The organism is Streptomyces sp. NPDC017979 (assembly GCF_044328175.1).
Classification (GTDB): domain Bacteria; phylum Actinomycetota; class Actinomycetes; order Streptomycetales; family Streptomycetaceae; genus Streptomyces.
In genome coordinates, this window is the sequence record NZ_JBIRGU010000001.1 from 858242 (window position 1) to 972243 (window position 114002).

The following is a 114002-nucleotide window of genomic DNA, read 5'->3' on the forward strand; positions in this document are numbered from 1 at the left end:
TACGGGGGCGCCGGCTCGCCCTCCTTCTCCGCCGCCGCGGCCTCCTCCGCCGCCTGCGTCTCCGACTTGGGCGCGTCCCCGGTCCTGATCAGCTCCAGCGCGAACGCGCCGTCCACCAGGACCGTGTCCTTCGGCGCTATCGACGTCAGCCGGCTGGCGAGGTTCACCGTGGTGCCGAAGACGTCCCCCATCCGGGTCGTGACCGTGCCGAAGGCGATGCCGACGCGCAGCGAGGGCATCGATTCGTCCTGCCGCATGGTGTCGATCAGCCGCATGGCGATCTCGGAGGCGGTGCCGGCGTCGTCCGCCGCGTACAGCACCTCGTCGCCGAGCGTCTTGATGAGCCGGCCGCCGTGCGCGGCGACCAGGTCGGCCGCGGTGGTCTCGAAGACCTCGACCAGCTCGCCCAGTTCCTCTTCCTCCAGCCGGCGGGTGAGCCGGGTGAAGCCGACGAGGTCGGCGAAGCCCACGGCGAGGCGGCGGTCGACCATCTCCTCGTCGTCCGCGGCCTGGACGACCCGGCCGGTCGCGGCGGCGAGCTGTCGGCGCCACACGTAGACCAGGAACTCCTGGAGCTCCGGGAGCAGCAACTCGATCAGGGGGTACGTGACTTCCGTACGGGTCATGCCGGGCTCGGGCGGCTCGGTCAGGCCCTCCAGGAAGGAGTCGATCTGCCATTCGGCGAGCCGGGCGGTGGTCTGCCCGGTGGAGCGGGCGACCTGGATCGCCATGGGCTCGCTCAGCAGGCCCGCTTCGACGAGGCCGGCGAGCCGGCGCAGCGCGAGGACGTCGGCCTCGGTGAGCGCCTTCGCCTGGCCGATGTCGGCGAAGCCCATGGCCCGCCAGAAGCGGGAGGCCAGGTCCATGGAGACGCCGGCCGTACGGGCCGCCTGGAACGGGGTGTAGCGGCGCTCCGCGCCGAGGATGAGCTGTTCGAGGCGGATGGCGAGGGGGTCGTCGGTGGGCTCGGCGGTGTGGTCGACGGCGTGGTGCGGGGTGGGGTGCACCGCGCCCGAGGAGCCCGTTCCAGAGGAGCCGGAGGAGCCCGAGGAGCCCGTCCCAGAGGAGCCCGAGGAGCCCGAGGAGCCCGAACCGGAAGAACTCGTACCGGAGGATCGTTCGGAGCCATCGGACGCGTCCGCGCCGGAAGTGGTGTCGTCGACGGTCACCAGCCGCCTCCTGCCCTTTCCCTGCGCAACTGCCTGCCGATCTGTCGCTCGATCGCCTCAACGATACGGCAGGTGTGCCCTGGCTCACGTCCTCGCGACGGGACCGGTACGCCCCGGCCCGTCACTCCGGGCCGGCAGCGCCGGCGGCCCGCAGATGCACCACGTCGCCGGCCCCGACCGCCTCCCGCACACCGTCCGGAAGGGCCAGGACCAGCCGGCCGTCCCCGTCGAGCGCGACCGCCTCGCCGGTCAGCGACCGGCCGCCCGGCAGTTCGGCCCGTACGGTACGGCCCAGCGTGGCACACCCGGCAGCATATGCCTCTTGCACGTTCGAGACGGTGGGGTCCCCACCTGCCCGGCGCCAGTCCCCGTACCACTGCTCCAGCGAGCGCAGCACCGACCGCAGCAGCGGGTCCCGGTCCGTGCAGACCGCCCCGGCGAGCGCCAGCGAACCGGCCGTCGGCACCGGCAGCTCCGTCGCCGCGAGCGTGACGTTGATGCCGATGCCGAGCACCACGGCGTCGCTCCCCGCCCGCTCGGCGAGGATGCCGCCCGCCTTGCGCTCCGCGCCGTCCACCGTCACCAGCAGGTCGTTGGGCCACTTGAGGGAGGTGTCCACGCCCGCGGCCCGGCTCAGGCCCGTCGCGGCGGCCACCCCGGCGAGCAGCGGCAGCCACCCCCAGCGCTCGACCGGCACCCCCGGCCCGGGCCGCAGCAGTACGGAGAAGAAGAGCCCCGACCGCGCCGGCGCGCTCCACCTGCGGTCCAGCCGTCCGCGCCCCGCCGTCTGCTCCTCGGCGACCAGCACCGCGCCCTCCGCCACCGGGCCGCCCCCGGCCCCGGTGACCCGGGCGACGAGGTCGGCGTTGGTGGACCCGGTCGTCGGCACCACGTCCAGCGCCGTCCACAACCCGCCGGGGCGCACCAGCGCGCGCCGCAGCGCCGTGGCGTTCAGCGGTGGCCGCTCCAGGTCGGCCCAGCGGCTCGCGGACCCCGCGGCCCCCGAAGCTCCCCGGGCCCCCGGCCCGCGCTCCTCGCCACCGTTGATGCCACGCGCATTGTTCGACGTCATGCAAGCCAGGTTAGGTGTGGCAAAGACCGCACTGCGCTCCCGTAGACGCGCCGATACGCTACGAGGCAGTAGCCGATCAGCAGCCGACGGCACCGCCCGCCGGGCTCTGATACGTCCCCCTCCACCCCCCGTGACCAGGCAGGGAGCCGCATCCCGATGTCAGAGCCGGAACAGCACGCCAGCCACACCACCGCGGGAAAGATCGCGGACCTTCGGCGCCGTGTCGACGAGGCCACCCACGCCGGCTCCGCGCGCGCCGTCGAGAAGCAGCACGCCAAGGGCAAGCTGACCGCGCGCGAGCGCATCGGACTGCTGCTGGACGAGGGGTCCTTCGTCGAGTTCGACGAACTCGCCCGGCACCGCTCGACCAACTTCGGCCTGGCGGCGACCCGTCCGTACGGGGACGGCGTCGTCACCGGCTACGGCACCGTCGACGGCCGCCCGGTCGCCGTCTTCTCCCAGGACTTCACCGTCTTCGGCGGCGCCCTCGGCGAGGTCTTCGGCCAGAAGATCATCAAGGTGATGGACTTCGCCCTGAAGACCGGGTGCCCGGTCGTCGGCATCAACGACTCCGGCGGCGCGCGGATCCAGGAGGGCGTGAGCGCGCTCGGCATGTACGGCGAGATCTTCCGCCGCAACACCCACGCCTCCGGTGTGATCCCGCAGATCTCGCTGGTCGTCGGCCCGTGCGCGGGCGGGGCCGTCTACTCGCCGGCGATCACCGACTTCACGGTGATGGTCGACCAGACCTCGCACATGTTCATCACCGGACCCGACGTGATCAAGACGGTGACGGGCGAGGACGTCGGCTTCGAAGCGCTGGGCGGCGCCCGCACCCACAACACCACGTCGGGCGTGGCCCACCACATGGCGGGCGACGAGAAGGACGCGATCGAGTACGTCAAGTCCCTGCTGTCGTACCTCCCCTCCAACAACCTCTCCGAGCCGCCGGCCTTCCCCGAAGAGGCGGACCTCGACGTCAGCGACGAGGACCGGGAGCTGGACGCCCTCATCCCGGACAGCGCGAACCAGCCGTACGACATGCACGCGGTCATCGAGCACGTCGTGGACGAGGGCGAGTTCCTGGAGACGCAGGCGCTGTTCGCGCCCAACATCGTCACCGGCTTCGGCCGCGTCGAGGGCTATCCGGTCGGGATCGTCGCGAACCAGCCGATGCAGTTCGCCGGCTGCCTCGACATCAACGCGTCCGAGAAGGCGGCGCGGTTCGTCCGCACCTGCGACGCGTTCAACGTCCCCGTCCTGACCTTCGTCGACGTCCCCGGCTTCCTGCCCGGCGTGGACCAGGAGTACGGCGGCATCATCCGGCGCGGCGCCAAGCTGATCTTCGCGTACGCGGAGGCGACCGTCCCGCTGATCACGGTGATCACGCGCAAGGCGTTCGGCGGCGCGTACGACGTCATGGGCTCCAAGCACCTGGGCGCAGACATCAACCTGGCCTGGCCGACCGCGCAGATCGCGGTGATGGGCGCCCAGGGCGCGGTGAACATCCTGCACCGGCGCGCGATCGCCGACGCGGGCGACGCGACGGCGCAGGAGGAGACCCGCGCCCGGCTGATCGAGGAGTACGAGGACGCGCTGCTGAACCCGTACACGGCGGCGGAGCGGGGGTACGTGGACGCGGTGGTGGCGCCGTCGGACACCCGGCGGCAGATCGTGCGGGGGCTGCGGCAGTTGCGGACGAAGCGGGAGAGCCTGCCGCCGAAGAAGCACGGGAACATTCCGCTGTGACCACCCGGGTGACCACCGGTGCGAGCACCGGTCCCCGTACCGACGGAGGAAGGGCGTGACCATGTTCAAGATCGTGCGGGGCAACCCGACGCCGGAGGAACTCGCGGCGGCGGTGGCGGTGGTGCGGGCGCGGGTGATGGAGTCCTCCGCGCGGGAGGGCGGTGCGGTGGTGGCCCCGCAGCAACGCTGGTCCGCCCCGTCCCGGATCGCCCACGGCACCCTCCCGATGCCGGGCCCCCGGGCGTGGGCCCACACCTACTGGCCGATCTAGCCCCGGGCCTCCCCTCGGCCCCAGAGCGCCTGGGCCCCAGCGCCACCTGTTTCGCTGCCCCCGTCATTCGCCTGAGGGCTGGGGCGGAGGCATTTAGGGGCGCGGGGAACTGCGCGACAAGCCCACCACCGGCCGGTAGAGACCAACGTTCCCGCAGGAATACGGCGAGGTTTTGGGGGCGCTGGGGCTCCCCTGGGGCCGAGGGCGGAACTGCGCCAACAACCACGACGGGCCCGCAGAGAACACCGCACCCGCAGGGACACCGCGGCTCCGTCCAGAACCGCAGCGTCGGCGGAATGTTGGGTTCCAAAGGTGAGTACGTGTACTCAGGCGTCCACCCGTCCTCCCCGCCACCATCGAAGACATGCTGTGGTCCGACCCGAAAGACGAAGCCCCCGAGGAGCTGCGCCAAACGCAGGCCATGATGCGGCGCGCCGGCATCCTGCTCGCCTTGGCCATGGTGCTCGGCATGATCGTGGTGGGCCTGCACGGAAGCTGGCGCTGAAGGAGTACGGGACCCCGGCGGGTCGCGCCTAACATGGCGGCATGACCGGCCGACCCTCCGCTCCCGCCCCGCGCACGCCCGCCCGCCTCGTCCTCGCCTCCGCCTCCCCCGCCCGGCTGCGCCAGTTGCGCGCCGCGGGGTTCGATCCCGAGGTGATCGTCAGCGGCGTCGACGAGGACGCCCTGAGCGCGCCCACGCCCGGCGAGCTCGCCCTCGTGCTCGCCGAGGAGAAGGCGGCCGTCGTCGCCGCCCTCCCCCACGTCACCGACGCGCTCGTGATCGGCTGCGACTCGGTGCTCGACCTGGACGGCGAGGCGCTGGGCAAGCCCGCGGACGCGGAGGAGGCCACCGCGCGGTGGAAGGCGATGCGGGGGCGCTCCGGCGTGCTGCGGACCGGGCACTGCATCACCGACACCACCAACGGCCGGATCGCGTCGGCGACCGCGTCCACGACGGTGCACTTCGGCGAGCCGACGGACGCCGAGATCGCCGCGTACGTCGCGACCGGCGAACCGCTCCACGTGGCGGGCGCGTTCACCCTCAACGGGCGCTCGGGGCCGTTCATCGACGGCATCGAGGGCGACCACGGCAACGTCATCGGCATCTCGCTGCCGCTGGTGCGCACCCTGCTGGCCGAGCTGGGCCACTCGGTCACCGACTTCTGGACCTGACCCGGCCCGGAAGCAGGGAGCCCGAAGGCACAGAGCGAGGGAACGCAGGGCCCGGAAGCAGGGAGCCCGAAGCGCGGGGCCTACGCCGGCGCCGGCCCACCCGCTGGCGCCCGCTCCGCCTTCCGCGGGCCGTACGACGTCAGCACCAGCACGATCAGCCCCAGCACCACCATCAGGAACGCGAAGGCCGACCAGCCCACCAGGCCCACGGTCACCGCCCCCAGCACCCCGTGCGCCACAGCCGCCGCGATCAGCAGGCCGCGGCCGAAGCGTCCGGGCGAGCGGTCCCGTACCGCGGCGACGACGCAGACGGTCGCGCACCCCGCGAGGAAGAGCCCGAGGCCCCCTCCCATGGCCCAGGTGCCGACGACCATCGCACCGGGGTCCAGGCCGTCGAGGGACATCGACTGGCCGTCCACGAACGTGGCGAGGATGCCGTTGATCACCACGATGCCCACCGCCTCCACCAGCAGGACGGCCGCCGCCACCCAGGCCATCGGTCTGCGCATCGCGACCTCATCCCCTCCGTTACCGCCAGTACACACCACGGACAGCGTGCACGCTACTCACGGGTAAACCGCACGACAAGGCTCCTGACAAGGCTCGCCGCGCCCGTCCCGGCCGGTTTGCAGCGTTCGACCATTCGTAGGGACTCCACAAAGAATGGGGTGGGGCGGCTGGCCCCGTGCACAGAGACCTGCGCCACACAAGCGGGCTACTGTCTGGAAGGTAAACCCGTCGTACCGTGGTGCGACTAGGGATTTCGCGACTTCGAGCGAGCCTCGAATCACGCTCCGTGTGGGCAAGCTCACCATAGGGGACGGGTCGAACGGCCGTGTCGGCAGTCCCTAAACTCGGCTTGTTTCAAGGAGGGAGCCAACGTGCGCAAGGTGCTCATCGCCAACCGAGGCGAAATCGCGGTCCGCGTCGCCAGGGCATGCCGTGACGCCGGCATCGCGAGCGTAGCCGTCTACGCCGATCCGGACCGGGACGCCCTGCACGTCCGCGCGGCCGACGAGGCGTTCGCCCTGGGCGGTGACACCCCGGCGGCCAGCTATCTGGACATGGGGAAGGTCCTCCAGGCGGCGAAGGACTCGGGCGCGGACGCGATCCACCCGGGCTACGGCTTCCTGTCCGAGAACGCCGAGTTCGCCCAGGCCGTGCTGGACGCCGGGCTGACCTGGATCGGTCCGCCGCCCGCCGCGATCCGGGACCTCGGCGACAAGGTCGCCGCCCGGCACATCGCCCAGCGCGCCGGCGCGCCGCTGGTCGCGGGCACGCCCGACCCGGTCGCGGGCGCGGACGAGGTCGTCGACTTCGCCCGGGAGAACGGCCTGCCGATCGCGATCAAGGCCGCCTTCGGCGGCGGCGGTCGCGGCCTGAAGGTCGCCCGCACCCTGGAAGAGGTGCCGGAGCTGTACGACTCGGCCGTCCGCGAGGCGGTCGCCGCGTTCGGTCGGGGCGAGTGCTTCGTCGAGCGCTACCTCGACAAGCCGCGGCACGTCGAGACGCAGTGCCTGGCCGACCAGCACGGCAACGTCGTGGTGGTCTCCACCCGGGACTGCTCCCTCCAGCGCCGGCACCAGAAGCTGGTGGAGGAGGCCCCGGCCCCGTTCCTGACGGACGAGCAGAACGCGGAGCTGTACCGCGCTTCCAAGGCCATCCTCAAGGAGGCGGGATACGTCGGCGCCGGCACGGTCGAGTTCCTCGTCGGCCTCGACGGCACGATCTCCTTCCTGGAGGTCAACACCCGGCTCCAGGTCGAGCACCCGGTCACCGAAGAGGTCACCGGCATCGACCTGGTGCGCGAGATGTTCCGCATCGCCGACGGCGAGGAGCTGGGCTACGACGACCCGCCGCTGCGCGGCCACTCCTTCGAGTTCCGGATCAACGGCGAGGACCCGGGTCGCAACTTCCTGCCCGCGCCGGGCACCGTGACCTCCTTCGTCCCGCCGACCGGCCCCGGCGTCCGGCTGGACGCGGGCGTCGAGTCCGGCAGCGTCATCGGCCCCGCGTGGGACTCCCTGCTCGCCAAGCTGGTCATCACCGGCGCCACCCGCGAGCAGGCGCTCCAGCGCGCCGCCCGGGCGCTGGCCGAGTTCCAGGTCGAGGGCATGGCGACCGCCATCCCCTTCCACCGTGCCGTGGTCGTCGACCCCGACTTCACCAGCGACCCGTTCCGGGTGCACACCCGCTGGATCGAGACCGAGTTCGTCAACGAGATCCCGGCGTTCACCGCGTCCGGGGACGCGGAGGCGGATGAGGAGTCGGGCCGCGAGACCGTCGTCGTCGAGGTCGGCGGCAAGCGCCTGGAGGTCTCGCTCCCCGCGCACCTGGGCATGACGCTGGCCCGTACGGGCCTGGCGGCGGGTGCGAAGCCCAAGCGGCGCGCGGCCCGCAAGTCCGCGTCCGCGGCGTCCGGCGACACCCTCGCGTCCCCGATGCAGGGCACGATCGTGAAGGTCGCCGTCGAGGAGGGCCAGCAGGTGCAGGAGGGCGACCTGGTCGTCGTCCTGGAGGCGATGAAGATGGAGCAGCCGCTGAACGCGCACCGCGCGGGCACCGTCAAGGGGCTGGCCGCGGAGGTCGGCGCCGCGATCTCCTCCGGCGCGGCGATCTGCGAGATCAAGGACTGACCCGCTGGTACGGCCCGAGTCGTGACGGAGGGCCCGTACGGTCGTCGATGACCGTGCGGGCCCTCCGTCGGCTCGGTGGCGAACTGGAGCCGGAGCGAGGAAGGAACCGCACGATGATGCCGAGGTCGGGGACGGACGCCGACGGGGGTGCCGGGCCCGGGCGGGCCGGTGTTCCCGTCCGCCCCAAGCGGGCCGACGCGCGCCGCAACTACGACCGGTTGCTGGTCGAGGCCCGCGCCGTGTTCGCCGAGCGCGGCACGGACGCGTCCCTGGAGGAGATCGCCCGGCGCTCCGGCGTCGGCATCGGCACGCTGTACCGGCACTTCCCGAACCGGCACGCGATCATGAGCGCGGTCTTCCAGGACGCGCTCGCCGCCCTGCTGGACCGTTCGCGGGCGCTGGCCGACGCCCCCGACCCCTTCGCCGCGCTCGCCGACTGGCTGGGTGCGCTGATCGCCTGCTCCGGCGAGTACAACGGGATCTCCCGCGCGCTGATGTCCGCGTCCCACGACGCGGAGTCGGCGCTCTCCTCGTGCTGCGTGCCGTTGGCCGAGGCGGGCGACCGGCTGCTGCGGCGGGCGGTGGACGCCGGGGCGGTACGGGACGACGTGTCCATCGGCGACCTGATGCAACTCACCAACGCGATCGCCCTCGCGGCCGAGCAGTCCCCGTCCGACCCCGCCCTCTCGGACCGCCTCCTGGCCCTCACCCTCCGCGGCCTGCGCCACTGAACCCTGCGCTTGCCGCTGCGCTGGCAGGGGGTGGCGCGCCGGCGCCGTAACGGTGCGCGGTGACTGGCGTCCGCGGCCGGTCTGCGCCTGGCCGCGCCGTTCCGCCCCTCGGCCCCAGAGTGCCTGGGGAACCCGAGCGCCCCCAAGCCTCGCCGTCTTCCGGCGGGAGCGCTGGCCTCTGCGGCCCGGCGACGGGTTGCTCGCGCACTTCCGCCCTCTGTGCCCTGCGGGCACGGGGGGAGGAACCGCGTGACCAGCCGCAGACGGGCCGCACCCGCCAACGCACCCGCAGGGGCACCGCGGCTCCGGCCCGCAGGCCAAGCGCGCTAGCGGCGCAGGCCGGCGACCCGGGCGCCGCGGTCCATGCCGCCGCCTCCGCCGCCGCCACCCAGGCCGTCGCGTTCGAGCGCCGCGGCCGTGAGGCGGGCCGGGGAGCCGCCGCGGGTGCGGCGCTGGCCCGGTAGCGGGACCTCGCGGCGCGCAGCCCGTCCGCCCGGCTGCTCCGCCGCCGCGGGCCCCGTCGCCCCCGCCACCGCGATCTGGACGCCCTGGTCGGCCAGGGCTTGCAGCTCCGCCGCCGCGCGGTCGTCGTGCGCCGGTGGTTCGTCGGTGACCAGTCGGGTGATGACGTCCGTCGGCACGGTCTGGAACATGGTGTCCGCGCCCAGCTTGGTGTGGTCGGCGAGGACCACGACCTCCGCCGCCGCCTGCACCAGGGCCCGGTCGACGCTCGCGGAGAGCATGTTGGACGTGGACAGCCCGCGCTCGGCGGTCAGCCCGCTCCCGGACAGGAACGCCCGGGAGACCCGCAGCCCCTGGAGGGACTGCTCGGCACCGCTGCCGACCAGTGCGTAGTTCGAGCCGCGCAGGGTGCCGCCGGTCATCACGACCTCGACGCGGTTGGCGTGCGCCAGCGCCTGGGCGACCAGTAGGGAGTTGGTGACGACGGTGAGGCCGGGCACCCGGGCGAGCCGGCGGGCCAGCTCCTGGGTGGTGGTGCCCGCACCCACGACGATCGCCTCGCCCTCCTTGACGAGGCTCGCGGCGAGGTCGGCGATCGCGGTCTTCTCGGCGGTGGCCGACAGGGACTTCTGCGGGAAGCCGGACTCGCGGGTGAAGCCGCCCGGCAGCACCGCGCCGCCGTGGCGCCGGTCGAGGAGTCCTTCGGCCTCCAGGGCGCGCACGTCCCGACGTACGGTCACCTCGGAGGTCTGGACGACGCGGGCGAGCTCCCGGAGCGACACGGCTCCGTTGGCGCGCACCATTTCAAGGATCAGTTGGCGACGTTCTGCAGCGAACACGGAACTGACAGTAACCTGATCGGCCGACGCTTTTCAGCTCCATGCACCGATTAACGAGTTTTGCGCCCAGACGGTGCCACCGAGTGGTATGGAGGGGTCCACACCTGACCGTACCGAGGTCGGAAGGTGATCACCGGGCGAGCGAAAAGTGATCACTCGCCCGGGTTTGTCCCACCTTCACCACTCCGAACCCTTGCTCGGGCCGGCTCAGCCCTCGCCGGTCGCCTTCCGCGTCTGGAGCTGGCGCGCCACCTCCGCGATCGACCCCGACAGGGACGGGTACACGGTGAAGGCGTTGGCGATCTGCTCCACGGTCAGGTTGTTGTCGACCGCGAGCGAAATGGGGTGGATCAGCTCGCTCGCCCGCGGGGCCACCACGCAGCCGCCGACCACGATCCCGGTGCCCGGCCGGCAGAAGATCTTGACGAAGCCGTCCCGGATGCCCTGCATCTTGGCGCGGGCGTTCCGCAGCAGCGGCAGCTTGACGACCCGGGCGTCGATCAGCCCCGAGTCCACGTCCGCCTGTGTGTAGCCGACGGTCGCGATCTCCGGGTCCGTGAAGACGTTCGACGAGACGGTCTTCAGGTTCAGCGGCTGCACGGCGTCGCCGAGGAAGTGGTACATCGCGATGCGGCCCTGCATCGCCGCCACCGACGCGAGCGCGAACACCCCGGTGACGTCGCCGGCCGCGTACACGCCGGGGGCGCTGGTGCGGGAGACCTTGTCCGTCCAGATGTGGCCGGAGTCCTTGAGGCGCACGCCCGCCTCCTCCAGGCCCATCCCCGCGGAGTTGGGGATGGCGCCGACCGCCATCAGGCAGTGGGAGCCGGAGATGACCCGGCCGTCGGCGAGGGTGACCTCCACCCGGTCGCCGACCCGCTTGGCGGACTCGGCGCGGGAGCGGGCCATGACGTTCATCCCGCGGCGGCGGAAGACGTCCTCCAGCACGGCCGCCGCGTCCGGGTCCTCGCCGGGCAGCACCCGGTCGCGCGAGGAGACCAGGGTGACCCGGGAGCCGAGCGCCTGGTACGCGCCGGCGAACTCGGCGCCGGTGACGCCGGAGCCGACCACGATCAGCTCGTCGGGCAGCTCGTCGAGGTCGTAGACCTGGGTCCAGTTCAAGATGCGCTCGCCGTCGGGGAGCGCGTCGGGGATCTCGCGCGGGTGACCGCCGGTGGCGATGAGGACGGCGTCCGCGGTCAGCCGCTCCTCGGTGCCGTCGGCCGCGGTGACGACGACGGTGCGCGAGCCGTCCGCGGCCTGCTGGCCCTCCAGCCGCCCGCGCCCGCGCACCACCCGGGCGCCGGCCCGGGTCACGGACGCGGTGATGTCGTGGGACTGGGCGAGCGCGAGCCGCTTCACCCGTCGGTTCACCTTGCCGAGGTCGACGCCGACCACCCGGGCCGACTGCTCCAGCGGCGGGGTGTCGTCGGCGACGATGATGCCGAGCTCCTCGTAGGAGGAGTCGAAGGTGGTCATCACCTCGGCGGTGGCGATCAGGGTCTTCGAGGGGACGCAGTCGGTCAGCACGGACGCGCCGCCGAGGCCGTCGCAGTCGACGACGGTCACCTCCGCGCCGAGTTGGGCGCCCACCAGGGCCGCCTCGTATCCGCCGGGTCCGCCGCCGATGATCACGATCCGGGTCACTGGGGTTACGCCTCGCGCTCTCGTTCGGTCCGGGTGGGTGTGCGGGTGCCTGCCGTGCGGGCCCCGTCGTGCGTCCCGCCGGACTGGAGTACGTACCCCATTGTCCCGCACGCATCAACCTGCCCCGCGCCCGGGCCGGCATTCGCCCGCCCCGGCCCGCCGACCCGCCCCTCTCCCCCGGTGCAGAACGCCGCAGACCGTCGCGGAACGCCGGGAAACACAGCGGACAAGGCAACCACCCGCGCCCCTCCCGTACCCTCGATCCCATGTCGCTCTACGCCGCGTACGCCGGCAACCTCGACGCGCGGCTGATGTCCCGCCGCGCACCGCACTCCCCGCTGCGCGGCACGGGCTGGCTGAACGGCTGGCGGCTGACCTTCGGCGGCGAGCAGCTCGGCTGGGAGGGAGCGCTCGCCACGATCGTGGAGGCGCCGCGCTCCCAGGTCTTCGTGGCCCTCTACGACATCGCCCCGATGGACGAGGACTCGATGGACCGTTGGGAGGGCGTCGGCCTCGACATCTACCGGCGGATGCGGATCCGCGTCCACACCCTGGACGGCGAGGAGCCGGCCTGGACGTACGTCCTGAACGGCTACGAGGGCGGGCTGCCCTCGGCGCGCTACCTGGGCGAGATGGCGGACGCGGCGGAGTCGGCCGGCGCGCCGCACGACTACGTGATGGAACTGCGCAAGCGCCCCTGCTGAAGCCGCGGGCGCCCGAACTCTGGGCGGCTTCGTCGGAAACGACAAGACAACGATCCGTGCGTCCGTGCCTTCTTCATCTACGCGCGTAGGGAATCTGGGGCTACCCTCATTCGCGTGAACGCACATGTGAATCCGGAGCTCAACGGCGCTGCTGACGCCCCCCACGATCCGCGCGTCGCGGCCGACGCCGCCGCCGCGCGGCTGCGCGAGCTGACCGGCGCCGAAACCCACGACGTGGCCCTCGTGATGGGCTCCGGCTGGGCACCGGCCGTCGACGCACTGGGCGCGCCCGAGTCCGAGTTCCCGGTCACCGAGGTGCCGGGCTTCCCGCCGCCCGCGGTCGCCGGCCACGGCGGCCGGATCCGCTCGTACCGCATCGGCGACAAGCGGATCCTGGTCTTCCTGGGCCGTACGCACTACTACGAGGGCCGGGGCGTCGCCGCGGTCGCCCACGGCGTGCGCACCGCGGTCGCCGCCGGCTGCAAGACGGTGATCCTGACGAACGGCTGCGGTGGTCTGCGCGAGGGCATGCGCCCCGGTCAGCCGGTCCTCATCAGCGACCACATCAACCTCACCGCCACCTCCCCCATCGTCGGCGCCAACTTCGTCGACCTCACCGACCTGTACTCGCCGCGGCTGCGCGCGCTGTGCAAGGAGGTGGACCCCTCCCTGGAGGAGGGCGTGTACGTCCAGTTCACCGGCCCGCACTACGAGACCCCCGCCGAGATCAACATGGTCCGCGCGATCGGCGGCGACCTGGTGGGCATGTCCACGGTGCTGGAGGCCATCGCGGCGCGCGAGGCCGGCGCCGAGGTGCTGGGCATCTCGCTCGTCACCAACCTCGCCGCAGGGCTCTCCGGCGAGCCGCTGAACCACGAAGAGGTGCTCCAGGCCGGCCGTGACTCCGCGGCGCGCATGGGCGAACTGCTGACCCGGGTCCTGTCCCGCGTCTGACAGGGTCGAGCCCGGGTCCGACCCGGGCTCGAAGGCGTACGCGAGGAACGACGAGAGGCGGACGGACGTGCAGCAGGACCTCATGGAGCGGGCCGCGACCTGGCTCGCCGAGGACCCTGACCCCGACACCCGTACGGAGTTGGCGGAGCTGATCGAGGCGGCTCGGGCCGGCGGTGACACCGCCGAGTTGGCGGCGCGCTTCGCCGGCACGCTCCAGTTCGGCACCGCCGGGCTCCGCGGCGAGTTGGGCGCCGGGCCGATGCGGATGAACCGCGCGGTAGTGATCCGCGCCGCCGCCGGGCTCGCCGCGTACCTCAAGGCCGAGGGGCAGGGCGACGGCCTGGTCGTCATCGGGTACGACGCGCGCTACAAGTCCGCCGACTTCGCGCGGGACACCGCCGCGGTGATGGTGGGCGCGGGGCTGCGGGCCGCGGTGCTGCCGCGCCCGCTGCCGACCCCCGTGCTCGCCTTCGCCATACGGCACCTGGGCGCCGTCGCGGGCGTCGAGGTCACCGCGTCGCACAACCCGCCGCGCGACAACGGCTACAAGGTGTACCTCGGGGACGGCTCGCAGATCGTGCCGCCCGCGGACACCGGGATCGCCGCGGAGATCGACGCGGTCGCGGGCCTCGCCGACGTGCCGCGCGCCGAGTCCGGCTGGCAGGTGCTGGGCGACGAGGTGCTCACGGCGTACCTGGAGCGCACCGACGCGGTCCTCACCGCGGGCTCCCCGCGCACCGCGACCACCGTCTACACCGCGCTGCACGGCGTGGGCCGGCCGGTGCTGGAGGCGGCGTTCGCCCGGGCCGGCTTCCCCGCGCCGGTGCCGGTGGCCGAGCAGGCGGACCCGGACCCGGCGTTCCCGACGGTCGCCTTCCCGAACCCGGAGGAGCCGGGCGCGATGGACCTGGCGTTCGCCGCGGCCCGCCGCGTCCGCCCGGACCTGATCATCGCGAACGACCCGGACGCGGACCGCTGCGCCGTCGCCGTGCCCCACGAGGGCGACTGGCGCATGCTGCGCGGCGACGAGGTGGGCGCGCTGCTCGCGGCGCACCTCGTCCGCTCCGGCGCGCGCGGCGCCTTCGCCGAGTCGATCGTCTCCTCCTCCCTCCTCGGCCGGATCGCGGACGCCGCGGGCCTGCCGTACGAGGAGACCCTGACCGGCTTCAAGTGGATCGCCCGCGTGGAGGGGCTGCGGTACGGGTACGAGGAGGCCCTCGGCTACTGCGTCGACCCCGAGGGCGTCCGCGACAAGGACGGCATCACGGCGGCGCTGCTGATCACGGAGCTGGCCTCGGTGCTGAAGGAGGAGGGCCGCACGCTCTCCGACCTCCTGGACGACCTCGCCGTCGAGCACGGCCTGCACGCGACGGACCAGTTGTCCGTGCGCGTCGACGACCTGGACGTCATCCGCACGGCGATGGCCCGCCTGCGGTCGGCGCCGCCGGTGGAGCTGGCGGGGCTCGCGGTGACCTCGGCGGAGGACTTGGCGCGGGGCGAAGGCGGGCTCCCGCCGACGGACGGCCTCCGCTACCACCTCGCCGGCGACTACCGCGCCCGCGTGATCGTCCGCCCCAGCGGTACGGAGCCCAAGCTCAAGTGCTACCTGGAGGTCGTGATCCCGGTCCCCGACCACGCGTCCCTCCCCTCGTCCCGCACCCGGGCAACGGAGCTCCTGACCACCTTGAAGCACGACTTCGCCAAGTCTGCGGGCGTCTAGGCACGCCGGCACCGTCTCCCTGCGGGGTGCTTTGGTCCGTGCGGCCCGGCGGTGGGTTGCCCGCGCGGTTCCGCCCCCTGTGCCCTGCGGGCACGGGGGGACCCCCAGCGCCCAAAAACCCACCCGCCGTTTCCCTGCGGGAGCGTTGTCCCCTGCGGCCCGGTGGTGGGCTGTTCGCGCAGTTCCCCGCGCCCCTGATTTCGCTGCCCCCGTCACTTAGGTGCAGGCCGGGGCGGAGGCTTTTAGGGGCGCTGGGGGTCCCCCCGTGCGCAGGGCACAGGGGGCGGAACTGCGCGACAAGCCCCACCGGGCCGCACGGACCAACGCACCCCGCAGGGAATCCGCCGGGAAGCCCAGTGCAACGCACTCCGCGGGGGCGAACAGTTATCGGACGGGCGCCGAGCGCGCTGCACCGCGCGGGTGATTCTTGTACGCGGGGGCCGCGCGACGGAGCGGGGCGGGCGCCGGCCGGGCAATGGTGGCCCGGGAGCGCCGACGAGGGCGCGCCGAGCCACCAGGAGCACCCGCCGTTGTCACCCGCAGCGACCGTACGCGCGTACGTACCCGCTTCCCGACGCACGCCCCGTCCGACGGGCCCCTTCCGCCGGCGCCGCACCCCGCGGCACCGGGCCCGGGTGCTGCGTTCGCTGCGCTCCGCCGCCCCCGCGCTCCTCGCGTACCTCGTCGTGCGGCTGGTGGGCCTCGCGGTGCTCGCCCGGCTGGCGCACGCCAAGGGGCACGGGGTGTGGCCGACGCTGGCGACGTCCTGGGACTCGAACTGGTACCTCGGGATCGCCGACCACGGCTACACCCACGAACTCGGCACCCGCGTCAACGCGAACAACCTCGCCTTCTTCCCCCTCTACCCGCTGCTCGTGAAGGCGTTCGCGGCCGTCAGCCCGGGCTCCCGCGCCTCCGTGGCGCTGGTGCTCTCCGTGGGGTGCTCGTTCGTCGCGGCGTGGGGCGTCCACGCGGTCGGGGAGCGCCTGCACGGCCGGCGCGTGGGCACGTTGCTGGTGGTGCTGTGGGGCGCGTTCCCCGTCGCGGTCGTGCAGTGGATGGGGTACACGGAGTCCCTGTTCACCGCGCTCGCCGCGTGGTCGCTGTACGCGGTCCTCACCGGCCGCTGGCTCGCGGCGGGCGTGCTGGCGTGCCTGGCGGGGCTGGCCCGCCCCACGGGCGTGGCGCTCGCCGCCGCGGTGATGCTGGCTGCGCTGTTGTCCTGCCGGCGCCGCCACGGCGGCCCCCGCGCGCCGGCGCTCGTGGGCGCGGCCCTCGCGCCGCTGGGGTGGCTGGGGTTCGTGGGGTGGGTGGGTGCCCGGGTCGGCCGGGTCGACGGGTACTTCGCCGTACAGCGGCTGTGGAAGAACGAGTGGGACGGCGGCCGGGCGACCGTGCTGGAGCTGCGGCAGCAGTTGTTCTACGAGCCGCGCCCGCAGCTCTTCGTGCTTGCGGTCTCCGCGTGCCTGGTGCTCGGCGTCGTGCTGTACGCGCTGTGCGTCGCGGACCGGCAGCCGCTGCCGCTGCTGGTGTTCACCGGCGTGCTGCTGCTGGTGGTGCTGGGCAGCGCGGGCGTGTACTTCCCGCGGGCCCGCTTCCTGCTGCCCGGCTTCCCGCTGCTGCTTCCGCTCGCCCTGGCGCTGGCCCGGGCCCGCCGCCGGTCGACGGTGGCGGTGGTGCTGACGGGGGCCACCATGTTGTCGGCCTGGCTGGGCGCCCACATGCTCCTGGTCTGGCCGGGGCCCCCGTAGTCGGCTCGTCGTCAGCTCGCCACGGAGAGGACCACCAGCACCAGCGCGCCCGCCAGGGTCGGCGCGAGGACCTCGTACGACCAGCGGACCGAGATCCCGTCCTGGCCGCCCTGCTCGCGCCGTCCGCCCTGCTCCGTGCCGTACCGCTCGAACAGGTCGCGCATCTCGTCGATCGCCTCGTCCGCCTGTGCCCGCTGCACCGGCCGCAGCTCCGTCTCGCGGCCCTGCTGCTGGTCGCGTTCGCGCTTCATCTGCTGTCGGCTGGCGCGCTTGCGCTGGCGCAGGGAGACCGGGATCGCCCACATCGGGAACTTGGCGCCGTCCTTGGAGACGACCTCGGTGGAGTACGCGGCCCGGATCTGGCCGACCGCGCTCCACGGCAGGGTGATCGTCCGGAACGGGTTCCTGATCCGGACCCGGTCCTCGTTGGCGAACACCGCGGGCCGCAGGGTGAACGCGATGACCAGCGGCGCGGCGAAGAGGACGCCCGCGATGGCGTACACCGGCGTCAGGCCGTCGCCGCGGAAGACCGCGTCCCCGCCGAGCCAGGCCATCAGCGCCAGCAGCAGCCCACCGCCCACCATGCCCGAAGTCGACCGGTACGCGCGGTCGGCGTGGGTGGGCGCTTCGGACGACTTCGGCTTGCTCATGCGTCCGATTCTGCCGTACGACCGGAAACGGGCGCGCCGGCGGGCGGCACCGCGGGCCGGTGGCGCCCCGCCGCGGCCGCGGCCACCCGCCCCAGCGCCTCGTCCTTGCCGCAGGGGTGCGCGCCGAGCAGGGCCTGTCGGTTGACGATGCCGCGCTCGGCGCGCATCAGCCGCCAGCCGCGGCGCAGCAGGAAGGGCACGGACTTGCGGCCCTCGCGCAGATCGCGCAGCAGCCGGCGCCGGAAGGTGGTGGCGGGGCGTCCGCGCAGGCAGATCGCGTCGGCGAGGACGCCGAGTTCCTGGCAGCGGGTGACGATGTCGGCGGCGAAGATCCCCTCGGCGACGAAGAGCGGGGTGCGGTCGACGGCGAGGGCGTCCCGGCCGACGCGGGCGCTGGTGGCGATGTCGTACACCGGCACGTACGTGCGTCCGGTGCGGCACAGCTCCTCGATCGCCGCCACGGCCGCGTCCGCGTCCCACGACTTCGGGGAGTCCCAGTCGATGTCGGAGCTGTCGGGGACGAGCGGCAGGGTCGGGTCGTCGCACTCCTTGTAGAAGTCGTCGAGCCGCAGCACCGGCAGTCCCGTGCGCGCGGCCAGCGACGACTTCCCGGAGCCGGAGGGGCCCGCGAGCAGCAGCACGCGGGTGGCCGGGGAGGGTTGGGCGGGGATCGCAGTCACGGAACACCAGTGTGAGGCATTGCCCCGTGAAGGGGACCCACCGGGGAGGCGGTGGATCCGACGCCATCGCCTCAAATACCCTATGTGTCCGATCCATTACCCTCAGGCACAGATTGGTAGGCAGTCAGCCATGACCTCGCAGACCCCCTCCACCCCCCGACGGTTCGCCCTCGGTGCCGGGCTGACCGTCGCCGCGGTGGCCGCCGCTCTCGGCGCGGGCCAGACGGCGGCGCAGGCGGCCCCCGTCGCCGTGCCCGTGGGTGAACTCGGCGGCCTCGACGTGCTGGGCAGCGCCCTGTCGGGGCCGGGCGCCGGTGTGACGACCGCGCTCACGAACTCGGTGAGCGGCCTCGGCTACCTCAAGGAGCACCAGATCAACCCGCTGGCGCAGACGGGCGTCGACCCCCTGGCGAACGGCGTGGGCACCCAGGTCGCGGACTTCAAGCCGGTGGGTACGGACCTGGTGACGGGCCCGCTCTCGGACGGCGGCGCGCTGAAGGACCTGCCGGTCGTCGGCGGCTTGGTGCAGACCCTGCCGTTGTAGCCGCAGCGCGCGAGGGCCCTGCGGCCGTTCCGTGGAACGGTCGCAGGGCCCTCGGAGGTCAGCCGGTCAGGGACTCAGTACGACGAGCCCGCCGCGCCCAGGGCACCCGTGGGGTGCCACACCGTCTTCGTCTCCAGGAAGGCGGTCAGCCGGCCGGTGCCGGGGTCCGCGGCGAAGTCCACCGGACCCGGCCGCAGCACCCGCTTCATGTTGTCCGCCGCCGCGACCTCCAACTCCTTGGCCAGGGCCGCGTCCGCGCCGGCCAGGTCGATCGCGTTGACGTCCTGGTGGGCCGCGAGCGGCGCCGCCAGTTCCGCCGTACGGCCGGAGAGCACGTTCACCACCCCGCCCGGGACGTCGGAGGTGGCCAGCACCTCGCCGAGGGAGAGCGCGGGCAGCGGGGCCCGCTCGCTGGCGACGACCACGGCGGTGTTGCCGGTGGCGATCACCGGGGCGAGCACCGACACCAGGCCCAGGAAGGACGACTCCTGGGGGGCGAGGACCGCGACGACCCCGGTCGGCTCGGGCGTGGAGAGGTTGAAGTACGGGCCGGCGACCGGGTTCGCCCCGCCGACCACCTGTGCGATCTTGTCGGTCCAGCCGGCGTACCAGACCCAGCGGTCGACCGTCGCGTCCACGACGGCCGCCGCCTTCGACTTCGAAAGCCCCTCCGCCGCCGCGACCTCGCGGACGAACTGCTCGCGCCGGCCCTCCAGCATCTCCGCGACGCGGTACAGCACCTGTCCGCGGTTGTACGCGGTCGCGCCGGACCAGCCGCCGAACGCCTTGCGGGCCGCGACGACGGCGTCCCGGGCGTCCTTGCGGGAGGAGAGCGGCGCGTTCGCCAGCCACGCACCGGACTTGGAGTCGGTCACCTCGTACACCCGGCCGCTCTCGGAACGGGGGAACTTGCCCCCGACGTACAGCTTGTAGGTCTTGAACACGCTCAGTCGGGACTCAGACATCGAGGTAAGCCTCCAGGCCGTGGCGACCGCCCTCGCGGCCGAAGCCCGACTCCTTGTAGCCGCCGAAGGGCGAGGTCGGGTCGAACTTGTTGAAGGTGTTGGCCCAGACGACGCCGGCGCGGAGCTTGTTCGCGACCGCGAGGATGCGGGAGCCCTTCTCCGTCCAGATGCCGGCGGAGAGTCCGTACTGGCTGTTGTTGGCCTTGGCGACGGCCTCGTCCGGGGTGCGGAAGGTGAGCACCGAGAGCACCGGGCCGAAGATCTCGTCCCGGGCCACGGTGTGCGCCTGGGTGACGCCGGTGAACAGCGTGGGGGCGAACCAGTAGCCGTTGGACGGCAGTTCGCACGGGGCGCTCCAGCGCTCCGCGCCCTCCGCCTCGCCGGTCTCGGCGAGCGCGGTGATCCGGGCGAGCTGCTCGGCCGAGTTGATCGCGCCGATGTCGGTGTTCTTGTCGAGCGGGTCGCCCAGGCGAAGGGTGGCGAGCCGGCGCTTGAGCGCGTCCAGCAGCTCGTCCTGGATCGACTCCTGGACCAGCAGGCGCGAGCCGGCGCAGCAGACCTGGCCCTGGTTGAAGAAGATGCCGCTCACGATGCCCTCGACGGCCTGGTCGATCGGGGCGTCGTCGAAGACGATGTTCGCGCCCTTGCCGCCCAGCTCCAGGGTGAGCTTCTTGGCGCTGCCGGCGACCTGCCGGGCGATGGCCTTGCCGACGGCGGTGGAGCCGGTGAAGGCGACCTTGGCGACGTCCGGGTGGGCGACCAGCGCCGCGCCGGTGCGGCCGTCGCCGGTGACGATGTTGACGACGCCCTTCGGCAGTCCGGCCTGCCGGCAGATGTCGGCGAAGAACAGCGCGGACAGCGGGGTCGTCTCGGCCGGCTTCAGCACGACGGTGTTGCCGGTGGCCAGCGCGGGGGCGATCTTCCACGCCAGCATCAGCAGCGGGAAGTTCCACGGGATGACCTGCCCGGCCACCCCGAGCGGCTTCGGGTCCGGGCCGAAGCCCGCGTGGTCCAACTTGTCGGCCCAGCCGGCGTAGTAGAAGAAGTGCGCGGCGACCAGCGGCAGGTCCACGTCCCGGGTCTCCCGGATCGGCTTGCCGTTGTCCAGGGTCTCCAGGACGGCCAGCTCGCGGCTGCGCTCCTGGATGATCCGGGCGATCCGGAACAGGTACTTGCCGCGCTCCGCACCGGGCAGCGCCGACCACTTCTCGAACGCCTTGCCGGCGGCCCGCACCGCGCGGTCCACGTCCGCCTCGGTCGCCTGCACGTACTCCGCGAGGACCTCCTCCGTCGCGGGCGCGAGGGTCTTGTGCCGCTCGTCGCCCGAGCCGTCGGTGAACTCCCCGTCGATGAAGAGGCCGTACGCGGGCGCGATGTCGACGACCGCGCGCGACTCGGGCGCGGGGGCGTACTCAAATGGATTCGTCATCGGGCTCAGTCCACCGTTACGTAGTCGGGGCCGGAGTAGCGGCCGGTCGCCAGCTTCTGGCGCTGCATCAGCAGGTCGTTGAGCAGGCTGGAGGCGCCGAAGCGGAACCAGTGCGGGTCCAGCCAGTCCGTGCCGGCGGTCTCGTTCACCAGCACCAGGAACTTCACCGCGTCCTTGCTGGTGCGGATGCCGCCCGCGGGCTTCACCCCCACCTGCACGCCGGTCTGCGCCCGGAAGTCGCGGACGGCCTCCAGCATCAGCAGGGTGTTCGCCGGGGTGGCGTTGACCGCGACCTTGCCGGTCGAGGTCTTGATGAAGTCGGCGCCGGCGAGCATGCCGAGCCAGGAGGCGCGGCGGATGTTGTCGTACGTGGACAGCTCGCCGGTCTCGAAGATGACCTTCAGCCGGGCCGGGCCCGCGGCCTCCTTGACGGCGACGATCTCCTCGAACACCTTCAGGTAGCGGCCGGCGAGGAAGGCGCCGCGGTCGATGACCATGTCGATCTCGTCGGCCCCGGCGGCGACCGCGTCCCGGGTGTCCGCGAGCTTCACGCCGAGCGCGGCGCGGCCCGCGGGGAAGGCGGTGGCGACGGACGCGACCTTGACGTCGGCGCCGCCCAGCGCCTCCTTCGCGGTGGCCACCATGTCCGGATAGACGCAGACGGCGGCGGTCGTCGGCGCGGTCCGGTCGGTGGGGTCGGGCCACACGGCCTTGGCGGCGAGGGCCCGGACCTTGCCGGGGGTGTCCGCGCCTTCCAGGGTGGTGAGGTCGATCATCGAGACGGCCAGGTCGATGGCGTACGCCTTGGCGGACGTCTTGATCGACCGGGTCCCGAGGGAGGCGGCACGCGCTTCGAGTCCGACCGGGTCGACGCCGGGCAGCCCATGGAGGAACCGGCGAAGGGCCTGGTCGGACGCGGTCACGTCGGCGAGGGCGGAGGTGATGCGGGGCATGGTCACCACGAGAGCATATCTACGCGCGTAGCAGCCTGTACAGGGGAGTCACCGGAGAACGGGGAGCGGGGCCGGGAGCCGGGAGCCGAAGAAGAGGTACGGGCCCGGGAAGCGCAGATCCGGGAACGAGGCACGGGAAGCGAAGGCACGGGAGGGGAAGGCACGGGAGGGGAAGGCACGGGAGGGGAAGGCACGGGAGGGGAAGGCACGGGAGGGGAAGGCACGGGAGGGGAAGGCGGGGGAAAAAAGGACAAGGGGACAAGGGGAAAGGAGGAGCGGGGCCAGACAAGACCCCCCGGCCCGTCCAGCCCCGCTCAAAGGGTCCCCCACGAACCCTGTCCCCCGTGTCGGATGGCCCTGAAGTCCCCCCGGACCTCGTGCCACCCGGTCGATCGCGCCGCGTCCCCCGAAGCGAGCGCGCTCAGTTTCCCCCGTGGTCCCCCGACCTTCCCCCGTGGTCCCCCTCGTTTTCCCCCGTCGCCTTCAGGCCACCAGCTCGCCGAAGGACTCCTCCATGTCGCGGCCGAAGCTCAGGGCCTCGTCCTCCCGCATCCGGCGCAGCGAGCGCCAGATGCTGGACTTCACCGTGCCGACGCTGATGTCCAGGATCTCCGCGATCTCCGGGTCGGTGCGGCCCTCGTAGTAGCGCAGCACCAGCATCGTGCGCTGGAGTTCGGGCAGCCGGGCGAGCGCCTGCCACAGCACGGCCCGCAGTTCGGTCCCCCGCATCGCGTCGGTGTCGCTCGCCGTCTCCGGCAGCTCCTCCGTCGGGTACTCGTTGAGCTTGCGCCGGCGCCAGGCGCTGATGTGCAGATTGGTCATGGTGCGACGCAGGTAGCCCCCCACGGCCGCCTTGTCGCTGATCCGCTCCCAGGCCCGGTAGGTGGAGAAGAGCGCGCTCTGGAGCAGGTCCTCCGCCTCGAACCGGTCGCCCGTGAGGTGGTAGGCCGTGGCGTACAGCGAGGAGCGGCGCTCCTGGACGTACGCGGTGAACTCCGCCTCCGTGAGCGACTGCGCACTCGCCGCAGTCCCGGTCGCCCCCTTCGCGGCGGCCGGCTCGACCGACTCGTTCGCGGCGGCGGCGCCGTTCACGTCGACGACCGTCATGTACGGCGACGTCTTGTGCGGGCGGCCGGCGCTGCGGGCGCAGCCCCGTCCGGTCGCGACGCCGGCGCGGTCGGCGGCCCGGGTCATGTCGTGGAGGCGCGTGACAACAGCGGTTGAGGTGGTGCTGTGCAGCGTGTTCATCTCGCGCCCCCCGTCGAGTGGTGTCTGGGTTTCCCCGCCTTTCGCGTCTTGCCGTCGGCGATGACCACAAGCTTGCCGAGGCGATTTCATCGAGGTGTCCGCCGACTGTCACAGACCTGTCACAGGGCCCCCGCGGGAAGCGACCGGTGCACCGGTCGAACTCCGGGACGCCCATGGGTCAGAATGACCCCCGTGCCTTTCCTGTTGCTGATCGAGGACGACGACGCCATCCGCACGGCCCTCGAACTCTCCCTGACGCGCCAGGGCCACCGTGTGGCCACCGCGGCGACGGGCGAGGACGGCCTGAAACTGCTCCGCGAGCAGCGGCCCGATCTGATCGTGCTGGATGTCATGCTGCCCGGGATCGACGGCTTCGAGGTGTGCCGTCGCATCCGCCGTACCGACCAGTTGCCGATCATCTTGTTGACCGCGCGCAGCGACGACATCGACGTCGTCGTGGGGTTGGAGTCCGGGGCCGACGACTACGTCGTCAAGCCCGTCCAGGGCCGGGTCCTGGACGCCCGCATCCGCGCCGTGCTGCGGCGCGGGGAGCGCGAGGCCACGGACTCGGCGACCTTCGGCTCGCTGGTCATCGACCGCTCGGCGATGACGGTCACCAAGAACGGTGACGACCTCCAGCTCACGCCGACCGAGCTGAGACTCCTGCTGGAACTGAGCCGCAGACCGGGGCAGGCGCTGTCCCGGCAGCAGTTGCTGCGGCTGGTGTGGGAACACGACTACCTCGGGGACTCCCGACTGGTGGACGCCTGCGTGCAGCGGCTGCGGGCGAAGGTGGAGGACGTGCCCTCGTCCCCGACCTTGATCCGCACCGTCCGGGGCGTGGGCTACCGACTGGACGTCCCTCAGTGATCCGACCGTTCTGCCGGCCGCTCACCGGGCCACTCCCCCGACCGTCCCTGCCGCCGGGCCGCCTCCGCACGGGTGCCGCTCGGTGAGCCGTACCGCACGACGCTTCATACGCACCGGACTGCGCTGGACGAGCCTGCGGCTGCGGCTCGTGGTCGTCTTCGCCGTGGTCGCTCTGACCGCCGCCGTGTCGGCGTCCGGCATCGCGTACTGGCTCAACCGCGAGGCGGTGCTGACCCGTACGCAGGACTCGGCGATCGACGACTTCCGCGGCCAGATGCAGGGCCAGGCGGCGACGCTGCCGCTGAACGCGACCCAGGAGGAACTCCAGGCCGCGGCCGAGCAGATGAGCCACGGCAAGGCGGGTTACAACGTGCTCCTGATCGGGGAGCGCGCCAAGGGCAAGCCGGTGGCCGGGGCTTCCGACCCGGACGAGTTCACCTACGACGACGTGCCGCAGCGGCTGCGCGAGCAGGTGGGCAAGCGGCAGGCGACGGGAGCCGGCAACTCCGCCCCGTACCACCTGTACTGGCAGCGCATCGAGCGCGACGGCAAGCCGTACCTCGTCGGCGGCACCAAGATCGTCAACGGTGGTCCCACGGGCTTCCTCTTCAAGTCCCTCGACCAGGAGAGCAAGGACCTCAACACCCTGGCCTGGTCGCTCGGGATCGCGACCGCACTGGCGCTGGCCGGCTCGGCGCTGCTCGCGCAGGCCGCGGCGACGACGGTCCTCAAGCCGGTGCGCCGACTCGGCGACGCGGCCCGCAGGCTCGGCGAGGGCGAGCTCGACACCCGGCTGCGGGTCTCGGGCACGGACGAACTCGCGGAGCTGGCGCGCACCTTCAACAAGACCGCGGAGTCGTTGGAGAAGCAGGTCGCGGACATGAGCGCGCGGGAGGAGTCGAGCCGGCGCTTCGTCGCGGACATGTCCCACGAGCTGCGTACGCCGCTGACCGCGCTGACCGCGGTCACGGAGGTGCTGGAGGACGAGGTCGACAACCTGGACCCGATGATCGCGCCCGCGGTGAACCTGGTGGTGAGCGAGACCCGGCGGCTGGGCGACCTGGTGGAGAACCTGATGGAGGTGACCCGCTTCGACGCGGGCACCGCGAAGGTCGTCCTGGACACGGTGGACGTCGCCGACCAGGTCACGGCCTGCATCGACGCCCGGGCGTGGCTGGACGCGGTGGAGTTGGACGCCGAGCGCGGCATCATGGCGCGGCTGGACCCGCGGCGCCTCGACGTCATCCTCGCGAACCTGATCGGCAACGCGCTCAAGCACGGCGGCTCCCCGGTGCGGGTGTCGGTGCGCGCGGTGGACCCGAAGACGGGGGCGACCTCGCGCGAGAACACCGGCGGCGAGCTGGTGATCGAGGTGCGGGACCACGGCCCCGGCATCCCCGAGGACGTGCTGCCGCACGTCTTCGACCGCTTCTACAAGGCGAGCGCGTCCCGGCCTCGGTCCGAGGGCAGCGGGCTCGGGCTCTCCATCGCGGTGGAGAACGCGCACATCCACGGCGGCACCATCACGGCCGCGAACTCGCCGGACGGCGACGGCGCGGTGTTCGTGCTGCGGCTCCCGCGGCCCGATGCTCCGAACCCCGACCCCGACGCCGACGGTCAGGACCCGGAGCCCGGAGAGGAAGGCGTGCGGTGACGCGAGCAGTCGGCGACGGAACCGGCCGGGGCCGGCGGCCGTACGCCTGGTGCGCGCTGCTGGTGGGCGCGCTGGCGCTCACGGGCTGCGGCATCCGCCCCACCCAGGTGCCGGTCGACGGCGGCCCCGCGCCGTCGCGGGTGCCGTGCGAGGTGAGCGGCGGCGCGGTGGACCGGGCGCATCCGCAGGTGATCCCGGTACGGATCTACCTGGTCTGCGGCTCGCAACTGGTGGCCGTCGACCGTACGGCGAAGGCCCCGACGACGAGCTCGGGCGACCCGGCCCGCAGCACGCTCCAGGCGGCCCGGGCGGTGCTGGCGGAGTTGCAGCGGGAGCCGTCGGACGCGGAGCAGGAGGCGGGCTTCTCCACGCACGTCCCGAAGCCGATGACGATCGGCCCGGCCCGCGCCGACGACCCTCGGTCGGCCCTCCGTCTGAGCCGCCAGCCGGAGGACCTGGAGCCCCAGTCCCTGTCGCAACTCGTCTGCACGCTGGCGGAGAACCGGGTGGGCGTGCTGGACGGCGCGGTGCTGTTGGGCGGCCCGGGTTCGTACGCCCCCCGGGCGTACGACTGCCCCCCGGAGTCCAAATCCCGCCCCAAGGACCCCCTCCCGACCCGCTCCCCCTCACCGTCCTGAACCCACTTCCAGGCACTGCGCGATGCGCTGTGCGCCCTTTCGGCGTGCCCGCCGCTTCCTCTGCGGGTTGCGTTCGCCCCTGCGAGTGCATCGTGGTTGTTCGCGCAGTTCCGCCCCCCGTGCCCAGCGACCAGGGCATGGGTACTTAGGGGCGCGAGGAACTGCGCGAGCAACCAGAAGCCGGCCCGCGGGCGCCAACGCTCCCCCCGTACCCGCGCCCCGAGGGCACGGGGCACAGGGCGGGGAGCTCGCGGGCAACCAAAAGGCGCACGAGAAGCAGCGCGTGCAACCGGGAACCGGGACACGCCGGGGCAGCGTCTTGTGTGGCGTGCAGGTTCAAGGTAAGCGCGGCAACACCGCCATCCGCTTCCGCGCAGCAGGCGGCGTCCTCCTCCTCGCGCACCTGCTGCTCGTCGGATGGCTCACCCTGCGCCCGCTCGACGTCCCCTGGGTCGCCGCCGCCAATCTGGAGCTGTTCGCCGGGATCGAGGCGAGCCTCGCACTCGGCCCGGTGGAGGCCGCCCAGCGCATCGGCGGGGCCCTCGCGCTGCTCGCCCCGCTGGGCGTCCTGCTGCCGATGGCCGGCGGCAGCCTCACCGCGTCCACGCTGGGATCGCTGGTGCGCACGGTCGCCGCGGGCGCGCTGATCTCGCTCGGCATCGAACTGTTGCAGACCGGCATCGCCGGCCGCGTGATGGACGTGGACTCGCTCCTGCTGAACAGCGCCGGCGTCGCGCTGGCCCACCTGTTGGTGGTCCCGGCCGCCCGCGCGCGGCTGCGCCGTCGGCTGCCGCCGCCCGCCGCCCGGCCGCCCCGTGAGGAGGTCGTGGCCCGTCCCGTCCTTGCGGATGACGTGGCTCAGGGGTCGACCCCGACGATTCCCAGGGTCGGGATCGCCCCGTAGAGCGACGCTTTGCCCGCTTCGAGCGACGACGCTGGAGTCATCTTCACCGACTCGCTAAGGAGCCCGCCATGACCGCACTTGTCCGCCCGCGTCAGGGACGCATGATCGGTGGGGTCTGCGCAGCGCTGGCGTCGCGCTTCGGCACCTCCGCGACCACGATGCGCGTCGTCTTCGTCGCCTCGTGCCTGCTGCCCGGACCGCAGTTCCTGGTCTATCTCGCCCTGTGGGTCTTCCTGCCGGCGGAGAAGACCGCCTCGACCGCTTGGTGACCTGGACGGACGAACGGGGCGGGCGCGCGCACCGTGGCGCGCACCCGCCCCGTCGGCCTGCCGTTCACGGGGAAGAGACGGCGGGAGAGGGATCTTCCGGGATCACCGGGGTCAGGTGAGACCGCCGCCCGTGAGCCCGCCGACCGGCAGCCCGCCGAGCAGGCCGGAGACCGGGTCGCCGCTGGCGCCCTTGCCGCCGAGCACGCGCTCGCCCGCGCCCTGGAGGGTGCCGGGAAGGGTGCTCGCGCTCTCGGTGAGGGCGTTCTGCGCACCGCTCAGCGAGTCGGGCGCGCCAGCGGGCAGCTGGGTGAGGGTGTCCTGGACCGGCACCACGCTGGTGACGGTGTCGAGCGAAGGCGCCGCGGGGAGCGCGGCGGGGGCTGCAGCGGCGGTGCCCGCGGCGGCAGCGGCGAAGGCGGCGCCGAGCGCGGTGACACCGAGGGTCTTGACTGCGGACTGCTTCATCAGGGTCGTCCTCGTAACGGGAACAGGAGCGGCTCCGCAAGCTAGCCACCGGTCCGAGGGCGTGGCAAACACCCCGGGGCGGCGGTTTGTTGACGTTCCCGACCGCCCCGGGATTCGTACGATCAGCGTTCTGACGGTGTGGATTCGCTGGTCACAGCGGTCTGCCTGAACAGCCATTCGGACTTCAGCTCGGCGTAGCCGGGCTTGATGACGTCATTGATCATGGCGAGGCGTTCGTCGAAAGGGATGAACGCGGACTTCATCGCGTTGACGGAAAACCACTGCATGTCGTCGAGCGTGTAGCCGAAGGTCTCGGTCAGCACCTCGAACTCGTGGCTCATGCTGGTGCCCGACATAAGCCTGTTGTCCGTGTTGACGGTGGCCCGGAAGTGCAGCCGGCGCAGCAGCCCGATGGGGTGCTCGGCGTACGAGTCGGCGGCGCCGGTCTGGAGGTTGGAGGTCGGGCACAGCTCCAGCGGGATGCGCTTGTCCCGGACGTACGAGGCGAGTCGGCCGAGTCGGACGCCGCCGTCCTCGTCGACCTCGATGTCGTCGATGATCCGCACGCCGTGCCCGAGGCGGTCGGCCCCGCACCACTGGAGCGCCTGCCAGATGGACGGCAGCCCGAAGCCCTCCCCCGCGTGGATGGTGAAGTGGTTGTTCTCCCGCTTCAGGTACTCGAAGGCGTCGAGGTGGCGGGTGGGCGGGTAGCCGGCCTCGGCGCCGGCGATGTCGAAGCCGACGACGCCCAGGTCGCGGTAGCGGTTGGCCAGTTCGGCGATCTCCAGGGCGCGGGCGGCGTGGCGCATGGCGGTGAGCAGGGCGCCGACGCGGATGCGGTGGCCGGCGGCGCGGGCGATGCGCTCGCCCTCGCGGAAGCCCTCGTTCACCGCCTCCACGACCTCTTCGAGGCTCAGCCCGCCCTCCAGGTGCTGTTCGGGGGCGTACCGCACCTCCGCGTACACGACGCCGTCCTCGGCGAGGTCCACCGCGCACTCGGCGGCGACGCGGACCAGGGCGTCGCGGGTCTGCATGACGGCGCAGGTGTGCGCGAACGTCTCCAGATAGCGCTCCAACGACCCGGAGTCGGCGGCCTCCCGGAACCAGACGCCCAGCTTGTCGGGCTCGGTCTCGGGCAGGGCGTCGTACCCCGTCTCACGGGCGATGTCGATGATCGTGCCGGGACGCAGCCCGCCGTCGAGGTGGTCGTGGAGGAGCACCTTCGGCGCGCGACGGATCTGGTCCGTGGTGGGCGTGGTGAGGGTCTGGCTCGTCATTTGCGCACTCTAAGCCCTACGCGCGTAGAACGCTCCGTGGAGATATGTAACAGTGATCGCGCGGACGGGTGGCGTACCCCCGGGGTTCTGAGAGTGTGCTGTCGTGACAGGGCGTACGAGCGGTCGCACGACGACCACGGCGAAGCGAGGGGCCCGGCTGGGCAGGGCGTACGGCGGGCGGAGCGGTGCGCCCGCGGTCGACGGGGGCGGCGGGGCCGGCGCCGGGGGCGTCGGCGGCGTCGTGCTCGTGTTGCCGGACGGCGAGCCGGAGTCGACCCGCGGTCCGTCGCGCCGCGCGCACCTGTCGGCGCTGTCCCTGGGGCGGGCGCTGGCCCGCGGCGGGCGCTCGGACGGGCTGGTGGTCTTCCCGGTGCACTACCGCAGCCGCGGCTGGAACGGCGCGGAAGCGGGGCCGGCGGCGGACGCGGACTGGGCGCTGGCGGAGGTCACCCGTCGTTACGGCGACATACCCGTGTGCCTCGCGGGCCACGGCCTCGGCGCCCGGGCCGCGCTGCGGTCGGCGGGGCATCCGGCGGTGTCGTCCGTACTGGCGATGGCCCCCTGGCTGCCGCGGCAGGGCGCGGAGGATCCGCCGGAGCCGGTGAAGCAGTTGGTGGGCCGCCAGGTCCTGATCGTGCACGGCACGAACGACGCACGGGCCGATCCGGACCTGTCGTACCGGCTGGCGGAACGGGCGAAGAAGGCGAACCGGGACACGTGCCGGTTCGAGGTCCACACGGACGGCAACGCGCTGCGCCAGCACCACGCGGAGGTGCTGGCCCTGGCGGTCGACTTCGTGCGGGGTTCGCTGTTCCCGCACCCCTATGCCCGCCCGATCGCAGACGCCCTGGCGGCACCGCCGCCGCTGGGCCTGCGCATGCCGCTGGCGGCGGGCTTCGGCAAGTCCCTCCGCCACTGAATTCCTTGTGGCTCGGTTCGACTCCGGGGTGTTTTGACAGGCTCGACGACTGAATTCTTTGTGGCTCGGTTCGGCTCCGGGGTGTTTTAGCAGGCTCGACGGTCGATCATGCTCAGCCGTTCGTACCTCACGGCCTGCGCGTGTTCTCCCTTGCTCCCCCGCACACCCCTTCGCCTCACTCGCCCTCCACCGCACCCGGGCGGCGGGCCGTGTCGGTCCCTGCGGCCCGGTGGCGGGTTTGTCGCGCAGTTCCGCCCCCTACGCCCAGAGGGCGTCGGGGACCCCCAGCACCCCTAAACCCCTTGTGCCCCAGCTCGCAGACAAGTGACGGGGGAAGCGAAACAGGGGCGCTGGGGGTCCCCCCACGCCCTCTGGGCGTAGGGGGCGGAACTGCGCGAACAACCACGATGCACCCGCAGAGGCCAACGCTCCCGCGGGGAAACGGTGTGCGTGCCCATAGGGGCCCGTACCCGCAGGGCACGGAAGTGCGCGAGCCCGCCACCAAGTCGCGGAGGGGGACGCGCGCGCAGGGGAACGGCGCGCGCCCCCACCGTCCGCCTACTTCGGCAGGAGGTGGCCGCGGCGGCTCAACAGGAACTTCTTGAACGCGGCCACCGGAGGCGTGTCGGGGTGGCCGTCCAGCCACGCCAGGCCGATCTCGCGGACCGCGCGCGGGGAGGTGACCGTCAGTTCCACCACGCCCGGGCGGGGCACCGCGGGCGGCGGCAGGAGGGCCACCCCGAGGCCCGCCGCCACCAGGCCGCGCAGGGTCTCCGCCTCCTCGCCCTCGAAGGCGATCTTGGGGCTGAAGCCGGCCTCCGCGCACAGCGCGTCGGTGATGCGGCGCAGGCCGTACCCGGGCTCCAGGGTGACGAAGACATCGTCCGCGGCCTCCGCGAGGCGGACCCGGCGGCGCGCCGCGAGGCGGTGGTCGTCGGGGACGACCAGACGCAGGCGCTGCTCGTCGAGGCGGCGGGCGACCAGGTCGGGCGCGTCCGGCACCGGCGAGGTCAGGCAGAGGTCGAGCTCGCCGGTGCGCAGCCCGCCGAGCATCGCCTCGCCGTAGTTCTGCACGAGGGTGAACCGCACCTTGGGGTGGTCCGCCCGGAACGCCCGCAGCAGCGCCGGCACCGTCTCCGAGCCCATGGTGTGCAGGAAGCCGAACGCGACCTTCCCCGCGCGCGGGTCCGCGTCCGCCCGCACCTCGTCCGCGGCGCGCTCGACCTCGCCGAGGGCCCGTTCCACCGAGGCGAGGAAGGTGCGGCCGGCGGGCGTCAGCGAGACCGTGCGGCCCTTGCGGGCGAACAGCGTGACGCCGAGGTCCTGTTCGAGGCGTACGACGGCGCGCGACAGGGTGGACTGGGGCACGCCCATCTCCAGCGCGGCGCGCGTCACGTGCTCGTGGCGGGCCACCCCGGCGAAGTACGCCAGGCGTGGCGCAAGCACCATGGACATGTCTTCTGTGTCACTACCGTGTGACAGCCACTTCTCTGAACTGCGGTCATGCGCCATGGGAACGATTATCGCCGTTCCATGCATTGGACGCATGAGTTCGGCCGGCCGTACGTTCATGGCATGCCTGCTGCCAGTACCGAGGCGTCCACTCCGGTGGGCGCCGTCGCCGCGAAGTCCCTGCCTCCCCTGCCCCCGACTCCTCGATCCGAACCGCTCGCACCGGGACTGCCCGGCTACCGCCGGATGAGCCTCGCGCTCTTCGCCGCGGGCGTGGCCGCCTTCGCGCTCCTCTACTCCACGCAGGCACTGCTGCCCGCCGTCTCCGCCGACTTCGGCGTGACGGCTTCGGCGGCGAGTTGGACCCTCACCGCGGCGACCGGCGCACTGGCCCTCTTCGTCCTGCCGCTCAGCGCGCTCTCCGAGCGCTTCGGACGGCGCACCCTGATGACGGTCTCCCTGACCGTCGCCGTCGCCGTCGGGCTGCTGGTGCCGTTCGCGCCGAGCCTGGAGGCGCTGGTCGTGCTGCGCGCCGTGCAGGGCGCGGCGCTGGCGGGGGTGCCCGCGTCCGCGATGGCGTACCTCGCGGAAGAGGTCCGCCCGCGGGCGCTGATCGCCGCGATCGGACTCTTCGTCGCGGGCAACAGCATCGGCGGGATGAGCGGCCGGATCGTCACCGGCTGGGCCTCCCAACTGGGCGGCTGGCGCGCCGGACTCGCCGCCGTGGGCCTGCTGGCGCTGGTGGGCGCGGTGGTCTTCCGCCTCCTGCTGCCCAAGCCCCGCGGCTTCACGCCCGCCCCGCTCAGCCCGAAGGCGCTGGGTTCGACGGTCCGCGGGCACCTCTCGAACCCGCTGCTGCTGCGGCTGTACGTGATCGGCGCGCTCTTCATGACCGTGTTCGGCGCGGTCTACACGATGATCGGCTACCGGCTGACGGAGGCGCCCTTCGACCTCCCCGAGGGCGTCGTCGGCTCGATCTTCCTGGTCTACCTCGTCGGTACGGTCTCCTCCGCGGCCTCCGGCCGGCTGGTGGGCCGCATGGGGCGGCGCGGCGCGCTGTACGCCGCCGTGGTCACCACCGCGGCCGGGCTGCTGCTCTCCCTCTCCGACTCGTTGACCGCGGTGCTGCTGGGGCTGGTGCTGATCACGGCCGGCTTCTTCGCCGGGCACGCGGTCGCCTCCTCCTCGGTGAGCCGTACGGCGACGACGGGCCGGGCGCAGGCGTCGGCGCTGTACCAGTCCGCGTACTACGTCGGCAGCAGCGTCGGCGGTGCGCTCGGCGCGATCGCCTTCCACTCCGGCGGCTGGGCGGGCACCGTGGCGCTGGGCCTGCTGGCGGTCGTCGGCGTCGTGTCGATCACGGGGTACGGGAGTTGGTCGGCGGCGCGGGCGGCTGCGCGGGGCGCAGTGGGCTGACCCCACGGCGCGGACCGTACGGCCGGCGCCTTTGTCGCAAAACCGAGACGTCTCCCGTACAACTGCGGCTCCCGTCCCTTCGTCCAACCCTTCAGAGAGCCGGTGCAACGGCCGGCTCCGCTGGGGAAGATCGCTGGAAATCCCAGAAGTTCCTGTCGATCGAAGGGGAAATGGGGGGCACCACATGAAGAACGTACGCAGACGCGCGGGGGTCGTGCTCGGAGTCGTGGGCATGGTCGTGCCGTTGGCCGTGGTCTTCGGCTCGGGCACCGCGCAGGCGGCGTCGGCCTGTACCGCGTCCGCGGGACCGCACCAGAAGCAGGTGGAGAAGTTCCTCGGGCGGCCGGTCGACGGCAAGCAGTCGACGGCGGACTGCCGGGCGATCCGCTCCTTCCAGGCGCAGCACGGGATCACCCCGGCCGCCGGGTACGCGGGCCCGCTGACCTGGCGGACGATGGACACCATCCTCCAGCAGCGCGCCGCCGGCTCCACCCCGAACAAGGCGGGGAAGTGCCCGACGAACAAGGGCCGGATCGCCTGTGTCGACCTGACCCGCCAGTTGACCTGGATCCAGGACGGGTCGAAGCTGAAGTACGGGCCGGTTCCGGTGCGCACCGGACGGGACGGCGCGGAGACGCGGACCGGTCTGAAGAAGGTGTACTGGAAGAACATCAACCACGTCTCGTCGCTGTACGGCGTGAAGATGCCGTACGCGCAGTTCTTCGACCGCGGGCAGGCGTTCCACTCGACGACCAAGTCGATGTACAACCCGCCGGGTTCCGCGGGGTGCGTCAACATGCGTCCCGCGGACGCCAAGGCGTACTGGAACCTGCTGAAGAACGGCGACGAGGTGTACGTATACGGTCGGAAGCCGGGAACCTGAGCCGCGTTGTCAGTGCGCTCCTGTAGGTTCCCGACCCTAGGACTGGTTCCGATGGGTTACAGGGGTGGACCCCAATGAGCGAGCTGAGCGATCTGACGACCGCGCGGGAACCGCAGGAGTCGCAGGAAGCACAGGCAACACCGGCAACACAGGAAGACCTGGAGCGTTACCGGCGCGAGCTGACCGGTTACTGCTACCGGATGCTGGGCTCCTCCTTCGAGGCGGAGGACGCCGTCCAGGACACCATGGTGCGTGCCTGGCGGAGCGTGGAGAAGTTCGAGGGGCGTTCGTCGCTGCGGTCCTGGCTCTACCGCATCGCGACGAACGTCTGCCTCGACATGTTGAACGCGGGCAAGCGCCGGGCCCGCCCGATGGACCTGTCCGACCCGACGCCGGTCGCGCAGGCCCAGCTCAGCAGCCGCCCGGAGGCCACCTGGCTGGAGCCGGTGCCCGACGGGCGGGTGCTGCCGTCGGTGGCGGACCCCGCGGAGACCGCCGTCGAGCGGGAGACGATCCGGCTCGCCTTCGTCGCGGCGCTCCAGCACCTGCCGCCGAAGCAGCGCGCGGTGCTGATCCTGCGCGAGGTGCTGGCGTGGAAGGCCAGTGAGGTCGCCGAACTGCTGGGCACCACCGTCGCTTCGGTGAACAGCGCCTTGCAGCGCGCGCGGGCGACGCTCGCCGAGTCCCCGCCGGCGCCGAGCGACCAGGCCGACCCGCTGGACGAGGAGCAGCGCGAGCTGCTGGAGCGGTACGTCGCCGCCTTCGAGGGGTACGACATGGAGGCGCTCACCGCCGTCCTGCACGACGACGCCACGCTCTCCATGCCGCCGTACGACCTCTGGCTCCAGGGCCACGAGAACATCGTCGGTTGGATGCTGGGCGTCGGCTCGGTCTGCCGCGGGTCCCGGCTGGTGCCGACCGTGGCCAACGGCATGCCGGCCTTCGCGCACTACCACGAGGCGGAGGACGGCAACGGCCACACTCCGTGGGCGCTCATGGTCATGGACATCCGGGACGGCAAGATCGCGGGGATCAACTCCTTCCTGGACACCGCGCGTTGGTTCCCGATGTTCGACCTCCCGGACCGGCTGGCACCGGAGGAGTCCTAACCGGGCTCCTCCTGGGGCTGATGGGTCTCGGTGGGCTCGGTGAGGCAGCCGAGGCCCACGAGGTGCAGTAGCTCCCGCAGTTCGGGACGTACGTCGTGCAGGTGCAGCCGGGCGCCGTGGCGGCGGGCGGTGAGGTGGAGGCGGGCGACCGCCTCCACCGCGGCGAGGTCGGCCGGCAGCGCCGCCACGTCGCACACCGCCTCGACGGGTGTCGCGCCGTCGTGGCCCGTTTCGTCGATCCGGGCGCCCAGCTCCGCGCAGAGCGTCGGCACCTCACTGCCGCTGACCCGGCCGGTGACCCGTATGACGACGGTCTCCGGCCCGGGCCGCGGTCCGGGCCGGCCGTCGCGCTCCCCCGGCTCCGAGGCTGCTTGCGTACTGCGGCACATGGCTCACGGTCCCCGTTCCGTCGCTCTGCGAACATCTCCTGCGGTGTGGACCGGGGCGGGCGCGATTTCTCATCGCCGCGGCCCGCACCCCGCCGCGGCGCGCGCCTTTCTGCGCAGGCGCACCGCCCACTGCGGGAACGGGGGGACCCCAGCGCCCCAAAAGGTCCTCGCCGTTTCCCTGCGGGAGCGCTGGTCCCTGCGGCCCGGTGGTGCCCAGGTGGCGCTGGAGCCCCCGTACGCCCTCCGGGCACAGGGGGAGGAACTGCGCGGACAGCCGCCCACCGGGTCGCAGAGGGCGACGTGTCCGCGGAGGGGCTAGGCGATGCGGTCCAGGACGATCGGGGGCGGCGTGAAGTCCGTGCCCGCCGGCTCGATGGAGTACGCGCCGGTCAGGGACTCCAGCGCGTAGTCGAACTTCTCCGGAGTGTCGGTGTGCAGCGTCAGCAGCGGCTGGCCCGCCGTCACCGTCTCGCCCGGCTTCGCGTGCAGTTCCACGCCCGCGCCCGCCTGGACCGGGTCCTCCTTGCGGGCGCGGCCCGCGCCCAGGCGCCAGGCGGCGAGGCCGACGTCGTACGCGTCGAGGCGGGTGAGCACGCCGGAGGCGGGCGCCGTGACGACGTGCTGCTCGCGCGCGATCGGCAGCGCGGCGTCCGGGTCGCCCCCCTGCGCGCTGATCATGCGGCGCCACACGTCCATCGCGGAGCCGTCGGCCAGCGCCTTCGCCGGGTCGGCGTCCGGCAGCCCGGCCGCGGTCAGCATCTCGCGGGCGAGGGCGAGGGTCAGCTCGACGACGTCGGCGGGGCCGCCGCCGGCCAGCACCTCGACGGACTCGCGGACCTCCAGCGCGTTGCCGGCGGTCAGCCCGAGCGGGGTGGCCATGTCGGTGAGCAGGGCCACCGTCCGTACGCCGCTGTCGTTGCCGAGCGCGACCATGGTCGAGGCCAGCTCGCGGGCGTCGTCCAGGGTCTTCATGAAGGCGCCGGAGCCGACCTTGACGTCCAGCACCAGGGAGCCGGTGCCCTCGGCGATCTTCTTCGACATGATCGAGGAGGCGATCAGCGGGATGGCCTCGACGGTGCCGGTGACGTCGCGCAGCGCGTACAGCTTCTTGTCGGCGGGGGCGAGCCCGTCGCCGGCCGCGCAGATCACCGCGCCGGTGGTGTCGAGGACGTTCAGCATCTCCTCGTTGCTGAGCAGCGCGCGCCAGCCGGGGATGGACTCCAGCTTGTCGAGGGTGCCGCCGGTGTGGCCCAGCCCTCGGCCGGAGAGCTGCGGCACGGCCGCGCCGCAGGCGGCGACCAGCGGGGCGAGCGGCAGGGTGATCTTGTCGCCGACGCCGCCCGTGGAGTGCTTGTCCGCGGTGGGCCGGGCGAGCGAGCCGAAGTCCATCCGCTCGCCGGAGGCGATCATCGCGGCGGTCCAGCGGGCGATCTCGGTGCGGTTCATGCCGTTCAGCAGGATCGCCATCGCCAGCGCCGACATCTGTTCGTCGGCGACCGTGCCGCGGGTGTACGCGTCGATGACCCAGTCGATCTGCTCGCCGGTCAGCTCGCCCCGGTCCCGCTTGGTGCGGATGACGGAGATGACGTCCATGGGTGTGCCTCCTGTGGTGCGGGAAAACCTGGTGGTGCGGGAAAAAGGGCCGCGGCCCTTCTCCTCCGGTGTGGCCACCGGAGGAGAAGGGCCGCGCATCAACGTGTCATGCCAGATGGGCCGGGCCGAACGGCTGCGGGAACAGCTCGGCGAGCGTGACCACGCCCTCGGGCGTGTCGAGCAGCAGCTCGGGCCCGCCGAACTCGAACAGGAGCTGACGGCACCGGCCGCACGGCACGAGGCGCGCGCCCCGGCCGTCGACGCAGGCGAAGTGCGTCAACCGGCCGCCGCCGGTGAGCTGGAGTTGCGAGACCAGCCCGCACTCGGCGCACAGGGACAGGCCGTACGAGGCGTTCTCGACGTTGCAGCCGGTCACGGTGCGGCCGTCGTCGACGCGGGCGGCCACGCCGACCGGGTAGTGCGAGTACGGGACGTACGCCCGGCCCATGGCCGTGCGCGCCAGCTCCCGCAGCGACTCCCAGTCGAACGTGTCCGAACCGCTGCCGACGTGCGAACCGTTGCCGCCGTCCGGGGCGGTGCCGCCGTCCGGGGCGTTGCCGCCGTCCGGGGCGGTGCCGTCGTCCGCCGCTCCGGTGGCGTCGGGCGCGGTCACTTGCCCTGGCCCTTGCGGTAGCGCATGCCGTCCGCCTTCGGCATTCTCAGCCGTTGCGCGGAGAGCGACAGCACCAGCAGCGTCACGACGTACGGGGTCGCGGTGACGAACTCCGTCGGGACGGTGTCCGTGCCCAGGTACCAGACCAGGACGCCGGCGCCGATGACGGCGCTGATCGTCGCCGGCACGAAGCTCTTGCGGTAGAACTTCCAGATCGCGATGCCGACCAGCACCACGACCAGCAGCAGGAGCAGCGCGTGCACGGACTGGCCGCCGTTGCGGAGCTGGAGCGCGTCGGCGTAGCCGAAGAGGCCGGCGCCCATCGCGAGCCCACCGGGCCGCCAGTTGCCGAAGATCATCGCCGCGAGGCCGATGTAACCGCGGCCGCCGGTCTGGCCCTCGTTGTAGATGTGCGAGGTGACCAGGGCGAGGAAGGCGCCGCCGAGGCCGGCCATGCCGCCGGAGGCGATCACGGCGATGTACTTGTACTTGTAGACGTTCACGCCCAGGGACTCGGCCGCGATCGGGTTCTCGCCGCAGGAGCGCAGCCGCAGTCCGAAGCCGGTCTTCCACAGCACCACGAAGGTGCCGACGAAGAGCAGGATCGCCACGATCGTCAGCAGCGAGACGTTGGTGACCAGGCCGCCGAGGACGCCGGCGACGTCGGAGACGAAGAACCACTCGTGCTTCTCGATCGACTTCAGGCCGTCGGAGATGCCGGGGAACGTCACCGTGCCGATGTCGTCGGACGGCGGGGACTGCTTGGGGCTGCCGCCCTTGGCCGCCGCCTCGCCGGAGTTGAACCACAGCTTGGCGAAGTAGGTGGTCATGCCGAGCGCGAGGATGTTGATCGCGATGCCGGAGATGATGTGGTCGACGCCGAAGGTGACCGTGGCGATCGCGTGCAGCAGCCCGCCGAACATGCCGCCGAGGACGCCGGCGAGCACGCCGATCCAGGGGTCGGTCTGCCAGCCGGCCCAGGCGCCGAAGAAGGTGCCGAGGATCATCATGCCTTCGAGGCCGATGTTCACCACGCCCGCGCGCTCGGCCCACAGGCCGCCGAGGCCGGCGAGGCCGATGGGCACGGCCATCGACAGTGCGGCGCTGATCTGGCCGGAGGAGGTGATGTCCTCCGCGCCGGTGATCACCCGGACCGCGGAGAGGGCGATCAGTGCGCCCGCGATCAGCAGCAGGATGACGGGGAAGGACAGGCGGGTGCGGCCGCCCTTGCCGCTGCTCACCTTGGGTGCGGTGGGCGGCGGAGTCGAGGTCGCCGTGGCGCTCACGCCGACACCTCCTGCTTGTCGGTGTTGCCGTTGCCGTTGCTGTTGCCGTTGCTGTTGTTGCGGGCCTGCGCGGCGAGCTTGGCGCCGACCTGCCGCTGCTGGCGCTTGAGGCCGTAGCGGCGTACGACCTCGTACGCGATGACGACGCACAGGACGATGACGCCCTGGATGACGCCGACGATCTCCTTGTCGTAGCCCTTGAATTCGAGTTGGCCGCTGCCGCGCTCCAGGAAGGCCCAGAGCAGGGCGCCGAGCGCGATGCCGACGGGGTGGTTGCGGCCGAGGAGGGCGATGGCGATGCCGGTGAAGCCGATGCCGAGGGGGAAGTCACCGCTGTACTCGTAGCTGTCGTTCAGCAGGGTCGGCATGCCGACCAGGCCGGCGACGGCGCCGGAGATCAGCATGGAGGTGACGACCATCCGCTTCACGTTCACGCCGCTGGCTTCGGCGGCGGAGCCGGACTGGCCGACGGTGCGCAGGTCGAAGCCGAAGCGGGTGCGGGAGAGCGTGAACCAGTACGCGACGCCGGCGAGCGCGGCGACCACGATGAAGCCCCAGACGGGCGTGGGCTGGGTCGGGAACTCGAAGAAGTGCGCGGACTCCGGGATCGGCTTGGTGGAGACCTTGGTGCCGGCCTGGTCGAGGTGGCCGAGGCGGCCCTCCTGGAGCAGGTAGCCGATGATCGCGGTCGCGATCGCGTTCAGCATGATCGTGGAGACGACCTCGCTGACGCCGCGGGTGACCTTGAGGACACCGGCGATGCCGGCCCACATCGCGCCGACGATCATCGCGCAGAGGATGATCAGCGGGATCTGCACCGGGCCGGGCAGGGTCAGCGCGCCGCCGAGCGCGGCGGCGAAGAAGGCGGCGAGCCGGTACTGGCCGTCGACGCCGATGTTGAACAGGTTCATCCGGAAGCCGAGGGCGACCGCGAGACCCGCGAGGTAGTAGGTCGTGGCCTTGTTGAGGATGTAGACCTGGCTGTCCGACTTGGAGCCGTAGTCGAACATGATGCTGAAGGCGTTGAACGGCTCCTTGCCGGTCGCGGCCAGGACGACCGCGGTGACCAGGAAGGCCACCACGATCGCCAGCACGGGGGCGGCGAGCCCGAGGAGCACCCGCTCCTTGTCGATCTTCTTCATCGGTCCTCTCCCCCGTCGGTGTCGCGCTCGGCGCTGGGGGTCTCGTCGCGGGGAGCTTCGGCGGCGGGCGCTGCGCCCGACTCGTCACCCGGCTCGTCCGTGTGCTCCAGGTGTCCGCTGGCCGCGCCGGTCATCGCCGAGCCCAGCTCCTCCGGGGTGATCGTCGCCGGGTCGGCGTCCGCCACCAGCCGCCCGCGGTACATCACGCGCAGCGTGTCGGAGAGCCCGATCAGCTCGTCCAGGTCGGCGGAGATCAGCAGCACCGCCAGGCCCTCGCGGCGCGCCTCGCGGATCTGGTCCCAGATCTGCGCCTGCGCGCCGACGTCCACGCCCCGGGTGGGGTGCGCGGCGATCAGCAGCTTCGGCCGGTGGCTCATCTCCCGGCCGACGATCAGCTTCTGCTGGTTGCCGCCGGAGAGGGAGGCCGCGGTGACGTCGATGCCGGGGGTGCGCACGTCGTAGTCGCGCACGATCCGCTCGGTGTCGGCGCGCGCCGCCTTCAGGTCGAGGAAGACGCCCTTGCTGTTGGGCTTCTCGGTGACGTGGCCGAGGATGCGGTTCTCCCACAGCGGGGCTTCCAGCAGCAGGCCGTGGCGGTGCCGGTCCTCGGGGATGACGGCCATGCCGTCCTCGCGCCGCTTGCGGGTGGGCCGCTGGGAGATGTCCTCGCCGTCCAGGGTGAGGGTGCCGGCGTCCGGGCTGCGCATGCCCATGATCGCCTCGACCAGTTCGGACTGGCCGTTGCCCTCGACGCCGGCGATGCCGAGCACTTCGCCCTTGTGGATGGTGAAGTCGATGCCGTCGAGCACCGAGCGCACCACGCCGTCGGGGTCGGTGGCGGTCAGCCGCAGTCCGTCGACGGTCAGCATCGCGACGTCGGTGACGGTGGACTCGCGGGTCTCCGGCGAGGGCAGTTCGCTGCCGACCATCAGCTCCGCGAGCTGCTTGGTGGTCGTGGTCCGCGGGTCGGCGGTGCCGACCGTGGTGCCGCGCCGGATGACGGTGATGTCGTCGGCGACCGACAGCACCTCGCCGAGCTTGTGCGAGATGAAGATGACCGTCAGGCCCTCGGCCTTCAGCTCCCGCAGGTTGTCGAAGAGGGCGTCGACCTCCTGCGGCACCAGGACGGCGGTGGGCTCGTCCAGGATCAGCGTGCGGGCGCCGCGGTAGAGGACCTTGAGGATCTCCACCCGCTGGCGGTCGGCGACGCCGAGGTCCTCGACGTACGCGTCGGGCCGGATGCCGAGCCCGTACGCGTCCGAGATCTCCTTGATCTTGGCGCGGGCCCGGTCGCCGATGCCGTACAGCTTCTCCGAGCCGAGGACGACGTTCTCCAGCACGGTGAGGTAGTCGGCGAGCATGAAGTGCTGGTGCACCATGCCGATGCCCCGGTCGATGGCGTCGCCGGGGTTGTTGAAGGACGCCTGCTCGCCGTCGATCGTGATGGTGCCCTCGTCCGGCTTCTGCATGCCGTAGAGGATCTTCATCAGGGTGGACTTGCCCGCGCCGTTCTCGCCGACGAGGGCGTGGACGGTACCGCGGCGCACGGTGATGTCGATGTCGTGGTTGGCCACGACTCCGGGGAATCGTTTGGTGATGCCGCGGAGCTCTACGGCATGGGGGCTGCTGGACGCGTTGATGGCGCACTCTCCCTGGGCAGGAGCGGAGGAGGAGCTGAGGCGGGGGTGTGGGCGAAAACTACCGCGCGCGATCGGTGTTACGCGATGCTACGCGCGTAGCGCCACCCCTGGGGCCGGGCCGGACGGGCGGCCCGGGGGGAAGGGGCCCGTCGGAGGGTCCGGCGAGGGGGTCGAGGGTGCTTCGAGGAGAAGTCGAGGAGACCTCGGGCCCGGACGAGCGGCGCGGCCGGTCGTCCGGGCCCGAGGGCGTGTCCTGGTTGGCCAGGAGCGTCAGATCGTGGACTTGACCTTGATCTGGCCGTCGACGATCTTCTTCTTCGCCTCGTCCAGCTTGGCCTGGATGTCCTTCAGGTGGTCACCGGTGGTGGTGAGGCTCACGCCGTCCTGCGCCAGCGAGTAGGTGTTGACGCCGGTCTTCGGCTTGCCGTCCTTGACGGACTTGGCCAGCTCGAAGACGCCGGTGTCGACGTTCTTGACGACCGAGGTCAGGATCGAGCCCGCGTACTTGGACAGGGCCGGGTCCTTGGCCTGGTCCGAGTCGACGCCGATGGCCCAGCTGCCCTTCTTCGCGGCGACGGCCTCGATGGCGCCGGCGCCGGAGCCGCCCGCGGCCGTGTAGACCACGTCGATGCCCTTGTCCAGCATGCCCTGGGCGGCCTGCTTGCCCTTGTCCGGGCTGCCGAAGCCGGAGAGGTCCGTACCCGTGGTCAGGTACTGGATCTGCACCGAAGCCTTCGGGTTCGTCTCGGTGACGCCCTGCTGGAAGCCCGCGGCGAACTTCTTGATCAGCGGGAGGTCCACACCGCCGATGAAGCCGATCTTGCCGTCCTTGGACTTCAGCGCGGCGGCGACGCCGGCGAGGTAGGAGCCCTGCTCCTCGGTGAAGACGATGCTGTCGACGTTCTTCTGGTTGGAGACCGAGTCGACGAGGCCGAAGGTGGTCTTCGGGAACTTCGACGCGACCTTGTCGACGGCGTCCTTGTACGCGAAGCCGACGGCCAGGACGGGGTTGTACCCGCCCTCGGCGAGGGACGCGAGGCGCGACTCGCGGTCGGCCGGGGTCTCGCCGTGCTTGGCGGTGAGCTCCTTGACCTCGGCACCGAGGTCGGCCTTGGCCTTGTCGAGGCCGCGGGCCGCGGAGTCGTTGAAGGAGTTGTCACCGCGTCCGCCGACGTCGTACGCCGCGCCGATCTTCAGCTTGCCGTCGCTGGACGAGCTGGAGGAGGAGTCGGTGGACGACTCACCGCACGCGGTGGCGGTGAACGCGAGGGCCGCGGTCGTGATGCACGCGGCAGTGATCTTGGATACCCGGCGCAAGAGGAGGGGTCCCTTCAAGACTGACCTGAAGCGCCTCTTCCGGCGCTGGTTTTGCGGCGATCGTAACGCGCGTAGATGTCAGTTAAAGACCTGTTCATGAGTCGTTATCGGATCGTCGCGTTTACCTTCGCCGGGCAGTGATGCCCAGGTGACGACAGGTGACGCACGAGTACGACGCACGAGTACGGCCCGCGGGCACGAGGAGCACGACCCGTGGGTACGGGGCACGATACGACGCGCAGGTGACCCGTGGGTAGGGGTCGGCCCTGCGCGCCGGCTCCACGCGTCGGTCCCGGTTGCGGGTTCTGCGCGTCGGCCCTGGTCGCGAGTTCTGCGTATCAGTCCTGGTCGCGGGTATCTGCGCGTCGGACCTGGTTGCGAATCCTGCGCGTCAGTCCTGGTCGCGGTGCCCGTACAGCAGCGCCACCGCCGTGAAGAGTTCGACGCCCACCCGGATCGACTCCTCGTCGACGTCGAAGTCCCCGCGGTGCAGGTCGCGGCGGACCGTGTCCCCGGGCCGCCGCACCCCGAGCCGCGCCAACGCGCCCGGCACGTGCTCCAGGTACCAGGAGAAGTCCTCGCCGCCGAGGCTCTGCTCGGTGTCCTCGATCGACTCCACTCCGCCGCGCGCCGCCTGGGCGTCCCGGATGAGTTCGGTCACCACCGGGTCGTTCACCACCGGCGGGACGCCGCGGATGTAGTCGATCTGGGACTTGGCCCGGTGGACGGTGGCGATCTCGTCGATCGCCGCGTGCACCAGGTCCGGCGCGGCGCGCCAGGTCGGCAGGTCGAGGCAGCGGACGGTGCCGGACAGCTCCGCGTGGTTCGGGATGACGTTGGGCGCGTGACCGGACTCGATGCGTCCCCAGGTCACCGCGAGGCCGGAGCGGGCGTCGGCCCGGCGGGCGACCAGCGACGGGACCTCGGTGACGACCTTCGCCGCGGCCGTGACGAGGTCGGTGGTCAGATGGGGCCGCGCGGTGTGGCCGCCGGGCCCGTCCAGGCTGATCTCCAGCCGGTCGCAGGCCGAGGTGATCGGCCCGGACCGCAGCCCGATGGAGCCCGCGTCCACTTTGGGGTCGCAGTGCACGGCGACGATCGCCCCGACCCCGTCGAGCACGCCGCACTCGATCGCGTCGGGCGCACCCCCGGGCAGCACTTCCTCGGCCGGCTGGAAGATCAGCCGCACCGGCGCGGGGAGCAGCCCCTCGCGGTCCAGTTCGGCGAGGACGATGCCCGCGCCCAACACGGTCGTGGTGTGGACGTCGTGCCCGCAGGCGTGGGCCCGTTCGGGCACGGTGGAGCTGTACGGCACGTTCGTCTTGGTGTCCGGGATGGGCAGCGCGTCGATGTCCGCGCGCAGCGCCAGCAGCGGCTGCACCCCGTCCCACGTGCCGATGTCGCACACCAGCCCGGTGCCCATGCCCAGCACCTTCGGTGCGAGCCCGGCCAGCTCAAGGCGGGCCTTGATGGCGGCGGTGGTACGGAACTCCTGGTTGCCCAGTTCTGGGTGCATGTGCAGATCGCGGCGGAAGGCGATCAGCTCGGCGCGCAGCGTTTCGGGCAGCGTGCCGGGCAGGTTGACGCTCCCGGGCAGATCATCGGTCTCGGACTCGCGGGACATCAGTTGGTTCACCTGTTGAAGGGTAGGCGCAGCAGGGGGTCAACTGACCACTGATCAACAAAAGTTCAATCCGATAGGGGATGGAAAGACGCCCGCCCAGTGCATGGTTGTGCGGGTATGTGGGTAAACTCGCGCGCTCTTCTTGACCGTACCGGCAGCGGCACTCCACCGCCTCTGGAGCGGAGCTGCGGCGCGGCACGTGATCGGGGCGCCTGCGGCGGCTCCGGTGCGAGGATGGACGGATGATTGAGATCGGAGCCGTCGAGGCGGCGGCACGGCTGATCGAAGGCCGTCTGGTACGTACGCCCACCGTGTCCAGCCCTGGCCTGTCCGACCTGCTGGGCGCCCCGGTGACCGCGAAGCTGGAACTCCTCCAGCGCACGGGTTCCTTCAAGGCCCGCGGCGCCCTCGCCAAGCTCCTGTCGCTCTCCCCCGCCGAGCTCGCGGTCGGCGTCCTCGCCGTCAGCGGCGGCAATCACGGGGTGGCCGTCGCCGAGACGGCCCGGCTGCTGGACGTGAAGGCGACCGTCTGCATGGCGCGTACGGCTCCGGCCCGCTCCATCGCCGCGGTGCAGGCGGCGGGCGCCTCGGTCCAGCTCGCGGACACGATGGACGAGGCGTTCGCCCTGATGGAGCGCCTGCGCGCGGAGGGGCAGACCCTCGTCCACCCCTTCGACGACCCGGTCGTCATCGCCGGCCAGGGCACGGTCGGCCTGGAACTCGACCAGGACGCCGCCCCCGGCGCGTTCACCGACGTCCTGGTCAGCATCGGTGGCGGCGGCCTGATCTCCGGCATCGCGGTGGCCCTGAAGGCGCGCCGCCCCGACGTGCGCGTCTGGGGCGTGGAGACGGCCGGCGCGGAGTCCATGTCCCGTGCCCTCGCGGCGGGCGGCCCGGTCCCCGTCCCCCTGACCTCGATCGTGACGACGCTCTCCGCACCTTCCGTCGCGCGGATCACGTACGAGCACGTCGCGGCGCTGGTGGAGGACGTGATCGTCGTCTCCGACGCGGAGGCGGTCCAGGGCGTACGGGACATGGCCCACCACGCGAAGCTCTGGACGGAGCCGGCCACGGCCTGCGTCCTGCCTGCGGCGCGCCGGGTCCTGGAACGCGTCGGCCCGGACGCCCGACTGGCCCTGATCGCCTGCGGCGGCAACGCGGACCTGAACGAGGTCCTACGCGCTTAGCCGAAGCCGCCCAGCCTCCGCGGGTGCGTTGCCCTCTGCGGCCTGGTGGTGGGCTTGTCGCGCAGTTCCCCACGCCTCAGAGGGCCTGGGGCCCGCAGCGCCCCTAAGCCCCTCGCCGTTTCCCCGCGGGTCGGTTGGTCTCCACGGCCCGGTGGTGGGCCGTTCGCGCAGTTCCGCCCCCTATGTCCAGAGGGCATGGGGGGACCCAGGCGCCCCTAAGACCCTCGCCGTTTCCCCACGGGTCGGTTGGTTTCCGCGGCCCGGTGGTGGGTTACTCGCGCAGTTCCCCGCGCCCCTTGGCACACCCACCGTTGTCCTACGGACGGATCGGCCTCTGCGGGCCGGTGGTGGGCTTGTCGCGCAGTTCCGCCCCCTGTGCCCTACGGGCACGGGGGTACCCCCACCTACGCCCATAGGGCATGGGGACCCCAGCGCCTCTAAACCTCTCGTCCCGCAGGCAAGCAACAAGGGAAGCAAAACAGGGGCGCTGGGGGTCCCCCCACGCCCTCCGGGCGTAGGGGGCGGAACTGCGCGAGTAACCCACCACCAGCCCGCGGACGGACGAGGGTTTCAGGGGCGCGAGGAACTGCGCGACAAGCCCACCACCGGCCCGCGGACGGACAAGGGTTTCAGGGGCGCGAGGAACTGCGCGACAAGCCCACCACCAGCCCGCGGACGGACAAGGGTTTCAGGGGCGCGAGGAACTGCGCGACAAGCCCACCACCGGGCCGCAGGTGCCATCACAACGCTTCCCGAAGCGACGGCCGCAGGGCCCGGGCGGGCCCGAGGCGCCAGGAGGACCCGGGCGGACGTGGCGGGCACAACCGCGGCGGGCGCGGCCGCGCCGTCGCCACCCGCGCTAACTCAATCGCGGGGGCGCGACGTCCGCGGTATCAACGGTCACATGACCTCGTTCTCCACAGCCGTACTCACCGCAGCCATCGTGTGCAACGGCCTCCTCGCCGGCACCTTCTTCGCCTTCGCCGTCTCCGTCGTGCCGGGCCTGCGGCACGTCGACGACGCCACGTACGCCACCGCGTTCCGCGCGATCAACCGGGCGATCCTCAACGGCTGGTTCCTGAGCGTCTTCATGGGCGCACCCGTCCTCGCCGTCGTCGCGGCCGTGCTGCGCCCGGACGGCACCGCGTTCGTCTGGCTCGTCGTCGGCGCGGCGGGCGCGATCGCCACCTTCGCGATCACCGCCGCGGTCAACGTCCCCCTGAACCAACGTCTCGACGCGGCCCCGACCGACTCCCCGACCGCCCTCGCCGAGGCGCGCCGGGCCTTCGAGCCCCGCTGGAACAGGGCCCACCTGATCCGCACGCTGACGAGCGTCGCCGGGGCGGTGTCCCTGACGCTCGCGGTCGTCGTCTGACCACGGGAGACGCCCGGCACGCACGAAGGCCCCCTCAGAAGAGGGGGCCTTCGTCATGGAGCGCCCGGCAGGCCTTGCACCTACATTTCCCATCGGCAGATGGGCGTCTTTCCTTGGACCACAGACGCGCGACTCCCGTGCGCTGCACCGGAGTTACAAGATGATCATACATGCCCTCCGCGCCCCGGGCGGCCGGGTGCGCCCGGAACTGCGCGAGAGCCACCCGAAACCCCGCGGAACCCGCAGCCCCGCGCCCCCGCCGCGCGAACTCGCGCCCCGCCCACCCCCGTGCCACCGTGGTGTACAGGGGCCCTCTCAAGGAGCCCACCATGGCAGACCTCGGTGGCTACCTCGCCGTCTCCTACGTAGCCGAACACGTCGTCACGGACGCGCTGGAAGCGATCTGGCGCACCCAGTGGGAAAACGCCTGCGGAACCGCGAACTGGTCCGCCGACACCCCCGTGGGTCGCCTCGACGCCACCGGCGGCATCTCCGTCGACAAGCCCGCCGTCGCCTTCCACGGGGCGGAGAACCGCGTCGCCGTGCACCTCACCGGCACCGGCCGCTTCGACCTGACGCTCAACGGCGCCGCAGCGGGCGGCGTCATCATCAGTGTCGACGCCACCGCGCTCGTCCCGGTCCGCGTCACCCAGGAGAGCATCACCGAGAAGGCCGTCGTCGACCTCGGCGGGTTCGGCCTCGACACGACCCAGCTCCGCACCGCCTTCTTCGACGGCCCGCACGTGCCGAACGCCGACACCGCCCTCCTCGATCCCGCCGCCCGCGCCGCCCTCACCGAGCAGATCCGCAGGTTCGCGCAGCAGTACCTCGTCTTCCGGCTGCCCACCGACCGCATCTGGCTCGCGGAGTTGATGCTGACCACCCAGGGCATTCCGGGCTCGATCCTCGTCACGCCTGCCATCAAGCTCGGAGACGCCCGGATCCTGGACGGCTGGCTGGCGCTCGGCATCGACGCGACGAGTTCCGTCGGCGAGAGCCACGGCAACGCCGCCCAGATCGGCCCGCCGCCCGACGCACCGCCCCCCGCGCCCGCGCCGATGCCGCAGGAGGACGCCGGCGACGCAAGCCTGCGGCTCCTCGTGGATCCTGCTCTCGCGGTGACCTACCTCCAGGCCAACGCCCGCTTCGCGCTCATCATGGCCACCGCCACCCAACCGAACCTCCACCCGAGCCCAGACGTCGGCATTCGCTTCGAAGACGACTCCATAGTGTTGAACGCATCGGGAACGGTCGATGCACCCGACCCCTTTCCGGGCCAAATGCCGTTCACCGCGGACGTCCGCATCCGTCCGTTCATCCCGTTGAATTCATGCACGATATACGCGTCCGTCAAGCCCGACATCACCGTGGACGCACCCTGGTTCCTCATCGTGCTCGGCATGATCGCGGACTTCTTCGGCATCCACGTCTTCGCGAAGCTCCAACGCGCCAACCGCTCACAAATGGCGACTCTGTTCGGAGTGAAGATCACGATGGCGGTCCCGGAACTGTTCGGCGTGTACGCCCGCGTCGAAGGGCGGCGCGTCGTCGCCCGCCCCGACCTCTTCGGGATCTACGGCGAGGCGGCGATCACCACGACGTCCTCGGAGGCGCCGACCGACGTCACTCCGTTCGTGGGGAACTCCGTGGCGATCCGGTCCCGCTTCCTGCGCCTGTCCGTCGACACGTTCAGGAGCGATCGGCTCGCGACCGACCCGACCTTCCGCATCCGCTACCGCCTCACCCGCGGTTCGAACGGGACCGAGGTCACCGCGGGCACGACCTGGTCGGGGTCGAAGGAGCCCTTCGGGGACGAGGTCGACCTGTGGGACGACTCCAACGTCCTGGAGACGTCCTTCCGGGTCGAACTCGCGACGGAACGCCCGCCCGGCACGGTGCTCGCCCAGAACGTCCACTCGATCACGGTCCAGGACAAGTTCGACCGCTCCCACCCGTTCGTCCGCTGGCGGAAACAGCACTACTTCACCCCCTCGCCGGTCCCGGCGGGCATGTTCAATCCCACCCCGATCACGTCCGCGATCCACCGCACCGCGATCCGGGAGCGCTGCAAGTTCTGCGACACGATTGAGGGCAGGTTCGGCACGCCGTACGAGTTCCAGGCGCTGGATTCCCTCCCGGCGCCGGACGACCCGGCGTTCTCAAACCGGCTGTGCCAGTACTGCTTCCCGGACGGCTGAGAGCGACCGAGGCTGGCTGAGGGCGAATGTAGAAGTCCTCACAACAGTGTTGACAACGATTACCTGGCATCTGGGAACAAGCAGCGACAAGTTCAGAGAACCGACGAAGACATGAACGATCCGCAAGATTTCTCGAAAGCCTCTTATCGTTTGGACTCGAGTTCCCGAGGGAGACCCGCATTCATCATTCTATCCCGCGGCCCTCCCGGGGGCGCGGGATGGAACCGCCCCAGCGGCGGACCGGCGCTGCCGGGGGCCGCGACGTGACCGTCCACGCGGCACGAGAAGCGGAACGACCCGGCCAACCCACCCGGCGCGGCGTATGCTCGCGTGCACCGACGCCCGCCCCACGACCTGCCGCATACGAGCAGCACAGGAGTGAGACGACAGTGACGCTTGGCGGCCAGACCAGCCGGAAGCCGCAGCCCCTGGGCCCGGTTCTGGTGATCGTCCCCACGTACAACGAGGCGGACAACATCCGCTCGATCACCGCCCGGGTACGGGAGTCGGTCCCGGATGCGCACGTCCTCGTCGCCGACGACAACAGCCCCGACGGCACCGGCAAGATCGTCGACGACCTCGCCGCCACCGACCCGCACGTCCACGTCATGCACCGGATGGGCAAGCAGGGCCTCGGCGCCGCGTACCTCGCCGGCTTCCAGTGGGGCATCGAGAACGGCTACGACGTCCTCGTCGAGATGGACGCCGACGGCTCGCACCGCCCCGAACAGCTCCCCCGCCTGCTGCACGCGCTCACCGACGCCGACCTCGTCCTCGGCTCCCGCTGGGTCCCCGGTGGCGCGGTCGTGAACTGGCCGAAGTCCCGCGAGATCCTGTCCCGCGGCGGCAGCCTGTACTCCCGTCTCATGCTCGGCGTCCCCATCCGCGACGTGACGGGCGGCTTCCGCGCCTTCCGCAAAGAGACGCTGTTGGGCCTCGGCATGGACGAGGTCGCGTCGCAGGGCTACTGCTTCCAGGTCGACCTGGCGTGGCGCGCGGTCAAGGCCGGATTCCGGGTCGTCGAGGTCCCGATCACCTTCGTGGAACGCGAGCACGGCGACAGCAAGATGAGCCGCGCGATCGTGGCGGAGGCGCTGTGGCGGGTGACGGCGTGGGGCGTACGGTCGCGGGTCGACGACATCACCAAGCCCCGCCGCTCCGGGGAGTGACGGGGCTCGGGGTGTGAGTGGCGCTGTTCAGGCGGGCTGGTCGTCCTTCAGGCTCTGGACGAAGGTCGACCAGGTGGCGGCGGGGAAGACGAGCGCGGGCCCATGGGGGACCTTGGAGTCCCGTACGGGTACGACGGGGTATCCGTCGGCGACCTCCACGCAGTCGCCGCCCTCCGGACCGCTGTAGCTGGACTTACGCCACCCGCCCCACGCGGACGTGTACCCGTCCGCCACCTCGACGCAATCGCCGTTACTCGGACCGCTGTAGCTGGACTTGCGCCACCCGGTCAGCACGGACGCATCGGGGACTATGCGCTCAGTTGTCATCGCTTTCGTAGTCCTTCGCTGTTGCCCTCAGGAGGGCAAGGGACTCCTGTAGCGGCAGCGCTTCGGCCAGAGCGAGGTCGTAACTCCCCTGGATGTACTCCACGACTGCCGCGATGTCGTGGACCTTGCCCGTCTGTACTCCTTCAACGTAGGCGATGGGCGGCTGGTCCTCGAACCACATGAGTCGAACCATGCTCTCCAGCAGCGGATACGACCCGGCGCTGTACGGGATGACATGGACCCGAATACGCCCGCGCGCGGCCAGGTCAGCGATGTGGTGGAGTTGCTCGGCCATCACGGCGGGACTCCCCATCGGGCGTCTGAGCACTGCCTCGTCCAACAGCGCCCAGACGATCGGCTCGACCGGATCCTTCAGAATGCGCGCCCGCTCTATCCGGGTGTCCACCCTGCGGTCACGCTCCTCTTCGCTGATCGGCGGGTATGCCGAGCCGATCACGGCTCGTGCGTACTCCGGCGTCTGAAGGATTCCTGGCACATACACAAGGGCGAACTCCCGGATGATCGACGCCTGCGCCTCGAACTGGAGCGCAGACTCGAAGTAGTCGACGACAGGGTGCGCATCCGCGCCCGGCCGAAAGTTCGTCAGCACATCACCCGTGTCCAGCGCCCGGTCCAGCCTTTTCGCGTCCTCCTCCGACGGCACCCGCCGCCCCGCCTCGATGTGCGTGATGTGCGTGCGCGTCATGATCGCCGCGTCCGCGAGTTGCTGCTGCGTCATGCCCGACTTGACGCGCTGTTCCCGTAGCCACTCTCCGTAAGGCTTGGCCATAGGTCGACACTCCACTTCCTCTGCTCGCGAGGTGATTTGAAGGGGGTCACCCTCAACCCCCTTCCGGAGGCTACATAGTTGCCCCAGACTTGTCTCCAGAAAGACGAAAGAAAGATTCCACTGAAGGGGTACGGCAAGGAGCCATGACCGACCGGAACGAAATTACCGCCCAGACGTTCGAATGGACGGGATCGGGCGCCCAGATAAAGGCGGGAGGTTTCCGGAACGGCAAGTACTTTCCGCGCAGGAGACGACCGTGAACCTGGATCTAGACGAGAATGTGCACCCGCATCCGTACGTACCGACACCCGGTGACGTCGTCCTCGACGCCGCGACCCACAAGGTCGGGCGCGTCATGGACCAGCTCTGCCAGCTCGTACAGCTCCGGCCGCTGGGCGGCGGGTTGGAGTGGGACGCGTCGCCCCACGACCTGACGCCGGTGCCGGCCACCGAGCCGCGTACGGCTGACGCGCTACGGGCCGCCGTTGCGCAGGTCAACGCGGCGAGTCGACGGAACGGGGGCACATGACCGCCCAGGAAGCCCCGCCCACAGCGCCGGGCGCACCCGCCGCCGAACGCCGCGTGTGCGCCGCGCTCGCGACGCTCCCCCTCCAACTGATCGTCCTCACCCAGGACCTGTGGCCCGATCCACCGGCGCACCCCATCCAGATCGTGACCGGACTGCGGTGCGCCCTGGAGGAACACGACGACGGTCCCCATTTCGACCTCGTACGCGAACTCGACGACCACGACGGCGACGGGTCCGGCGGCATCTGGGCGCACTGGGAAAACGGAATAGAGCCTTCCTGTGTGAAGATCCGCCAGGACTGTTCGATGGACAACGGAGAACCGGGGGCGGCGAATGACGCGTGCACGCTATTCGCCGAGCATCCCGGAGGCCACAGTCACGAATTCTCGGACCCGGAGTACGAGGCCGTTCTCACCGACCCCGAATTCGTACACCTGAGCGCGGAGTTCGAGGTGCCGACGGCTCGAAGTCCTGACTCAGCGTAATCATCGAGAGCCTCCGCGCCCGACGCCCCTCGGGCGCGGGGTGCCGCCCGGCTGCCGCCCCGCGTGTTCACGGGCAGCCGGGCGGCTGTCAGTGGGGCTCCCTATGCTGAGGGCGATCACAGCGGTACCGCACCAAGTACGGGGACGAACGGGGGTGGCGACGACCATGTGGATCGCGCGCCATGAGGTGGGACAGGCGGCGCTCAGCCGCGCTTTGGACGGGTTCGCCGAGCGCATGGGCGGCGAGGTGCACCGGATGCAGCACGACGAACTGCCCGCGTTCGGCTGGGAGATGATCGCCGAGTCGTTCCTCGACTACCTGGGCGCGCGCTCGACGGTGCACGCGGACCTGACGGACAAGGACGCGCGGGTGGCGTGCGAGTCCGCGGCGAGCGCGGGCGTGGGCGCGCTCGCGCTGCGCGCCGGCCGGGCCGGGCATCCTCACGTGTTCATCGAGTACACGGGCACCGGCGTCGTGTACGACGGCAGCCGTCCACCGGAGAATCCGGACGGCGTCGCTCCGCACGTCTGGCTCGACGCCTTCTTCCCCGCCTTCGTGGCCGATGCCAGCGACACCTTCGCGGACCTGTTCGTGACGTCGGCCGTCCCGCTGACCGGCCGCGAGTCGGAGCCGGACGCCGCGCTGGTGCACGCGCTGATGGTGTTCGTGTACGGGATCGGGGACGACGGGACGGACTCGGACGCCATGCGTTCGGCCCGCATCGACGAGATCGCGGCGGCCGTCGCGGACGGGGAGGACTGGCCGTCCTGCCGGGCCGCGCTGACGACGCTGCGGGCGCTCGCGGCAGGTGACAGGGCCGCGTTCACCCGTGCCCTCGCCGCCCAGTTGGAGCGCCATGCCGCGGTGGGCACCCCGGAGCGCGCCCCCGCGCCGCGCACGCTGCTCCCGATGGACGCGATAGCCCTGGCCGCGATGGCGGTGCGCTGGCTGGAGTGGCCGATGGAGGTCGAGTCGCGCTACCTCCCGATCGGCCCGGTGTCCGGCTTCAAGCCGCCGGAGCCGCGGGTGCTGGCGTACGGGAAGAAGAAGCGCCCGGACGCGGTCGCCGCGCTGGCCGCGGGTCCGCTGGTGATCGAGCGCCCGGAGCATCCGGACGCCGTCGGGGGCGAGCCCGGGTCGTCGGGCGAGGCCGGACCGTCGGGCGAGGCCGGGCCGTCGGGCGAGCCCTCATCGTCCGCGCGGGCCGAGAAGCACGCCGACAAGGCCCTCGCCGAGTTCCGCGACCAGGACAAGGACCCGGCCTCCGTCGCCCGGCTGCTGCGCCTCCTGATGGAGGACCACGTCACCGCCTTCCTGGCGCGCGCGGCAAGCGACCCCGAGTGCACCGATCCGCGCCAGCACGAGTTGCTGCGGATCGCGACGGAGGCGGGGGCGGGCGTCCTACGACTGCTCTTCGCCGAGCAGGGTGCGCAGGTCCCCGTCACCGTCGCCGGCACCACGCGTGCCCTGCCCGCGACCCGCAATCCTTACGACGACCACGCCCACCACTGGCTGACCACGGTCTCCCTCGCCCTGGTCACGGGCGACCGCGACGCCCTCGCCGCGTGCGTGACCGTCGCCCCCGAATTCCTCACCGGCGCCGACCACTTCGGCCCCCTCCACGCCTACGGCGCCGCCCTCCACGACTACCTCCGCGGCACGGACCCCGAGCCCGCGGTGAACACCGCCTTCGAAGTCTGCTTCCGCAGCGAACGCGGCACCTTCCTCGCCCCACCCGTCCACCTCCTCTCCCAACTCGTCGAGGGCGACCGCGAAGGCTTCGCCCTGGCCCTCGCCGACACCCTGGAAAAGCACCGCGACCACTACGCGATGGGCGAACTCTCCACCCGCCCGGAAGCGGCCGTGGACCTACACGCCCTGGCCCTCGTCTGCCACGTCCGCCGCCTGGGCTGGGACGTCCCGGTGCTGTCCCCCTACGCCCCCCAGGGCATATCCACACCGAAGACCCTCGTCGGCTGAGCCCGGCGCACATCGGGCCGCCCTGCATCGAACGATGTACTCCGGATTCCTCCTCCGAGGCGAGGCTCCGGACCTCCTCCCTTCCTAGATTGGTTCTCGAACGGGAGGAGCCGATTCACCCATGAAGAAGTCGCTCAAGACCCTGCTAGAAGGCGGCATCACCTTCGCCACCGGCGCGATCCTGCGCCTGACCACGGAAGGCGTGGACACCCCGGTCATCACCCTGACCAAGGTCGGCGTCGTCCTGATGTTCATCGGCGGCGCGCTGCTCCTGACGGGCCTGGCCCAAACGGCCCGCAACGCGTCGCTCTCGTCGTAGCCACGACGGTCCAGCGCGCGGTGGCGCTGCGCGCCTGGACATGGCCGCCGTTTCCCCGCGGACGCGTCGGTCTCCGCGGGTCCGTTGTGGCTTGTCGCGCAGTTCCCCGCGCCCCTAAAAACCCTCGCCGTTTCCCCGCAGGTGGGTTCGTCTCCGCGGACCGTGCGTGGCTGCTCGCGTAGTTCCGCCTCCTACGCCCATAGGGCATGGGGGACCCCAGCGCCCCTCAAACCTCTCGTCCCGCAGGCAAGCGACAAGGGAAGCAAAACAGGGGCGCGGGGAACTGCGCGACAAGCCCACCACCGGCCCGCAGACGAACAAGGGTTTCAGGAGCGCTGGGAGTCCCCCAACGCCCTCAGGGCACAGGGGGAGGAACTGCGCGAGCAGCCCGCCACCGGGCCGCAGAGACCAACCCACCCGCAGGGGAACCGCGGGTCCGTCCAGGCACCCGAAGACACACGCGGGGTGTGGCTCAGCGTCCGGTCGCGCCGTCGATCAGTTCGCGCAGGATGTCCGCGTGGCCGGCGTGCCGGCCGGTCTCCTCGATCGTGTGCGTGAGCGCCCACCGCACGCTGGGCGCGGTGCGACCCGCGGGCGCGTGGGGCAGGGGCGCGGCGAGGTCGGCGCAGTCGTCGAGGACGGCGTTCGCCTGCGCGACGGCGTCCCGGTAGCGGGCGACGACGTCGTCCACGGTGTCCTCGGGCTTCGCCCGGAACGTCGCGGGCCAGTCCTTGACGTCCTCCCCGAGGAAGATCCACCGCTCGACCGCGGTGACGTGCTGGAGCAGCCCCAGCAGGTTCGTCCCCGACGGCACGGCCGCCGTCCGGACGTCCGGCTCGGGCGCCCCGTCGACCTTCGCGGCGATGGAGTCCCGCAGGTAGTCGAGGAACCCGCGCAGGGTCTCGGCTTCGCTGCCGCCGGTGCGCGGGGGCGAGGTGTCGCGGCGGCGGGAGGTCTTGCGGCTCACGGCTTCCCCTTCACCCGACGCGACGGATGACGATGACGTGATCGACGACCTCGGCGGTCTGCCCGTCGGGCCCGGTCGCGACCCGCCGGGGCGCGTCGGCCCGCTCGACGGTCCATGTCGCCGGGTCCAGGTCGATCCCCGCGATGACCTCCTGCGGGGTCGGGTAGTGCAGGTCCGGGTCCTGGTTCCACGACCACGGCGCGGTCGACCCGTGATCCACGACCAGCAGCCGCCCGCCCGGGTTCAGGCTGCGCGCCGCCGCGCGCAGGGCGCCGGCCCGGTCGAAGTCGTACGGCGTCTGGAGGTACTGCGCGGAGACCAGGTCGTACCGCCCCGCCGGGAACGACTCCCCCAGGTCGTGCGCCTCCGTACTGACCCGTTCGCCCAACCCGGCGCTCCGCGCGAGCTCGGCGACCCGCTCGGTCGCGACGGCGGAGATGTCCACGGCGGTGACGTTCCACCCCTGCCGCGCCAGCCACAACGTGTCCCCACCGGGCCCACACCCAAGATCCAACGCGTCCCCGAGGCCCAGCCCGCCGGCGATCTCCACCAACCGCACGTTCGGCCCCGGCTCCCCGGCATCGGGCCGGCTCGCATAGACGTCGTTCCAGAAGGCGGACGCTTCACTCGTGCTCATCGGGGCTCTCCTTGGCTCGCCTGGACCGGGAGCCCCAGTCTTGGCACGCGCCCCCGGCCCGGGCGAGCGGACTTGCCGTTTCCGCAAGCCGCCCGCCCGAGCCCATTCAACGGTGACGCCACCTGTGCCAAAGCTCGGCCAGGGCATCCCGCCCCCGGTCGAGAAGGCCGTACCGCCGAGGAGAGCGCAGCCATGACTCGTAGTACTCCTGCTGCTCCGCCACGGTCCCCACCTCGGCAGGGTCGGCGGAGTCGAGGACACCGACCTGCTTGCGCGCAGCTTTCCCCTTCTCCAAGACGTACACCAGCCATCCACCCGACGAGGCACGCAACATGTTCGAGGGGAAGACGTCGACCCTGGCACCGTTGCACAGGAGCAGGTACCCGAGAGGCTCAATCTGCCGCCTGAGACCTTTCAACGCATCGAACAGGTCGTCACCGGCTGCGTGCCACTGTGCGCCCCCTGGGCTGGTCAGCGTGATGCCGAACTCGTCACCTTCGTCCACGCGAAGGCACCAGCTCTCCCGAGTCCCGTCGCTTCCCAACACGTCCATCAGCGTTTCCATCGCCCTGCCTCACATCCGTGGCGTGGTTGCCGCCTTCGAGCGCGCCCCTGGACCGGGGCGCCCCAAGACCGTCGCACAGGCGTTGGACGCGGGGCCGACGGGCACCACACAACGCAGCCCGGGATCCCTGGAGTTGCGGCTCGCCCCACGTGTCCTGGAGCAGCGTGATCGTTCATGTGTCCAGGACACCGCCGTAGACGCGGACCTCGCGAGTTCGCCGGCGAGAAATCGCCTCAGGCTCAGGCCAGCGGCGCGGCGGGCGTGGCCGTTATCCTTCAGCGTGAAGCCGGCCTCCGCCGCATCCCCTTCACGACCTCGGGCGCTCGACCGCGACCCTGCTCCGACACCAGGGCGTCGAACTCGTCATCATCAAGGAACTCTTCGGTCACGCCCACATCGGCGTCACCGCCGGCGTCTACGCCCACGTCCGACCCCGCCTCCAACGCCAGGCCATCGACACCCTCGGCAACGCCCTCAGCCCACCGGCCGCAGCCGTCGTCCGCTGACGTTGCCATCAAAGCGCCGAAGGCCCGCCGGAAGCATTCCGGCGGGCCTTCAGTAAATTCTCGGCGAAATCAAACCCGGCGGAGACTAGTCTACTCATCCCCGAACGTCGACATCACCTTTACCATCGGATATGCTTGTCGGACATTCGAAGAAAATCAGCCTGCGTCTCGCAATTCTTCAATCGAGGCAGAGATTAGGCCAAGATTCCCCTCAAGCCCGGCTAGCCCTTGAGCGCTTTCCAGGAAATATACGGACCGAGACCTAAGCTCGCTATCAAATAGCCCGCACATGAGAATTAGGTCGATACAAGCCGTACGAGAATCAAGCGTTGCACTCGTTTCGAGAATCTCAACATAGGCCGGATATCCCAGGATGATCTCTTTCATGCACTCCGCTTCGGATACTGGACCGTATACGCCCGGATCCTCCTCGCTCACCACGGCGGCCGAAATATCCGAGAGGAGCCCTAGAATTAGATCTTCAGAAGAGTCCGAGCAGCGCCAAAGGCAATGAACGAGACTCGACGCCAAGGCGGTTGAGGCTTCACAGAGAAGTCCTTGCGCAAATACGACCTGTTCTACCCGGCGCGCAGCGCCCACTGCAACCTCCCGGCTGCCAGCATGGGAAAGGTCCCGGAGGGCGTCCCCGAGTGCACGAGCATCACCAGAGACCCCTTGGAGCGATCCCCAGGAATGCCGTCTCAGTTCAAGGTCCATATCAGCCCCAACCAGCCTTAAGTGTTATTTATCGAAGAGTCTCAATACGTCTGAATCGAACACCGTACCCGCCCCCTTGAACCCACCGCGACCGAACTGACCTTCACATGAGACGCAGATATTGATCAGCGCCCCAGTTCGAGGCCTTACGGCAGCAGTGAATACAATTTTCGACGGATCGCCGCCGAGCTGATTGACAACGCATGTCTCTGCGCAGACACCATTAGACGATGCACCTGCAGCATACTGTCCGGTCTCCGTATTGTAGCCAGCTGTGACAGTGGCCGGCCTCTTCCTATTGGAGAGCTGGGACATTTCTCCGGCATACTCATCTCGAAGCCCTTCTGCCTTCGACATGAGTTCATCTGGGCCCAGACCCGCACCCTCCCGGGGACCCGTTCCGCAATTGTGAACCAGTACCGGCGTGGCGCCCGCGAGCACATAGTACGCATGGAGGTCCGCAATCGTCAGGTCATGCGTGCGCTGGCGCTTCTCGAAGTAGCGGGTGTCGTCCAGCAGCGCCACGGCACCCTCAGGGGTCGTCAGGCGCATGCCCGGCTTGAGGTCGCCCGCCTTGATCCAGTCGCGTTCCGACTCGACCCAGAACGGGTGCGTCGTGGTGGAGATCAAGGACGACGTCACGCCGTCCGTGGTGACGGTCAGGTCGACGAAGTCTTTGTCGTCCTCGGTGACGATCGTGCCGACAACCTTGCGGACGACTTCCTCGCCCGTCTTGGGGTAGGTCGTCAGGATCTCGTCGCCGGGTTCGACATCCTCGATCGGTTTCGTCGATCCGTCGGCCAGCAGGACGAGCGTTCCGGGCAGGAAACTGTGACAGCCATCGCCCTTCTGCTCCACTTTCCTCTGTTTCGCCTGCGCCGCCGCAAGTTTGTCCTTCGCCTTGCCGAGCTTCTTAGACGTGTCCCAGGTCTCCTTGAGCCCGAAGACGATGTCACCCAGGAGGCCGCCAATGCGCTTGGTGTTCGACCACCACTTCAACGGGTTCTTGCCCAGGACCTTTGCAGCGGCCTGAACCGCCTTGGTACCGCTCAGGTACGAGACGATGTTCGCGAGCGTTTCGCCGCAGGCACCCAGGTTGCCGCTGGAGACACAGTCCATGGCGGCTGTGATGCCCAGCACGTCCATGAGCTTCTTGCCCAGCTCCTTGCCGGCCTCCTTCAGCTGCTGCTTGGCAGTGCTGTGCGCCGCCTCGGCCTGGTTGACGCTCCACTGGGCGGAGTTGGTCGCCTGCTGTGTCTTGCTCGGCGGCGCCGGGGGCGGAGTAGAGCAAGGCACGTCGAAGCCCCAACCGCAGGTGGGTCGAAGGCCCGTCGGGTCCGCATACGTCGTCGGGTTGTCGTTCGCGTACGAGTAGCCGTTCATCTGCTGGGGGTCGCTCAGGTCGATGATCGGATCGACCGAGATGAACTTGCCCAGATTCGAGTCGTACTGGCGCGCGCCTATGTTGGTGAGACCCGTGGACGCGTCGATCGTGCCGCCCACGAGTCCCTTCTCGCCCGGCCAGGTGCCCGTGTTGCCGGTGCGCGGGTTGCCGTACGGGTCCATGCGGCGCTGGGTGACCAGGCCGGTCGTGGCGTCGATCGCGATGTCGCCCGTGTCGTGCTGGTCCGCGGCGATGAAGGAGACCTTGCCGTCGCTGGTGCGGACCGCGACGACCTCGCCCGCGTGGCTGTAGTAGCGGGTGCCCTGGACCGTGGCGTTCGGGCCGGCGGGGAGGTGGAGTTCGGTGCCGCCCGGCAGGTAGATCGTGGTGCCCGACGCGTCGGTGCGCTTGAGGCGGTTCCCCCCGGCGTCGTACAGGAACGTCGTCTTCTTCGACTCGTCCTTGTCCGGCGTCGTCGGGTCGTCGGGCTCGGTGATCTCGTCGACCTTGCCCTCGGAGTTCCACCGCAGCGTCTGGGTGTCGCCGCTCAGCTTCCGCTGGGTCGTGTTGCCGGCCGCGTCGTAGGCGTAGTGCGATTCCTGCACGCCCGTCGGAGTCGTCTCCGAAACCTTGGTGACGGCGTGCGGACCGCCGTCACCCGCCTCCCTCGGCGTGCCGTTCTGGTTCGCGTCCCCGTAGGCGTACGTGCGGATGATGTCCTTCGCCGCGACGCGGCCGACGTCGTGGCGGACCTCCTTCGCACGGTTGCCGATCTTGTCGAAGGAGTACGAGGTCCAGTACGGCGCCGGGCCGCCGAGGGGGTTCACGCCCGGCTGGGCCGAGGTGCAGGCCGTGGGGGTCTTACCGGCGTACTCGGGGGTCTTCATGCCGACCGTGCCGGAGCCGGCCGCGGTTGCCGTCGTGGCCTCCGGGGTCCAGATCTCGGTCAGCCGGCGCTGGCCGTCGTAGGCGTAGCACTGGACGTCGGTCTTCGCCGAGGTGCTGGTGTCCGCGAGGTCGGCGACCGACATGACGTTGCCCGACAGGTCGTACGAGGTGTGGACGTCCTTCGCCGCCCGCCCGAGGCCGTCGACCGTCACCAGCTTCCGCTCGACGCGGTCGGTGCCCTTCTCGTAGAAGAAGTGCTGCTGGGACTGCTTGCCGCCGGTACTCAGGGTCAGCGTGGAGAGCTGACTGGTCGGCGTCCAGGCCGTGTTGGTGACGTAGCTGCTCAGGCCGCTGAGGGAGACCGGCCGCTGGAGGTTGTCGTATCCGTGGAGCAGGGTCTCCTGCGGAAGACCGCCCATGAGCGGCAGGCCGGTCGACCTGACGGTGCCGTCCGGGTTGTAGTTGGTGGTGTAGCGGTAGATGCCCTGAAGTGCACCTTCCGTGTCCGGCACCGTGAACGACTGTGCGGCGGATCGGTAGAAATCGTCGAAACGGGTCACGACGGATGCGAAGTACTTGTCGGGCCCGACGTACCGGTAGGAGGCGTACTCGAACCCGAGCGCTCCCGCCCTGTCGTATTTGGTCTCGGTCAGCTTGGGGTCGGTGGCGGCCTTGCCGTCGTACGTGGCCAGCGCCCGGTCCAGCAGGTCGTACGTCGTGGTGACTGACTTCCCGCGGGCGTCCGTCGCCGTCGCCGGCCGGTCCGCCACGTCGTACGTCGTCGTGGACGTGCCCGAGTCCGGGTCGATCGTCTTCGTCTTGCGGCCGAGTTGGTCGTACTCGTACGTCCAGACGTTGTTGTCGTCGTCCTTCACCGTCGACAGCTGGCCGGTGGGCCGGTAGGTGTATTTGGTGCTGGTGTGCGCGCCGAGCGGGCCGCTGACGACCGGCGCCGCGCCCTCGAAGCGCCGGAGCTCGGTTACCTGCCCGCGCTCGTTGCTGATCGAGGTGGTGGGAATGTCACCCTGCGGCGGGTCGGTGTGGACCCGGTTTCCCTCCGCCGTGGTGTCGTAGCTGGTCGTGGTGCGCCACTGCTCGTGGCCAGCGATCGCGGAGATCTCGGCGGTGGGGCGCCCCATGCCGTCGTACTCGTTCAGCGTCTGGAGGCCCACCTCGCCGTCGGGGGTCGCCAGGAGCTTGTCGGACGGCGCGCCGAGGGCGTTGTACGTGACGTTCGCCTTGGCGATCTTGCCGTGGCCGTCGTACCAGGTGTCGGCCACCATGCGGGTACCGTTGGGGCCCTCGGTCTGGTGCTGGCGGGGGCGCAGCAGCGCGTCGAAGAGCTGGTAGTCCGGCGGGGTGTAGACGCCGTTGGTCCACTTCTCCGTCTTGACGGCGGAGACGTCGTCCTGACGGATCAGGTAGTTGTACTTGATCTTTGGACGGGTTTCATTGCCGAGCTTGGCGTGGTCGGGTTGCCACACGCCCGTCAGCCGGCCGAGCGCGTCGTACTCGTAGTCCACGCGCTTGCCGTTGGCGTCGACGCGTGCCGTCGGGTGGCCCCACGCGGGCGCGTAATCGGTCGTCACCACATGGCCGAGGGCGTTCTTCGTGGTGCCCTTGGAAGTCAGGCCGTTGGTCTCGGTGTAAGTGAAGGTGCTGCTCGCCTTGGTGCGGTCGTCCGTCTGGGACAGGGGCCGGCCGTGGAGGTCGTACGTGGTGACGTCGGTGACCTGGTAGGTGGGTGTCGTCCCGTCGTGGGAGATCAGCCGCTCCGACTGGGTCACCAGGCCGCGGGTGGGCGCCTCGCCGAGCTTCTTGCCGTCGTACAGGGTGCGTCCGTCGCTGATGACCTGCGTCTTGCGCTGGGGCGTGGCGGTGCAGGCGACGGAGACGGTCTCGACCCTGCTCGGGAGTGAGACGATGCCCAGGGCCAGGTTGTCCGCGTAGTCGGTGCGGGTGCACTTGTCGTCGGCGGCGGTGGACAGGTCACCGAGGTCGTTGACCTGTCGGACGCGTCCGACGACCCCCTTCGCGGTGTCCAGGGTGTTCTCGGACATGGCCTTGCGCCACTTGTTGTCGCCGGGCAGCGCGGTGAAGCCGCGGGTGCGCTCGGTGGCGGTGACGCCCGCGTCGATGACGACCTGCTTGCCGTCCCAGGTGCGGGTCTGGGTGCCGGTGGAGCGGTACCAAGGAGTCGCGATCGTCTTGGACTCAAGCTTGGTGCCGTTGTACGCGGCCTTCTCCAACTCGAAGCCGGTGAACTCCTCGCGGTCGGTGTGGACCGTGCCGTCGGAGTCGGTGACGGACGACGTACGGGTGCCGCCACCGGGCTTCTCGTCGCCGTTCAAGCCCTTGAGGTAGGTGTAGTCGATGCGCGATGCCTGCTGCTCACCGTTGCCCGCGGTGACCCGGACCTTTCCGTAGCCCTGCCACTGGCCCCAGGTGAGGAACTTGGGGTCGATGATGCCGTCGGGCTTGGGCTTTCGCCAGCCGGCCTCGTCCAGGTAGTCGTACTGGGTGACCATCGGCGCGCTCTGACCGGTGCGGTCGGACTGCTGCACGGAGGCGACGACGTACTTGTGGAACCAGTCGGTGATCGGCTCCAGGTATCCGGGCGGGGCCCAGACGACCGGGTAGCAGCGCTTGGTGGAGGCACCGGGTGCCGGCAGCGAACCGACGGCGCACTCCACGGGCTTGTATGTGATGTCGAGTTGGGCACCGGACTCGCTGAGGACGGTGCGCAGCCGGTACCGCTTGATCGCGGAGAGGTTGTTGCCGATCGTGTCGACCCGGTTGTCCAACACGTTGCCGATGAGCTTGACGGACGGAAGCTTGATGCTGCCGCCGTTGCCCCGGCCCTCGTGCTGGATCTCGTTCAGCCACAGGGTCTTCGAGCCGTCACCGTTGTCGGTGAAGATGTGCTTGAGGTGCCAGGCGTCGACGTCCGCGTAGGTGGCGGCTCCGGTGCGCACCTGGGTGGTGACGGCGGTGAGCTTCTTGCGGGTGAAGAAGGACGGCGTGGACTGGCTGAAGGTGCACTTGGTGCCCACCGCGCAGTAGCGGTCCCGTGGGGTGTCGGGCCAGCGGGCTTCGTTGGCGGCGGTCCACTTAGCGGCGGCGCAGTTGAAGTCCGCGGTCTTGTCGCAGCGTTCGTCGGTCGTGAACAGCACGCGGGCCGCTGCCGCTTCGGTGAACAGGGCGCCGTGGCGCTGACCGTACTCGATGCGGGCGAGGTGGCCGCCGCGGGTGTACTCGGTGCCGTTGACGTCCGTCTTGCCGCCGCGGGCGTAGGCGTTCTGCTCCTTCTCGTAGAAGTACGAGATGGTGTTGTCGTTGCGGTCCTTGACGAAGTCGAGGTTCCAGCGCCAGCCCTGGTTGCAGGAGGCGTTCGCGAACACGGCGTTGTAGCAGGGCTCGCCGCTGTCGTCGCCGGTGACGGGGACCGTCCAGGTCGACTTCGTCTCGGGCTTTCCGGCGGCCCAGCCGAGGCGCTTGTTGAGGCCGAAGTAGTACTCGGTGCCGTCGACGATCACCTTCCAGTGCTCACCGTCGTTGTCGCCGTTGTCGGCACCGGTCAGCTTCTCGATCTTCCAGCCGGCGTCGCCGACCATGCGCCACTCGCCGGTGGCGTCGTCCTTGATGAGCTGGCCGGACGAGCCCTTGAGCATGATGGTGGCGTTGTCGTGGGCCCAGCACAGCTCGCCCGAGGACGTGTGGCCGTCGTCGGAGCACGCCTTGTACTGGCGCTCGATGTAGCCGGGCTCGTACCCGAAGCCCTCACCCGCCCAGGAGCCCTGGTTGTTGGTGATGGCCGTCTTGCCGTCCGTGCCCTGGGAGGAGTACGAGAGTCCGATCTCCGGTTGGAAGCCGCCCGGGACGGGGGCCGCGTCCATCGGGTACGACCAGCTGAAGCCGCCGGAGGACGGGGTGACGTTCCAGGATGCGGAAGGAGTCAGCGGAGTCGCTTCGTAGGAGCCCTTGGACGACTCGGCGATGGACGCCACCGCGAGCAGCGGGGCGCTCCGGCCGACGCCCACCGGGACGTCCGCGGAGAGGGTCTGCTTCTCGGCGTCGTTCACCGTCGGCAGCGGGACGGGGGCCTGGGGGCACGCCTGGGAGCCGGGTGCGGCGGTGAGGGCGCAGGCCGGGAGTTGGAAAAGGGTCAGGCGTGCGCCGTAGTCGCCGCCGTGGCCGTCGGCGAAGCTCGTGTAGTCGATGCCGATGCGGGCCTTCGTGCTCTTCGCCTTGGCCTCGGTGCCCTCCTGAGTGACCTTGAGGAGGGTGCTCGCACCGACCGCCTTCGCACGCGCCTGGTCGACCACCTCGACGCGCACCGGGCCGGTGGTGGCAACCGGTGCCTTCGCCGACTTCCGTGCCGTGGGGGCGGAGAGCGTGACGGGGAGGCCACCGGGGCGGACGGTCGTGGACCCGGCCGCCAGGTCGGCCGTGGCGCTGCCCGCGACGGGCCAGCGGGCCGGGCCCAGGGAGGTGACCGCCGCCTTCTTCGTCGTGTCGACCGGCTGCGGCTTGGCCTTGGCCGGTGAGCCCTTGGCGGGGTCGTCGAAGGTGGGCTTGTCCGCCCGGTAGGGGCGGACCTTCTCCTCGTAGACGGTCGCCGCCTGCACCGTCGACGCGGTGAGCGCGGTCGACAGCGTCAGCACGATGGCCGCCACGGCTCTGGAGCCGCGTGGGAAGCGCGCACGTCGGGTGCGGGCAGGCATGGGTACTCCCGTGGCAGAGGTGGGAAGTGAAGGCGGGCGGGCCCGGTCGCCGTCCGCGGGGACGGCGACCGGATGACGCGATGGAGGGAGATCGATGCGGACGCTTACAACTGCGGCTTGACCCAGTTGTCCTGAAGCAGGTCGATCGTCGACTGGTCGAGGACGCCGTTGTAGATGCGGACGTCGTCCACCTCGCCGGCGAGGTGGTCACCCCAGCCACTGGCACTGATGCGGGCGCGACCCACTTGGAGGCCACCGGTGGCGGGCCAGGTCATCCCGACTCCGTCGATGTGACCTGACACGGGGTTGGGATCACCGGGCGTCGGCAAGGCCGCCTCGCCGTCCACGTACAAGCTCAGCCGTTGCGTCAGGGCGTCGTACGTGACGGTGATGAACTGGCCGATGCCTTCGTTGGGGTTGCCCCTCGGATAGGCGCGGGCAATCGCGGCGGGCGACTCGGCACCGGCGTCCTTCGGCGCGACCAGTTCCCAGTGGCCGGGGGTGATCCCGTCAGGGGATGCGGTGAAGCGGACCACGAATCGATTGGTGGTGTCGCCGGGCAGGGAGAGCACAGCTTGCTTCGTCGTCGCCGTCTTGCTGGAGAGGCGGACACGCGCGGTTACCGAGAAGCTGCCCGTGCCGTCGAGCGGCGGGGTGGCCGTGGCCGCGTAACCGTTGTTCTTCAGGGTCAGACGTCCGCCAGGAACATCCGCTCCCGAAGCGTCGGTCGTGTACATCATGACGTTGCCCTCAAGGACATCGGTGGGAGTTTCGGCGTAGTGCAGCGCACCCCCGCCCATCACCAACGGCTGCCCGCCGCCCGCCTCCGCGAACGACGTCCCGCCCGTCCCGCCGGCCGTGTCCAGGTTCCAGTACCCGAGCCGGGCCACCTTGCTCGCGACCATCTTCGAGACCTCGTCGGCCGTAGTGGCGCGGTTGTAGGCGCGGACGTCGGCGAGTTGGCCGTCCCAGTGGGAGCGGTAGCCCGTCTTGGCGCGCTCGCGACCCATTTGGAAGGTGCCGTACGCCTTCCACGGCAGCGGGCGGTCCGCCTCGGCGCGCAACTGGCCGTCGACGTAAAGCTTCAGCGGCTTGGGGGTGCCCGGGTCGTACACGCCGGCGAGGTGGCGCCACTCGCCGGCGCAGACGGGCTGTGACGTGCCGTCGGAGCAGGTGCGGTTGAGGGTCGTCGCGAGGGTGGTGTCGTTCATCGCCTCGACGTCTGACGTCGGCAGGGCGAACACGAACGTCTTCTTCGCGGCCTGGTAGGAGAGCCGGAAGCCGGGCTCGCCGGAGCCGTTCTGGCTGGCGACGGTCATGTCCCGGGTCAGGGTGTCGGGCTTGACCCACGCGCTGACCGAGAAGCCCCGCTCGGTGTCCACGACGGAGGTGTCCGCCTCCAGGTACGAGTCGGCGGAGCCGTCGAGGTCCATGACCCGGTCGGCGGCGGTGCCGTTGCCCGCGGTGTCGCGGGTGACCTTGGGGCCGATGTGCGCTGGGTGATTCCCCGACGTGTCGCGCGCCTTGTCCGCCTGCGCGCCGTCGGCCAGGGTCCACTGTGCGGCGGGCGGCGCGCCCGTGACCGCGTCGAACAAGTACGTGGTCTGTTCGCTGGCGTTGTTCGCACCGTCGTACGACGTCACGAAGAGCTTGTGGCCGCCGCGGTGTTGCGGGCTCCACTTCACCGTCACCGGCCCGCCGACCGCCGTCGGGGTCGCGGTGGCCGGCGGCTGGTTGTCGGAGTCGAAGTCGTACACGTACTTGGTGACCGCGTCGTCGAAGTTGTCCTCCGTGTTGGGCGAGATGGTGAAGCTGCCCGTCACGCCGACGCTCGCGCCGGGGTTCTCGCGGGGGAACTCCGGCGAGTCGACGAGCGGTGCGCCGGGAACGTTCTGGTCGATGACGAAGCGGCAGGTGGGACTCCAAGCGCTCCACACCACGCCGTCGCTGACCCGGGCGGAGTAGCTCACCACGGCGTTCTCGGGGATCGTCGTCCCCTTGAGGGCGCGCACCTGGTGTTGGAAGGTGGCACCCGGCGAGGCCATGCCGGTCGTGGCCGGGTAGGTCTGCGCCACGCCGGCCGCGTCGGTCCACGCCACCTTGAACTCGACCTTCACGGGCTCGGCGTAGGCGGAGCTGTGGTCAGGGTCGCTGGGCTGGGCGTACAGCACGGGCAGTCGGCTGACACGGACGCCGTTCGCGGAGGTGTTGCACGCGCCGCCCGGGTTGCTGGAGAGCTTCTTGTCGGTGAGCACGGTCGGCGGACGGTTGTAGGTGATGGAGAGGTGCGCGTTGCCGCACATCCGCTTCCACTCCGCGAACCGGGTCTCGTTGGCGGCGCGCAGGCCGAACGTCATCTTCGTCCAACCGCCGCGGACCGCGGCCTGTACGTCCTTGGCGAGCGCGCCGCTGGCGGCGGACTCGAAGTGGAGGTTGGGCGAGCTGCTGCACGCGGTCGGCTGGATGGCCTTGTCCACGGTGCCGAGGTGGGTGTCCCACAGTGCGTCTGTATTGCTCCAACTGCTGCTGGAGGTGATGCCGAAGTTCTTGCCGCCGACACGGTAGAGGCGCACGGGTTCGGCGGTTGGGGTGGCGGCGTAGATGTGGGCGACCCGGGCGGAGAAGGTGGCTTCCAGGATCGTCATGTCCGTGCGGTACGCCGTCAGCGGGACCGTGTACATCAGGCGGCGGGTGTCGATGCCCTGGCACGACGCGGCGCTGTAGTCGGTGGGGCACTTGCCCATGCCCTCGTTGCCGCTGAACTTCCAGTTCTGTTCGTTGGGCATGCCCTTGATGACCGAGGTCCAGGCGGAGGCCGGGCTGGTCAGCGGCGGGTCGATGACGACGGGGAAGGCTGCCGGCTTCGTGAGCAGCGCCTTGTCGGGGACGAGGGTGAGGGCGTCCTTGCCGACGGTCATGTCGACGGGAGCGACGGTGGCGTTGGGCGCGGGAGCGAGCGGCGCGCCGGCGGCCCCGGTCGAACCGGACCCCGCGGCGAGCTTGGCGCCCTTCGCGGCCTGCGGCGGAGCGGCGGGCGTGTCCCACATGACCGGTTCGGGTGCCTCGAAGACCACGCCCTTGGACTGGGTGTCGGTGATCTGGAGGTCACCGGACGCGGTGGTGCCCACCGTCAACGCTTCGGTGTGCATGCCGAGTTCGATCTTCGCGACGGCGGGGTTGGCCGCCGCCTCCGGGGTCTTGACGACGACGAAGTGGCCGAAGCCCTCGGGCTCGGCGCGGACGACGAGGTCGACGCCGGGGTGGACCTCGGCGTACGTGGCGGTGTCGCCGCTCACCGTGGGCGCGGGCAACGCACGGCCCGGCCAGCTCAGGGCGAATTCGCGGCCGGCTCGTTTGACCGTGGCGAAGGGGCCGGTACCGCCGTTGGACACGGACAGGTCCACGGTGGTGGCCGCTGGCCGCCACCGGCCGTCGGCGGACTTGGCGAGTTTGGTGTCGATGGGCCGCCAGCCGTCCCTGCCTAGGGCTCGGACCGGCTCCAGGAACTCCTGGGCGGTGAAGGACCCGTCGGGGTTGGCGACGACGGTACGGCGCTCCTCCCGCATGCCCGTCACCTCGACGGGCGCCTTCGCGGCTTCGGCTGCCTCCCGGGCCTCCGCCTCGGTCGGCAGCCCCTTGGCAACGGCCGCCTTCAGCCGGGCCTGGGTCGCCGCGGCGACACCGGACTGCGGGGTGCGCACCATCTCGCCGTCGTCTGATCCGTTGCCGATGTCGATGCCGAGCTGTCCGCTCGTGGCGAGCACCGTGGTCGCCACCGCGATGGCGCCCGCCGCCGTCCACGCGCCGCGCCGGCGCATGCTCCTGGACACTGCCTTCTCCCCCACCCTTGGTTGTCTGAGCCGCACTTGGTTCTTCGTCGCCCGTGGCGGGCGGGGAGTCACTGGATCGTCGCGCCGAAGGCCGTGTTGGCCGGCGGGATACCTCCTGCACCGGGCCGCCAGCTCTCGGTCGGCGCGCCGCCGGGGGCGACGTCCCAGGGGTAGGAGTGGACGGCGCGGTCGGTGGCCCGGGCGTACGGGAGGCCCAGGTAGAAGGCGTTTCGCGTGGCGAAGAGGTTCAGCCCGGTCAGGGCGTGGTCCGCGGGCGTCGCCGGTACTCCGTCGCCGGGCTCCAGCCACACGTCTCCGGTTCCGGGCGGGCCGACGAACGGCAGTACGGCGACTCCGCCGACGTCCTTGACGGGCGGGCTCGCGTCCTCGCCCGGGACTCCCACCGCGACCCGCGCCAGCCCCGGCGACGGGGGGAGGATCAGGTTCCGTTGGGTGATTCCCACACTCTGTCCGAAGCGGTCGCCCGCCTCTGCATCGCCTTCCACGCCCGGAGTGTCCTGGGTGATCCAGGCGTGCCACGTCGCCCCGCCGGTCGCCGTGACCTGGGCTACCTGGACGCCGCCGGCGTCGGTGAAGGAGCCCACGTCCTCCCCGGGCACCCCGACGGCGAGCACGGCTCCGTTCGGCTTGTTGGGAGTACTGGCGGGCGCGCAGCAGGCGGCCATCGCCACCGACGTGCCGTAGCCGTCACCCGCTTCGGCCGAGCTGTCGCCGAGGCCGTTGCGGACCTGGCCGCCGCTCCACGTGGGGTCGGGGACGCCGTCGACGTTGATCGAGGCCCGGAACACGGAGATCGCGCCGGCGCCCTTCTGCTGGTCGATGGATTCGCCGGGGATGCCTACGGCGAACCAGGGGCCGGCGGCGGCGATCGAGTACCCGAAGCGGTCGTTGGGCTCGGCGGTCTCCCAGATGCCCGGGCTGTCCTGGGTGAAGCGGGACACCTTCAGGTCCGCTCCGTAGAGGGCGACGACCATGCCGATGTCCGCCCCCGCGGCGGCGTCCTCGCCGGGCGATCCGATGACGAGGTACGCCACGTCGGTCGCCGAGACCGTGGTGGCGAGGGAGTAGCCGAACAGGTCACCGGCCTCGGCGTGTTCGCCCACCCAGCCGTCGGCGCCCTGTCGCAGGCCCTGGCTGATCGGGGTGCCCTGCAGGAGCCCGGCGGGGGATCCGTAGAGGAGGTGGACGAGGCCGGCGCCCTCGGCGGTGCCGACGTCTTCGTACGGCACGCCCACGGCCAGGTCGCTGCAGCCGTCGCCGTTGGCGTCGTAGGCGGCGAGGGAGAAGCCGAAGCGGTCGCCGTCCTCCGGCGCGTCCGAGACGTTGGGCGTGTCCTGCGAGAACTCGGCCACTCCCTTGCCGCCGCCGAGGACGACGCGGACGAGACCGGCGCGCTCCTTGCCGGAGACCGTTGCCTCCGGGTCGGCGATGGCCGTGTCCCGCACTCCGTCACCGTTGAAGTCGGAGTCCACTCCGCCCTGGCACGTGGCGGCGGCCACGGCTGGAGTCGCGGCGTACTGCCCCGCTCCCGTCGCCAGCAGCGCCGCTGCCGTGCAACAGACGGCGACCCGCCGCCACTTTCCCCCCACGGACAATGCCCGTCCCCCTCGATATCGACTTGTTCACTGGCAGACAGGTCGACTCATCAAGTAAGTCCACCTATCGCTGAGTGATCGAGAGAAACGATCATGCAGACCTGACGCCGTCACAACAAGACCACAATTAAGACATTGCCGTGCACCACCAGTCACAAGATGATCACAAGTGGTCAGATGTTGGCTGCTGGTCCTTCGTCGTCGCCGATCAGGTCGGCGAGCGCCGCGCCCGCACGGACCGCATGCCGTCCAGGTGCGCGTGGTCGTCCAGGACGCCCCCATCGGGCGCTTACCGGGGAGGTAATGGCGCAGGTCAGCGCCGGCCGGCGAGGATGGCGAGCAGGCCGCACCGACCGTCGGGCGCGCGGAGCAGACCAGTACGGATCGGAGAGTTGACGTGTCGACACCTGTCAGGGGAACGGCCACGGAGTCCACCCGCGACGTCGTGTCAGAGCTGCTGCGTCGGATCGGTGAAGGCGATCCGGAGCGCATCGCGCAGTTGTACGCCGAGCAGGGCGACTGGAAGCTGAGTTGGCCCGAGGTGGAGCACGACCGCGCGGCCACGCCGTGGATCCGGCACCGCTCCACCCGCGCCGATGCCGCCGCGCACTACCGTGCGCTCGCCGAGCACCACGTGCCGGAGCGGGCCGCGACCGCGGTCGAGCGGATCCTCGTCGACGGGGACGACGCGGTCGTGCTCGGTGAGATCCGGCAGACCGCGCGGGCCACCGGCCGCGCCTACCGCGCCCGGTTCGCGCTCCATCTGACGGTCGAAGACGGCCTGGTCACCCGTCACCACGTGTACGAGGACAGCCTCGCCGTCACCCGGGCGTTCGGCGGGGAGAGCGCGGGTGGGGAGCGGGATGCGACGTCGCCCCGCGCGCACCCGCTATGACCGGACCGGAAGCGGTTCGACGCCCAGCAGGGACGCCGTTCTTTCGTAGACGGCGCGGGCGAGTTGCGGCGAGCGGGCCGGCCGGGAGGGCGTCGCCGGGCGCGATGCGGTGAAGAAGCCGCCGCTGGGGTGCGGGGCCGGGGTGGCGGTGGTGAGCCAAAGGGTGGTTCGCACGCCCTCGTCCGGGGTGATGGAGAACGGACGGAACAGCGGGGCCGTCAGCCGCATCAGGCCGCCGGCGTTGGCGTTCATGCGGGTGCCCTTCACCATGCCCGGGTTGGCGTTGTACGTCCGCATGCCGGCGGGCAGCCGGCGGGCCAGCTCCGCCGTTGCCAGGAGGCCGAGCAGTTTGCTGGTGCCGTAGACGTGGAGTTGGGAGTAGAGGCGGTCGTGCCAGGACGTGCCGAGGACGTCCGGCGCGTCCTCGTCGAGTCGGCCGCGCTTCTCGACGAAGGTGGAGAGGTTGACGACCCGGGCGTCCGCGGCGAACGCGTCCGCCGTCAGGAGAGCGTGGGTGAGCAGGAACGGCGCGTGGTGGTTGACGGCGTGGGTGCGTTCGGCGCCGTCCGGGGTCTCGCCGTAGCGGGCGAAGGCCGCTCCCGCGTTGTTGACGAGGACGTCGATGCGGGCGGCGTCGGTCGTCAGGTCCGCCGCCAGCTCCGCAGCCAGGTCGCGGACTTCGGACCGTAGGGAGAGGTCGGCCGCGTACGCCCGGGGCGGGGCGGCGTCGGGGTCCGCGGGGAGCAGGTCGCGCAGGGCGTCGGCCGCCGCGGCGGTACGGGGTGCGTCGCGCCCCACGAGGACGACGCCGTAACCCGCCAGGGCCAGCCGGCGCGCGGTCACCAGGCCCAGGCCGCCCGCGGCCCCGGTGACGACGGCGGTCTTACGGTTCACGACGCGCCCCCGGCGGCGGGCCGAGCATCGCCCGCCGCCTCCCGCAGCAGCGCGTGCAGCCGCAGCCGGCCGTCCTCGTCGAGACGGGCGAAGGGCGAGCGCTCGACCGCGTGCCGAATGACTTGGTCGCGCAGGGCGCAGCCCTCGGGGGTGAGCTGGAGGAGCTTCGCACGGCGGTCGGTGGGGTGCGGGATGCGGCGGACCAGTCCGTGCTTCTCCAGGCGGTCGACCATCGACGTGGCGGTCGAGGCGTCGCAGTTCAGCCGGTCGGCCAGCTGCCGCGCCGTCATCTCCCGCTCGCCGCTGAGCCGCCACAGCGCATCGGCCTGCGCGTCGGTCAGCTCCAGGTCACGGAGCAGGCGCTTCAACTCGCCCTGCACCTCGTCGCGGAGGGCGAAGAGGTAGTCGATCAGTTCGCGGTTGATCAATTCACCATCGGTCAGCTCACGGTTGTTCGGTTCACGGTTGTTCGGTTCACGGTCCACGCGTTGGTCGGCAGCGTCCACGACTCCATATTGCATGGACTTTCCCATTATTTGAAGTTCCATGAATAAGGGGGGCGGGTGTTCTGCCATTGGGGTGTCCGCGGTGGGCGCCCCCGCGCATCCGCCGCCCCCGCCCACCGGATGCGGTAGGACCACGAGCATGCGCACCAGCCGGCCCAGCCCAGCCGCCCGCGAATCGGCGACCCGCGCGTTCGACGTCGTACGGCAGCGCGCGCTCGACCGCGCCCCGTGGCTGCTCCTGCTGTCGCTCGCGGTGCACGCGGTCGTCCTGGTCGTCGCGCCGCCGGACCCCTTCGACCTGCGGGTGTACTGGGAGGCGTCGCCGCAGGTCCGCTCGGGCCGGCTGTACGACTTCCGGGCGGCGTCGAGCGGGCTGCCGTTCACGTACCCGCCGTTCGCCGCGGTGGTGTTCCTGCCGCTGTCGTACGTGCCGTGGCCGGTCGCCGTCGTCGGCTGGCACCTGCTCTCGTTGGCCGCGCTGGCGGTGGTCGTCGGCTGCGCCGGGCGACTGCTGCCCGGCCGGGCGGGGGCGCGCCGGGGGCTCGGGCGGGACCGGGTGATGCTGTGGGTCGCGGGGGCCCTGTGGCTGGAACCCGTACGGCACACCCTCGACCTCGGACAGGTCAACCTCATCCTGGCAGCCCTCGTGCTGTGGGGGCTCGCGGCGGCCAAGGAAGCCGGTGCCGTCGGTGCGGCGGTGGGGGTGGCCGCGGGGGTAAAGCTGACGCCCGCGGTCGGCGGGGCGTATCTCCTGTTGACCCGGCAGTGGCGGGCCGCGCTCGCCGCGTGCGTCGTCTTCGTCGGCACCCTCGCGCTGGGGTGGTCGGTCGCGCCGCGGGAGTCGGAGCGCTACTGGAGCTCGCTCGTCGTCGAACCGGAGCGGGTCGGCCTGGTCACGTCCGTACGCAACCAGTCCCTGCGGGGCGCCGTCGGCCGGGCCCTGGGGCACGACGTCGGCTTCGACGCGCCCTGGCTGCTCGCCGCGCTCGCCGTCACCGTGCTCGCCGGGTACGCCGGGTGGGTCGCCGTCCGCCGCGCCGACCTGCTGGGCGCGCTGGTCGCCGTGCAGCTCGCGGGGCTGCTGCTGGTGCCCATCTCCTGGAGCCACCACTGGGTGTGGTGCGTACCGGCGATGATCTGGCTGCTGTACGGGCCAGGGCCCCGGGCGCTGCGGCTGACGGCGCTCGCCGCCTGGGCGCTGGCGACCGCCGGCCGGGTCGTACCGCAGCTGAACCACGTCGAGGCAGTGCTACCGCCGGGGGCGCCGGCGCCGGGGCTGCTCGCCGTGGCGGGCTGGGTGTACGCGGTGTGCGCGCTGCTGACGCTGGTCGCGATCGCGGCGGCGGGCCGGGACCGTACGGCCGGTACGAGCCGGGCGGCACGGCACCGACCGCGCACGGCGGCCGCGGCGCTGGGCGCGGACCGGCCGTGACGCGTCCCGAACGTACGCCCCGGGCCCGCCGCCTCACGCGCTGCTGAGCGACAGCTTCACCGCGAAGCCGAGGAACAGCGCGCCGGCCGCCGAGGTCGCCCCCGCCGACAGCCGCTTGCGGCGGCGGAACGCCGACGCGAGGTGGGTGCCGGTGAATATCAGCAGCGTCAGGTAGAGCACGCTGGCGAGCTGCGCGAAGGCGCCGAGCACCACGAAGGAGAGCGCCGGGTAGGCGTACGCGGGGTCCACGAACTGCACGAAGAAGGCGATGAAGAAGAGGATCGCCTTGGGGTTCAACAGGCTGATCACGAAGGCCCGGCGGAACGGCCGCTCCGTCGCCGCCGGCTCCGCGGACGCGGCGGCCTCGGTCAGCACGGTCTCGCGACGGCTGCGCCACATCCCCCAGGCCGCCCGCAGCATGCCGATCGCCAGCCAGGTCAGGTAGCCGGCGCCGGCGAACTTCACCAGGCCGAACAGCAGGTCGTTCGTCTTCAGCAGGGACGCCACGCCCGCGGCGGAGAGCACCATCAGCACCGTGTCCCCGGCCCAGACGCCCGCGGCGGCGCGATAGCCCGTGCGCACGCCGCGCCGCGCGGCGACGGAGAGCACGTACAGCGAGTTCGGCCCCGGCAGCAGGATGATCAGGACCAGCCCCGCCAGGTACGTCGGAAGATCGGTGACGCCCATCATGCGTTGGAGTGTCGCAGACGGGTACGACACTCCGCCGTGATCGGGAACACTCGCCGACTCACAGCGCCGTGGAGGGGACGTACGTGCCCCACACCTCCCGCAGCGCGTCGCACACCTCGCCCACCGTCGCCCGCGCCCGCAACGCGTCCTTCATCGGGTACAGCACGTTGGCGTCGCCCCGCGCCGCCGCCCGCAGCGCGTCCAGCGCCCCCGCCACCGCCGCGCCGTCCCGCTGCGCACGCAGCCGCGCCAGGCGCTCGCCCTGCCTGGCCTCGATCGCCGGGTCCACCCGCAGGGGCTCGTACGGCGGTTCCCCGCTCTCGTCCCGCACGAAGCGGTTGACGCCGACCACGACGCGCTCGCCCTCGTCCGTCTCCCGCGCGATGCGGTACGCGTTCTGCTCGATCTCGTACTTCTGGAAGCCCTGCTCGATCGCGCCGACCGCACCGCCCAGGTCCTCGATGCGGGCCAGCAGCGCGAGCACCTCCTCCTCCAGCCCGTCGGTCAGTCGCTCGATCGCGTACGAACCGGCGAAGGGGTCGACGGTGGCGGTCACGTCCGTCTCGTGCGCCAGCACCTGCTGCGTGCGCAGCGCCAGCCGCGCCGCCCTGTCCGACGGCAGGGCGATGGCCTCGTCGAAGGAGTTGGTGTGCAGGGACTGGGTGCCGCCGAGGACGGCCGCGAGCCCCTGGACCGCGACCCGGACCAAGTTCACCTCGGGCTGCTGCGCGGTGAGCTGCACGCCCGCGGTCTGGGTGTGGAAGCGCAGCATCTGCGCCTTGGGGTTGCGGGCGCCGAAGTCGTCCCGCATCACCCGCGCCCAGATGCGGCGGGCGGCCCGGAACTTCGCGACCTCCTCCAGGAGGGTGGTGCGGGCGACGAAGAAGAAGGACAGCCGGGGCCCGAAGTCGTCGACGTCCAGGCCGGCCGCGACCGCGGTGCGGACGTACTCCACACCGTTCGCGATCGTGAAGGCGACCTCCTGCGCGGGCGAGGCGCCGGCCTCCGCCATGTGGTAGCCGGAGATCGAGATCGGGTTCCAGCGCGGCAGCTCGCGCCGGCAGTACGCGAAGGTGTCGGCGACCAGCCGGAGCGAGGGTCCGGGCGGGAAGATGTACGTGCCGCGGGCGATGTACTCCTTGAGCACGTCGTTCTGGATCGTGCCGTTCAGGCGGGGCGCGAGCACCCCCTGCTCCTCGCCGACGAGCTGGTAGAGCAGGAGCAGCAGGGCGGCCGGCGCGTTGATCGTCATCGAGGTGGAGACCCGGTCCAGCGGGATCCCGTCGAAGAGCACGCGCACGTCATCGACCGCGTCGATCGCCACGCCGACCTTGCCGACCTCGCCGTGCGCGATCGGGGCGTCCGAGTCGTGGCCCATCTGGGTCGGCAGGTCGAAGGCGACGGACAGGCCGGTGGTGCCGTCCGCGATGAGCTGCCGGTAGCGGGCGTTGGACTCCGCGGCGGTGCCGAAGCCGGCGTACTGCCGCATCGTCCAGGGGCGGCCGGTGTACATGGTCGGGTACACGCCCCGGGTGAAGGGGTACGCGCCGGGGGTGCCCAGCCGCTCGGCCGGGTCCCAGCCCGCCAGCGCTTCGGGTCCGTACAACGGCTCGATGGGCAGCCCGGACTCGGACTCGCGCGCCGCCGCCATGGCCACCTCCCTCCAGGAGTGCCGAGGGCCGTTGCAGGGTCGGTCGTGGGGCGTTGCAGGTGTCGATTTCGCAACGTCTTTCCCATCATGCTCGCGAATGAGCAACCGGGCAGGGCGGGAATGCATCTCTCTGTGCATCGCTCGGTGCACGGGCTCAGGACACAGGCCGACAAGGGGGGACGAACGTGCCCAGCAACACCCTCGTGGAAAAGCCCGCACGGAAGCTCGTGGGGATACCCGTGGGCAAGCCCTTCGTACGGAGGACCCTCGCCGCGGCCGTCGTGGTCGCGGTGACCGCGGGATGTTCCGCGCAGGCCGCGGACCGCGCGTCCGGGCCGTCCGACGGCAAGCCCGGCGGCGCCACCGCGCCGACCCGACCCGCGGCGCCGTCCGCCGAGGCGGCACCGACGCCGACGCCGGCGTCCACCCCGTCGCAGACGGCTTCCGCGGCGCCGTCCGCAGCGCCGTCGGAGCGGCCGGAGGCCACGGAGAGCAGCAGCGCGCCGCCCGCCGAGGTGCTGATGGCGCAGGGCTCCCGGGGCGACCGGGTGCGCGAGCTCCAGGCGCGGCTGGCGCAGATCGGCTGGTTCGACGACACCCCGACGGGGACGTACGGGCAGGTCACGGCGACCGCGGTACGGGGCTTCCAGGGCAAGCGCGGACTGCCGGAGACGGGGAAGACGGACACGGTCACCTGGCAGCGGCTGCTCGCGATGACGAAGCAGCCCACGCGGGCGGAGCTGGAGGGCAAGGCGGTCAACAAGCCCCAGGTGAAGCTGGACCCGCGCTGTCTGAACGGCCGGGTGATGTGCATCAGCAAGACGAGCCGCACGCTGTCGTGGGTGGTCGACGGCGAGGTGGAGTCGACGATGGACGTCCGCTTCGGCTCGCAGTACACCCCGACCCGCGAGGGCGTCTTCAGCGTCTTCATGAAGTCGCGGGACCACGTCTCGTCGCTGTACGACACCCCGATGCCGTACGCGCTGTTCTTCAGCGGCGGCCAGGCGGTGCACTACTCGGCGGACTTCGCCGCGAACGGCTACAAGGGCGCGTCGCACGGCTGTGTGAACGTCCGGGACAAGAAGGCGGTCGCCGCGCTCTTCGACCAGGTCCGCAACGGCGACAAGGTCGTCGTCCACTGGTGAGCAGCCGGGGCGCCGGGCGGGGGCCGGGCGAAGGAGAGCCGGGGTCGGACGAAGGAGACGAAGGAGAAGAGGCGCGGACGGGACCGGGGGAACGTGTCCCGCCCGCGCCATGTGCGCCCAGCCGTAGGTACGGGGGGAACCCCGGCTTTACTGGCGCGCGCCGATGACCAGTCGGCTCACTCTCTACTGCGCCGTAGCCTCCAGAAACGTCACACCAGGTTGTGAGAGCTTTAAATTCGCAGGTCAGCGCGGATGCGGGGGCAGTGATCAGACCCGCAGATCGAAGCCGGTGCCTGCGCCGGGACCTGCGTCGTAGCCGTAGACGTAGCCCGAGACGCGGTCGTGTCCCTCGGGGTGGTCGTCCCCGTCCCGGTCCTGGGACCCGTGCCAGGCGCGGCTCCCTTTGCCGCCTCGGTCACCCTTGTCGTCCCGGTCCTGCGAGTCCTTCTTCTTGTTCTCGTTGCCCTTGCCGCGGTCGTTCTGCTCGCCGGGGCCGCGGTGGGGATTGCCGTTCGCGGTGCCGGCGCCGTTGCTGGAGCCCGCGCCGTTGCCCGTGCCTGGGCCGTTGCCCTTACCGGGTCCGTTGGGGCCGGTGGCGCCCTGATTGCCCCGACCGCCGCCGTTGGCGTTGCCGTTCCCCTTGCCGTTGGCGCCGCCGTTGCCCTTGCCGAGGCCGTTGCCGAGGCCGGGGTGGGACGGGGTCGCCTCGGCGAGCCGGGCCGTGCAGTACGCGTCGATCCGGTCCCGCCCCTTGGCAGCGACGGCCAACAACTGCCGCCCCTTCGCGTCCAGCGTGCCAGCCCGGTGGTGGCCACACGCGTGCAGCGCCTTGAGGTGGAGTTCCGCGGCGCGCGCCGCACGCTTGCCCTCGGCGCTCAGCCCCTCGCCGGGACCCTTGGGAGCACCGCTCCGCGCCCCCGCCGTGCTGGAGGGCCGGTGCGGCCCGCGGGACGGCGCCCCGGAGTGCTCGTCGGACGACCGGTCCGTCACCGAATCGGAGTCGGTGCCGGCGGAGGCGTCGCCCCCGGACGGGGACGCGTTGCCGAAAGGGGACGGCAGGAGGTCGCCTCCCGACGCGACCGCGACCCCGCCGAAGGCGAACCCGGCGACGACGGCGACCACTCCGAACCGGAACGGCGACGAAAGGCGCGTACGACGGCGTCGGGAGCGGGACACAGTGCCGATGCGGACGACGCCGATGGCTCCGTCCTCCGCGTCCGTCTGCGCTCCGGCCGGCGTCCTCGCCGCGCGGAAGGCGGCGAGCGCGGCGGCCTCGCCGGGCAGTTCGCCCGCGGCCGGCGCGGGAGCGGAGGCGGCGTCGCGCAGCGCGCGGTCCAGACGTACGGCTTCGGCCCGCGCGGGTTCGCCGAGCGCCCCGACCGGCTCCCCGCGCAACAGGCGCTCCGCCGTGTCCTGGTCAAGCCACTCGTACCGCTCGTCGGCCATCACATGTCCTTCTGCGTCCGCAGCCGTGAATGCGTCACACCGGCGGATGCCGTCGCACCCGTCCCGGGCCCGCGCTGCGGTGGCACCCCGTCCAACTCCGGCCCCGCCTGCCGCGGGACCGGCCCGGGGGCGGCCCCCGGATCGTCCGCGTCGACCACGCCGTCCGCGTTGGCGCCCAACAGCTCGGCGAGCTTCTTCAGCCCGCGGTGGGCGGCGGTGCGCACGGCGCCGGGCCGTTTGCCGAGCGTCTTGGCCGCGCTCTTGGCGTCGAGGCCGACGACCACCCTGAGCACGACCGCCTCCGCCTGGTCCTGCGGCAGTTGCGCGATGAGCGCCATCGTATCGCCGGTGGACAGGGCCTCCATCGCCTCGTCCGCGGTGTCGGACGGGGCGGCCCTGGCGGTGAGCTCCGAGTCGTCGCCGCCGACGGCGGGGCGGCGGCCGCGCATCCTCAGGTGGTCCAGCGCGCGATTGCGGGCGATCCGGGCGGCCCAGCCGCGGAAGCGGTCGGCGTCACCGTGGAAGCCGTCCAGGTCGCGGGCGATCTGGAGCCACGCCTCGGACGTCACGTCCTCGGCGTCGGGCTCGCCGACGAGCGTGCGCACATAGCCGAGCAACCGCGGGTGCACCGCGCGGTACACAGAACGGAACGCGCACTCGTCCCCGTCCTGTGCCGCGAGCACGGCGGCGGTCAGCTCCGCGTCGTCCCCCAGCACAACCTCTACCTGTACCTGTTATCTGTACGCGTCATCCGTACGTTGTCGTCCGCACGTGCGACTGTTCCGGTCCGCAGCAGGTCAGCGCTGCGCTCTGCCCTTGGCCTCTGATTTCGGCCCCCGTACGAGACCAGAACGCTACGTCGTTCCAGGGGGCCGCGTCCATGGTTTGTACAACTTGCAACCAAGTGGGAAGAAGGGGTTTCGGCCGCCCTGTGACACAAATCGCGCCCGCGGCGCAGAGTGAGGTACGGGGCCGCGCACCGGCCCCGCGCGTAGCGACGACCGGGGTCTCTCCTGTGGGGGGTGGCGACCCCGGTCGTCCCTCGTTGCCCCCCACGGCCCCGGGCACCGAAGTCGGCCACGGCCGCCGCGCCGGAGCTGAGAGCGCGTCCCTGTGCGTGTGGAAGCGCGCGGGACCCTGCGGACGCGGCCTGGCTAGCTCGCGCCGCCCTGGCCCGCGCTGCCCATGGGGCCGACCTTGACGGGGGTGCCGGAGCCGTCGGTGACGGGGAGGGTGGCTGCGCCGGGCCAGGCGAGGGAGAAGGACTTCGTCTCGCCGGGCGGGGTCACCACGATCGCGGTGATCTTCACTCCGGAACCGCCGGACTTGTTCAGCGGATAGGTGACGCCGAAGGTCACGGACTCGCCGTCCTTGAGGGTCATGGGGGTGGACTTCCCGCCGCTGCGCTCCGCGGACACCGTGCCCTCCCTGGTCTTCAGGTCGACGCCGGCGTATCCGTTCAGGGCGCAGTCCCGGCCGCCGCCGTTCTTGAAGGTGACCGCGACGGTGCCTTCGTCGTCGCCGCCGACGGTGCCGTCCACCGCGGAGATGTCCAGGGCGTCGGTGCGGCACAGGCCGGCCCCCGCGGCCGAGTCCTTCCCACCGTCCCCGCCGTCCTTCCCGCCGTCCCCGCCGTCCTTCCCGCTGTCCTTCCCTGCGCCCTGCTCCACGCCGTCCGAGGACGAGCCGCCGCCCGAGGACGACCCGGCGGACGCCGCGGGCGTCTCGTTCTTCCCCGTCCCCCCGCTCGACCCGGCACCCGCGACGTCCTCGTCGTTGCAGGCCGTGAGCGAGAGTCCGGCGGCGATGGCCAGGGCGGCGAAGGTGAGCTTGCGAGCGCGCATGGTTTCTTCCTCGGTGTCGGTGGAGCGGGCACTTACGATCACCACGACCGTCCCGGCCCAGGCCGCCGTTCCGCCCGACCGCCGCCTAGGACACTCCTGTTACGCCCTGCGAACGTTCCGCCGCCCGCTGGGACAGACCCGTGACCCGGCGGATCTTGACCACCCCGAACACGCGTCAGGGGCCGCGCCCGACCGGCGCGGCCCCTGCTCCCCCCTGGCTCAACCAGAGCCTGTCTTACGGCTTAGCGACCGGGGATCTGACCCGGCGGGTTCATCGGCCAGCCGATGACGTCCCAGCTGATCCAGCCCTTCTTGCCCTTGTGGGGTCCCTTCAGGACCTTCCCGTAGACCCAGTTGCCGCGCTCGCAGTACGCGAGGAGCTTGTTGTCGCCCTTGTGCACCAGGCCCTTGGACGTGTAGCTCTTGCCCGGCCCGGTACGGAAGTTCGCCGTGTCGGTGACCGCGACCTTCCTGTCCTTGAAGTTATTGCTGCAGGCCGAGGAGCCGACGGCAGAAGCGCTCGAAGCGCTCGCCATGACCCCCGTCATCACCATCGCGCCGACAGCGAGCGCGCTGCCCGCCCTACGGACGAAACTGCTTTTCCTCATGCATCCCCGCTTCGTTTGAACTTGTGCTGTGCTTTTCATCGACCTTGATTGCAGGGCCAGTTGGCCAAACCGTCCCGGCCGATCCCTCCCCCAGGGCGCCGCCTCCCCTGAGCTGCGCATCTCCCTCGACGGGCGCGCTGCACGGGAATACGGCGGACGGCATTCGCCTCATTTCTGAAAGACCCCCGGAGGCCGAATGCCCAACCCACCTTGCCAGCGGGCCAGGTGCTAGATCAAGCCAGGTCTGCTTATGCCCGTGATCGCGTGACCTATTGGTGAAGAGAACCGATCGAGAGTGTTGCGCGATATCGAGATTTGCCTGACTTTGGCCGACGATCCGTGCTTCGGGCACCCGAGTGGTGCAGGAATTGTGGACGTCATCCCGCGGTGATGGTCAGACGGCCCGGCCCGTCGGCGCCGAGTGCTCGTGGACGTCACGTACCCGTGTCGGCGCCGAGCAGTCGCGGGCGTCACGCACCCGTCAGCGCCCAGCAGTTGCGGGCGTCACACACCCGTGCCGCGCGCCTGGCGCGAAATCGCCGCGGCCAGGACTCGACGCCCCTCCGTCGACACGTGCAGCACCTGCCGCAGCCCCGCCCCGTCCGCCTGCACGACCAGGATCTCCAGCACCCTCGTCTGTCGGCGCAACTCCCCCGCCACCAGCGGGCCCGCCGCGTCGACGCCGGGCGGCTCGTAATCGCGGTGGGCGGCGAGCGCCGCTCTCGCGCTCTCCTCGGCCCAGGTGCGCAGCGGGTCCAGCGCCCACTGGGCGGGGGCGGTGTCGAGCATGCGCCGCACGGCTCCCGCGGCGGCGGGGCGCGGCCCGTCGTCAGGCGTGGCCTTCAGCGCGTCGCGGGCTTCCGCGAGCCGTTCGGCCCAGTGCGCGGCACCGTCCGTGAGGCCCGTCCACAGCGGGCGCAGCACGGCGGCGGGTGCGCCGTCGCCGAGTAGCGGCAGGCACCTTTCCAGACAGCCCACCCCGCTCGCGGCGAGCGCCCGCTCGTCCGCCCGTGCGAACAGTGCGCACAGTTCTCCCTGGGTTTCCGAGGTCTGCGACACCATCGGACCCCTCCCATCGCTGACGACGCGTTCGGCGCAAAGTACCCCCTCCCGCGCACGGTCCGCCATGGTTCTACGACATCGATCCGCTCACCGATTCCCCCCGGATCGCACACATGTGCCCCACCGCTCTGTTACATTCGGGCCACTCGGAAACATGGCTCGTGAACGGCTTGCCCCGTTCGCTCGTAGCCTCCGGGTGCCGGTGTGGGCCCGCACACCCCCGGGCGGGCCCACGCCCGGCCACGCCGTGCGCCTCAGTGGAAGGCGGGCGCCGGCGGCGGGTGCGGCAGCGAGACCTTCTCCGACTGCATCCGGGTGATCGCCCGGACGACCAGGATCGCCAGCACCGCCGCGACGATGTCCGCGAGGTCGGAGAAGACCAGCCCGAAGGCGGCGGAGCCGACCTCCTCCGGCGACTCGGCCTTGTCGTAGCGCATCACCGACACCCGGGCGACGATCAGGGAGAGGACCCAGAACCCCCACCAGAAGTTCAGCAGCCGCTCGGGCTGTTCCTTGTGGCCGCCGTACGGGTTGCGGCGGCTGGCCGCCCAGATGTCGCCGGCGACCTTGCGCGGAATGACGAGGTTGGCGAACGGGATGAACCAGCCGCCGATCGCCCAGCCCCGCTGCATGCGCGGGATGTCGGGGGCGAAGGCGTCCGCGTTGGCGCGGGCCTTGAAGAACCAGATGACGAAGACGACCGCGGTGGCGAGGTAGGCGACGACCTGGAGCACGCCCGCCAGCGCCATCAGCCCGTCGGCCCGGTCCAGCGTGTCCGCGCTGACCGAGAAGGGCGACTGCTCCAGGTCGGCCATCAGGGTGCTGACGTTCACGGCGGCGCCGATGGAGAAGAGGTCCGTCGCTATCACCGCGCCGAGCAGGGCCATCACGGCGTACGACAGGCCGACGGGCACCTTGACGGCCAGCGGCACGGGTGCGTACGGCATGCCGACGGGCGGCGCGGCGGGGTACGGCGCCGGGCCCGCCGGGTACGGGGTCGGGCCGCCGTACGGAGCCGGTCCGCCCGGGTACGGGCCGGGGGCCGCAGGGTACGGGCCGGGAGCTGCCGGGTACGGCGGCGGCGCACCGAAACCGGCGGGCTGCGGCTGCCCCGGTGCCGGGTAGCCGGGCGCGCCGGCCGGCGCGGGCTGCCCCGGTGCCATCGGCGGAGGCGGCGGGCCTTGTTGGGCGGCCCCCGGCGGCACCGCCCCCTGCGCCGCGGCGCAGCCCGCGCACAGCCCGTTCGGAGTGACCGCGGGCGTGGCGCGGCAGACGGAACACACGTTCATCGAAAAGGAACCCCCCAGGAAGAACCGGACAGAGCACGCCCCGGCGCAGCGGGTGCGGGGGAGCGTACGGAGACCGGTCGCGCACCGTGCGCGACCGCCTGCGGAACATACGCGGCCCCGGACCGGGAGTCCAGACGAATACGGACAGGGCGGTCCAGGCGGTGCGGGCCCGCCGTCGCCCGCTCCGCCCGGCGCTCAGCGCACCTGCTGCGCCAGCGCCGCGAACTCCGCCCAACTGCGGTCGGGTTGCCGCGGGTCCCACACCTTCTGCGCCGTCGCCGCCAGCGGCAGCTCGATCCCCCGGGCGATCTGGTCCGGCGTCTGCGCCCCGGCCACGTCGCCCCAGATCGCGAACCGCCCGCCGAGGATCTGGTCCGAGTACTCCTCCGGCACCGGTTTCGTGCCGCGCAGCACCAGCGGGGTCCACTGCTCGTAGATGCGCTGCCCGGTCGGGTACACGAACTCGTTGGGCTCGCCGAGCACGTAATAGAGGTACTCGTCGTTGAGGTTGACCACCTTGCGGCCCTCGGCGAGGTACTCCTCCGGCGGGCGGGCGCCGATCTCCTTGCCCGTCCAGTACTCGACCTCCACGTCCTTGTCGACGCTGACCCGACCGCCGGCGAAGAAGCCGTCGTTCCACGCCTTGGGGACGCGGCCGAGTCCGCGGACGAGTGCGGCGCGGTCGTTGACCCATGCCGTCGCGAGGTCCTGCACGCGCCCTTCCGGGCCGTACTCCGCACGGGCCTTCGCCGCCAGCGCCGGAAAGGACGCCTCGGGATCCCGCCAGGTCAGGGCGGTGTACTCGTCACCTCCGACGTTCCAGTACCGCCCGTCGAACAGATCCGCGTACTCCCGCAGGAGTTCGTCGACGAGCCGGGCGGACGCGGGGTTGCCGATGTCGATCGCGCCCTGCACCACCCGCCCCGACGCGTCCTTCAACTTGAGGTCGGGGTGGTGTGCGAGGACGGCGCCGAGGTGGCCGGGCGAGTCGATCTCGGGGATGACGGTGATGTGGAGCGAGGCGGCGAGGCCGAGTATCCGGCGCACCTCGTCCTTCGTCAGGTGCTGGGGCGAGACGACTTCGGGGTGGGTCGTGGACTCGATGCGGAACGCCTGGTCGTCGGAGAAGTGCAGGCCGAAGTGGTTGAGCTTGAGGTCGGCCATCTCCCGCAGCCGGTCCTCGATCCACCCGACGCTGAACTCCTTGCGGGCGATGTCCAGCATGAACCCGCGCTGCGGGCGGTCCGGCGCGTCCTGCACCGTGCCCTCCGGCATGGCGCCCCCGGAGCGCACGGCCTGCTTGAGGGTGCGGGTGCCGTAGAAGACGCCCGCCTCGTCCGGGCCGGATATCCGCACCCGGCCGCCCTCCGTGCGCACGGCGTACGACTCGGGTCCGCCCTCCTGGCCGCGGTCGAGGACCAGTTCCACGTCGCCCGTGCGCGCCGCCGTCACCCCGCGGTACGGGACCTTCAACTCGCCCGCGACGAGCTTGCCCTCGTCCGCCAGCGCCTCGCTGCCGCGGGCGACGACCACCCCGGCGTCCGGGCCGGGGCGCCAGCCGGGGCCCCGGGCGGCCCGGTGCTCGCGCACGGCGGGCACGGTCGCCGGCGCCGTGGACAGGGGGTACGTCGCCGTGGGCGAGGGGGTGGCCGTGCCCGACGCGGGGGCGTCGGCGGAGGCGTCGGACCCGGATGAGTTCGAACAGCCCGTCAGGGCGAGCGCCAGGGCGAGCCCGACGAGTCCCCCGCGGCGGGTACCGCTCCGGGGACCCCGCCGGGCCGCGCGCCGGGCCGCACTCCGTACGACCGGCGCCCGCGCACCCGCGCGCTCTGCGGACCGTGCGCCTGCCGCGTCACCCGTACGGTCGACACGGGCCGCGCCACCCGCGCCAACCACTGCGCCCGTGCCGTCGGAGCCCTCTACGATGCGCTTCACCTGGCCACCTCCTGCGCCTCGACCGCGCCTCGCCCTCGATTCCCGCCGCCTCCCGCGGCCCACTGCATACCGTCCCAAAATCCGTGCAACCGGCCAGGTCGTCCATCGGATGAACGGAAACTCTTCCGTCCGGGTGAAATTCGCGCATCCGTCGGACAGGTACTCGCACGGCTGGATAGCGTTGACCTGTCAACCCCACTCGTCACAGCCTTCCCGGCCGCACCACCCGTTCCGGGTGTACGGGTCGTTCCGGCCGTCCGGTCCCACCGACCGCTCCGGCCCTCTCCTCTAAGTCAGCAGTGAGTCAGCAGCCAACCGCATTCCCCTCTTCTCGTGGTGAGGAGCCCACGCTGTCCAGCGATTCCGACGCCGGTCTCCCGCACCCCGCCCGGCCGTCGCACCTGGCGCTACCCGCGCAGACCACCGCGAGTCCGGCCGGCCCGACCGCGGTGCCGAAGCCGCTCGGCCCTGCGGACGCCCCGCAGCAGCCCGGGCTCACCCTGTTCAACTCGGCCACCGACGAGGACGCCCTCGCCGCGCTGCTGGCGTGCTGCGGCAGCGCCCGCTGGGCCGAGCGGGTGGCCGCGCACCGCCCGTACCCGGACGTCGGCTCCCTGCTCGCCGCCGCCGACGAGGCGGGCTACGACCTGGCCCCCGCCGATCTGAGCGAGGCGCTCGCCGACGAGTACCCGGCCGGGCCGCACCCCGACGCGCCGCAGGGGACCCACGTCGCGCGAGCGCTGGACGCCGCGCACGCCGCGTACGAGAGCCGGTTCGGCCACTCCTTCGTCCTGCACCTCGACGCCTACGCGCCCGAGGAGTGGGTCGACGAGATCCTCATCGGCATCCGGCTGCGGCTGAACCACGAGCCGGACCAGGAGCGCGTCGTCTCGGCCGAGCAACTCCGGCTGCTGGCCCGCGCCCGGCTGCGACAGACCGTCGCCGGCCCCCGGGCCGCCACCACGGCGCCCTGGCCAGGAGCCCGGACCGCCCGCTGAGTCCGGACCGAACGGTGCGCCCCAGGCACTGAACCTCCAGGACATCCCCCCTCATAACCGATGAAAGCGGGCGCGTCCCGCCGTCCCCGACCGTCGCCGCAATAGCCCGTCCGTGGATCTTTGCTTGCCTGTTTGATCACACCTGCGGACCCCGTGCGAAGGAACCGACAAGTCGTCGCTACGATGGCCGGGGCCGGTGGACCGTACCCGGCCGGGCCAGACCGACACCCACAAGCCGGCAGGCCCCAGTCCCCGCTCCCGGAGGGTTCTTCCGTGCCGGCTGGAACGCTGTACCGCGGCCGGGAAGGAATGTGGTCCTGGGTGGCTCATCGAGTCACCGGCGTCCTCATCTTCTTCTTCCTGTTCGTCCACGTCCTGGACACCGCTCTCGTCCGCGTCTCCCCAGAGGACTACGACAAGGTCGTGGCCGTCTACAAGACGCCGATCGTCGCGTTGCTCGAATACGGCCTGGTGGCCGCCGTCCTCTTCCACGCCCTGAACGGCCTGCGGGTCATCGCCGTGGACTTCTGGTCCAAGGGCCCGCGCTTCCAGAAGCAGATGCTCTGGACCGTGATGGGCATCTGGATCGTGCTGATGGCGGGTGCCCTGTATCCCGTCCTCGGCCACGCCGCACGCGAAGTCTTCGGGAGCTGATGCCGGTCATGTCTGCTGACACCTCTTCCGCAATCGGGGCCGTCGAGACGGAACCCCTGTACGACGTCGACAACCCGGCGCCCGTCATCGAGCCGCCGCGCAAGCGGACCGCGCGCACCCCGCGCTCCACCCGCGGCAACTTCGAGATGGCCGCGTGGCTGTTCATGCGGCTGTCCGGCGTGGTGCTGGTCGTCCTGGTCATCGGCCACCTGATCATCCAGCTCGTGCTGGACGGCGGCGTCTCCAAGATCGGCTTCGCGTTCGTCGCGGGCCGCTGGGCGTCCCCGTTCTGGCAGGTCTGGGACCTGCTGATGCTCTGGCTCGCGATGCTGCACGGCGCCAACGGCCTGCGTACCGTCATCAACGACTACGCCGAGCGCGCGAACACGCGACTGTGGCTCAAGGGCCTGCTGTACACCGCGACGGTGTTCACCATCCTGCTGGGCTCGCTGGTGATCTTCACCTTCGACCCGAACATCCGCTAGAGCCGGGGCTGACGAACCTCATGAAGATCCACAAGTACGACACCGTCATCGTCGGTGCTGGCGGCGCCGGCATGCGCGCCGCCATCGAGGCCACCAAGCGCAGCCGCACCGCGGTGCTGACGAAGCTCTACCCGACCCGCTCCCACACGGGCGCCGCGCAGGGCGGCATGGCCGCCGCGCTGGCGAACGTGGAGGAGGACAACTGGGAGTGGCACACCTTCGACACGGTCAAGGGCGGTGACTACCTGGTCGACCAGGACGCCGCCGAGATCCTGGCGAAGGAGGCCATCGACGCCGTCCTCGACCTGGAGAAGATGGGCCTGCCGTTCAACCGGACCCCGGACGGCACCATCGACCAGCGCCGCTTCGGCGGGCACTCCCGCAACCACGGCGAGGCCCCGGTGCGCCGGTCCTGCTACGCCGCGGACCGCACCGGCCACATGATCCTCCAGACGCTGTACCAGAACTGCGTCAAGGAGGGCGTGGAGTTCTTCAACGAGTTCTACGTCCTGGACCAGCTCATCACCGAGGTCGACGGCGTCAAGCGCTCGGCCGGCGTGGTCGCGTACGAGCTGGCCACCGGCGAGATCCACATCTTCCAGGCGAAGGCCGTCATCTACGCGTCCGGCGGCACCGGCAAGTTCTTCAAGGTGACCTCCAACGCGCACACCCTCACCGGCGACGGCCAGGCGGCCTGCTACCGGCGCGGGCTGCCGCTGGAGGACATGGAGTTCTTCCAGTTCCACCCCACGGGCATCTGGCGGATGGGCATCCTGCTCACCGAGGGCGCCCGCGGCGAGGGCGGCATCCTGCGCAACAAGGACGGCGAGCGCTTCATGGAGAAGTACGCGCCCGTCATGAAGGACCTCGCCTCGCGCGACGTGGTATCCCGCTCCATCTACACGGAGATCCGCGAGGGCCGCGGCTGCGGCCCCGAGGGCGACCACGTGTACCTGGACCTGACGCACCTGCCGCCGGAGCAGCTCGACGCCAAGCTCCCGGACATCACCGAGTTCGCCCGGACCTACCTCGGCATCGAGCCCTACACGGACCCGATCCCGATCCAGCCGACGGCGCACTACGCGATGGGCGGCATCCCGACGAACGTCGAGGGCGAGGTCCTGGCGGACAACACCACCGTCGTCCCCGGTCTGTACGCGGCCGGCGAGGTCGCGTGCGTCTCCGTGCACGGCGCCAACCGCCTCGGCACCAACTCGCTGCTGGACATCAACGTCTTCGGGCGGCGTTCGGGCATCGCGGCGGCCGAGTACGCGGTGCAGGCCGACTACGTCGAGCTGCCGGAGGACCCGGCGGCCCTGGTCGTGGAGATGGTCGAGCAGCTGCGCGACTCCACGGGTAGCGAGCGCGTGGCAGACCTGCGCCGCGAGCTCCAGGAGACGATGGACGCCAACGTGATGGTGTTCCGCACGGAGCAGACCATCAAGACGGCCGTCGAGAAGATCGCCGAGCTGCGCGCCCGGTACAAGAACGTCTCGATCCAGGACAAGGGCAAGCGGTTCAACACGGACCTGCTGGAGGCCATCGAGCTGGGCAACCTGCTCGAACTCGCCGAGGTCATGGCGGTCTCCGCGCTGGCCCGCAAGGAGTCCCGCGGCGGCCACTACCGCGAGGACTACCCCAACCGCGACGACGTCAACTTCATGCGCCACACCATGGCGTACCGCGAGGTCGGCGACGACGGCTCCGAGTCCGTCCGCCTCGACTACAAGCCGGTCGTCCAGACCCGCTACCAGCCGATGGAGCGTAAGTACTGATGGCTACTCCCACGATGGACAAGGTGGAGGCGGAGGCCGCGGCCTCCTCCCACCTGATCACGGTCACGTTCCGGATCCGCCGGTTCAACCCGGAGGTCTCGGAGCACGCGGTCTGGGAGGACTTCCCGATCGAGATCGACCCCAAGGAGCGGGTCCTCGACGGCCTCCACAAGATCAAGTGGGACATCGACGGGACGCTGACGTTCCGCCGCTCCTGCGCGCACGGCATCTGCGGCTCCGACGCGATGCGGATCAACGGCAAGAACAGGCTCGCCTGCAAGACGCTGATCAAGGACATCAACCCGGAGAAGCCGATCACGGTCGAGGCCATCAAGGGCCTGACGGTCCTCAAGGACCTGGTCGTGGACATGGAGCCGTTCTTCCAGGCGTACCGCGACGTGATGCCGTTCCTGATCACCAAGGGGAACGAGCCGACGCGCGAGCGCCTCCAGACCGCCGAGGACCGCGAGCGCTTCGACGACACCACCAAGTGCATCCTGTGCGCGGCGTGCACCACGTCGTGCCCGGTGTTCTGGAACGACGGGCAGTACTTCGGCCCGGCCGCGATCGTCAACGCCCACCGGTTCATCTTCGACTCGCGCGACGAGGCCGGCGAGCAGCGGCTGGAGATCCTGAACGACAAGGACGGCGTGTGGCGTTGCCGCACCACGTTCAACTGCACGGATGCCTGTCCGCGCGGCATCGAGGTCACCAAGGCGATCCAGGAAGTGAAGCGCGCGCTGATCACGCGTCGCTACTGAGGTCCCGCACGACGCTCGGCTGACGGGCCCCGCATTCCCTCCGGTGGATGCGGGGCCCTGCGCGTTCGCCAACAATCCGGATCGTTGCTTCACCCCGCGGGCCGCCGGGTGGCAGGATCGACGGGGACGGTGAGTTGACGCAGCAGGAAGCGGGGAGCTGACGATGACCGAGCCCGGTCCGCACACGAATCCAAGCCCGGACCACAACCCCTACGCGCGGGAGGGCGAGCCCGAGTACCAGTGGGGGCCGGACACTCCGCCCGGCACTCCCGCGTACGGCTACCCGGCCCCCGGCTACGGCTATCCCAACCAGCCGCCGCACTACGCCCAGACCCAGCCGTCGTACCCCGTGCCGCTCGGCACGCCCTTGGGGACGCCGCTCGGGACGCCGTTGGGCGCACCCGTGCCCCTGGGGGCGCCGCTGGTGACCATCGGCGACATCGTGGTCCTGCACGACACCATCGTCACCCCGTCCGGCCACCTGCCGCTGAAGGGCGCGGTCTGGAACGTCACGGACATGTCCCGCACCGAGGAGAAGATCCCCACGCACGCGATCGTGCTCGCGGTGGTCTTCTTTTTCTTCTGCTTCCTCGGCCTGCTGTTCCTGTTGATGAAGGAGAAGCAGACCACGGGCTACGTCCAGGTCACGGTCACCAGCGGCGGCAAGCACCACGTCACGCTGCTGCCCGCGCAGCACATGATGACGATCCAGCACGTTGCGGGTCAGGTGAACTACGCGCGCTCGCTCAGCGCGATGTGACGGCGTCGGGGTAGACGGCGTCGAGGAAGTCGACGAGCAGGCCGGTGACCTCGGCCGGGCGTTCCAGGCTCGGGAGGTGGCCGGCCCACTCCAGTTCGCGGTGGTGCGCGCCGGGCAGGGCCGCCGCCGCTCGCCGCGCCGCGGTGCGGAAGTCGACGAGGTCGTGCGCGCCGGAGACGACGAGCGCCGGCACGGACACGTCCGCCAGCGCGGCGACGTCGAAGTCGGCCGCGGCCGGGGGCTCGTCGGCGGTGGCCAGTTGGACCTCGTACGCGTGCAGTTGCATGGCGGCGACGGCGGCGAGGGTCGCTCCGTCCGCCTCGGGGCCGAGGAAGGTGCGGGCGCAGAGCGCCGCCGCCTCGTCCAGGTCGCCGTACTGGACGAGTTCCACTTCCCGCTCCTCCAAGGCGGTCAGCTCCGCGCTCTCCGGCACGCCGGGCAGCGGTCCGGGGCAGAGCAGCGCGAGGCCGGTGACGCGCTCCGGGGCGCGCAGGGCGATCTCCAGGGCGGTCCGCCCGCCGAACGAGGCGCCGATCAGCACCGCCCGCGCCATGCCCACGGCGTCCATCAGGGCCAGTACGTCGTCCGCGTCATCGGCGGCGGGTTCGTCGGGCGCGCCCGCGCAGGGCGTTTCGCCGTAGCCGCGGAAGTCCGCGCGAACGACCCGGTTGCCGGCCGCGGCCAGGGCCGGTAGCTGGGCGTCCCACATGCGGCGGTCGCACACCGTCGAGTGCAGGAGCACGACGTTGCGTGCGCTGCCGGTCGGGCCGGCCAGGTCATGAGCGAGCGTCATCCGCGGAGGTTACCCCGGGGCCGCGGGCCCGCCAACCCACTTTCCGGAAGCCCAGGTTCCGTGTTGAACGTGTTCAAAAAGAGGGCTACCTTGCTGTCGTCGGAGTTTTTGAACACGTTCAGAAGGGTCGGCGAGCATGGACTTCAACGTCGTCGGATACCTGATCTACCTCCCCATCAGCATCACGCTGACCGTCTGGGTGGCCCGCACCCTCAGCCGCAACGGACGGGTCTTCCTGTCGGACGTCATGAACGGCGACGAGAAGCTCGCCGATGCCGTGAACCACCTGCTGGTCGTCGGCTTCTACCTGATCAACCTGGGCTTCGTCGTCGCGTACTTGAAGATCGGCGACACCGTGGAGAGCACCCGCAACCTCTTCGAGGAGCTGTCGGTGAAGCTCGGCGTCGTGCTGTTCGTCCTCGGCGTGCTGCACCTCACCAACTTCTTCGTGCTCAACAAGATCCGTCGGCGGGGGCTACAGCGGCACGAGTCGACGCCGCCGGTCGCCCCGCAGGGCTGGCTGCGGCCCCCGGCCGTGGCGACGGGGCACAGCCGGGCGGCGACGGGGTACGGCCCCATGCCGGGCCAGCCCCCGACGGCGGGCCACGGACCGGTGGCCGGCCCCACCGACACCCCGCCGAGCCCGCGGTGAGCGGCGCGGTGACCGCCCACGGGCCCGACGGCGCGGTGGTGCGTCGGCTGACCGTCCTGTTCGACCCCGAGTGCGGCCTCTGCGCCCATCTCAAGGGCTGGCTGGAGCGGCAGCACAAGCTGGTACCGATGGACCTGGTGCCGGTCGGCTCGGCGCAGGCGAGGACGCTCTTCCCCGACCTCGACCACGCGGCCACCCTCCGCAAGATCACCGTCATCGGCGACGGGGGTCAGGTCTTCACGGACGACGCTGCGTTCGTGGTCTGCCTGTGGGCGCTGGCCGACCACAGGGCCAAGGCGCACTGGCTGGCCGGCCCCTCCGGGGCGTCCTTCGCCCGCGCCGCCGTCATGGCCGCGGCCAAGTACCGGACGGCGACGGGAGCGACGCAACGATGGCTCGACGAGGTGCCGGGCCGGACGGGGCCACCACCGTCAGCGCCCTGTGGCGACCGGTGCGCCCCGCCCCATTAGGCTCGGGCAGCGTGAGTGACGGCAAGAGCGCCCCCAAGAGCGAGCAGACCCGGACGCTGATCCTGGAGACCGCGCTCCGGTTGTTCCAAGAACGGGGCTACGACAAGACGACGATGCGGGCCATCGCCCTGGAGGCGGGGGTGTCGGTCGGGAACGCCTACTACTACTTCTCGTCCAAGGAACACCTGGTCCAGGGGTTCTACGACCGCATCGGCGCCGAGCACCGGGCGGCGGTGCAGCCGCTGCTGGCCGCCGAGACGGACCTCGCGGCCCGGCTCGCGGGCGTGCACCTGACCTGGTTGGAAATCGCCGAGCCGTACCACGAGTTCGCGGCCCAGTTCTTCAAGAACGCAGCCGATCCGGAGTCTCCGCTCAGCCCCTTCTCGCCGGAGTCGGAGCCGGCGCGGGAGGCGGCCGTACAGGTCCACCGGGAGGTGCTGACCGGGGCGAAGGCGAAGATCCCCAAGGACCTGGCCGACACCCTGCCGGAGTTGCTGTGGCTGTCCCACATGGGGCTGGTGCTGTATTGGGTGTTCGACCGGTCCGAGGGCCACGAGCGCAGCCGCAGACTGGCGGAGAAGGGGGCCCGGCTGACCGCGAAGGGGATCCACCTCTCCCGCTTCAAGGTCCTGCGGGGGCTCGTCAACGACGTGCACGAGCTCTTCACGGACCTGCTGCCGGGCATGGCGCAGTCCGTCGCGGCGCGCAAGTCGGACACCGCGGCCCGCAAGACGACCCGCCGGGCGGGCGGGCGCAAGCCGCTCACCCGGCGGTCCACCGCCGGCGCCGAGCCGGCTCCCGGACCCGGCTCGGCGCCGGACGGCGGAAAGTGATGGACGCGGGTGTACGGAGCCGGCGCCCCGTACACCCGTGCTGAAAGTCCTAGTGCCCCTCACGGGCAAACATTGCCGGTCACGGCACTAGCTGCCGACGGGCGCGTCCTCCTTGGCCCCGTTGCGGGCCGGGCTCGCCGGGGCCGGTTCCTCCTTCGGTTCCACCGCGAAGTGCGGCAGCCACTTGTCCAGCCAGCCCGGCAGCCACCAGTTGGCCCGGCCCAGCAGGTACATCACCGCCGGCACCAGCGCCGTGCGCAGGACGAACGCGTCCAGCGCGACGGCCGCGGCGAGCCCCACGCCGATCATCGCGGCCTCCACGTCTCCGCTGAAGACGAAGGCGGTGAAGACGCAGATCATGATGAGGGCGGCCGAGTTGATGACCCGGCTCGTCTCCGCGAGGCCGACCCGCACCGCCCGCTGGTTGTCCTTGGTGTGCACCCACTCCTCGTGCATCCGGCTGACCAGGAAGACCTGGTAGTCCATGGAGAGCCCGAACAGCAGGGACAGCATGATCGCCGGGAGGAACGCGGTGATCGGCCCCTCCTTGCCGAAGCCGATCAACTCACCGCCCCAGCCCCACTGGAAGATCGCGACCATGATCCCGAACGAGGACGCCGCCGCGACCAGGTTCATCACCGCCGCCGTCAGCGGCACCCCGATCGAACGGAACGCGATCAGCAGCAGGAGCGCGCCGAGCCCGACGACCGTGACGAGGAAGTACGGCAGCCGGTCCGCGGTGACCTCGGCGAAGTCCTTGAAGACGGCGGTCGCACCGCCGACGTGGGCCCGTTCCCCGGACGGCGCGACCACGTCGTCGCGGAGCGCGTCGATGAGCCGGCCGGTCCGCTCGTCCTGCGGCGACGTCGCCGGTACGACGTGGATCACCGCGACGCGCGAGCCGGGCGGCGTGGGCATGACCTCGGCCCGTACGACGCCCTCCGTGGCCTTCGCCCGCTGCGCGAGCGCACCGACGGCGGCCGGCTCGGCGCCGTCGACGACGATCTGGACCGGGCCGTTGAAACCGGGCCCGAAGCCGTCGGCCAGCAGGTCGTAAGCCTTCCTGGTGGTCGTGGACTCGGGGTGGTTGCCGTGGTCGATGGTGCCGAGCCGCAGCGACAGCACCGGGAGCGCGAGCACCGCCATCACGACGAGCGCCAGCGCGCCGACGGCCTTCGGGCGCCGCTCGACGAACGCGGCCCAGCGGGCGCCGGCGCTGCTCGCCCCCTCGGAGCCGGCACCTTGCGGCCCTCCGGCCGCGAGCCGGCGCCGCTGCCGGCGGCTGAGCACCCGCAGCCCCAGGAACCCGAGCAGCGCGGGCAGCAGCGTGATCGCCGCCAGCACGCTCAGCACCACCGTCAAGGACGCGGCGATGACGATGCCTTCGAGGAAGCGCAGGTCCGTCACGAGCATCCCGGCCAGTGCGATGCAGACCGTGGCGCCGGCGAAGACGACCGCGCGGCCGGAGGTGTTGACCGCGGTGACCGCCGCGTCCTGCGGCGCGACGCCGCGCAACAGCCCCCTGCGGTGCCGGGTGACGATGAAGAGCGCGTAGTCGATGCCGACGCCGAGGCCGACGAGGGTGCCGAGCAGCGGCGCGATCGTCGCCAGCTCCGTGCCGTGGCTGACCAGCCCCGTCAGCACCAACCCGATGCCGACCGCGAACAACGCCACGACCAGCGGCAGCAGCATCGCGAAGAGGGAGCCGAAGGCGAGGAAGAGCACGATCGCGGCCGCGACGATGCCGACCAGCTCCGCCGTGCCGGCCGGGGGCTCGTTCGCGTACACGACGGCCTGACCGCCGAGTTCGACCCGCAGCCCGTCGGCGCGGGCCTCCGCCACCTGCTCGACGACGTCCTCGACCAGCGCCTTCGGCACCTCTTCGGCACGGTCGACGAAGACGACCGTCGCGTACGCCGTCCGGCCGTCCGCGCTGACCGCGCCCGCACCGTCGGGGCCGTACGGACTGACGACCTCCCCGACTCCCGGCATCCGCGCGATCTCCGCGAGCGCCGGCTCCAGCCGCTCCCGCACCGCGGCGTCGCGCACGGAGCCGTCGGCGGTGCGCCACACCAGCGTCGTCGGATCGCCCGAGCGCTCCGGGAACGCCGAGGCCATCAGGTCGTACGCGCGTTGGGAGTCGGTGCCGGGGAGGCTGAAGTCGTTCGAGTAGTCGGACCCCTTCGCACCGCCCAGCGCCCCCAGGCCGAGCAGCGCCACCACCCACAGCACCAAGACGACCAACCTGTGTCGATAGCACCAACGTGCCCATGCCGCCACGACGTCATTCCCTTCACCAGCTCGCCACGTCCCCCGGGGCCCGCCTCAGCATCGGTCGACGGCCCGGCCCGTGGCGGCCGCGGAGCCGGACTCTCAAGGAACTCCAAGACAACGGAGCCCCGTCGGGGCCGCATTCGTACGGATACTGGGAGCCGAGCGGAGGGGGCGCGGACGATGGAGCAGCGGGAACGGCACACGGGGGCGACGGTGCTGGTCGTCGAGGACGAGCCGAGCATCGCCGACGTGCTCGCGATCGCCCTGCGCCACCACGACTTCGAAGTGGTGACCGCCGCCGGCGTCCGGCAGGCGCAACTGCTCGCCGAGCGGGCGCGGCCCGACGTGGCGCTGTTGGACGTGATGCTGCCGGACGGCGACGGCCGCGCGCTGGGCCGGGCGCTGCGCAGCCGACTGCCCGAAACCGCGGTCCTGTTCGTCACGGCCCGGGACGCGCCCGCCGAGGTGGTGGGCGCGCTGCGGATCGGCGACGACTACATCACCAAGCCGTTCAACGTCGACGAGGTGGTGGCCCGCATCCAGGCCGTGCTGCGGCGCACCCGCCCCGCGCCCCCGGGGGACGTCCTCCCGGTGCCGCCGCCGCTCCGCCACCGGGACCTCGAACTGGACGAGACGACGTACGAGGTCCGGCGCGGCGACCGCGCGGTGCAACTGACGCCGACGGAGTACGCCCTGCTGCGCTTCCTGGTGCGCAACGCGGGCCGGGTGGTGTCCAAGGAGCAACTCCTGAGGCACGTGTGGCGCTACGAACACTCCGCGGAGTCGACCGTGGTGGAGACGTACGTCAGCTATCTGCGGCGCAAGTTGGATCCGCTGGGGCCGCCGCTGATCACCACGCGCCGGGGCGTGGGCTACGGGCTGACGTGAAAGCTCCGGACGTCGACGACCGCGCGGTGCGGGTGCGCGGCTGGACCGGTTCCCTGGAGGGCTTCCGGCGCTGGGTGCGGGTACGGCACCGGCGGATGCACTCCCTGCGGGCCAAGCTCACGCTGGTGAACCTGCTCCTGCTGCTGCTCGGAGTGGCGGCGGCGACCGTCGTCAGCCTGCTGGCGATGCAGCACTACCTGTTGCAGCGGGTGGACGGGGAGCTGTTGGCCAGCCGGGAGGCGGTGCAGCAGACCGACTTCACCCAGGAGGACCTCAACCAACTCCAGGCGATCTCCACCCTGCTGGAGCACGTCGCGTCGCCCAGGGAGCCGGATTCGACGGCGCTGCCGCGGCCGGGCACCATCCTCGTGGCGCTGGACGCGGGGATGCGGCCGACGCCGTTCGCGACGCACGAGCCCAGCGGGCGGCAGTTGGAGCTGGCGGCGGCGGTGGGGGACGCCGCGGGGTTCGCCGCGAGCGGTCGGGTGCGGGACGTGGAGGTGGCCGGCGACCCCTACCGCGTCGTCGCCGGCGCCCTGCGGGACGGGTCGGTGCTGCTGCTCGCGGCGGACGTGGAGGCCGTACGGTCCGGGATCCACAAGGCGCTCAAGGTCGACCTGGCCTTCGGCGGGCTGCTGTTGTGCCTGTTGGCGCTGGTCACGATGAAGAGCACCAAGCGCCTGGTCCGTCCGCTGGAGGGCATGGTGGAGACGGCGTCCGCGATCGCGGAGGGCGACCTCGCCCGGCGCGTACCGGCCGGCCGGCACCCCGTGAACGAGATCGAGCAGCTACGGGTGGCGCTCAACTCGATGCTGCACCAGGTGGAGTCGGCGTTCGAGACGCGGGAGCGCAGCGCGGCGCAGCTACGGCGGTTCGTGGCGGACGCCTCCCACGAGCTGCGCACGCCGCTGGCCGCGATCCAGGGCTACCTCCAGCTCTACGACCGGGGCATGCTGCGCTCGCCGGCCGAGCGGGAACGGGCCCTGGTCCGGATGACCGCGGAGGCGGACCGGATGGGCCGGCTGGTGTCCGAGTTGCTGACGCTCGCCCGCCTGGACGGTCTGGAGGGCCGCCCGGAGGTCCATCGGCTGGCCCCGGTCGACCTGGGCCGGCTGGTCCGGGACGCGACGGACGACCTGGTGGCGCAGCAGCGGGAGCGGCGGGTGGTGGTGCGGGACGGGGCGCCGGGGGCGGTCCTCGGTGACGAGGCCACGCTGCGGCAGTTGGTCGGCAACCTGCTGGCGAACGTGCGGGTGCACACGCCGGTGGACGCGGACGTGACGGTGGAGGTGTCGGCCGCGCCCGACGGCTCGGTGCTCTTGCGCGTGGCGGACGAGGGCCCGGGCATGGCACCGGACGACGCGGACCGCATCTTCGACCGCTTCTTCCGCGCGGACGGCGCGGGCACGGGCGGCAGGAGCACGGGTGGCGCGGGCACGGGCAGTGGCCTGGGCATGTCGATCGTCCTCGCGGCGGCGGACGCCCACGGGGCGGCGGTCGCGGTGACGACGTCCCCGGGCGCGGGCCTGACGGTGACGGTGACGTTTCCGAGCGCGCCCTGGCTGCCGGGCTGAGGTCGGTGGGGTGGGCGGCGGCCGACGTGACACTGGCGGGATTCCCGTTTGCGGCACCGCTGCTCGGGTCCATACGGTCGTAGGCCGGTGGCATGAACACAGCACTAGGAGGGCGCGTGGCCACGGTCGCGGAGCTGTTGTCCTACCCCGTCAAGGGATGCGCGGGGGTGTCGACGCCCACCGCGGTGCTGACGCCCGCGGGTCTCGCCCACGACCGCAGCTTCATGGTCACCAGCGAAGAAGGCGTCTTCCGCACGCAGCGGCGCCATCCGCGGATGGCCGTGATCCGGCCCGAGGTCAGCGACGGCGGAGAGCGGCTGACGCTCGGCGCTCCGGGCACGGACCCGGTCGGGATCGACGTCGACGCCTCCGGTCCGCCCCGGCAGGTCGAGCTGTTCGGGAAGGCGTTCAGGGGCGTCGACCAGGGGGACGGCGTGGCCGGCTGGCTGTCCGACTTCCTCGGGGCCCCGAGCCGACTGGTGCGCGTTCCGGTCGACCACGACCGGGTCACCGACGGTCGGATACCGGGCACTTCCGGGTACGCCGACAGCTGTGCCGTTCACGTGCTGTCCCGGTCCTCGCTGGACCTGCTGAACCGACGGCTGGGTGAGAACGGCGCGCCGCCGCTGCCCATGGACCGCTTCCGGCCGAACGTCGTCGTCGACGGCTGGGACGCCCCGCACACCGAGGACCGCGCCCATCGGATCGCCGTCGCCGACGTGGAACTCGGCTACGCGAAGCTCGCCGTCCGGTGCGCCGTCACCACGGTTGACCAGGGCGCCGGCGCCAAGGCGGGCCCCGAGCCGCTGCGGACCCTGGCCGGCTACCGTCGGGCCGCCGCGGGCGGCGTCGCCTTCGGGACGAAGTACGCGGTGCTCAGCCCGGGCGAGCTGGCCGTGGGCGACGAGGTGCGCGTCGTGTCCTGGGGCGATTCGGAGCTCTGAACCGTACGTAAAGGACCGTGAGCCGGGGCCGTGCGTCAGGGCTGCGCGGCGCTCAGGCTCGTCGCGCCGCCAGTTCGACCACCGTGATGTCCGACTCCGCTCCCACCCGGACCGGCGGGCCCCAGGCGCCGGCGCCGCGCGTCACGTAGAGCTGGGTGTCGCCGTACCGCTCCAGGCCGGCGACCGTCGGGTTCGCCAGCCCCGCGAGGTACGGGCCGGGCCAGAGCTGGCCGCCGTGGGTGTGGCCGGAGAGCTGGAGGTCCACGCCGTGGTCCACCGCGTCGTGGATGACCACGGGCTGGTGGGCCAGGAGCACGGACGCCCGGGTGCGGTCGCGGTCGCCGAGGGCCTTGGCGAAGTCGGGACCCTTGCCCTCCTTCTCGCCCTCGACGTCGTCGACGCCGGCGAGGTCGAACCCGGCGGCGATCTCCACGCGTTCGTTCTCCAGGGGCCGCAGGCCCAGCTCGCGGACGTGGTCCACCCACTGCTGGGCGCCGGAGAAGTACTCGTGGTTCCCGGTGACGAAGAAGGAGCCGTGCTTGGCCCGGAGCTGGGTCAGGGGCTCGGCGGCCGGGCCGAGGTCCGCGACGTCGCCGTCGACCATGTCGCCGACGACGGCGACGAGGTCGGGGCTGGTGGAATTGATCGCGTCCACGATCCGCTGGGTGTGGCCGCGGCCCAGGATGGGGCCGAGGTGGATGTCGCTGACGACGGCGATGCGGAATCCGTGCGCGGAGCGCGGCAGCTTGGCGAGCGGCACGGTGACCCGCTTCACGCTGGGGCCGTTCAGGACGCCGTACGCGCCGTATCCGACGGTGCCGAGGGCCGCGGCGGCGGCGCCCGCGCCGACGACGCGGGAGACGAAGGTGCGCCGGGAGACGGCGACAGGGGTGGGGGCGGGGGTCGTGGCCGGCTGCGTCGCAGGAGCAGGAGCAGGAGCAGGAGCAGGGGCCGAGGCAGAGGCAGAGGCAGAGGCATGAGCAGCGGCGGGCTCGGGCTCTTCGGGCAGGGGTGCGGGCTCGGCCGTGGACTCCCCCGCACCGACGCCCGCCGCGGGAACGGGAGCCCGGCTCGGGACCGGCGTCTGTGTCTGTGCCGGAGCGACGGTCTCTGCGGGCACCGCCGCAGGAGCCTCCGCGCCCCCGCGCCGCGCCGCGACCCGCAGCCACACGACCCGTACGACCTCACCCGCGAGCAGGAACAGCACCAGGTACAACAGCACGGCCAGCCACAAATAGCCGGGCCAGGCAAGGATCTTTTCGAGCCAGAACGGCGCCCCGGACCGGGAGGACCCGAGGGCGGCGAAGGAGAGCAGCGGCAGCACGGTCACCACGACCGCTCCGACCCGGCGCGCGGTGCGGTTCGCGGTCGTGGACCGGACGAGCCGGAACCATACGTACCAGTGCGCCGCGGCCAGCAGTGCGACCACCGCCACCACCGCGAGCAGGACGACCACGATCACGGACTGCTTCCCCCATCCTCAACTGACGACCCGGGGCGGCGACGCCGCGCCCGCACCCCGTACCCCGGGGACACCCCCACGGGGTGTCCAACGCACCACGGCCGTCTCGCGTGCCCGCCGGGCCCCATCAGTTCTGGCGGCGTCCTCAACCGCCCGTCTGACCATGCGTTTCGCGCCGCAGGGCGCGCAGTCCGCGGAACCCTACGACCCCTACCGCCGTCCCCAGGAGAAAGGACGTGACGGCGAGCAGCAGGTGGACCCAGAAGTACCCGGTGGGGTCGCCGGCGTCGTCGAACGCGAGCCCGCTCCCGTCGGCCCAGAGGTTTTTGACGAAAGTGACCCAGATGAACCAGCTCCACACCCCGAAGGCGAGCAGGAACCAGGAGACGGGGCGGCTGAGCTTCATGTTTCCAGTATCCCGACGGCCGACGGGTTCCGGCCTCCGGGGTCGGGACCGCGGTCGGGACCTGCGGGACGGCGGTCGGGACCGCGCTCAGGGCCGGGGCCGGGCCCGGGTCCGCCACTCGGGTGGGCTGTATCGGCGGCTTTCCGGGCGAGTCAGCTACCCGATAACCATATGGACCGGTGGGACGGGTACTTTCTCGTCCGTGCCCGCTCTGAAGAAGACCGTGCTGACGGTCGCCGCCGCCTCGCTGCTGCCCCTGCTCGCCGTGGCCCCCGCGTCCGCGACCGCCCACGGCGGCAAGCCGGCGGGCGCTCCCCAGGACCGTTCGACGGCGGTGCGCAAGCAGCCGCTCCCCCCGGCGGCGATGTCGACCGTCGGCGGCAAGCTCCTGGGCCGGCCGGGCACCCAGGTCCAGCCGCGCGCGGGTGCGCCCGCGCTGCCGACGGAGCTGAGCGGGCGGTCGTGGATCGTGGCGGACGCGGAGAGTGGGGACGTGCTGGCCTCGCACAACGCCCACTGGCGGCTGCCGCCCGCGTCCACCCTGAAGATGCTCTTCGCGGACACGGTGCTGCCCAAGCTCCCCAAGACGGACATCCACACCGTCACGTACGAGGACCTGGAGGGCGTCGGCCCCGGCAGCAGCTCCGTCGGCGTCAAGGAGGGCTTGAACTACTCGGTGCACGACCTGTGGCTCGGCGTCTTCCTGCGCTCGGGCAACGACGCCGTGCACGTGCTGTCGGCGATGAACGGCGGGATCGACAAGACCGTCCAGGAGATGCAGGCGCACGCCGAGGAGCTCCAGGCCCTGGACACCCAGGTGGTCTCGCCGGACGGCTACGACGCCAGCGGCCAGGTCTCGTCGGCGTACGACCTCACGCTGATCGCCCGCAACGGGCTCCAGAAGAAGGACTTCCGGGAGTACGCGGCCACGGTGGACGCGGAGTTCCCGGGCAAGTTCTCCGGTGACAAGCGGGACTCGTTCGAGATCGCGAACACCAACCGGCTGCTGACCGGCGAGAGCGGGGTGACGCCGTACCAGGGCGCCGCGGGCGTGAAGAATGGTTACACCTCGCAGGCCGGCTACACCTTCACCGGGGTCGCCGAGCGAGGCGGCAAGGTCCTCCTCGTCACCGTGATGAACCCGGACTCCACCGAGAGCCAGGCCGTCTACCGGGAGACGGCGCGGCTGTTCGACTGGGGCTTCGCGGCGGCCGGGAAGGTCACCCCGGTCGGCGAGCTGGTGCCGCCGCGGTCGACGACTCCGGTCGGCGCCGGCCCCGACAAGCACTCCTCGCAGACGAAGCGGGCGAAGGCCGCGGCGGCCGACGAGTCATCGGGCGTCGGGACGGCGCTCGCGATCGCCGGCGGCGTCCTGGTGGTCCTCGCGGGTGCGGTGTTCGTCGTCAACCGGCGCTGGCCGCGCCGGCGCGCCTGACGTCGTGGAGCCGGGCCGCCCCGCGGCGGCCGGCTCCGTTTCCCCCTGTCCCGTCCCTCCCGTCCCTTCCCCACCGTCCGGCGACGCGTCCTCGTCGCCGGACGGCTCGCCCCCGGGCTCCTCGGACTCCACTGGCTCCTCGGACTCCCCCGGCTCCTTCGTCGCCGTCCAGGCCGCGCAGAACAGCAGCAGCTTCGCCGTGAAGTTGATCCACAGCAGCAGGGCCACGGGCACGCCGAACGCGCCGTACACGCTGCGCCCCGCGACCTCCCGGATGTAGCCGCCGATCAGCAGCTTCAGGAGTTCGAAGCCGACCGCGCCGATCAACCCGGCCACCACCAGCCGGCGGCGCGGCGGGTGCACCCCCGGCAGCAGGGTCAGCAGGTAGAGCAGCATCAGGAAGTTGGCGACGACGGCGATCGCGATCGCCGCGACCCGCAGCAGCACGGCGCCCGCCCCGCTCCGTTCGAGGCCGAACAGGTCCGCGGCCCACCCGACCGCGCTGGAGCCCAGCGTGGACGCGGCGAGCGAGGCGATCGCGGCGCCGCCGAGGCCCAGGAGGACGACGGCGTCCTCCCCCTTCCGTACGAACGGATTGCCCCGGTCCACGTCGTCGATCCGCCACACCGCCCGCAGGCAGTCCCTCATGGCACCGATCCAGCCGATGCCGGTGAGCAGCAGCAGGGCGCCGGCGACGAGGCCGACCGTGCCGGCGTTGGCGACCAGGGCGGCGACGTCGAGCTGGTCGGAGATCCCGGGCACCTGGTCGCTGATCCGGTCCTCCAGCCGGGTCAACTGGTCCTGGCTCAGCAGCCCGGCGCCGATCGCGACGGCCACCGTGATCAGCGGGAACATCGCGAGGAAGCTGATGAACGTGATCGCCGCGGCGAGCCGGGTCCAGTGCACCCGCTCCAGGGTCTCGTACGAGTGCCAGGCGTGGGTGCGCATCGCGCGGGCCACCCAGGGCCCGACTACGGGCAGCTTGCTCAACCAGTCCATGCGGTGCGCGTACCCCCCTTTGCGGAGTCAGTGATCCTTCTCCCGGGTCACAGATCGGCCACCGCCAACGCGTACATCGCGGCCCAGACCAACCCGATCACGGCGAGCGCGCGATCGCGCAGGACGACGTCCTCGGGTGCTCCGGCCGCGCCCCGGTCGGCGAAGACCGCGTACCGCAGCACGGCGAGGATGAACGCGATCACCGAGAGCTGGCGCCACGGCAGCAGCGCGGAGTCCGCGACGCCGCCGCTCTCCAGGGCCCACAGGCAGTAGCCGAGGACGGCGACGCCGGCGGCGAGTTGCCACACGAAGCGCAGATAGCCGGTCGTGTACTCGTTCAGCAGCGCGCGGGTGGCGCCGCGGCCGGCCTCTGCGCCGGCCATCTGCACCGCCTCCGAGTAGCGCTTGGCCGCGACCATGAAGAGCGCGCCGAAGCCGGTGGTGATCAGGAACCAGCGCGACAGCGGAATGCCGAGGGCGACCCCGCCGACCATGGCGCGCATCAGGAATCCGGTGGTCACCACGGCCATGTCGACGACGAGGACGTGCTTCAACCAGATGCAGTACGCGAGTTGCACGGACAGGTACGCGGTGAGCAGCGCGCCCGTCATCGCGTTGCAGAGCGCGGCGGCCCCGATCACGGCGGTGGCGGCGAGGGCCGTGCCGGCGGCGTACGCGAGGGGCACGGGCACGTCGCCGGCGGCCACGGGCCGGCGGCACTTGACCGGGTGGGCCCGGTCGGCGTCGGCGTCGCGGGCGTCGTTGATCAGGTAGACGGCGCTGGCGGCGGTGGTGAAGAGGGCGAAGACGACGACCAGGCGCAGCACGGTGGAGACGGAATCGAGCTCGCCGGCGGCGGCGGGGGCGGCGATGACGAGCGTGTTCTTGACCCATTGCCGGGGTCGGGCGGTACGGAGGAGGGCGAGGGGGAGGTGCCGTGCCCCGCCCGGCGCGGGCTGCGCTGCGCGCGGCTTGGGCGGGTTGAGGAGGGTGGTCCGCTGCGGGTCGGTCACTGCGGCCTCCCGGGGGTGGCCGGGACGCGGCTTGGGGCGGCGGTCGTGACTGCTCGCCGCTGACCCGCCGCTCGCGGCTCGGCTGCGGGCCGTGCACGGCTCGTCGCGCAGCTCCCCGCCCCCTCGGTCCCTCCCGCCAGGCGGGCCGCCACCGCGCCCAGGAGCGCGCCCGCCGCCACGTCCGTGGGGTAGTGGACGCCCGCGACGAGGCGGGAGACGCAGATCGCGGCGGCCAGGGCGGGCAGCGGGGCGCGGGGCAGCAGGGGGGCGAAGGCGATCGTCGCCGCCGCCGACGACGTGGCGTGGGAGCTGGGGAAGGAGTGCGCGCCCGCGGTGTGGACCAGGGGCGCCGCTGCCGACGGGCGGGGGCGGCGGACCACGCGTTTGACCGCCATGCTCGCCAGGTGTGCGCCCGCGACGACCGCCGTCGCGCGGAGCCAGGCCGTCCGCCGTGCGGGGTCCGTCGCCGCGCCGGCCAGGCCCGTCGCGAGCCAGAGCGCCGCGTGCTCCCCCGCGAGGGAGAGCGCGCGGGCCGCCGCGCCCACCGCGGGCTGCTCCCCGCAGTCGCGCAGCGCGGCCAGCAGCGCGCGGTCCGGCCCGCCCCGTCTCGTCCCTGTCATCGGCCGCCCCTTCTCGCCGGTTCCTGAGCCACCGGATCCCACCGGTTCCTGAGCCACCGGGACTCTGCTGGGCCATTGGCGGACAATCACGTCACTCTCAGATGACACTCCGTTAATCACCCATTCCGGCGAGTCCGTGAGGCACTGCAAAAATGTGGGCATAAGCGGCGATACCGTCACGAGTATGGCTGCCGACATCCGTACCACCCCCACCACCGACGTCGACGACCCGTTCGTGTCCGTCACCGGATGGGGCCGTACCGCCCCCACCACGGGGTACCTGTGGCGCCCCCGCACCCCCGAACAGGCCGCCGCCGCAGTGCGGGCGTGGGGCGCGCGCGGGGGCATCGCGCGGGGGCTCGGCCGGGCGTACGGGGACGCCGCGCAGAACGCCGGCGGCTGCGTGCTCGACATGACCGGGCTCGACCGGATCCACTCCGTCGACGCCGCGTCGGGCACGGTCGTCTGCGACGCGGGCGTCAGCCTGCACCGGCTGATGGAAGTCCTGCTGCCGCTCGGCTGGTTCGTGCCGGTGACCCCCGGCACCCGGCACGTCACCGTCGGGGGCGCGGTCGGTGCCGACATCCACGGCAAGAACCACCACGTCAGCGGGGCCTTCACCCGGCACGTCAGCGCGCTCGACCTGCTCACCGCCGACGGCACGGTCCAGACCGTGGGCCCCGGCCACGAGTTGTTCGACGCGACGGCCGGCGGCATGGGCCTCACCGGCGTGGTGCTGGCCGCGGCACTGCGGCTGCAACGCGTGGAGACGGCGTACATGCTCGTCGACACCGAACGCGCCGTCGACCTCGACGACGCGATGGCCCGGCTCAGCGCCACGGACCACCGCTACCGCTACTCCGTCGCCTGGATCGACCTGCTCGCGCGCGGACGCGCCACCGGCCGTTCGGTGCTCACCCGCGGCGACCACGCCCCGCTCTCCGCGCTGCCCCCGCGGCTGGCCCGGGAGCCCCTCGCGTTCCGCCCCGGGCGGCTGCCGGCCGCCCCCGACGCCGCGCCGCGCGGGCTGCTGAACCGTACGACCGTCGGCCTGTTCAACGAGTTCTGGTACCGCAAGGCGCCCCGCTCGCGCACCGGTCAGGTGCAGCGGCTGACGTCGTTCTTCCATCCGCTGGACGGGGTCCCGCACTGGAACCGGATCTACGGCCGCGACGGCTTCGTGCAGTACCAGTTCGTCGTCGCGCACGGCCAGGAGGAGGCGCTGCGCCGGGTCGTGCGGCGGATCGCGCGCCGCGGCTGTCCCACCTTCCTCGCGGTGCTCAAGCGCTTCGGCCCCGGTGACGCGGGCTGGCTGTCGTTCCCGATGCCGGGCTGGACGCTGGCGCTGGACGTCCCGGCCGGGCTGTCCGGCCTCGGGGCCCTGCTGGACGAGTTGGACGAGGAGGTCGCGGGCGCCGGCGGCCGGGTGTACCTCGCCAAGGACTCCCGACTGCGGCCCGAACTGCTGGACCAGATGTATCCGCGGCTGCCCGACTTCCGAGCGCTGCGGGCCCGCGTCGACCCGCGCGGGGTCTTCACCTCCGACCTCTCTCGCCGCCTCGGCCTGTGAATCTCCGCCCACCCCTTCAAGGAGCGCCGTTCATGAAGGACGCCTTCGGCATCCCGCAGTCCCTGCTCGTCCTCGGCGGCACGTCGGAGATCGGACTCGCCGTCGCCCGCCGGCTGATCGCCCGTCGCACCCGCACCGTCTGGCTCGCCGGCCGCCCCTCCCCCGACCTGGACGCCGCGGCGGAGGAACTGCGCGGGCTCAGCGGTGGTGGCGGTGGCGGTGTTGACGTACACGTCGTCGCCTTCGACGCGTTGGACCCGGCCGGACACGAGGAGGCGCTGGGGAAGGTGTTCGCGGAGGGCGACGTCGACCTGGTGCTGCTCGCCTTCGGCGTCCTCGGCGACCAGGCGAACGACGAGGGCGACCCCGCCGCGGCCGTGCGCGTCGCGCAGACCAACTACACCGGAGCCGTCTCCGCCGGCCTGGTGTGCGCCGGCGCCCTCCAGCACCAGGGGCACGGCTCCCTGGTGGTGCTCTCCTCCGTCGCGGGCGAGCGGGCCCGCCGCACCAACTTCATCTACGGGTCGAGCAAGGCGGGTCTCGACGCCTTCGCCCAGGGCCTGGGCGACGCGCTGCACGGCACGGGCGTGCACGTGATGGTCGTGCGCCCGGGGTTCGTCCGCACCAAGATGACGGCCGGACTGCCCGAAGCGCCGCTGGCCACCACCCCCGAGGCCGTCGCCCTCGCGGTCGAGCAGGGGCTGCGGCGCAGGGCGGAGACGGTGTGGGTGCCGGGACCCCTGCGGCACGTGATGTCGGTGTTGCGACACGTGCCGCGTCCGCTGTTCCGCCGGCTGCCGCTGTAGGCAGGTGGAGCTACGGGGTTGAGGGCGCGGGCTCGACGGGCTCGGCCCGCTCCTCAACGGGGGAGCCCTGGGCCGGCACGGAGCCGACGGCGCCCCCGAAGGCGTACTCCCGCAGCTCGCGCCAGACCCCGTCCTCGCCCTGCTCGTAGAGCGAGAACGAACCGCAACTCCAGGACGCGGCGAAGTCCGCCAGCTCCTCGTACGCCTCGTCCATCGCCTCGTCGGAGATCGCGTGGGCGACCGTGACGTGCGGGTGGTACGAGAACTGGAGCTCGCGCACCAGCGGACCCGACTCGTCCCGCACCCGCTTCTGGAGCCAGGAGCAGGCCGCGGCGCCCTCGACGACCTGGACGAAGACGACCGGCGAAATCGGACGGAACGTTCCGGTGCCGGCGAGGCGCATCGGGAACGCCCGCCCGGCCGCCGCCACCGCCGCCAGGTGCGCCTCGATGGCGGGCAGCAGCGCCCGGTCCACCGCGGTGGGCGGCAGCAGGGTGACATGGGTGGGAATGCAGTGCGCGACGGGGTCTCCGAAGCCCGCACGCCGCTCCTGGAGCAGGCTGCCGTACGGCTCCGGGACCGCGATCGAAACGCCGAGCGTTACGGTCCCCACGTCGTTCTCCCGTCATCGCGGTGTGTGTGGCTGTCCAGCCGCCAGTGTGGCTGCTGCGCCGTGGATGTGACCAGAGACGCAGGACACACCCTTCATGGGCCGGATGGCCCCTGTTGTTTGCCCCGCCCCTGCTCAGACCGGGGGCGGGCACCGGCACTCGGGTGGTGCGGCGCCCGCCGCGGTCTGACTCCGTTCGGGCAGGACGTTCGAGCCTGGCGTTCGGGCCGCCCGGCACTTCGCGGCACCCGCCAGCCCCGTCAACCCCGTCAGTGCGGCCGGTGCCGTCGGTGCCGTCGGTGCCGTCAGTGCTTCGCGGGCAGGAAGCCCATCCGGTCGTACGCCGCGGCCAGCGTCTCCGCGGCCACCGCGCGCGCCTTCTCGGCCCCCTTGGCGAGGATCGAGTCCAGCGTCTCCGGGTCGTCCAGGTACGCCTGCGTGCGGTCCCGGAACGGCGTGACGAAGTCCACCACGACCTCGGCGAGGTCCGTCTTCAGGGCGCCGTACATCCGGCCCTCGTACTCCCGCTCCAAGTCGGCGACCGACTTGCCGGTGAGGGTGGCGTAGATCGTCAGGAGATTGCTGATGCCGGCCTTCTCGACGGGGTCGAAGCGGATGACCGTGTCCGTGTCCGTGACCGCGCTCTTGATCTTCTTCGCGGTGGCCTTCGGCTCGTCGAGGAGGTTCACGAGCCCCTTCGGCGTGGACGCGGACTTGCTCATCTTGATCGTCGGGTCCTGGAGGTCGTAGATCTTGGCGACCTCCTTGACGATGTGGGGCGCGGGGACGGTGAACGTGTCGCCGTACCTGCTGTTGAAGCGCTCGGCGAGGTCCCGGGTCAGCTCGATGTGCTGGCGCTGGTCCTCGCCGACGGGGACGGAGTCCGCCTGGTAGAGGAGGATGTCCGCGACCTGGAGGATCGGGTACGTGAACAGACCGACGGTGGTCCGGTCGGCGCCCTGCTTGGCGGACTTGTCCTTGAACTGGGTCATCCGCGACGCCTCGCCGAAGCCGGTGAGGCAGTTCATCACCCACCCGAGCTGCGCGTGCTCGGGGACGTGGCTCTGCACGAAGAGCGTGCAGCGCTCCGGGTCGAGCCCGGCGGCGAGCAGCTGCGCGACGGCGAGCCGGGTGTTGGCCCGCAGCTCCGCGGGGTCCTGCGGGATCGTGATCGCGTGCAGGTCGACGACCATGTAGAAGGCGTCGTGGGTCTCTTGCAGCGCCACGTACTGGCGGATCGCTCCGAGGTAGTTCCCGAGGTGGAACGAGCCTGCGGTGGGCTGGATCCCGGAGAGGGCGCGGGGTCGGACGGAAGCCATGTCTTTCATTCTCTCAGGTGCGGAACCGATCTCCGGCCGCCGGTGCGTGAAAGGCGTGACCGCGACGGAGGGGGACGGGCCGCCGTCGGGATCGGCGACCGGCCCGCCTCCTGGGCCCCGCACTCCGGCGAGGGGGAGGACCCCGGCGCCGCCCAAGGCCGCGCCCGCGCCGCGCTCCCTGTAAGAGCGGGCGACGACGAGCAGCGCCCAGGGGCACCGGGGTCCGAAGGAGTCGGGCGTCAGAAGTCGGGGGCGGCGGGAGTGGGGCTACCCCGGGAGGCCGGGTGCCGGGTGGGCGGACATCAGGGCCGCGACCTCGTCGCGGATGCGCGACAGCGACGCCTCGTCGCCCGAGCGCCCCGCGGCGACGCCCCGGTCGATCCACTCCGCCACCTGCGCCATGTGCTCCACGCCCAGGCCGCGCGAGGTCAGCGACGGAGTTCCGATGCGCACGCCGGAGGGGTCGAAGGGCTTGCGCGGGTCGTACGGGACCGTGTTGTAGTTCACCACGATGCCCGCGCGGTCCAGCGCCTTCGCCGCGACCTTGCCGGGGACGTCCTTGCTGGTCAGGTCGATCAGGATCAGGTGGTTGTCGGTGCCGCCCGACACCAGGTCGAAGCCGCGTTCCAGCAGTGCGTCCGCCAGGGCGCGGGCGTTCGCGACGACCGCGTGGGCGTAGTCGCGGAAGGAGGGCTGCGCCGCCTCGTGGAGGGCGACCGCGATCCCCGCGGTGGTCTGGTTGTGCGGCCCGCCCTGCAAGCCGGGGAAGACCGCCTTGTCGATCGGCTTCGCGTACTCCTCGCGGGACATCAGCATCGCGCCGCGCGGGCCGCGCAGGGTCTTGTGCGTGGTCGTGGAGATCACGTCGGCGTGCGGCACCGGCGAGGGGTGCGCGCCGCCGGCGATCAGGCCCGCGATGTGCGCGACGTCCGCGACGAGCACCGCGCCCGCCTCCCGCGCGATCTCCGCGAACGCGGCGAAGTCGATGGTCCGCGGCAGGGCCGTGCCGCCGCAGAAGATGAGCTTCGGCCGCTCCTTGAGCGCGAGGTCGCGCACCTCGTCGAAGTCGATGAGGCCGGTGTCGTGGCGCACGCCGTACTGGACGCCGCGGAACCACTTGCCGGTGGCCGAGACGCCCCAGCCGTGGGTGAGGTGGCCGCCCATCGGCAGCGCCATGCCCATCACCGTGTCGCCGGGCTCGGCGAAGGCGAGGTACACGGCGAGGTTCGCCGGCGAGCCGGAGTAGGGCTGGACGTTGGCGTGCTCGACGCCGAAGAGGGCCTTCGCGCGGGCCACGGCCAGCCGCTCGACCTGGTCGATGACCTGCTGGCCCTCGTAGTAGCGGCGGCCCGCGTAGCCCTCGCTGTACTTGTTCTGCAGGACCGTGCCGGACGCCTCCAGCACGGCCCGGGACACGTAGTTCTCGCTGGGGATCATCCGCAGCGTGCCGGCCTGGAGCAGTTCCTCCTCGCCGACGAGCGCGGCGAGTTCGGGGTCCACGGCGGTCAGTGCGGGGTGGGGCAGGGGAAGAGTCATGGCGTCCTCCGGGCTCACGAGTGGTCCGGGGTACCCAGGCGGGCGGCACCTCGTGGCTCCTGCGCGCCCGGCTCCATCGGGGTGACCTCCCCGTACGCCAGTCGCCGCGCGCGTCTTCACCCTAGTACGCGCGTCGGGTACGAAGGTTTCTTCGTCCACCATGCGAGCGACGATAGAAACAGGGGCGGCGATCCCGTCCCGGACGTCAGGCACCAGCGAAACGGAGATCCCGTGACTGCATCGGAGAGCGCCATCGCCGCCGCCGAGGCGCACAGCGCGCACAACTACCACCCGCTGCCGGTCGTCGTCGCCACCGCCGAGGGCGCGTGGATGACCGACGTCGAAGGGCGCCGCTACCTCGACATGCTCGCCGGCTACTCGGCGCTCAACTTCGGCCACGGCAACCGCCGTCTCCTGGACGCGGCGCGGGCGCAACTGGAGCGGGTGACGCTCACCTCCCGCGCCTTCCACCACGACCGGTTCGCGGACTTCTGCACCCGGCTGGCCGAGCTGTGCGGCATGGAGGTGGTGCTGCCGATGAACACCGGCGCGGAGGCGGTGGAGACCGCCGTGAAGACCGCGCGCAAGTGGGGTTACCGGGTGAAGGGCGTCCCGGACAACATGGCGAAGATCGTCGTCGCGGCGAACAACTTCCACGGCCGCACCACCACCGTGATCAGCTTCTCCACGGACCCGGAGGCGCGGGCGGACTTCGGCCCGTACACCCCCGGGTTCGAGATCGTGCCGTACGGCGACCTCACCGCGATGGAGGCGGCGCTCACGGAGAACACGGTCGCCGTGCTGCTGGAGCCGATCCAGGGCGAGGCGGGCGTGCTGGTGCCGCCGCCGGGGTACCTCCCGGGCGTGCGGCGGCTCACCCGCGAGCGGAACGTGCTCTTCGTCGCGGACGAGATCCAGTCGGGCCTCGGGCGTACGGGGAAGACGTTCGCCTGCGAGCACGAGGGCGTCGTCCCCGACGTGTACGTGCTGGGCAAGGCGCTCGGCGGCGGCGTGGTGCCGGTGTCCGCGGTGGTCTCGTCGCACGAGGTCCTCGGGGTGTACCGACCGGGCGAGCACGGGTCCACGTTCGGCGGCAATCCGCTGGCGTGCGCGGTGGCCCTGGAGGTGATCGCGATGCTGCGCACCGGCGAGTACCAGCAGCGCGCCACGGAGCTGGGCGAGCACCTCCACCGCGAGCTGGGCCTCTTGGCCGGCGGCGACGCGGTGGAGGCGGTGCGCGGGCGCGGTCTGTGGGCGGGCGTCGACGTCGCGCCCGCGTACGGCACCGGCCGCGAGATCTCCGAGAAGCTGATGGCCCGGGGCGTCCTGGTCAAGGACACCCACGGCTCGACGATCCGCATCGCCCCGCCGCTGGTGATCAGCAAGGAGGACCTGGACTGGGGCCTGGACCAGCTCCGCGCGGTCCTGTCGGCTTAGGCCCTTTGGACATCTAGCTCCCCGTACGACTTCCTCGGCCCCACCCGGGGTCGGGGAAGCGCAGCGGTCCCGGGGTCGGGTTCGGCCCCGGGACGTGTCCGGCGGTCACCCCGCCCGTACCGATTCCAGTGCCGGCTCCCGTACCGACTGCGGTTCCCACGGGCGATCCGGCTCCGGCTCCTGCGTTTCGAATGCGTCCATCCGTCGTTCCCCCTTCGTACCGACGCGTGTTCGATTGGTCCAAACCTAGGGGCGTTCCGCCGGGTCGACTTGTCGTAGTACGCACGATTGCCCGTCACTTCGTGCAGTCCTGCCCGACGGGCCCCACGCGGTGATTCCTCGCACTCCCGTCCCACCCGGTTACGATCGACGAGCTCGACGCACGTCTCGACACGGGTCGGGCCCCGGGGCCACGCACCCGGTCCGGGGGGGGGCAAAAGGGTTCGAAGCGCAGGGGGGTTCCGGATGTGGTCGCGGATCTCCACGGACAGCATGCCCGTCGCAGACCGGGGCGACAGGTGGCACGA

The 114002-nt window shown here is 71.6% G+C and carries 99 protein-coding genes and 1 pseudogene (2 of these 100 running past the window's edge); 49 read left to right on the forward strand and 51 right to left on the reverse strand.

The window, feature by feature from the left end:
* Both ACH4E8_RS03620 and ACH4E8_RS03625 read right to left on the reverse strand, forming a co-directional pair.
* On the reverse strand, positions 1-1007 hold the 5' portion of the coding sequence (locus ACH4E8_RS03620; protein WP_398444723.1) for an adenylate/guanylate cyclase domain-containing protein. 85 nt of this gene lie to the left of the window's left edge; only the first 1007 of its 1092 coding nucleotides appear in the window; its start codon is at positions 1005-1007; its stop codon lies beyond the left edge, outside the window.
* A 283-nt stretch (positions 1008-1290) separates the two neighbouring features.
* Complete coding sequence (locus ACH4E8_RS03625; RefSeq protein ID WP_398444725.1) at positions 1291-2250, reverse strand: biotin--[acetyl-CoA-carboxylase] ligase; 960 nt, start codon at positions 2248-2250, stop codon at positions 1291-1293.
* Positions 2251-2397: 147 nt separating this feature from the next.
* On the opposite strand from ACH4E8_RS03625, the gene ACH4E8_RS03630 reads away from it, so the two are divergent.
* The 4 genes from ACH4E8_RS03630 to ACH4E8_RS03645 all read left to right on the forward strand — a co-directional run bounded on the left by ACH4E8_RS03630 (position 2398) and on the right by ACH4E8_RS03645 (position 5437).
* Positions 2398-3990: an acyl-CoA carboxylase subunit beta gene (locus tag ACH4E8_RS03630; RefSeq protein WP_398443951.1), complete on the forward strand. Its 1593-nt coding sequence runs from the start codon at positions 2398-2400 to the stop codon at positions 3988-3990.
* A gap of 61 nt (positions 3991-4051) precedes the next feature.
* A complete protein-coding gene (locus tag ACH4E8_RS03635; RefSeq protein ID WP_398444727.1) occupies positions 4052-4261 on the forward strand; it encodes an acyl-CoA carboxylase subunit epsilon in 210 nt (69 codons plus the stop codon).
* 364 nt (positions 4262-4625) lie between these two features.
* Complete coding sequence (gene mmpB, locus ACH4E8_RS03640; protein ID WP_398443953.1) at positions 4626-4766, forward strand: morphogenic membrane protein MmpB; 141 nt, start codon at positions 4626-4628, stop codon at positions 4764-4766.
* Positions 4767-4807: 41 nt separating this feature from the next.
* A complete protein-coding gene (locus tag ACH4E8_RS03645) occupies positions 4808-5437 on the forward strand; it encodes a Maf family protein (RefSeq protein WP_398443955.1) in 630 nt (209 codons plus the stop codon).
* An 80-nt stretch (positions 5438-5517) separates the two neighbouring features.
* Here ACH4E8_RS03645 and ACH4E8_RS03650 read toward each other — a convergent pair whose 3' ends face one another.
* The gene (locus tag ACH4E8_RS03650) at positions 5518-5946 is read right to left on the reverse strand and encodes a hypothetical protein (RefSeq protein ID WP_398443957.1); all 429 of its coding nucleotides are present in this window, start codon (positions 5944-5946) and stop codon (positions 5518-5520) included.
* Positions 5947-6318: 372 nt separating this feature from the next.
* Between ACH4E8_RS03650 and ACH4E8_RS03655 the strand changes: the two genes are divergently transcribed.
* Together ACH4E8_RS03655 and ACH4E8_RS03660 are read left to right on the forward strand one after the other, a co-directional pair.
* Entirely contained in the window at positions 6319-8073 is a 1755-nt protein-coding gene (locus ACH4E8_RS03655; RefSeq protein WP_398443959.1) for an acetyl/propionyl/methylcrotonyl-CoA carboxylase subunit alpha, read from the forward strand.
* Between the two features lie 116 nt (positions 8074-8189).
* The gene (locus tag ACH4E8_RS03660; RefSeq protein WP_398444730.1) at positions 8190-8804 is read left to right on the forward strand and encodes a TetR/AcrR family transcriptional regulator; all 615 of its coding nucleotides are present in this window, start codon (positions 8190-8192) and stop codon (positions 8802-8804) included.
* A gap of 326 nt (positions 8805-9130) precedes the next feature.
* Here ACH4E8_RS03660 and ACH4E8_RS03665 read toward each other — a convergent pair whose 3' ends face one another.
* Both ACH4E8_RS03665 and ACH4E8_RS03670 read right to left on the reverse strand, forming a co-directional pair.
* The gene (locus tag ACH4E8_RS03665) at positions 9131-10069 is read right to left on the reverse strand and encodes a DeoR/GlpR family DNA-binding transcription regulator (protein ID WP_398444732.1); all 939 of its coding nucleotides are present in this window, start codon (positions 10067-10069) and stop codon (positions 9131-9133) included.
* A gap of 243 nt (positions 10070-10312) precedes the next feature.
* Positions 10313-11752: an NAD(P)H-quinone dehydrogenase gene (locus ACH4E8_RS03670; protein WP_398443961.1), complete on the reverse strand. Its 1440-nt coding sequence runs from the start codon at positions 11750-11752 to the stop codon at positions 10313-10315.
* 266 nt (positions 11753-12018) lie between these two features.
* On the opposite strand from ACH4E8_RS03670, the gene ACH4E8_RS03675 reads away from it, so the two are divergent.
* The 4 genes from ACH4E8_RS03675 to ACH4E8_RS03690 all read left to right on the forward strand — a co-directional run bounded on the left by ACH4E8_RS03675 (position 12019) and on the right by ACH4E8_RS03690 (position 16881).
* Complete coding sequence (locus ACH4E8_RS03675; RefSeq protein WP_361961133.1) at positions 12019-12456, forward strand: gamma-glutamylcyclotransferase; 438 nt, start codon at positions 12019-12021, stop codon at positions 12454-12456.
* A 126-nt stretch (positions 12457-12582) separates the two neighbouring features.
* Positions 12583-13410, forward strand: coding sequence for a purine-nucleoside phosphorylase (locus tag ACH4E8_RS03680; RefSeq protein WP_398444734.1), 828 nt, complete (start codon positions 12583-12585; stop codon positions 13408-13410).
* Between the two features lie 67 nt (positions 13411-13477).
* Positions 13478-15130: a phospho-sugar mutase gene (locus tag ACH4E8_RS03685; protein WP_398443963.1), complete on the forward strand. Its 1653-nt coding sequence runs from the start codon at positions 13478-13480 to the stop codon at positions 15128-15130.
* A 530-nt stretch (positions 15131-15660) separates the two neighbouring features.
* Entirely contained in the window at positions 15661-16881 is a 1221-nt protein-coding gene (locus ACH4E8_RS03690; RefSeq protein ID WP_398443965.1) for a mannosyltransferase family protein, read from the forward strand.
* A gap of 11 nt (positions 16882-16892) precedes the next feature.
* Here the strand turns inward: ACH4E8_RS03690 and ACH4E8_RS03695 are convergent, their stop codons facing one another.
* Both ACH4E8_RS03695 and ACH4E8_RS03700 read right to left on the reverse strand, forming a co-directional pair.
* Positions 16893-17531: a PH domain-containing protein gene (locus ACH4E8_RS03695; protein ID WP_398443967.1), complete on the reverse strand. Its 639-nt coding sequence runs from the start codon at positions 17529-17531 to the stop codon at positions 16893-16895.
* Entirely contained in the window at positions 17528-18211 is a 684-nt protein-coding gene (locus ACH4E8_RS03700) for a uridine kinase (protein ID WP_398443969.1), read from the reverse strand. The genes ACH4E8_RS03695 and ACH4E8_RS03700 overlap by 4 nt, the downstream gene beginning before the upstream one ends.
* 130 nt (positions 18212-18341) lie before the next feature.
* Here ACH4E8_RS03700 and ACH4E8_RS03705 point away from each other — a divergent pair, with 130 nt between their 5' ends.
* Entirely contained in the window at positions 18342-18755 is a 414-nt protein-coding gene (locus ACH4E8_RS03705) for a hypothetical protein (RefSeq protein WP_398443971.1), read from the forward strand.
* Between the two features lie 74 nt (positions 18756-18829).
* Here the strand turns inward: ACH4E8_RS03705 and ACH4E8_RS03710 are convergent, their stop codons facing one another.
* From ACH4E8_RS03710 to ACH4E8_RS03725, 4 genes are all read right to left on the reverse strand, one after another.
* The gene (locus ACH4E8_RS03710) at positions 18830-19720 is read right to left on the reverse strand and encodes an aldehyde dehydrogenase family protein (RefSeq protein WP_398443972.1); all 891 of its coding nucleotides are present in this window, start codon (positions 19718-19720) and stop codon (positions 18830-18832) included.
* Positions 19713-21149 (reverse strand): aldehyde dehydrogenase family protein, encoded by a 1437-nt coding sequence (locus ACH4E8_RS03715; protein ID WP_398443974.1) that lies wholly within the window; start codon positions 21147-21149, stop codon positions 19713-19715. Before ACH4E8_RS03715 ends, ACH4E8_RS03710 begins: the two co-directional genes overlap by 8 nt.
* A 5-nt stretch (positions 21150-21154) precedes the next feature.
* Complete coding sequence (deoC, locus tag ACH4E8_RS03720) at positions 21155-22102, reverse strand: deoxyribose-phosphate aldolase (RefSeq protein WP_398444736.1); 948 nt, start codon at positions 22100-22102, stop codon at positions 21155-21157.
* Positions 22103-22585: 483 nt separating this feature from the next.
* Complete coding sequence (locus ACH4E8_RS03725; RefSeq protein WP_398443976.1) at positions 22586-23350, reverse strand: SigE family RNA polymerase sigma factor; 765 nt, start codon at positions 23348-23350, stop codon at positions 22586-22588.
* A gap of 192 nt (positions 23351-23542) precedes the next feature.
* Here ACH4E8_RS03725 and afsQ1 point away from each other — a divergent pair, with 192 nt between their 5' ends.
* From afsQ1 to ACH4E8_RS03750, 5 genes are all read left to right on the forward strand, one after another.
* Positions 23543-24220, forward strand: a complete 678-nt coding sequence (gene afsQ1 / locus ACH4E8_RS03730; protein ID WP_361961111.1) for a two-component system response regulator AfsQ1 — start codon at positions 23543-23545, stop codon at positions 24218-24220.
* Between the two features lie 82 nt (positions 24221-24302).
* Entirely contained in the window at positions 24303-25874 is a 1572-nt protein-coding gene (locus ACH4E8_RS03735; RefSeq protein WP_398443978.1) for an ATP-binding protein, read from the forward strand.
* Positions 25871-26512, forward strand: coding sequence for a hypothetical protein (locus tag ACH4E8_RS03740; protein WP_398443980.1), 642 nt, complete (start codon positions 25871-25873; stop codon positions 26510-26512). Before ACH4E8_RS03735 ends, ACH4E8_RS03740 begins: the two co-directional genes overlap by 4 nt.
* A 328-nt stretch (positions 26513-26840) precedes the next feature.
* Positions 26841-27416 carry a VanZ family protein gene (locus ACH4E8_RS03745; RefSeq protein WP_398443982.1) on the forward strand — a complete coding sequence of 192 codons (576 nt, stop codon included), beginning with the start codon at positions 26841-26843 and terminating at the stop codon, positions 27414-27416.
* Between the two features lie 68 nt (positions 27417-27484).
* A complete protein-coding gene (locus ACH4E8_RS03750) occupies positions 27485-27685 on the forward strand; it encodes a PspC domain-containing protein (RefSeq protein ID WP_398443983.1) in 201 nt (66 codons plus the stop codon).
* Positions 27686-27796: 111 nt separating this feature from the next.
* Here ACH4E8_RS03750 and ACH4E8_RS03755 read toward each other — a convergent pair whose 3' ends face one another.
* On the reverse strand, positions 27797-28150 hold the full coding sequence (locus tag ACH4E8_RS03755) for an ATP-binding protein (protein WP_398443986.1): 354 nt from the start codon (positions 28148-28150) through the stop codon (positions 27797-27799).
* 122 nt (positions 28151-28272) lie between these two features.
* Entirely contained in the window at positions 28273-29427 is a 1155-nt protein-coding gene (locus tag ACH4E8_RS03760) for an adenosine deaminase (protein WP_398443988.1), read from the reverse strand.
* 103 nt (positions 29428-29530) lie between these two features.
* Here ACH4E8_RS03760 and ACH4E8_RS03765 point away from each other — a divergent pair, with 103 nt between their 5' ends.
* Positions 29531-30346, forward strand: coding sequence for an alpha/beta hydrolase (locus tag ACH4E8_RS03765; protein WP_398443990.1), 816 nt, complete (start codon positions 29531-29533; stop codon positions 30344-30346).
* Between the two features lie 558 nt (positions 30347-30904).
* Here the strand turns inward: ACH4E8_RS03765 and ACH4E8_RS03770 are convergent.
* Positions 30905-31858: a LysR family transcriptional regulator gene (locus tag ACH4E8_RS03770; RefSeq protein WP_398443992.1), complete on the reverse strand. Its 954-nt coding sequence runs from the start codon at positions 31856-31858 to the stop codon at positions 30905-30907.
* Between the two features lie 63 nt (positions 31859-31921).
* Here ACH4E8_RS03770 and ACH4E8_RS03775 point away from each other — a divergent pair, with 63 nt between their 5' ends.
* The 3 genes from ACH4E8_RS03775 to ACH4E8_RS03785 all read left to right on the forward strand — a co-directional run bounded on the left by ACH4E8_RS03775 (position 31922) and on the right by ACH4E8_RS03785 (position 35206).
* Positions 31922-33214: an MFS transporter gene (locus ACH4E8_RS03775; protein ID WP_398443994.1), complete on the forward strand. Its 1293-nt coding sequence runs from the start codon at positions 31922-31924 to the stop codon at positions 33212-33214.
* A 184-nt stretch (positions 33215-33398) separates the two neighbouring features.
* Positions 33399-34097, forward strand: coding sequence for a L,D-transpeptidase family protein (locus ACH4E8_RS03780; RefSeq protein WP_398443996.1), 699 nt, complete (start codon positions 33399-33401; stop codon positions 34095-34097).
* 74 nt (positions 34098-34171) lie between these two features.
* Entirely contained in the window at positions 34172-35206 is a 1035-nt protein-coding gene (locus tag ACH4E8_RS03785) for a sigma-70 family RNA polymerase sigma factor (RefSeq protein ID WP_398443998.1), read from the forward strand.
* Here ACH4E8_RS03785 and ACH4E8_RS03790 read toward each other — a convergent pair.
* The 8 genes from ACH4E8_RS03790 to ACH4E8_RS03825 form a co-directional block, all read right to left on the reverse strand.
* Complete coding sequence (locus ACH4E8_RS03790) at positions 35203-35595, reverse strand: STAS domain-containing protein (RefSeq protein ID WP_398443999.1); 393 nt, start codon at positions 35593-35595, stop codon at positions 35203-35205. The two genes, ACH4E8_RS03785 and ACH4E8_RS03790, sit on opposite strands and share 4 nt — an antisense overlap.
* Positions 35596-35910: 315 nt before the next feature.
* Complete coding sequence (locus ACH4E8_RS03795; RefSeq protein ID WP_398444001.1) at positions 35911-37188, reverse strand: thymidine phosphorylase; 1278 nt, start codon at positions 37186-37188, stop codon at positions 35911-35913.
* 106 nt (positions 37189-37294) lie between these two features.
* Positions 37295-37801 (reverse strand): cytidine deaminase, encoded by a 507-nt coding sequence (locus ACH4E8_RS03800; RefSeq protein ID WP_398444004.1) that lies wholly within the window; start codon positions 37799-37801, stop codon positions 37295-37297.
* Positions 37798-39087 carry an ABC transporter permease gene (locus ACH4E8_RS03805; protein ID WP_398444006.1) on the reverse strand — a complete coding sequence of 430 codons (1290 nt, stop codon included), beginning with the start codon at positions 39085-39087 and terminating at the stop codon, positions 37798-37800. The genes ACH4E8_RS03800 and ACH4E8_RS03805 overlap by 4 nt, the downstream gene beginning before the upstream one ends.
* The gene (locus ACH4E8_RS03810) at positions 39084-40229 is read right to left on the reverse strand and encodes an ABC transporter permease (RefSeq protein WP_398444008.1); all 1146 of its coding nucleotides are present in this window, start codon (positions 40227-40229) and stop codon (positions 39084-39086) included. Before ACH4E8_RS03810 ends, ACH4E8_RS03805 begins: the two co-directional genes overlap by 4 nt.
* Positions 40226-41869 (reverse strand): ABC transporter ATP-binding protein, encoded by a 1644-nt coding sequence (locus ACH4E8_RS03815; protein WP_398444737.1) that lies wholly within the window; start codon positions 41867-41869, stop codon positions 40226-40228. Before ACH4E8_RS03815 ends, ACH4E8_RS03810 begins: the two co-directional genes overlap by 4 nt.
* Before the next feature lie 270 nt (positions 41870-42139).
* On the reverse strand, positions 42140-43186 hold the full coding sequence (locus ACH4E8_RS03820) for a BMP family protein (protein ID WP_398444010.1): 1047 nt from the start codon (positions 43184-43186) through the stop codon (positions 42140-42142).
* Between the two features lie 391 nt (positions 43187-43577).
* A complete protein-coding gene (locus ACH4E8_RS03825) occupies positions 43578-44810 on the reverse strand; it encodes an amidohydrolase (protein WP_398444739.1) in 1233 nt (410 codons plus the stop codon).
* Positions 44811-45052: 242 nt separating this feature from the next.
* On the opposite strand from ACH4E8_RS03825, the gene ACH4E8_RS03830 reads away from it, so the two are divergent.
* From ACH4E8_RS03830 to ACH4E8_RS03845, 4 genes are all read left to right on the forward strand, one after another.
* Positions 45053-45997, forward strand: a complete 945-nt coding sequence (locus tag ACH4E8_RS03830) for a threonine/serine dehydratase (RefSeq protein ID WP_398444012.1) — start codon at positions 45053-45055, stop codon at positions 45995-45997.
* A 904-nt stretch (positions 45998-46901) separates the two neighbouring features.
* Positions 46902-47372 carry a DUF1772 domain-containing protein gene (locus ACH4E8_RS03835; protein WP_398444015.1) on the forward strand — a complete coding sequence of 157 codons (471 nt, stop codon included), beginning with the start codon at positions 46902-46904 and terminating at the stop codon, positions 47370-47372.
* Between the two features lie 329 nt (positions 47373-47701).
* A complete protein-coding gene (locus tag ACH4E8_RS03840; protein ID WP_398444017.1) occupies positions 47702-49570 on the forward strand; it encodes a hypothetical protein in 1869 nt (622 codons plus the stop codon).
* Positions 49571-49959: 389 nt separating this feature from the next.
* Positions 49960-50739: a polyprenol monophosphomannose synthase gene (locus tag ACH4E8_RS03845; protein WP_398444019.1), complete on the forward strand. Its 780-nt coding sequence runs from the start codon at positions 49960-49962 to the stop codon at positions 50737-50739.
* 27 nt (positions 50740-50766) lie between these two features.
* Here the strand turns inward: ACH4E8_RS03845 and ACH4E8_RS03850 are convergent, their stop codons facing one another.
* The gene (locus ACH4E8_RS03850; RefSeq protein ID WP_398444020.1) at positions 50767-51066 is read right to left on the reverse strand and encodes a DUF397 domain-containing protein; all 300 of its coding nucleotides are present in this window, start codon (positions 51064-51066) and stop codon (positions 50767-50769) included.
* On the reverse strand, positions 51056-51856 hold the full coding sequence (locus ACH4E8_RS03855; RefSeq protein ID WP_398444022.1) for a Scr1 family TA system antitoxin-like transcriptional regulator: 801 nt from the start codon (positions 51854-51856) through the stop codon (positions 51056-51058). Before ACH4E8_RS03855 ends, ACH4E8_RS03850 begins: the two co-directional genes overlap by 11 nt.
* A gap of 256 nt (positions 51857-52112) precedes the next feature.
* On the opposite strand from ACH4E8_RS03855, the gene ACH4E8_RS03860 reads away from it, so the two are divergent.
* The 4 genes from ACH4E8_RS03860 to ACH4E8_RS03875 all read left to right on the forward strand — a co-directional run bounded on the left by ACH4E8_RS03860 (position 52113) and on the right by ACH4E8_RS03875 (position 55170).
* Complete coding sequence (locus ACH4E8_RS03860; RefSeq protein ID WP_398444024.1) at positions 52113-52385, forward strand: hypothetical protein; 273 nt, start codon at positions 52113-52115, stop codon at positions 52383-52385.
* A complete protein-coding gene (locus tag ACH4E8_RS03865) occupies positions 52382-52870 on the forward strand; it encodes a hypothetical protein (protein WP_398444026.1) in 489 nt (162 codons plus the stop codon). Before ACH4E8_RS03860 ends, ACH4E8_RS03865 begins: the two co-directional genes overlap by 4 nt.
* A gap of 154 nt (positions 52871-53024) precedes the next feature.
* Entirely contained in the window at positions 53025-54851 is a 1827-nt protein-coding gene (locus tag ACH4E8_RS03870) for an immunity 49 family protein (RefSeq protein WP_398444028.1), read from the forward strand.
* Between the two features lie 121 nt (positions 54852-54972).
* Positions 54973-55170 carry a DUF5708 family protein gene (locus tag ACH4E8_RS03875; RefSeq protein WP_398444030.1) on the forward strand — a complete coding sequence of 66 codons (198 nt, stop codon included), beginning with the start codon at positions 54973-54975 and terminating at the stop codon, positions 55168-55170.
* A gap of 472 nt (positions 55171-55642) precedes the next feature.
* On the opposite strand, the gene ACH4E8_RS03880 is transcribed toward ACH4E8_RS03875, so the two are convergent.
* The 3 genes from ACH4E8_RS03880 to ACH4E8_RS03890 form a co-directional block, all read right to left on the reverse strand.
* On the reverse strand, positions 55643-56137 hold the full coding sequence (locus ACH4E8_RS03880) for a DinB family protein (RefSeq protein ID WP_398444032.1): 495 nt from the start codon (positions 56135-56137) through the stop codon (positions 55643-55645).
* Positions 56138-56147: 10 nt separating this feature from the next.
* Positions 56148-56774 (reverse strand): SAM-dependent methyltransferase, encoded by a 627-nt coding sequence (locus ACH4E8_RS03885; RefSeq protein ID WP_398444034.1) that lies wholly within the window; start codon positions 56772-56774, stop codon positions 56148-56150.
* A gap of 106 nt (positions 56775-56880) precedes the next feature.
* Positions 56881-57327 (reverse strand): hypothetical protein, encoded by a 447-nt coding sequence (locus tag ACH4E8_RS03890; protein WP_398444036.1) that lies wholly within the window; start codon positions 57325-57327, stop codon positions 56881-56883.
* Positions 57328-57612: 285 nt separating this feature from the next.
* Here ACH4E8_RS03890 and ACH4E8_RS03895 point away from each other — a divergent pair.
* Positions 57613-57845: pseudogene (locus ACH4E8_RS03895) on the forward strand (site-specific integrase); the annotation flags it as partial.
* A gap of 741 nt (positions 57846-58586) precedes the next feature.
* On the opposite strand, the gene ACH4E8_RS03900 reads toward ACH4E8_RS03895, so the two are convergent.
* The 3 genes from ACH4E8_RS03900 to ACH4E8_RS03910 form a co-directional block, all read right to left on the reverse strand.
* Positions 58587-65558 (reverse strand): polymorphic toxin-type HINT domain-containing protein, encoded by a 6972-nt coding sequence (locus ACH4E8_RS03900; RefSeq protein WP_398444038.1) that lies wholly within the window; start codon positions 65556-65558, stop codon positions 58587-58589.
* 104 nt (positions 65559-65662) lie between these two features.
* Positions 65663-69388, reverse strand: a complete 3726-nt coding sequence (locus ACH4E8_RS03905; protein ID WP_398444040.1) for a LamG-like jellyroll fold domain-containing protein — start codon at positions 69386-69388, stop codon at positions 65663-65665.
* A 68-nt stretch (positions 69389-69456) separates the two neighbouring features.
* The gene (locus tag ACH4E8_RS03910; RefSeq protein ID WP_398444741.1) at positions 69457-70998 is read right to left on the reverse strand and encodes an integrin alpha; all 1542 of its coding nucleotides are present in this window, start codon (positions 70996-70998) and stop codon (positions 69457-69459) included.
* 403 nt (positions 70999-71401) lie between these two features.
* Between ACH4E8_RS03910 and ACH4E8_RS03915 the strand changes: the two genes are divergently transcribed.
* A complete protein-coding gene (locus ACH4E8_RS03915; RefSeq protein ID WP_398444042.1) occupies positions 71402-71899 on the forward strand; it encodes a nuclear transport factor 2 family protein in 498 nt (165 codons plus the stop codon).
* On the opposite strand, the gene ACH4E8_RS03920 is transcribed toward ACH4E8_RS03915, so the two are convergent.
* Positions 71894-72793, reverse strand: a complete 900-nt coding sequence (locus ACH4E8_RS03920) for an SDR family NAD(P)-dependent oxidoreductase (protein ID WP_398444044.1) — start codon at positions 72791-72793, stop codon at positions 71894-71896. The genes ACH4E8_RS03915 and ACH4E8_RS03920 overlap by 6 nt on opposite strands.
* Positions 72790-73299 (reverse strand): MarR family winged helix-turn-helix transcriptional regulator, encoded by a 510-nt coding sequence (locus ACH4E8_RS03925; protein WP_398444046.1) that lies wholly within the window; start codon positions 73297-73299, stop codon positions 72790-72792. Before ACH4E8_RS03925 ends, ACH4E8_RS03920 begins: the two co-directional genes overlap by 4 nt.
* A gap of 139 nt (positions 73300-73438) precedes the next feature.
* Here ACH4E8_RS03925 and ACH4E8_RS03930 point away from each other — a divergent pair, with 139 nt between their 5' ends.
* Entirely contained in the window at positions 73439-74731 is a 1293-nt protein-coding gene (locus ACH4E8_RS03930; RefSeq protein ID WP_398444048.1) for a glycosyltransferase 87 family protein, read from the forward strand.
* 33 nt (positions 74732-74764) lie between these two features.
* Here the strand turns inward: ACH4E8_RS03930 and leuE are convergent, their stop codons facing one another.
* Both leuE and ACH4E8_RS03940 read right to left on the reverse strand, forming a co-directional pair.
* Entirely contained in the window at positions 74765-75421 is a 657-nt protein-coding gene (gene leuE / locus ACH4E8_RS03935; protein ID WP_398444050.1) for a leucine efflux protein LeuE, read from the reverse strand.
* 58 nt (positions 75422-75479) lie between these two features.
* Positions 75480-77072 (reverse strand): methylmalonyl-CoA mutase, encoded by a 1593-nt coding sequence (locus tag ACH4E8_RS03940; protein ID WP_398444051.1) that lies wholly within the window; start codon positions 77070-77072, stop codon positions 75480-75482.
* A 185-nt stretch (positions 77073-77257) separates the two neighbouring features.
* Between ACH4E8_RS03940 and ACH4E8_RS03945 the strand changes: the two genes are divergently transcribed.
* A complete protein-coding gene (locus tag ACH4E8_RS03945) occupies positions 77258-78217 on the forward strand; it encodes a peptidoglycan-binding protein (RefSeq protein ID WP_398444053.1) in 960 nt (319 codons plus the stop codon).
* 267 nt (positions 78218-78484) lie between these two features.
* On the opposite strand, the gene ACH4E8_RS03950 is transcribed toward ACH4E8_RS03945, so the two are convergent.
* The 7 genes from ACH4E8_RS03950 to ACH4E8_RS03980 form a co-directional block, all read right to left on the reverse strand.
* Positions 78485-79663, reverse strand: a complete 1179-nt coding sequence (locus ACH4E8_RS03950) for a hypothetical protein (RefSeq protein WP_398444055.1) — start codon at positions 79661-79663, stop codon at positions 78485-78487.
* Positions 79663-80379, reverse strand: a complete 717-nt coding sequence (locus ACH4E8_RS03955) for an RNA polymerase sigma factor (RefSeq protein ID WP_398444056.1) — start codon at positions 80377-80379, stop codon at positions 79663-79665. The genes ACH4E8_RS03950 and ACH4E8_RS03955 overlap by 1 nt, the downstream gene beginning before the upstream one ends.
* A 438-nt stretch (positions 80380-80817) precedes the next feature.
* Entirely contained in the window at positions 80818-81507 is a 690-nt protein-coding gene (locus ACH4E8_RS03960) for a DUF4232 domain-containing protein (protein WP_398444058.1), read from the reverse strand.
* Between the two features lie 242 nt (positions 81508-81749).
* Positions 81750-82115, reverse strand: coding sequence for an SH3 domain-containing protein (locus ACH4E8_RS03965; protein WP_398444060.1), 366 nt, complete (start codon positions 82113-82115; stop codon positions 81750-81752).
* Positions 82116-82619: 504 nt separating this feature from the next.
* Positions 82620-83177, reverse strand: a complete 558-nt coding sequence (locus ACH4E8_RS03970; RefSeq protein ID WP_398444061.1) for a hypothetical protein — start codon at positions 83175-83177, stop codon at positions 82620-82622.
* A gap of 254 nt (positions 83178-83431) precedes the next feature.
* Positions 83432-84466, reverse strand: coding sequence for a DUF4328 domain-containing protein (locus ACH4E8_RS03975; RefSeq protein ID WP_398444063.1), 1035 nt, complete (start codon positions 84464-84466; stop codon positions 83432-83434).
* Between the two features lie 195 nt (positions 84467-84661).
* Entirely contained in the window at positions 84662-86191 is a 1530-nt protein-coding gene (locus ACH4E8_RS03980) for a glycoside hydrolase family 20 protein (protein WP_398444743.1), read from the reverse strand.
* A gap of 509 nt (positions 86192-86700) precedes the next feature.
* On the opposite strand from ACH4E8_RS03980, the gene ACH4E8_RS03985 reads away from it, so the two are divergent.
* From ACH4E8_RS03985 to ACH4E8_RS04010, 6 genes are all read left to right on the forward strand, one after another.
* Positions 86701-87399, forward strand: coding sequence for a 2-oxo-4-hydroxy-4-carboxy-5-ureidoimidazoline decarboxylase (locus tag ACH4E8_RS03985; protein WP_398444065.1), 699 nt, complete (start codon positions 86701-86703; stop codon positions 87397-87399).
* A 273-nt stretch (positions 87400-87672) separates the two neighbouring features.
* On the forward strand, positions 87673-88053 hold the full coding sequence (gene sdhC, locus ACH4E8_RS03990) for a succinate dehydrogenase, cytochrome b556 subunit (protein WP_361538397.1): 381 nt from the start codon (positions 87673-87675) through the stop codon (positions 88051-88053).
* An 8-nt stretch (positions 88054-88061) separates the two neighbouring features.
* Entirely contained in the window at positions 88062-88538 is a 477-nt protein-coding gene (locus ACH4E8_RS03995; RefSeq protein ID WP_398444067.1) for a succinate dehydrogenase hydrophobic membrane anchor subunit, read from the forward strand.
* Positions 88539-88558: 20 nt separating this feature from the next.
* Positions 88559-90313, forward strand: coding sequence for a succinate dehydrogenase flavoprotein subunit (gene sdhA, locus ACH4E8_RS04000; RefSeq protein ID WP_398444069.1), 1755 nt, complete (start codon positions 88559-88561; stop codon positions 90311-90313).
* On the forward strand, positions 90313-91074 hold the full coding sequence (locus tag ACH4E8_RS04005; protein WP_398444071.1) for a succinate dehydrogenase iron-sulfur subunit: 762 nt from the start codon (positions 90313-90315) through the stop codon (positions 91072-91074). Before sdhA ends, ACH4E8_RS04005 begins: the two co-directional genes overlap by 1 nt.
* Positions 91075-91237: 163 nt before the next feature.
* The gene (locus ACH4E8_RS04010) at positions 91238-91834 is read left to right on the forward strand and encodes a hypothetical protein (RefSeq protein WP_398444073.1); all 597 of its coding nucleotides are present in this window, start codon (positions 91238-91240) and stop codon (positions 91832-91834) included.
* Here the strand turns inward: ACH4E8_RS04010 and ACH4E8_RS04015 are convergent.
* A complete protein-coding gene (locus ACH4E8_RS04015; protein ID WP_398444075.1) occupies positions 91821-92627 on the reverse strand; it encodes an alpha/beta fold hydrolase in 807 nt (268 codons plus the stop codon). The two genes, ACH4E8_RS04010 and ACH4E8_RS04015, sit on opposite strands and share 14 nt — an antisense overlap.
* Positions 92628-92763: 136 nt before the next feature.
* Here ACH4E8_RS04015 and ACH4E8_RS04020 point away from each other — a divergent pair, with 136 nt between their 5' ends.
* The 3 genes from ACH4E8_RS04020 to ACH4E8_RS04030 are packed head-to-tail and all read left to right on the forward strand — an operon-like array spanning position 92764 to position 94582.
* Entirely contained in the window at positions 92764-93279 is a 516-nt protein-coding gene (locus tag ACH4E8_RS04020) for a hypothetical protein (RefSeq protein ID WP_398444077.1), read from the forward strand.
* Positions 93280-93287: 8 nt separating this feature from the next.
* Positions 93288-93749, forward strand: a complete 462-nt coding sequence (locus ACH4E8_RS04025; RefSeq protein WP_398444078.1) for a thiol-disulfide oxidoreductase DCC family protein — start codon at positions 93288-93290, stop codon at positions 93747-93749.
* Positions 93671-94582 (forward strand): TetR/AcrR family transcriptional regulator, encoded by a 912-nt coding sequence (locus ACH4E8_RS04030; RefSeq protein WP_398444080.1) that lies wholly within the window; start codon positions 93671-93673, stop codon positions 94580-94582. Before ACH4E8_RS04025 ends, ACH4E8_RS04030 begins: the two co-directional genes overlap by 79 nt.
* Before the next feature lie 87 nt (positions 94583-94669).
* Here ACH4E8_RS04030 and ACH4E8_RS04035 read toward each other — a convergent pair whose 3' ends face one another.
* Positions 94670-96862 carry an MMPL family transporter gene (locus ACH4E8_RS04035; RefSeq protein WP_398444082.1) on the reverse strand — a complete coding sequence of 731 codons (2193 nt, stop codon included), beginning with the start codon at positions 96860-96862 and terminating at the stop codon, positions 94670-94672.
* A 174-nt stretch (positions 96863-97036) separates the two neighbouring features.
* On the opposite strand from ACH4E8_RS04035, the gene ACH4E8_RS04040 reads away from it, so the two are divergent.
* The 3 genes from ACH4E8_RS04040 (at position 97037) to ACH4E8_RS04050 (ending at position 100262) form a co-directional block, all read left to right on the forward strand.
* On the forward strand, positions 97037-97744 hold the full coding sequence (locus ACH4E8_RS04040; RefSeq protein ID WP_398444084.1) for a response regulator transcription factor: 708 nt from the start codon (positions 97037-97039) through the stop codon (positions 97742-97744).
* The gene (locus ACH4E8_RS04045; protein ID WP_398444086.1) at positions 97741-99318 is read left to right on the forward strand and encodes a sensor histidine kinase; all 1578 of its coding nucleotides are present in this window, start codon (positions 97741-97743) and stop codon (positions 99316-99318) included. The genes ACH4E8_RS04040 and ACH4E8_RS04045 overlap by 4 nt, the downstream gene beginning before the upstream one ends.
* A gap of 92 nt (positions 99319-99410) precedes the next feature.
* Complete coding sequence (locus ACH4E8_RS04050; RefSeq protein WP_398444088.1) at positions 99411-100262, forward strand: MOSC domain-containing protein; 852 nt, start codon at positions 99411-99413, stop codon at positions 100260-100262.
* Between the two features lie 52 nt (positions 100263-100314).
* Here the strand turns inward: ACH4E8_RS04050 and ACH4E8_RS04055 are convergent, their stop codons facing one another.
* Together ACH4E8_RS04055 and ACH4E8_RS04060 are read right to left on the reverse strand one after the other, a co-directional pair.
* Positions 100315-101724: a metallophosphoesterase gene (locus ACH4E8_RS04055; protein ID WP_398444089.1), complete on the reverse strand. Its 1410-nt coding sequence runs from the start codon at positions 101722-101724 to the stop codon at positions 100315-100317.
* Between the two features lie 145 nt (positions 101725-101869).
* On the reverse strand, positions 101870-102130 hold the full coding sequence (locus ACH4E8_RS04060; protein ID WP_398444091.1) for an SCO4848 family membrane protein: 261 nt from the start codon (positions 102128-102130) through the stop codon (positions 101870-101872).
* Here ACH4E8_RS04060 and ACH4E8_RS04065 point away from each other — a divergent pair.
* The gene (locus ACH4E8_RS04065; protein WP_398444093.1) at positions 102069-103565 is read left to right on the forward strand and encodes a D-alanyl-D-alanine carboxypeptidase; all 1497 of its coding nucleotides are present in this window, start codon (positions 102069-102071) and stop codon (positions 103563-103565) included. The genes ACH4E8_RS04060 and ACH4E8_RS04065 overlap by 62 nt on opposite strands.
* Here ACH4E8_RS04065 and ACH4E8_RS04070 read toward each other — a convergent pair.
* Genes ACH4E8_RS04070 through ACH4E8_RS04080 form a run of 3 tightly spaced genes read right to left on the reverse strand, consistent with a single transcriptional unit; the run spans position 103461 to position 106197 of the window.
* A complete protein-coding gene (locus ACH4E8_RS04070; RefSeq protein ID WP_398444095.1) occupies positions 103461-104564 on the reverse strand; it encodes a YihY/virulence factor BrkB family protein in 1104 nt (367 codons plus the stop codon). The two genes, ACH4E8_RS04065 and ACH4E8_RS04070, sit on opposite strands and share 105 nt — an antisense overlap.
* A gap of 47 nt (positions 104565-104611) precedes the next feature.
* Positions 104612-105577: a decaprenyl-phosphate phosphoribosyltransferase gene (locus tag ACH4E8_RS04075; RefSeq protein ID WP_398444097.1), complete on the reverse strand. Its 966-nt coding sequence runs from the start codon at positions 105575-105577 to the stop codon at positions 104612-104614.
* Positions 105574-106197, reverse strand: coding sequence for a phosphatase PAP2 family protein (locus tag ACH4E8_RS04080; RefSeq protein WP_398444099.1), 624 nt, complete (start codon positions 106195-106197; stop codon positions 105574-105576). Before ACH4E8_RS04080 ends, ACH4E8_RS04075 begins: the two co-directional genes overlap by 4 nt.
* 184 nt (positions 106198-106381) lie before the next feature.
* Between ACH4E8_RS04080 and ACH4E8_RS04085 the strand changes: the two genes are divergently transcribed.
* Entirely contained in the window at positions 106382-107767 is a 1386-nt protein-coding gene (locus ACH4E8_RS04085; protein ID WP_398444101.1) for an FAD-binding protein, read from the forward strand.
* A 32-nt stretch (positions 107768-107799) separates the two neighbouring features.
* Complete coding sequence (locus tag ACH4E8_RS04090; protein ID WP_398444103.1) at positions 107800-108573, forward strand: decaprenylphospho-beta-D-erythro-pentofuranosid-2-ulose 2-reductase; 774 nt, start codon at positions 107800-107802, stop codon at positions 108571-108573.
* A gap of 10 nt (positions 108574-108583) precedes the next feature.
* Here ACH4E8_RS04090 and ACH4E8_RS04095 read toward each other — a convergent pair whose 3' ends face one another.
* The 3 genes from ACH4E8_RS04095 to glyA all read right to left on the reverse strand — a co-directional run bounded on the left by ACH4E8_RS04095 (position 108584) and on the right by glyA (position 112038).
* Positions 108584-109186 (reverse strand): 2'-5' RNA ligase family protein, encoded by a 603-nt coding sequence (locus ACH4E8_RS04095; protein ID WP_398444105.1) that lies wholly within the window; start codon positions 109184-109186, stop codon positions 108584-108586.
* 302 nt (positions 109187-109488) lie between these two features.
* On the reverse strand, positions 109489-110502 hold the full coding sequence (gene trpS / locus ACH4E8_RS04100) for a tryptophan--tRNA ligase (RefSeq protein WP_398444107.1): 1014 nt from the start codon (positions 110500-110502) through the stop codon (positions 109489-109491).
* A 267-nt stretch (positions 110503-110769) separates the two neighbouring features.
* On the reverse strand, positions 110770-112038 hold the full coding sequence (gene glyA / locus ACH4E8_RS04105; protein ID WP_398444109.1) for a serine hydroxymethyltransferase: 1269 nt from the start codon (positions 112036-112038) through the stop codon (positions 110770-110772).
* 231 nt (positions 112039-112269) lie between these two features.
* Between glyA and rocD the strand changes: the two genes are divergently transcribed.
* Both rocD and ACH4E8_RS04115 read left to right on the forward strand, forming a co-directional pair.
* Positions 112270-113475, forward strand: coding sequence for an ornithine--oxo-acid transaminase (rocD, locus tag ACH4E8_RS04110; protein ID WP_398444112.1), 1206 nt, complete (start codon positions 112270-112272; stop codon positions 113473-113475).
* 492 nt (positions 113476-113967) lie between these two features.
* Positions 113968-114002, forward strand: the start of a protein-coding gene (locus ACH4E8_RS04115) for a helix-turn-helix domain-containing protein (protein WP_398444114.1). 946 nt of this gene lie beyond the right edge of the window; only the first 35 of its 981 coding nucleotides appear in the window; the start codon lies at positions 113968-113970; its stop codon lies off the right edge, out of view.

Coding starts and splice junctions, on each gene's coding strand:
- ACH4E8_RS03900 (WP_398444038.1), bottom strand. CDS start 65,558: ATGCCTGCCCGCACCCGACGTGCGCGCTTCCCACGCGGCTCCAGAGCC.
- ACH4E8_RS03705 (WP_398443971.1), top strand. CDS start 18,342: ATGACCTCGCAGACCCCCTCCACCCCCCGACGGTTCGCCCTCGGTGCC.
- ACH4E8_RS03650 (WP_398443957.1), bottom strand. CDS start 5,946: ATGCGCAGACCGATGGCCTGGGTGGCGGCGGCCGTCCTGCTGGTGGAG.
- ACH4E8_RS03755 (WP_398443986.1), bottom strand. CDS start 28,150: ATGAAGCAGTCCGCAGTCAAGACCCTCGGTGTCACCGCGCTCGGCGCC.
- ACH4E8_RS03970 (WP_398444061.1), bottom strand. CDS start 83,177: ATGGTGTCGCAGACCTCGGAAACCCAGGGAGAACTGTGCGCACTGTTC.
- ACH4E8_RS03995 (WP_398444067.1), top strand. CDS start 88,062: ATGTCTGCTGACACCTCTTCCGCAATCGGGGCCGTCGAGACGGAACCC.
- ACH4E8_RS03785 (WP_398443998.1), top strand. CDS start 34,172: ATGAGCGAGCTGAGCGATCTGACGACCGCGCGGGAACCGCAGGAGTCG.
- ACH4E8_RS03710 (WP_398443972.1), bottom strand. CDS start 19,720: ATGTCTGAGTCCCGACTGAGCGTGTTCAAGACCTACAAGCTGTACGTC.
- ACH4E8_RS03885 (WP_398444034.1), bottom strand. CDS start 56,774: ATGAGCACGAGTGAAGCGTCCGCCTTCTGGAACGACGTCTATGCGAGC.
- ACH4E8_RS04005 (WP_398444071.1), top strand. CDS start 90,313: ATGGCTACTCCCACGATGGACAAGGTGGAGGCGGAGGCCGCGGCCTCC.
- ACH4E8_RS03695 (WP_398443967.1), bottom strand. CDS start 17,531: ATGAGCAAGCCGAAGTCGTCCGAAGCGCCCACCCACGCCGACCGCGCG.
- ACH4E8_RS03770 (WP_398443992.1), bottom strand. CDS start 31,858: ATGGCGCATGACCGCAGTTCAGAGAAGTGGCTGTCACACGGTAGTGAC.
- ACH4E8_RS03795 (WP_398444001.1), bottom strand. CDS start 37,188: ATGGACGTCATCTCCGTCATCCGCACCAAGCGGGACCGGGGCGAGCTG.
- ACH4E8_RS04030 (WP_398444080.1), top strand. CDS start 93,671: ATGGCTCGACGAGGTGCCGGGCCGGACGGGGCCACCACCGTCAGCGCC.
- ACH4E8_RS03950 (WP_398444055.1), bottom strand. CDS start 79,663: ATGGCCGACGAGCGGTACGAGTGGCTTGACCAGGACACGGCGGAGCGC.
- ACH4E8_RS03830 (WP_398444012.1), top strand. CDS start 45,053: ATGATTGAGATCGGAGCCGTCGAGGCGGCGGCACGGCTGATCGAAGGC.
- ACH4E8_RS04085 (WP_398444101.1), top strand. CDS start 106,382: ATGGCTGCCGACATCCGTACCACCCCCACCACCGACGTCGACGACCCG.
- ACH4E8_RS03780 (WP_398443996.1), top strand. CDS start 33,399: ATGAAGAACGTACGCAGACGCGCGGGGGTCGTGCTCGGAGTCGTGGGC.
- ACH4E8_RS04050 (WP_398444088.1), top strand. CDS start 99,411: ATGAACACAGCACTAGGAGGGCGCGTGGCCACGGTCGCGGAGCTGTTG.
- ACH4E8_RS04015 (WP_398444075.1), bottom strand. CDS start 92,627: ATGACGCTCGCTCATGACCTGGCCGGCCCGACCGGCAGCGCACGCAAC.
- ACH4E8_RS04070 (WP_398444095.1), bottom strand. CDS start 104,564: ATGGACTGGTTGAGCAAGCTGCCCGTAGTCGGGCCCTGGGTGGCCCGC.
- ACH4E8_RS03825 (WP_398444739.1), bottom strand. CDS start 44,810: ATGTCCCGCGAGTCCGAGACCGATGATCTGCCCGGGAGCGTCAACCTG.
- ACH4E8_RS03810 (WP_398444008.1), bottom strand. CDS start 40,229: ATGAAGAAGATCGACAAGGAGCGGGTGCTCCTCGGGCTCGCCGCCCCC.
- ACH4E8_RS03850 (WP_398444020.1), bottom strand. CDS start 51,066: ATGACAACTGAGCGCATAGTCCCCGATGCGTCCGTGCTGACCGGGTGG.
- glyA (WP_398444109.1), bottom strand. CDS start 112,038: ATGACTCTTCCCCTGCCCCACCCCGCACTGACCGCCGTGGACCCCGAA.
- ACH4E8_RS04080 (WP_398444099.1), bottom strand. CDS start 106,197: ATGACAGGGACGAGACGGGGCGGGCCGGACCGCGCGCTGCTGGCCGCG.
- ACH4E8_RS03750 (WP_398443983.1), top strand. CDS start 27,485: ATGACCGCACTTGTCCGCCCGCGTCAGGGACGCATGATCGGTGGGGTC.
- ACH4E8_RS03930 (WP_398444048.1), top strand. CDS start 73,439: ATGCGCACCAGCCGGCCCAGCCCAGCCGCCCGCGAATCGGCGACCCGC.
- ACH4E8_RS03865 (WP_398444026.1), top strand. CDS start 52,382: ATGACCGCCCAGGAAGCCCCGCCCACAGCGCCGGGCGCACCCGCCGCC.
- trpS (WP_398444107.1), bottom strand. CDS start 110,502: ATGGCTTCCGTCCGACCCCGCGCCCTCTCCGGGATCCAGCCCACCGCA.
- ACH4E8_RS03835 (WP_398444015.1), top strand. CDS start 46,902: ATGACCTCGTTCTCCACAGCCGTACTCACCGCAGCCATCGTGTGCAAC.
- leuE (WP_398444050.1), bottom strand. CDS start 75,421: ATGATGGGCGTCACCGATCTTCCGACGTACCTGGCGGGGCTGGTCCTG.
- ACH4E8_RS03635 (WP_398444727.1), top strand. CDS start 4,052: ATGTTCAAGATCGTGCGGGGCAACCCGACGCCGGAGGAACTCGCGGCG.
- ACH4E8_RS03965 (WP_398444060.1), bottom strand. CDS start 82,115: ATGAGGAAAAGCAGTTTCGTCCGTAGGGCGGGCAGCGCGCTCGCTGTC.
- ACH4E8_RS03645 (WP_398443955.1), top strand. CDS start 4,808: ATGACCGGCCGACCCTCCGCTCCCGCCCCGCGCACGCCCGCCCGCCTC.
- ACH4E8_RS03660 (WP_398444730.1), top strand. CDS start 8,190: ATGCCGAGGTCGGGGACGGACGCCGACGGGGGTGCCGGGCCCGGGCGG.
- ACH4E8_RS03775 (WP_398443994.1), top strand. CDS start 31,922: ATGCCTGCTGCCAGTACCGAGGCGTCCACTCCGGTGGGCGCCGTCGCC.
- ACH4E8_RS03760 (WP_398443988.1), bottom strand. CDS start 29,427: ATGACGAGCCAGACCCTCACCACGCCCACCACGGACCAGATCCGTCGC.
- ACH4E8_RS03840 (WP_398444017.1), top strand. CDS start 47,702: ATGGCAGACCTCGGTGGCTACCTCGCCGTCTCCTACGTAGCCGAACAC.
- ACH4E8_RS03960 (WP_398444058.1), bottom strand. CDS start 81,507: ATGCGCGCTCGCAAGCTCACCTTCGCCGCCCTGGCCATCGCCGCCGGA.
- ACH4E8_RS03630 (WP_398443951.1), top strand. CDS start 2,398: ATGTCAGAGCCGGAACAGCACGCCAGCCACACCACCGCGGGAAAGATC.
- ACH4E8_RS04040 (WP_398444084.1), top strand. CDS start 97,037: ATGGAGCAGCGGGAACGGCACACGGGGGCGACGGTGCTGGTCGTCGAG.
- ACH4E8_RS03890 (WP_398444036.1), bottom strand. CDS start 57,327: ATGGACGTGTTGGGAAGCGACGGGACTCGGGAGAGCTGGTGCCTTCGC.
- mmpB (WP_398443953.1), top strand. CDS start 4,626: ATGCTGTGGTCCGACCCGAAAGACGAAGCCCCCGAGGAGCTGCGCCAA.
- ACH4E8_RS04060 (WP_398444091.1), bottom strand. CDS start 102,130: ATGAAGCTCAGCCGCCCCGTCTCCTGGTTCCTGCTCGCCTTCGGGGTG.
- ACH4E8_RS03975 (WP_398444063.1), bottom strand. CDS start 84,466: ATGAACGTGTGTTCCGTCTGCCGCGCCACGCCCGCGGTCACTCCGAAC.
- ACH4E8_RS03725 (WP_398443976.1), bottom strand. CDS start 23,350: ATGAACACGCTGCACAGCACCACCTCAACCGCTGTTGTCACGCGCCTC.
- ACH4E8_RS04020 (WP_398444077.1), top strand. CDS start 92,764: ATGGACTTCAACGTCGTCGGATACCTGATCTACCTCCCCATCAGCATC.
- ACH4E8_RS03855 (WP_398444022.1), bottom strand. CDS start 51,856: ATGGCCAAGCCTTACGGAGAGTGGCTACGGGAACAGCGCGTCAAGTCG.
- ACH4E8_RS03675 (WP_361961133.1), top strand. CDS start 12,019: ATGTCGCTCTACGCCGCGTACGCCGGCAACCTCGACGCGCGGCTGATG.
- ACH4E8_RS04010 (WP_398444073.1), top strand. CDS start 91,238: ATGACCGAGCCCGGTCCGCACACGAATCCAAGCCCGGACCACAACCCC.
- ACH4E8_RS03875 (WP_398444030.1), top strand. CDS start 54,973: ATGAAGAAGTCGCTCAAGACCCTGCTAGAAGGCGGCATCACCTTCGCC.
- ACH4E8_RS03790 (WP_398443999.1), bottom strand. CDS start 35,595: ATGTGCCGCAGTACGCAAGCAGCCTCGGAGCCGGGGGAGCGCGACGGC.
- sdhA (WP_398444069.1), top strand. CDS start 88,559: ATGAAGATCCACAAGTACGACACCGTCATCGTCGGTGCTGGCGGCGCC.
- deoC (WP_398444736.1), bottom strand. CDS start 22,102: ATGCCCCGCATCACCTCCGCCCTCGCCGACGTGACCGCGTCCGACCAG.
- ACH4E8_RS04065 (WP_398444093.1), top strand. CDS start 102,069: ATGAACCAGCTCCACACCCCGAAGGCGAGCAGGAACCAGGAGACGGGG.
- ACH4E8_RS03940 (WP_398444051.1), bottom strand. CDS start 77,072: ATGGCGGCGGCGCGCGAGTCCGAGTCCGGGCTGCCCATCGAGCCGTTG.
- ACH4E8_RS03665 (WP_398444732.1), bottom strand. CDS start 10,069: ATGGTGCGCGCCAACGGAGCCGTGTCGCTCCGGGAGCTCGCCCGCGTC.
- ACH4E8_RS04090 (WP_398444103.1), top strand. CDS start 107,800: ATGAAGGACGCCTTCGGCATCCCGCAGTCCCTGCTCGTCCTCGGCGGC.
- ACH4E8_RS03715 (WP_398443974.1), bottom strand. CDS start 21,149: ATGACGAATCCATTTGAGTACGCCCCCGCGCCCGAGTCGCGCGCGGTC.